95 protein-coding genes, 1 tRNA gene and 1 pseudogene (2 of these 97 cut by a window edge) are annotated in these 115,343 nt (G+C 57.8%); 62 read left to right on the top strand and 35 right to left on the bottom strand.

Annotated features, from left to right (window positions below):
• The 4 genes in view from ACIX8_RS08510 to ACIX8_RS08525 are tightly spaced (at most 46 nt apart) and all read right to left on the bottom strand, a layout consistent with a single transcriptional unit that may run on beyond the window.
• Nucleotides 1-73 carry the 5' end (the start) of an AAA family ATPase gene (locus tag ACIX8_RS08510; protein ID WP_014264931.1) on the bottom strand. 896 nt of this gene lie to the left of the window's left edge, so the window shows 73 of its 969 coding nt (coding positions 1-73); it begins with the start codon at nucleotides 71-73; its stop codon lies beyond the left edge, outside the window.
• Nucleotides 74-119: 46 nt separating this feature from the next.
• Complete coding sequence (locus ACIX8_RS08515) at nucleotides 120-1,337, bottom strand: DUF4350 domain-containing protein (protein ID WP_014264932.1); 1,218 nt, start codon at nucleotides 1,335-1,337, stop codon at nucleotides 120-122.
• A complete protein-coding gene (locus tag ACIX8_RS08520; protein WP_014264933.1) occupies nucleotides 1,334-2,359 on the bottom strand; it encodes a DUF4129 domain-containing protein in 1,026 nt (341 codons plus the stop codon). The genes ACIX8_RS08515 and ACIX8_RS08520 overlap by 4 nt, the downstream gene beginning before the upstream one ends.
• Nucleotides 2,343-3,440 carry a hypothetical protein gene (locus ACIX8_RS08525; RefSeq protein WP_014264934.1) on the bottom strand — a complete coding sequence of 366 codons (1,098 nt, stop codon included), beginning with the start codon at nucleotides 3,438-3,440 and terminating at the stop codon, nucleotides 2,343-2,345. Before ACIX8_RS08525 ends, ACIX8_RS08520 begins: the two co-directional genes overlap by 17 nt.
• Before the next feature lie 637 nt (nucleotides 3,441-4,077).
• On the opposite strand from ACIX8_RS08525, the gene ACIX8_RS08530 reads away from it, so the two are divergent.
• From ACIX8_RS08530 to ACIX8_RS08615, 18 genes are all read left to right on the top strand, one after another.
• Complete coding sequence (locus ACIX8_RS08530) at nucleotides 4,078-4,443, top strand: cupredoxin domain-containing protein (RefSeq protein ID WP_014264935.1); 366 nt, start codon at nucleotides 4,078-4,080, stop codon at nucleotides 4,441-4,443.
• Between the two features lie 2 nt (nucleotides 4,444-4,445).
• Nucleotides 4,446-4,931, top strand: a complete 486-nt coding sequence (locus ACIX8_RS08535; RefSeq protein WP_014264936.1) for a c-type cytochrome — start codon at nucleotides 4,446-4,448, stop codon at nucleotides 4,929-4,931.
• Between the two features lie 85 nt (nucleotides 4,932-5,016).
• On the top strand, nucleotides 5,017-8,082 hold the full coding sequence (locus tag ACIX8_RS08540) for an SLBB domain-containing protein (protein WP_014264937.1): 3,066 nt from the start codon (nucleotides 5,017-5,019) through the stop codon (nucleotides 8,080-8,082).
• 21 nt (nucleotides 8,083-8,103) lie between these two features.
• Nucleotides 8,104-9,798, top strand: coding sequence for a capsule assembly Wzi family protein (locus ACIX8_RS08545; protein WP_014264938.1), 1,695 nt, complete (start codon nucleotides 8,104-8,106; stop codon nucleotides 9,796-9,798).
• A complete protein-coding gene (locus ACIX8_RS08550; RefSeq protein WP_014264939.1) occupies nucleotides 9,798-11,087 on the top strand; it encodes a Wzz/FepE/Etk N-terminal domain-containing protein in 1,290 nt (429 codons plus the stop codon). Before ACIX8_RS08545 ends, ACIX8_RS08550 begins: the two co-directional genes overlap by 1 nt.
• Entirely contained in the window at nucleotides 11,087-12,412 is a 1,326-nt protein-coding gene (locus tag ACIX8_RS08555; RefSeq protein WP_014264940.1) for an oligosaccharide flippase family protein, read from the top strand. The genes ACIX8_RS08550 and ACIX8_RS08555 overlap by 1 nt, the downstream gene beginning before the upstream one ends.
• Nucleotides 12,409-13,587 (top strand): glycosyltransferase family 4 protein, encoded by a 1,179-nt coding sequence (locus tag ACIX8_RS08560; protein ID WP_014264941.1) that lies wholly within the window; start codon nucleotides 12,409-12,411, stop codon nucleotides 13,585-13,587. Before ACIX8_RS08555 ends, ACIX8_RS08560 begins: the two co-directional genes overlap by 4 nt.
• 59 nt (nucleotides 13,588-13,646) lie before the next feature.
• Nucleotides 13,647-14,423 (top strand): WecB/TagA/CpsF family glycosyltransferase, encoded by a 777-nt coding sequence (locus ACIX8_RS08565; RefSeq protein ID WP_150110536.1) that lies wholly within the window; start codon nucleotides 13,647-13,649, stop codon nucleotides 14,421-14,423.
• Nucleotides 14,424-14,504: 81 nt separating this feature from the next.
• Nucleotides 14,505-15,656 carry a glycosyltransferase family 9 protein gene (locus tag ACIX8_RS08570; RefSeq protein WP_014264943.1) on the top strand — a complete coding sequence of 384 codons (1,152 nt, stop codon included), beginning with the start codon at nucleotides 14,505-14,507 and terminating at the stop codon, nucleotides 15,654-15,656.
• Between the two features lie 99 nt (nucleotides 15,657-15,755).
• Nucleotides 15,756-16,763 carry an HPr kinase/phosphorylase gene (locus tag ACIX8_RS08575; RefSeq protein WP_014264944.1) on the top strand — a complete coding sequence of 336 codons (1,008 nt, stop codon included), beginning with the start codon at nucleotides 15,756-15,758 and terminating at the stop codon, nucleotides 16,761-16,763.
• Nucleotides 16,763-18,085 (top strand): MFS transporter, encoded by a 1,323-nt coding sequence (locus tag ACIX8_RS08580; protein WP_014264945.1) that lies wholly within the window; start codon nucleotides 16,763-16,765, stop codon nucleotides 18,083-18,085. Before ACIX8_RS08575 ends, ACIX8_RS08580 begins: the two co-directional genes overlap by 1 nt.
• A gap of 55 nt (nucleotides 18,086-18,140) precedes the next feature.
• Nucleotides 18,141-19,457 carry an MFS transporter gene (locus ACIX8_RS08585; protein WP_014264946.1) on the top strand — a complete coding sequence of 439 codons (1,317 nt, stop codon included), beginning with the start codon at nucleotides 18,141-18,143 and terminating at the stop codon, nucleotides 19,455-19,457.
• A complete protein-coding gene (locus tag ACIX8_RS08590) occupies nucleotides 19,454-21,217 on the top strand; it encodes a glycerophosphodiester phosphodiesterase family protein (protein ID WP_014264947.1) in 1,764 nt (587 codons plus the stop codon). Before ACIX8_RS08585 ends, ACIX8_RS08590 begins: the two co-directional genes overlap by 4 nt.
• A gap of 92 nt (nucleotides 21,218-21,309) precedes the next feature.
• A complete protein-coding gene (locus ACIX8_RS08595; protein ID WP_014264948.1) occupies nucleotides 21,310-22,578 on the top strand; it encodes a nucleotidyltransferase family protein in 1,269 nt (422 codons plus the stop codon).
• 144 nt (nucleotides 22,579-22,722) lie between these two features.
• Entirely contained in the window at nucleotides 22,723-23,406 is a 684-nt protein-coding gene (locus ACIX8_RS08600) for a response regulator transcription factor (protein ID WP_014264949.1), read from the top strand.
• A gap of 36 nt (nucleotides 23,407-23,442) precedes the next feature.
• On the top strand, nucleotides 23,443-25,284 hold the full coding sequence (locus tag ACIX8_RS08605) for an ATP-binding protein (RefSeq protein ID WP_150110537.1): 1,842 nt from the start codon (nucleotides 23,443-23,445) through the stop codon (nucleotides 25,282-25,284).
• 113 nt (nucleotides 25,285-25,397) lie between these two features.
• On the top strand, nucleotides 25,398-26,999 hold the full coding sequence (locus ACIX8_RS08610; protein WP_150110538.1) for a hypothetical protein: 1,602 nt from the start codon (nucleotides 25,398-25,400) through the stop codon (nucleotides 26,997-26,999).
• A 56-nt stretch (nucleotides 27,000-27,055) separates the two neighbouring features.
• A complete protein-coding gene (locus ACIX8_RS08615) occupies nucleotides 27,056-27,733 on the top strand; it encodes a cupredoxin domain-containing protein (protein WP_014264952.1) in 678 nt (225 codons plus the stop codon).
• Nucleotides 27,734-27,850: 117 nt separating this feature from the next.
• Here ACIX8_RS08615 and ACIX8_RS08620 read toward each other — a convergent pair whose 3' ends face one another.
• The 10 genes from ACIX8_RS08620 to ACIX8_RS08665 form a co-directional block, all read right to left on the bottom strand.
• Nucleotides 27,851-28,300, bottom strand: coding sequence for an REP-associated tyrosine transposase (locus ACIX8_RS08620; RefSeq protein ID WP_014264953.1), 450 nt, complete (start codon nucleotides 28,298-28,300; stop codon nucleotides 27,851-27,853).
• A 151-nt stretch (nucleotides 28,301-28,451) separates the two neighbouring features.
• The gene (locus ACIX8_RS08625; RefSeq protein WP_014264954.1) at nucleotides 28,452-29,828 is read right to left on the bottom strand and encodes an FAD-containing oxidoreductase; all 1,377 of its coding nucleotides are present in this window, start codon (nucleotides 29,826-29,828) and stop codon (nucleotides 28,452-28,454) included.
• A gap of 45 nt (nucleotides 29,829-29,873) precedes the next feature.
• Complete coding sequence (locus ACIX8_RS08630; RefSeq protein WP_014264955.1) at nucleotides 29,874-30,335, bottom strand: DUF4126 family protein; 462 nt, start codon at nucleotides 30,333-30,335, stop codon at nucleotides 29,874-29,876.
• 405 nt (nucleotides 30,336-30,740) lie between these two features.
• Nucleotides 30,741-35,117 carry a sodium:solute symporter family transporter gene (locus ACIX8_RS08635; RefSeq protein WP_014264956.1) on the bottom strand — a complete coding sequence of 1,459 codons (4,377 nt, stop codon included), beginning with the start codon at nucleotides 35,115-35,117 and terminating at the stop codon, nucleotides 30,741-30,743.
• 21 nt (nucleotides 35,118-35,138) lie between these two features.
• The gene (gene nagA, locus ACIX8_RS08640) at nucleotides 35,139-36,305 is read right to left on the bottom strand and encodes an N-acetylglucosamine-6-phosphate deacetylase (protein WP_014264957.1); all 1,167 of its coding nucleotides are present in this window, start codon (nucleotides 36,303-36,305) and stop codon (nucleotides 35,139-35,141) included.
• A gap of 1 nt (nucleotide 36,306) precedes the next feature.
• Entirely contained in the window at nucleotides 36,307-38,445 is a 2,139-nt protein-coding gene (locus tag ACIX8_RS08645) for a glycoside hydrolase family 20 zincin-like fold domain-containing protein (RefSeq protein WP_014264958.1), read from the bottom strand.
• Between the two features lie 89 nt (nucleotides 38,446-38,534).
• On the bottom strand, nucleotides 38,535-39,167 hold the full coding sequence (locus tag ACIX8_RS08650) for a LolA family protein (RefSeq protein ID WP_014264959.1): 633 nt from the start codon (nucleotides 39,165-39,167) through the stop codon (nucleotides 38,535-38,537).
• A 103-nt stretch (nucleotides 39,168-39,270) separates the two neighbouring features.
• Nucleotides 39,271-39,777 carry a type IV pilin protein gene (locus tag ACIX8_RS08655; protein ID WP_150110539.1) on the bottom strand — a complete coding sequence of 169 codons (507 nt, stop codon included), beginning with the start codon at nucleotides 39,775-39,777 and terminating at the stop codon, nucleotides 39,271-39,273.
• 169 nt (nucleotides 39,778-39,946) lie between these two features.
• A complete protein-coding gene (locus ACIX8_RS08660) occupies nucleotides 39,947-41,278 on the bottom strand; it encodes a M16 family metallopeptidase (protein WP_014264961.1) in 1,332 nt (443 codons plus the stop codon).
• Between the two features lie 13 nt (nucleotides 41,279-41,291).
• On the bottom strand, nucleotides 41,292-41,723 hold the full coding sequence (locus ACIX8_RS08665; protein WP_014264962.1) for a nuclear transport factor 2 family protein: 432 nt from the start codon (nucleotides 41,721-41,723) through the stop codon (nucleotides 41,292-41,294).
• Between the two features lie 39 nt (nucleotides 41,724-41,762).
• On the opposite strand from ACIX8_RS08665, the gene rlmN reads away from it, so the two are divergent.
• Genes rlmN through ACIX8_RS08680 form a run of 3 tightly spaced genes read left to right on the top strand, consistent with a single transcriptional unit; the run spans nucleotide 41,763 to nucleotide 43,627 of the window.
• Nucleotides 41,763-42,983: a 23S rRNA (adenine(2503)-C(2))-methyltransferase RlmN gene (gene rlmN / locus ACIX8_RS08670; RefSeq protein WP_014264963.1), complete on the top strand. Its 1,221-nt coding sequence runs from the start codon at nucleotides 41,763-41,765 to the stop codon at nucleotides 42,981-42,983.
• A gap of 59 nt (nucleotides 42,984-43,042) precedes the next feature.
• Entirely contained in the window at nucleotides 43,043-43,336 is a 294-nt protein-coding gene (locus ACIX8_RS08675; RefSeq protein ID WP_014264964.1) for a type II toxin-antitoxin system RelB/DinJ family antitoxin, read from the top strand.
• Nucleotides 43,337-43,339: 3 nt separating this feature from the next.
• Nucleotides 43,340-43,627 carry a type II toxin-antitoxin system RelE/ParE family toxin gene (locus ACIX8_RS08680; protein WP_044176403.1) on the top strand — a complete coding sequence of 96 codons (288 nt, stop codon included), beginning with the start codon at nucleotides 43,340-43,342 and terminating at the stop codon, nucleotides 43,625-43,627.
• A gap of 3 nt (nucleotides 43,628-43,630) precedes the next feature.
• On the opposite strand, the gene ACIX8_RS08685 is transcribed toward ACIX8_RS08680, so the two are convergent.
• From ACIX8_RS08685 to ACIX8_RS08695, 3 genes are all read right to left on the bottom strand, one after another.
• Nucleotides 43,631-44,653, bottom strand: coding sequence for a gluconeogenesis factor YvcK family protein (locus ACIX8_RS08685; protein ID WP_014264965.1), 1,023 nt, complete (start codon nucleotides 44,651-44,653; stop codon nucleotides 43,631-43,633).
• A 107-nt stretch (nucleotides 44,654-44,760) separates the two neighbouring features.
• Nucleotides 44,761-45,363, bottom strand: coding sequence for a tetratricopeptide repeat protein (locus ACIX8_RS08690; protein WP_150110541.1), 603 nt, complete (start codon nucleotides 45,361-45,363; stop codon nucleotides 44,761-44,763).
• Nucleotides 45,364-45,478: 115 nt separating this feature from the next.
• The gene (locus tag ACIX8_RS08695) at nucleotides 45,479-46,078 is read right to left on the bottom strand and encodes a DUF4254 domain-containing protein (RefSeq protein ID WP_014264967.1); all 600 of its coding nucleotides are present in this window, start codon (nucleotides 46,076-46,078) and stop codon (nucleotides 45,479-45,481) included.
• 212 nt (nucleotides 46,079-46,290) lie between these two features.
• Between ACIX8_RS08695 and ACIX8_RS08700 the strand changes: the two genes are divergently transcribed.
• From ACIX8_RS08700 to ACIX8_RS08715, 4 genes are all read left to right on the top strand, one after another.
• Entirely contained in the window at nucleotides 46,291-47,442 is a 1,152-nt protein-coding gene (locus ACIX8_RS08700) for a glycosyltransferase family 9 protein (protein WP_014264968.1), read from the top strand.
• Nucleotides 47,442-48,911 carry a bifunctional D-glycero-beta-D-manno-heptose-7-phosphate kinase/D-glycero-beta-D-manno-heptose 1-phosphate adenylyltransferase HldE gene (hldE, locus tag ACIX8_RS08705; protein WP_014264969.1) on the top strand — a complete coding sequence of 490 codons (1,470 nt, stop codon included), beginning with the start codon at nucleotides 47,442-47,444 and terminating at the stop codon, nucleotides 48,909-48,911. The genes ACIX8_RS08700 and hldE overlap by 1 nt, the downstream gene beginning before the upstream one ends.
• Nucleotides 48,912-49,274: 363 nt before the next feature.
• Nucleotides 49,275-50,477 carry an ATP-grasp domain-containing protein gene (locus ACIX8_RS08710; RefSeq protein WP_014264970.1) on the top strand — a complete coding sequence of 401 codons (1,203 nt, stop codon included), beginning with the start codon at nucleotides 49,275-49,277 and terminating at the stop codon, nucleotides 50,475-50,477.
• A gap of 123 nt (nucleotides 50,478-50,600) precedes the next feature.
• A complete protein-coding gene (locus tag ACIX8_RS08715) occupies nucleotides 50,601-51,659 on the top strand; it encodes a cytochrome P450 (RefSeq protein ID WP_014264971.1) in 1,059 nt (352 codons plus the stop codon).
• Nucleotides 51,660-51,835: 176 nt separating this feature from the next.
• On the opposite strand, the gene ACIX8_RS24465 is transcribed toward ACIX8_RS08715, so the two are convergent.
• The 5 genes from ACIX8_RS24465 to ACIX8_RS08740 form a co-directional block, all read right to left on the bottom strand.
• Nucleotides 51,836-52,267, bottom strand: coding sequence for a hypothetical protein (locus ACIX8_RS24465; protein WP_223295490.1), 432 nt, complete (start codon nucleotides 52,265-52,267; stop codon nucleotides 51,836-51,838).
• A gap of 183 nt (nucleotides 52,268-52,450) precedes the next feature.
• Nucleotides 52,451-53,077 (bottom strand): hypothetical protein, encoded by a 627-nt coding sequence (locus ACIX8_RS08725; protein ID WP_014264973.1) that lies wholly within the window; start codon nucleotides 53,075-53,077, stop codon nucleotides 52,451-52,453.
• 101 nt (nucleotides 53,078-53,178) lie between these two features.
• Nucleotides 53,179-53,394, bottom strand: a complete 216-nt coding sequence (locus ACIX8_RS08730; protein ID WP_014264974.1) for a helix-turn-helix transcriptional regulator — start codon at nucleotides 53,392-53,394, stop codon at nucleotides 53,179-53,181.
• 166 nt (nucleotides 53,395-53,560) lie between these two features.
• Complete coding sequence (locus ACIX8_RS08735; protein WP_014264976.1) at nucleotides 53,561-53,806, bottom strand: helix-turn-helix domain-containing protein; 246 nt, start codon at nucleotides 53,804-53,806, stop codon at nucleotides 53,561-53,563.
• A gap of 267 nt (nucleotides 53,807-54,073) precedes the next feature.
• Nucleotides 54,074-54,277, bottom strand: a complete 204-nt coding sequence (locus ACIX8_RS08740; RefSeq protein WP_014264977.1) for a hypothetical protein — start codon at nucleotides 54,275-54,277, stop codon at nucleotides 54,074-54,076.
• A gap of 618 nt (nucleotides 54,278-54,895) precedes the next feature.
• Between ACIX8_RS08740 and ACIX8_RS08745 the strand changes: the two genes are divergently transcribed.
• The 3 genes and pseudogenes from ACIX8_RS08745 to ACIX8_RS08755 form a co-directional block, all read left to right on the top strand.
• The gene (locus ACIX8_RS08745; RefSeq protein ID WP_014264979.1) at nucleotides 54,896-55,180 is read left to right on the top strand and encodes a type II toxin-antitoxin system HicB family antitoxin; all 285 of its coding nucleotides are present in this window, start codon (nucleotides 54,896-54,898) and stop codon (nucleotides 55,178-55,180) included.
• A gap of 75 nt (nucleotides 55,181-55,255) precedes the next feature.
• Nucleotides 55,256-55,843 (top strand): hypothetical protein, encoded by a 588-nt coding sequence (locus ACIX8_RS08750; protein WP_150110542.1) that lies wholly within the window; start codon nucleotides 55,256-55,258, stop codon nucleotides 55,841-55,843.
• 156 nt (nucleotides 55,844-55,999) lie between these two features.
• A pseudogene (locus tag ACIX8_RS08755) lies at nucleotides 56,000-56,455 on the top strand (tyrosine-type recombinase/integrase); the annotation flags it as partial.
• 24 nt (nucleotides 56,456-56,479) lie between these two features.
• Here ACIX8_RS08755 and ACIX8_RS08760 read toward each other — a convergent pair.
• Nucleotides 56,480-56,677 carry a helix-turn-helix domain-containing protein gene (locus tag ACIX8_RS08760; RefSeq protein ID WP_014264981.1) on the bottom strand — a complete coding sequence of 66 codons (198 nt, stop codon included), beginning with the start codon at nucleotides 56,675-56,677 and terminating at the stop codon, nucleotides 56,480-56,482.
• A 1,423-nt stretch (nucleotides 56,678-58,100) separates the two neighbouring features.
• On the opposite strand from ACIX8_RS08760, the gene ACIX8_RS25160 reads away from it, so the two are divergent.
• The 4 genes from ACIX8_RS25160 (at nucleotide 58,101) to ACIX8_RS08790 (ending at nucleotide 67,696) form a co-directional block, all read left to right on the top strand.
• Entirely contained in the window at nucleotides 58,101-64,442 is a 6,342-nt protein-coding gene (locus tag ACIX8_RS25160; RefSeq protein WP_083836644.1) for an RHS repeat-associated core domain-containing protein, read from the top strand.
• 15 nt (nucleotides 64,443-64,457) lie between these two features.
• Nucleotides 64,458-64,790: a hypothetical protein gene (locus ACIX8_RS08770; RefSeq protein WP_014264983.1), complete on the top strand. Its 333-nt coding sequence runs from the start codon at nucleotides 64,458-64,460 to the stop codon at nucleotides 64,788-64,790.
• A gap of 189 nt (nucleotides 64,791-64,979) precedes the next feature.
• Nucleotides 64,980-65,375, top strand: coding sequence for a transposase (locus ACIX8_RS24470; RefSeq protein ID WP_014264984.1), 396 nt, complete (start codon nucleotides 64,980-64,982; stop codon nucleotides 65,373-65,375).
• Nucleotides 65,376-66,922: 1,547 nt separating this feature from the next.
• Nucleotides 66,923-67,696, top strand: coding sequence for a hypothetical protein (locus ACIX8_RS08790; protein ID WP_150110543.1), 774 nt, complete (start codon nucleotides 66,923-66,925; stop codon nucleotides 67,694-67,696).
• Between the two features lie 308 nt (nucleotides 67,697-68,004).
• Here ACIX8_RS08790 and ACIX8_RS08795 read toward each other — a convergent pair.
• A tRNA-Lys gene (locus ACIX8_RS08795) sits at nucleotides 68,005-68,080 on the bottom strand.
• A 195-nt stretch (nucleotides 68,081-68,275) separates the two neighbouring features.
• Between ACIX8_RS08795 and ACIX8_RS08800 the strand changes: the two genes are divergently transcribed.
• The gene (locus ACIX8_RS08800; RefSeq protein WP_014264988.1) at nucleotides 68,276-70,258 is read left to right on the top strand and encodes a DUF3857 domain-containing transglutaminase family protein; all 1,983 of its coding nucleotides are present in this window, start codon (nucleotides 68,276-68,278) and stop codon (nucleotides 70,256-70,258) included.
• 228 nt (nucleotides 70,259-70,486) lie between these two features.
• Nucleotides 70,487-72,430 carry a DUF3857 domain-containing protein gene (locus tag ACIX8_RS08805; protein WP_190273758.1) on the top strand — a complete coding sequence of 648 codons (1,944 nt, stop codon included), beginning with the start codon at nucleotides 70,487-70,489 and terminating at the stop codon, nucleotides 72,428-72,430.
• Between the two features lie 1,047 nt (nucleotides 72,431-73,477).
• Here ACIX8_RS08805 and ACIX8_RS08815 read toward each other — a convergent pair.
• Nucleotides 73,478-74,443 carry an amidohydrolase family protein gene (locus ACIX8_RS08815; RefSeq protein WP_014264990.1) on the bottom strand — a complete coding sequence of 322 codons (966 nt, stop codon included), beginning with the start codon at nucleotides 74,441-74,443 and terminating at the stop codon, nucleotides 73,478-73,480.
• Between the two features lie 377 nt (nucleotides 74,444-74,820).
• Nucleotides 74,821-75,777: a GlxA family transcriptional regulator gene (locus ACIX8_RS08820; RefSeq protein WP_223295491.1), complete on the bottom strand. Its 957-nt coding sequence runs from the start codon at nucleotides 75,775-75,777 to the stop codon at nucleotides 74,821-74,823.
• 237 nt (nucleotides 75,778-76,014) lie between these two features.
• Here ACIX8_RS08820 and ACIX8_RS08825 point away from each other — a divergent pair, with 237 nt between their 5' ends.
• Both ACIX8_RS08825 and ACIX8_RS08830 read left to right on the top strand, forming a co-directional pair.
• Nucleotides 76,015-76,902 carry an MBL fold metallo-hydrolase gene (locus tag ACIX8_RS08825; RefSeq protein ID WP_014264992.1) on the top strand — a complete coding sequence of 296 codons (888 nt, stop codon included), beginning with the start codon at nucleotides 76,015-76,017 and terminating at the stop codon, nucleotides 76,900-76,902.
• Between the two features lie 255 nt (nucleotides 76,903-77,157).
• Nucleotides 77,158-78,069, top strand: coding sequence for an NmrA family NAD(P)-binding protein (locus tag ACIX8_RS08830; protein ID WP_014264993.1), 912 nt, complete (start codon nucleotides 77,158-77,160; stop codon nucleotides 78,067-78,069).
• A 396-nt stretch (nucleotides 78,070-78,465) separates the two neighbouring features.
• Here ACIX8_RS08830 and ACIX8_RS08835 read toward each other — a convergent pair whose 3' ends face one another.
• Nucleotides 78,466-80,046 carry a hypothetical protein gene (locus ACIX8_RS08835; protein ID WP_014264994.1) on the bottom strand — a complete coding sequence of 527 codons (1,581 nt, stop codon included), beginning with the start codon at nucleotides 80,044-80,046 and terminating at the stop codon, nucleotides 78,466-78,468.
• Nucleotides 80,047-80,264: 218 nt separating this feature from the next.
• Here ACIX8_RS08835 and ACIX8_RS08840 point away from each other — a divergent pair, with 218 nt between their 5' ends.
• The 3 genes from ACIX8_RS08840 to ACIX8_RS08850 are packed head-to-tail and all read left to right on the top strand — an operon-like array spanning nucleotide 80,265 to nucleotide 84,624.
• Nucleotides 80,265-81,326 carry a lysylphosphatidylglycerol synthase transmembrane domain-containing protein gene (locus ACIX8_RS08840; RefSeq protein ID WP_150110544.1) on the top strand — a complete coding sequence of 354 codons (1,062 nt, stop codon included), beginning with the start codon at nucleotides 80,265-80,267 and terminating at the stop codon, nucleotides 81,324-81,326.
• A 28-nt stretch (nucleotides 81,327-81,354) separates the two neighbouring features.
• The gene (locus ACIX8_RS08845) at nucleotides 81,355-83,340 is read left to right on the top strand and encodes an arginine--tRNA ligase (RefSeq protein WP_014264996.1); all 1,986 of its coding nucleotides are present in this window, start codon (nucleotides 81,355-81,357) and stop codon (nucleotides 83,338-83,340) included.
• A gap of 27 nt (nucleotides 83,341-83,367) precedes the next feature.
• Nucleotides 83,368-84,624, top strand: a complete 1,257-nt coding sequence (locus ACIX8_RS08850; protein WP_014264997.1) for a ComEC/Rec2 family competence protein — start codon at nucleotides 83,368-83,370, stop codon at nucleotides 84,622-84,624.
• Here ACIX8_RS08850 and ACIX8_RS08855 read toward each other — a convergent pair whose 3' ends face one another.
• From ACIX8_RS08855 to smpB, 3 genes are all read right to left on the bottom strand, one after another.
• Nucleotides 84,625-85,548: a diacylglycerol/lipid kinase family protein gene (locus ACIX8_RS08855; RefSeq protein WP_014264998.1), complete on the bottom strand. Its 924-nt coding sequence runs from the start codon at nucleotides 85,546-85,548 to the stop codon at nucleotides 84,625-84,627.
• Between the two features lie 108 nt (nucleotides 85,549-85,656).
• Entirely contained in the window at nucleotides 85,657-87,177 is a 1,521-nt protein-coding gene (locus tag ACIX8_RS08860) for a leucyl aminopeptidase (protein ID WP_014264999.1), read from the bottom strand.
• Between the two features lie 125 nt (nucleotides 87,178-87,302).
• Nucleotides 87,303-87,842, bottom strand: a complete 540-nt coding sequence (gene smpB, locus ACIX8_RS08865) for an SsrA-binding protein SmpB (protein ID WP_014265000.1) — start codon at nucleotides 87,840-87,842, stop codon at nucleotides 87,303-87,305.
• A 232-nt stretch (nucleotides 87,843-88,074) separates the two neighbouring features.
• On the opposite strand from smpB, the gene ACIX8_RS08870 reads away from it, so the two are divergent.
• The 8 genes from ACIX8_RS08870 to ACIX8_RS26495 all read left to right on the top strand — a co-directional run bounded on the left by ACIX8_RS08870 (nucleotide 88,075) and on the right by ACIX8_RS26495 (nucleotide 96,361).
• A complete protein-coding gene (locus ACIX8_RS08870; protein WP_014265001.1) occupies nucleotides 88,075-90,780 on the top strand; it encodes a cohesin domain-containing protein in 2,706 nt (901 codons plus the stop codon).
• Between the two features lie 38 nt (nucleotides 90,781-90,818).
• Nucleotides 90,819-91,325 (top strand): type II secretion system protein, encoded by a 507-nt coding sequence (locus ACIX8_RS08875; RefSeq protein ID WP_014265002.1) that lies wholly within the window; start codon nucleotides 90,819-90,821, stop codon nucleotides 91,323-91,325.
• On the top strand, nucleotides 91,319-91,741 hold the full coding sequence (locus tag ACIX8_RS08880; protein ID WP_014265003.1) for a type II secretion system protein: 423 nt from the start codon (nucleotides 91,319-91,321) through the stop codon (nucleotides 91,739-91,741). Before ACIX8_RS08875 ends, ACIX8_RS08880 begins: the two co-directional genes overlap by 7 nt.
• 99 nt (nucleotides 91,742-91,840) lie before the next feature.
• Nucleotides 91,841-93,106, top strand: a complete 1,266-nt coding sequence (locus ACIX8_RS08885; RefSeq protein ID WP_014265004.1) for a M48 family metallopeptidase — start codon at nucleotides 91,841-91,843, stop codon at nucleotides 93,104-93,106.
• Nucleotides 93,107-93,217: 111 nt separating this feature from the next.
• Nucleotides 93,218-93,631, top strand: a complete 414-nt coding sequence (queF, locus tag ACIX8_RS08890) for a preQ(1) synthase (RefSeq protein ID WP_044176419.1) — start codon at nucleotides 93,218-93,220, stop codon at nucleotides 93,629-93,631.
• A 15-nt stretch (nucleotides 93,632-93,646) separates the two neighbouring features.
• Nucleotides 93,647-94,915, top strand: coding sequence for a spinster family MFS transporter (locus ACIX8_RS08895; RefSeq protein WP_014265006.1), 1,269 nt, complete (start codon nucleotides 93,647-93,649; stop codon nucleotides 94,913-94,915).
• Complete coding sequence (locus ACIX8_RS24475; protein ID WP_014265007.1) at nucleotides 94,912-96,108, top strand: glycosyltransferase; 1,197 nt, start codon at nucleotides 94,912-94,914, stop codon at nucleotides 96,106-96,108. The genes ACIX8_RS08895 and ACIX8_RS24475 overlap by 4 nt, the downstream gene beginning before the upstream one ends.
• A 151-nt stretch (nucleotides 96,109-96,259) precedes the next feature.
• On the top strand, nucleotides 96,260-96,361 hold the full coding sequence (locus ACIX8_RS26495; RefSeq protein WP_223295493.1) for an SEC-C metal-binding domain-containing protein: 102 nt from the start codon (nucleotides 96,260-96,262) through the stop codon (nucleotides 96,359-96,361).
• 81 nt (nucleotides 96,362-96,442) lie between these two features.
• Here ACIX8_RS26495 and ispG read toward each other — a convergent pair whose 3' ends face one another.
• The gene (gene ispG, locus ACIX8_RS08905) at nucleotides 96,443-97,675 is read right to left on the bottom strand and encodes a flavodoxin-dependent (E)-4-hydroxy-3-methylbut-2-enyl-diphosphate synthase (RefSeq protein ID WP_014265008.1); all 1,233 of its coding nucleotides are present in this window, start codon (nucleotides 97,673-97,675) and stop codon (nucleotides 96,443-96,445) included.
• A 245-nt stretch (nucleotides 97,676-97,920) separates the two neighbouring features.
• Here ispG and ACIX8_RS08910 point away from each other — a divergent pair, with 245 nt between their 5' ends.
• The gene (locus ACIX8_RS08910; RefSeq protein WP_014265009.1) at nucleotides 97,921-98,736 is read left to right on the top strand and encodes a TIGR03435 family protein; all 816 of its coding nucleotides are present in this window, start codon (nucleotides 97,921-97,923) and stop codon (nucleotides 98,734-98,736) included.
• 38 nt (nucleotides 98,737-98,774) lie between these two features.
• Here ACIX8_RS08910 and ACIX8_RS08915 read toward each other — a convergent pair whose 3' ends face one another.
• Nucleotides 98,775-100,232 carry a sulfatase family protein gene (locus ACIX8_RS08915; RefSeq protein WP_014265010.1) on the bottom strand — a complete coding sequence of 486 codons (1,458 nt, stop codon included), beginning with the start codon at nucleotides 100,230-100,232 and terminating at the stop codon, nucleotides 98,775-98,777.
• Nucleotides 100,233-100,382: 150 nt separating this feature from the next.
• Here ACIX8_RS08915 and cobG point away from each other — a divergent pair, with 150 nt between their 5' ends.
• From cobG to cobF, 8 genes are read left to right on the top strand one after another with little or no spacing between them, the layout of a single operon-like run.
• Complete coding sequence (gene cobG / locus ACIX8_RS08925) at nucleotides 100,383-101,669, top strand: precorrin-3B synthase (protein WP_014265011.1); 1,287 nt, start codon at nucleotides 100,383-100,385, stop codon at nucleotides 101,667-101,669.
• Nucleotides 101,666-102,295 (top strand): precorrin-8X methylmutase, encoded by a 630-nt coding sequence (locus tag ACIX8_RS08930; RefSeq protein ID WP_014265012.1) that lies wholly within the window; start codon nucleotides 101,666-101,668, stop codon nucleotides 102,293-102,295. Before cobG ends, ACIX8_RS08930 begins: the two co-directional genes overlap by 4 nt.
• The gene (locus tag ACIX8_RS08935; RefSeq protein WP_014265013.1) at nucleotides 102,292-103,803 is read left to right on the top strand and encodes a precorrin-2 C(20)-methyltransferase; all 1,512 of its coding nucleotides are present in this window, start codon (nucleotides 102,292-102,294) and stop codon (nucleotides 103,801-103,803) included. Before ACIX8_RS08930 ends, ACIX8_RS08935 begins: the two co-directional genes overlap by 4 nt.
• 21 nt (nucleotides 103,804-103,824) lie before the next feature.
• Nucleotides 103,825-105,048 carry a bifunctional cobalt-precorrin-7 (C(5))-methyltransferase/cobalt-precorrin-6B (C(15))-methyltransferase gene (locus tag ACIX8_RS08940; protein ID WP_014265014.1) on the top strand — a complete coding sequence of 408 codons (1,224 nt, stop codon included), beginning with the start codon at nucleotides 103,825-103,827 and terminating at the stop codon, nucleotides 105,046-105,048.
• Nucleotides 105,045-105,410, top strand: a complete 366-nt coding sequence (locus tag ACIX8_RS08945) for a cobalamin biosynthesis protein (protein ID WP_044176425.1) — start codon at nucleotides 105,045-105,047, stop codon at nucleotides 105,408-105,410. The genes ACIX8_RS08940 and ACIX8_RS08945 overlap by 4 nt, the downstream gene beginning before the upstream one ends.
• Nucleotides 105,407-106,165, top strand: a complete 759-nt coding sequence (gene cobM / locus ACIX8_RS08950) for a precorrin-4 C(11)-methyltransferase (RefSeq protein ID WP_014265016.1) — start codon at nucleotides 105,407-105,409, stop codon at nucleotides 106,163-106,165. Before ACIX8_RS08945 ends, cobM begins: the two co-directional genes overlap by 4 nt.
• Nucleotides 106,166-106,184: 19 nt before the next feature.
• A complete protein-coding gene (locus ACIX8_RS08955; RefSeq protein WP_014265017.1) occupies nucleotides 106,185-106,994 on the top strand; it encodes a cobalt-precorrin-6A reductase in 810 nt (269 codons plus the stop codon).
• A complete protein-coding gene (gene cobF / locus ACIX8_RS08960; RefSeq protein WP_014265018.1) occupies nucleotides 106,991-107,755 on the top strand; it encodes a precorrin-6A synthase (deacetylating) in 765 nt (254 codons plus the stop codon). Before ACIX8_RS08955 ends, cobF begins: the two co-directional genes overlap by 4 nt.
• Before the next feature lie 36 nt (nucleotides 107,756-107,791).
• On the opposite strand, the gene ACIX8_RS08965 is transcribed toward cobF, so the two are convergent.
• Nucleotides 107,792-108,481 carry an LVIVD repeat-containing protein gene (locus tag ACIX8_RS08965; protein WP_014265019.1) on the bottom strand — a complete coding sequence of 230 codons (690 nt, stop codon included), beginning with the start codon at nucleotides 108,479-108,481 and terminating at the stop codon, nucleotides 107,792-107,794.
• A gap of 220 nt (nucleotides 108,482-108,701) precedes the next feature.
• On the opposite strand from ACIX8_RS08965, the gene ACIX8_RS08970 reads away from it, so the two are divergent.
• The 5 genes from ACIX8_RS08970 to ACIX8_RS25905 all read left to right on the top strand — a co-directional run bounded on the left by ACIX8_RS08970 (nucleotide 108,702) and on the right by ACIX8_RS25905 (nucleotide 113,612).
• Complete coding sequence (locus ACIX8_RS08970) at nucleotides 108,702-110,120, top strand: MATE family efflux transporter (protein ID WP_014265020.1); 1,419 nt, start codon at nucleotides 108,702-108,704, stop codon at nucleotides 110,118-110,120.
• A gap of 102 nt (nucleotides 110,121-110,222) precedes the next feature.
• A complete protein-coding gene (locus tag ACIX8_RS08975) occupies nucleotides 110,223-110,903 on the top strand; it encodes a hypothetical protein (protein ID WP_014265021.1) in 681 nt (226 codons plus the stop codon).
• Between the two features lie 142 nt (nucleotides 110,904-111,045).
• The gene (locus ACIX8_RS08980) at nucleotides 111,046-111,609 is read left to right on the top strand and encodes a hypothetical protein (RefSeq protein ID WP_014265022.1); all 564 of its coding nucleotides are present in this window, start codon (nucleotides 111,046-111,048) and stop codon (nucleotides 111,607-111,609) included.
• Between the two features lie 586 nt (nucleotides 111,610-112,195).
• Nucleotides 112,196-113,062, top strand: a complete 867-nt coding sequence (locus tag ACIX8_RS24480) for a TIGR03435 family protein (protein WP_014265023.1) — start codon at nucleotides 112,196-112,198, stop codon at nucleotides 113,060-113,062.
• A 400-nt stretch (nucleotides 113,063-113,462) separates the two neighbouring features.
• On the top strand, nucleotides 113,463-113,612 hold the full coding sequence (locus ACIX8_RS25905) for a hypothetical protein (RefSeq protein WP_014265024.1): 150 nt from the start codon (nucleotides 113,463-113,465) through the stop codon (nucleotides 113,610-113,612).
• A gap of 94 nt (nucleotides 113,613-113,706) precedes the next feature.
• Here the strand turns inward: ACIX8_RS25905 and ACIX8_RS24485 are convergent, their stop codons facing one another.
• On the bottom strand, nucleotides 113,707-114,255 hold the full coding sequence (locus tag ACIX8_RS24485; RefSeq protein WP_014265025.1) for a hypothetical protein: 549 nt from the start codon (nucleotides 114,253-114,255) through the stop codon (nucleotides 113,707-113,709).
• A gap of 394 nt (nucleotides 114,256-114,649) precedes the next feature.
• Here ACIX8_RS24485 and ACIX8_RS25590 point away from each other — a divergent pair, with 394 nt between their 5' ends.
• A complete protein-coding gene (locus tag ACIX8_RS25590) occupies nucleotides 114,650-114,850 on the top strand; it encodes a hypothetical protein (RefSeq protein ID WP_014265026.1) in 201 nt (66 codons plus the stop codon).
• An 83-nt stretch (nucleotides 114,851-114,933) separates the two neighbouring features.
• On the opposite strand, the gene ACIX8_RS24490 is transcribed toward ACIX8_RS25590, so the two are convergent.
• Nucleotides 114,934-115,343 carry the 3' portion of a hypothetical protein gene (locus ACIX8_RS24490; RefSeq protein WP_014265027.1) on the bottom strand. Its footprint extends 145 nt past the window's final position, so the window shows 410 of its 555 coding nt (coding positions 146-555); its start codon lies beyond the right edge, outside the window — the gene reads right to left on this strand; it ends in the stop codon at nucleotides 114,934-114,936.

Genomic DNA, 115,343 nt, shown 5'->3' on the forward strand with positions numbered 1-115,343 from the left:
CGCGCCCGATCTGCTCCTGCCCTCGTGTGAACAACTCTGTGGTTGCCGCTACGCCCATGCCGTTTCCGCTCATTCCGGTCTCCGTGTACGAAATTCTTTAAATTGCATCTTGATTCTGTTCATGCGATCGCCCGCTCTCCGACTCGGAGCTTCGCCCGTACGGCTTCGGCGTCTCCGTTTAGAGCCTGAACCAGTGTCAGGGCGCTGTGGGCCGAGATGGATGTTCGCCGCACGTCTTCGGCATCGCGCAGATGTGCGGCAATCGTCGCCGCTAAAGTTTTGACCTCGTTTCCGAGGCGCGTCTGCAATGCCTCGGCGATGGCCTCCGGGCCTTGCTGTACCGCAGCCTGTGAGACTCCGGCCTCACGCGTCAGTAAGCGCAGCAGTCTGCGGCGAGCGGCTTCGGTTGCCGCACTGGTGGCCCGGCCTTTTTCGTAGAGATCGCCCATGGACTCGGCGAACTCCACCGGCGAACTGCGCGGGAGAGTTACCGGCATCCGCAGTGGACCGCGCCTGCGGCTGAAACTCAACACCAGCAGGACGAACAGGGCTATCGCCTGTAAGGAAAGCCAGCCCAAGGGAAGGCCCTTGGCCGTGTCCCACAGGGAGGGAATGATCTCTTCGTGCAGCGATTCGTCGAAGACCATATCGCGCCCCTCACCGACGCTGGCCAGCAGCAGCCGCAGATTGGCATCGTGCTTGAGCCCGCTGTTGCTCAGCGGCGAGGCGGAGGTCCACCATAGGGCCTCGCCTTTGCCGACGGCGTAGCTCACGACGACGGCGTCAGCGCCGCAGCGTTGCTGCACGCGATACTGCGGTCCTTCGCCGTCCCATTGATCGTGCTCGTCGAACTCTACCTGACCGCTGCGGGCAAGCGCTCCGGGGCCTTCGGGAGTACTTTCGCACAATCCTCCACGCAACATGCCGCGAGGCTTGACGGCACCGCCCGGCAGCAGCAGAGCACCGGCGGAGTCGGTGGTGAGAACGCGCCCGCCGTGCTCCAGAAAGCTTTTGATATCCGCAGCAAACGTATTTCTATCGGTCGCGGCATAGCGCGGCTCCGCCAGGATCAGTGTTGTGCGGTCGGCCTGCAGATTGGACAGCTCATGCAGGGGCTGCTTCCAGCGCGAGATGGAACGTCCCTGGGAGTGCGCGAGATCTTCGAGGATCAGGTAGGCTGCTTTGGCTCCGCCAGGAGCGGCGTTGTAGCTGGTCGGACGCGGGTCTTTGTCCGCGGCGGTGGGCGACAGGATGCTGACTCCCGCGATCAGCACCACCATGATTCCGGTGAGGATCAGCAGCAGCTTGCGGTCGCTCTTGCCTTCGCCCAGGTTCATGCGGCCTCCCCGGGAGTTGCGGCGGAGGGACCGATCTCGTTGGCGGCAAGGTTGTCGTAGAGCGCGCGGACGCGGCTGTATTCTTCGCCGTCGGCCTCGCGAAGGCCGTACCAGACGCGTTCGAAGATCTGGGTCAGCCCGCGAAGTCCCTGCTGCTGTGGGGACCCCGGCTTCAGCAGACGAACGTACTCTCTGGGAGTGCGCGTGGGGTTGTGCGTCCAGGCGCGGCGCGATTCCAGCGACACGATCGCGGCCCAGTAGAGGCAGTGCACGGCCTCGCGCCACTCGTGTTTGGCGGCGTGGGCTTCGGCCATCTTTGCCCAGTCGGTGGCTTCGCGGTCCCAGGCTGTGGCTTTTGTCGCGCCCTCGCCCAGGGCGACGCGCAGCCTCTGCCGCGCCAGACCTCGGAGCACGAAGAAGAGCAGCAGGCCTGCTGCTGAGGTAAACAGCAGCCACTCCAGCAGCGTGCCGAGCCAGGGGGCGGCGGAGCCGATGCGGGAGACGCCTTCAAAGATGCGTTCCAGCCCGTAGAGCAGCTTGGTCTTCTGGCGCTCCCACCAGGTAGGCCCGTCGTCTCCCTGGAACTCCGGCCTGGAAAGTATGTTGTTGGCCTGCGTGCGGGCTTTGTCGAACTCGTTTGTAGCGGTGCCGTTCGGGGAGGTTTCGTCCTGTGCCAGCTCGTCGAGTTGAGCGGCGGCATCGTGCAGTAGAACTTTACGGCTTTCCGGCTTGGCGGTCTTTGCGTCGTTGAGGGCGGTTCGCAGCCAGTCCCAATGCATCTCAAAGCCGCCGGGATGGGCAGGATCGCCGATCTGTTCGTCGCTCACGACCTTGGCGTTGTCGCACGAGGCTGACTGCGACGCGCAGGCGGAGACCAGGCTCTGAAGCTGCGAGATATCGGTACGAAGCTGTGCCGGAGAGACGCTTCTGAGCGCAGGGGCGGCAAGCGCTGTGGTCGCGCAAAGTGCCAGCGTTACTGCGAAAGCCGCGTTCCTGGTTAGATTTCTAGAGTTTCGTTGCATCGCCAGTTTGGCCCGCATCCTCTTCGCTTATGACTGTTGCCGGAGGGGCCGGCGCAACGTTATCTGTTACGGACATTGTTTGAGGATAGGCCACTTCTGCCTGAGGAGACGCGACCACTGGATAGACTGCCTCCGTCACGACGGCCTGCTGCGGCGCGGTCTCCGGTCCCAGGAGCATCAGCAGGTCGAAGGCTTCCTTGCGCACCCGTTGATCGAAGTAGACCAGAGACAGCCCGATCATTGCCACGGGAGAGACCAGGGTGTGGGCGAAGAAGCTCACCAGAAGGATCGCGCCCTGTGCCAGTACATGTTCTTCCAGCGGGGAGCGCCCGATAAGGATCAGGAAGGGAAACTGAATCATGCCTGCTACCCAGAACAATCCTGCTGCAATCAGCAGGACAAGAAAGACGCGGCCCTTGGCGCCGGTGGAAAGAAATTTGCTCCTGCGCATTGACGACCGTACCGTCGCCTGCTCGATCACAGCGATCTGCACACCCAGCGAGTTCCGAAGGTAGGCATAGATGCCATAGGCCAGACCGCCGAGGCCTGCCAGGAACGCCAGCAGGAAGGCCAACCAGTAGAAGGAACTCAGCTTCATCGCGAAGAGTACGATCGCGGGTATCGCCAGCAGCAAGCCGACCCAGATCATGCTTCCCGTCTGCCACAGGGCGATTCCCAGGTATCTATACCACTGTCCAATTGTGCCCTTGAGCGATAGGCCGACGGTCGCGATTCGTCCCAGGTAGACCTCGCTGAGAGCATAGACTGTGGCTGCCTGCGTTACCGCTGTCGCTAGAAGGAAGATGAAGATCGACACGATGTTGACGATCTGGGTCCCAACCAGCGCCACGCTGCGGCCATACCGGACCAATAACAGATGATGGATGAGTAATCCCAGTCCCTGGGTGATCAATTCCACTGATCCCGACAGGGCGGAGATTCCGGCGAATAACCAGAACCTTGACCGGTAGATCGAAAAGGTGCGGTCCAGGACTTCTCCGACCGAGAGCGGACGAAGTTCATAAGCTGAGATAGAAGCCCGGGCTGCTGTTTCCGGTATATGCCAATCCTGTGACGCCATCCAACCTCACCTCTTGGAACGAAAAACCCTCAGACACTGTTTCCGGGAAGAATAGCATCTATAGGCGCAAAATCCTGTGAAAGTGGGGAGAGGTTTGCGGCAGGGGGTAGCTATTTGATCCTTAGGGCCAAGGGCCCGTTTCATACCAGCCTGGGGTGGAGCGCAGCAGCGAGCGGTTTTTCGCTCGCCGCAAGCGTAGCCCCAGGTACAGGCCATACGGAAAGCAGAGGGCTGTAGGCCCGATTCATAGTGCCTGCACGATGAGTCGGGCTTACAGCCCTCAACTTCTTCTCCTGCGCCTAACCTGGGGCGACGCGCCCCGAACCAACACGCTATCGCGTGCTCGTTCGGGTTTGCTTTGCCCCAGGCTGGTATGAAACGGGCCGTTGGCCCTAAAGATCAAGACTCTCGTTGCATTCAGGCACTTCCTTTTCATCTTCCCCACGATGCTGAAGCATCGCGGGTTGAGTGATGCGACCTGTTTGGGGGGACCGGCGACTCGCCGCTTTGCAGGAGCGCTTACAAACCAATGACATTTAGATGACAGTGCCCTGACACTCCCCTCTGTGCGGATTGTTAGCTTGAGGTTGCAAGCCCAGTTTGTACCTAAGCGACCCAACACAGGAGAGAGCAACTCATGAAATTCAAGGCCTTAACGTCATCGTTTGTCCTTGCCATACTCGCCACCGTCCTCTTCTTTGCGCATCGTTCCAATGCGCAGGAAGCTCCCCGCCGCATCGAGATCGTTGCCAAGCGCTTTGACTTCACCCCCGGGGATATCACCCTCAAGAAGGGTGTTCCGGTTGTCATTGCCTTCACCAGCCAGGATGTATCGCACGGCGTCAAGTTCAAGGAACTCGACCTCGTGGTCGCTTCCAAGAAGGGTGAGACCAAAGAGATCAACTTCACCCCGACGCAGGTGGGCACGTTTGTCGGGCAGTGCTCTGTGTTCTGCGGATCGGGCCACGGCGGCATGAAGATGACGCTGCACGTGACGGAGTAATCATGCGGCGACTTCTCTCTATCGCTTTGTCGGGCACAGCGCTTCTGGGCGCTGTGTCCCTGGTTGGCGGCTGCAAGGTTGGTACGCCGTCGAAGCTGGAAAAGAACATCGTTGTGGCCACCAAGCATCACGTGACGGTGGGCAATAAGTCCGAGAAGAACCCCATTCCTTACACGGCCGACAATCTTGCGACCGGCAAGGAAGCCTTTGGGCACTATTGCGTTGCCTGCCACGGAATGGATGGACAAAACACCGGTGTTCCATTCGCGGACAGAATGTCGCCTCCGCTTCCTCCACTGACTGCGCCTGAGGTCCAGAGCTACACCGACGGGCAGTTGAAGTGGGTCATCGACAACGGTCTCTCTCCCTCTGGCATGCCTGCTTCCAAGGGCACGCTCAGCGACGACGAGATCTGGTCCATCGTCCTCTTTCTTCGCCATCTGCCGCCTGCCGGAAGTGCCGGCGAGCCTGAGATGTATTCGCACTAACCAACAAAGGCGGGGATGGCTGCTGTAGCAGCCATCCCCGCGGGTTCTGATTCTCGATCGCATCCTGATCTCAAAAGTTGATCCTATGACGAAGCAAACGACAGTTCGATGGGTACGCCGCAGCCGCAACCTGATGCTGTGCCTAACCGTGTTTGCCGCAATGTGCGGCTTGCTGCAGGCTCAACAGCAGCCCTCCACACCGACCGGCGCGCCACCCACGGAGGGTACGGCGGGATCGTCCTCTTCCTCTTCTTCGACGGGTGCGGGTTTGGGATTGGGTCTGGGTCTGGGATCTTCTGCCTCCGCTTCTTCTTCGGACTCTACGGACTCCGACTCTATCGATACCCAGAGCACGATGGGAGCTTCGAACACGGATCTCAGTGCAGGCCTGGGCTCCAGCAGCAGTCTTACTTCGCATGACTCTCTGACGGCTGCCGAGATCGACGACATTCTTCAGCAGCGGCCGGAGCTGGTTCCGGAGCTGAAGCAGTTGATCGCCGATCAACTGCAGCTGCAGGGAACCGCGGTTCAGGCCGATTCGATCACGGACGATATGCTGTACCGGCAGATTGCCACCAGCGCCAGTCTGCGCGCGAGCATTACGCAGTGGATGCTTTCGCGCGGCTATATCTCGCAGGACGATCTGCATCGTTCGCTGGCGGGCGCGGATGTCGATCAGCGCTCCACTCCTGGGCTCGACTCGCTTGCCACGTTGCCCGGAGCAGGTCTTGGGAGTGGCGCCTTCCCAACGAGCCCGACGACGGACAGTACTTCTTCTTTCCCCAGCAGTACAAGCTCTGCGCCTACGATGGCGCAAAGGACCAGCCCACTCGACAGGCGTCGCAATATTACCGATGCGCCGGCGGTTCTTCGCGTTCCCGCACCCTACAACCTTCTCGCCATGCGCGATCTTTACACGCAGATCCCGCAGGATGATACGAAGCTCAGGCGCTTCGGCTCCGATGTGTTTCTCAACCGCGCCAATTCGACTGCCATGCGTGCGAGCGGCGGCCAGACCACGGTGCCGCTCGACCTTCCCGTAGGTCCTGACTATGTGCTCGGCCCGGGCGATGGGCTCACGATCAATCTCTGGGGCGGTCTCTCGCAGAGCCTTACGCGCGTTGTCGATCGCGAAGGCAAGATCATCCTGCCGGAAGCCGGAGCGCTTGTCGTCGCCGGCATGACACTGGAGCACGCGCAGGCCACGATTCAGAGCGCGTTGAAGAGTCAGTTCCGCGACGCGCGCATCGATGTGACTGTTGCGCGTCTGCGCACGCTGAGGGTCTATGTTGTCGGCGATGTACAGCGGCCTGGCGCTTATGACCTGAGTTCGCTCTCGACGCCTCTGAATGCTTTGTATGCAGCGGGTGGGCCGACCTCTGTAGGCTCTCTGCGTACGGTGCGCCACTACCGTGGTGGGAAGCTGGTCAATGACGTCGACCTCTATGACTTCCTGCTGCATGGCGTGCGAATCGATGGTGAGCGGCTGGAGTCAGGCGATACGCTGCTGATCCCTCCTGCAGGAGCCGAGGTCGCTATCTACGGCATGGTGAAGCGCCCTGCGATCTACGAAATGAAGATCGCCGCTGATGGCGCGAAGCCTGATTCCACGCTGGCGGAGATGCTGGACGACGCAGGCGGCGCTACCGTGGCGGCGGCTCTCGACCACATCACGGTTGAACGCATCAAGCCAAACCAGGAGCGCGAGACCATCACGCTCGACCCGGCCGCTGCGGGTACTTCGAATACACCCGAAGCTTCGCGCCAGGGCATCACTGATTTTCACGTCAAGGATGGAGATCGCATTCACGTTGGCGCGATTCTTCCGTACAGCGAACACGCGATCTATGTAGAGGGACATGTCGTTCGTCCTGGGAAGTATCCCTATCGCGACGGCATGAAGCTCGGCGACGTGATCCACAGCTATCAGGACTTGCTGCCGGAGCCCGCGGCGAAGGGTGATGTCATTCGCCTGGTTCCGCCGGATCTCCATGCGGAGACGATCGAGTTCGATGTAGCCGATGCCATGATCGGGAACTCCACCCTGACGCTGCAGCCCTTCGATACGATTCGGATCTTCGGACGATATGAGGTTGACTCTCCCCAGGTGGTGATTCGCGGCGAGGTTCTGCGCCCCGGTCAATATGCCCTCTCCGAGGGCATGACGGCGGCCCAACTGGTGAAGATGGCCGGTGGATTCAAGCGTGATGCTCTGCTTGAGTCGGCCGATCTTACGAGCTACACCATTCAGGGTGGCAAGAAGGTCGTCAGCGATCGTACGGCCATCGGCATTGGGGCAGCGGTGCAGGGCAATGACCGCAGTGCGGATGTTTCCTTGAAGCCTGGCGACATTCTGACCATTCATCAGATCTCCGGATGGAGTGACATCGGCTCTTCCATCAAGCTCGGGGGAGAGGTCACCTATCCCGGAAGCTATGGTCTGCAGGAGGGCGAACGACTGAGCTCTGTTCTGCGTCGCGCAGGCGGCTTCCGCACTACGGCTTATCCGGATGGTGCGGTGCTCATACGCACAGGGGTCAAGGAGCTGGAGGAGAAGAGCAGAGATGAGCTCATCCGCCAGATCGAGTCGCAGTCGGTCGCGGCGCGTGTTCCTACCAGCCTCAATCCGCAGAACCAGGGACCGCTCCTGCAGGCTGCTCAAGCGCAGCAGGCAGAGATCCTGAAGCAGTTGCGCACGCAGCCTGTGATCGGCCGCATGGTCATCCATGTCAGCGCCGATATCGATAGCTGGGCTAATACTCCGGACGATATCGAGATGCGCCGCGGCGATGTGCTGAGTGTGCCCAAGCGGCCCGGCTTCGTGCTGGTCACCGGCCAGGTCTACAACGGCTCAGCGATTACCTTCGTTCCCGGCAAGGAAGCCAGTTGGTATCTCCGTCGGGCTGGTGGTGTGAACGGAGTTGCCAACAAGAGCGAGATCTTCATCATTCGCGCGAATGGAATCGTCATCGGCAAGCACTCGGGTGAGTGGTACTCCGGCAACGTTCTTTCCACGCACCTCAATCCCGGCGACATCATCGTTGTCCCGCAGAAGGTCATTGGCAGCTCCATCTTCTGGCAGAACTTACTCACGGTCGCTCAACTTAGTTCCTCCATTGCCATTACGGCGGCGGTTGCAGGGCTTCTCTAACTCATGATGCGCAGGCTTACGATGCTTCTACTCACTCTCATCCCGTTGCTGCAAGGCCAGGCGCAAACCCGCGTCCAGCCCGCTGCGCCTTCAGGTGGAGAGATGGAGGCGTCGGGCATGGCGTCCACCTACATGCCGATCGAGAGCTGGGTTTACTCGGCTGTCGATCGGCTGGCGGCCGCGGGATATATTCAGACCGCGTTTGTGGGATTGCGTCCCTGGACGCGTATGGACTTTGCACGGCTGATCGTCGAAGCCCAGGAACAGCGCTCCGATGCAGGATTTGAAGAGCAGATCGATCCGCAGATCCTCGGTCTGATGAAGGACCTGTCTCTGGAGTTCGCGCCCGAACTTCGGCGGCAGGACGGTGAGCGCAATAGGGAAGCTCGCATCGAGTCCATCGACTTTCGCAGTACGACGATTCACGGCACGCCGTTGACGGACGGTTTTCATACCGCACAGACCATCGTGAACGACTATGGACGCGCTTACGGCAAGGGCGAAAACTCCTACTCCGGTCTTACGGCGCGTGCGACCTACGGGCCTTTCGCCGCGTACATTCGGGCTGAGGTGCAACAGAGTGCGCTGGCGCCGCAGGCCCCGGCGACGGCGGATGCAGCGATTGCCGCGGCCGACTTTACTCCTACGGCTGCGCTTGGACCGCACACCGGCTTTACGGGCGGCAGGGTGATCGAGGCGTATGTCTCCTATACGTTGCACAACAATCAATTCACCTTCGGCAAGCAGAGTCTCTGGTGGGGCCCGGGCAACGGCGGTCCGCTATTGATGAGCAACAATGCCGCGCCGCTGACGATGCTGCGCTACGACCGTGTGCGGCCCTTTGAGATTCCAGGTCCTGGCCGGCTCCTCGGCCCGATTCGCTTCCAGGCATTTGTGGGACGGCTTACAGGCCAACAGTTTATCGATGTCGACGGAGTGTCTGTCGGGCAGTCTGGTGTGTCCTTCAGGGATCAGCCTTATATCCATGGAGAGAAGGTCTCGTTCAAGCCCACGCCGGACTTTGAGTTCAGCGTCTCGCGAACTACGATCTTCGCGGGGATGGGTGCTCCATTTACGACGCACAGTTTCCTGAGCAGCCTCTTCTCCGGCAGTACGGCCAATGGCCAGACCGATCCGGGTGACAGGCGCGTCGCGATCGACGCACAGTACCGCCTTCCCGGATTGCGCAACTGGCTGACGGGTTATATCGATGCCTTTAGCGACGATGAACCGTTTCCTCTCGTCTACCCGTCGAAGAGCGCCTGGTCGCCCGGACTCTATCTTTCGCATGTGCCGCATCTCTCGCACCTGGACGTTCGGGTTGAGGGATTTCTCACGCCGCGCCGAATTTATTTTCCGGGCTTCTATTACTTCAATGTTCACTATCTCAGCGGCTATACGAATAACCGCGAGCTGATGGGGAGCTGGATCGGGCGCGAGTCCGATGGATTCCAGCTCTGGAGCACCTGGTGGCTTTCATCGCGTTCGTCGCTCCAGGCCAGCGTTCGCCATGCCACCCAAAGCGCTCAATTTCTCCACGGAGGAAACCTCCTCGATCTCAGTCTCTCCGCCGATATTGCGCTCAAGAGGGACTGGCAACTGCGTGCTACCGCGCAGGAGGAACGCTGGTGGTTTCCTCTTCTTTCAAATACGCCCACTCATAACCTGGCGGCAACCATACAACTCTCATACCGGCCTGCGCCGAGGAGCTTCTAGTGTCCAGCACGGATCACATCTCGACCCCTGTGGCGACCAAGCCTACGGCCAATTGGGTTACCAACGCCACGTTCCTGTGGACCCGCCGCCGCACGCTCTTTCGCGTGGGGGTAGTCTCGCTTGTCCTGAGCGGAATTATCGCCTTCACCATCCCAAAGCAATATCAGTCCACGGCGCGGCTTATGCCTCCTGAGCAGGGCAGTTCGGGTGCGGCGATGCTGGCCGCGCTTGCGGGCCGTTCGCTTGGGGGACTGGGCGGTCTGGGCAGTCTCGCCGGCAGTCTGCTGGGCGCGAAGTCCTCGAGCGCTCTCTACATCGACCTGTTGCATAGCCGCGCGATCAACGATCGTATTATCGACCGCTTCAACCTGCAGCACGTGTACCACAAGCGCTATCGCATCGATACGGTGAAGTACCTTGTGCGTCACACGAAGGTGGAAGAGGACAAGAAGAGCGGTGTGGTGACTCTTACCTTCACCGACACCAACGCGGAGCGCGCCCGCGCAATCGCAGCCGCGTATATCGAAGAGCTGAACAACCTGCTTACGCATACAAGTGTTTCTTCCGCGCGGCAAGAGCGGGAGTTTATCGAGAAGCGGCTGGTTACGGTACAGGATTCGCTGCTGACAGCGGAAAAGGCGATGAGCGATTTTTCCAGCGTCAACACTACGCTCGACATCAAGGAGCAGACCCGTGCCATGGTCGATGCAGGCTCCAAGCTACAGGCCGAGATGATCGTCGGCCAGTCTGAACTGGCCTCCCTGAAGCAGATCTATGGAGATGACAATGTGCGCGTACGGGCCGCACGAGCGCGTATTGCCGATCTGCAGGGTGAACTCCAGAAGATGAGCGGCAGCAGCGCGGAAGTTCCTGCGCGGGACGCGAAGGGCGATCCGAACACCTCGAGCCTGTATCCCTCGCTGCGGCAGATTCCGCGCCTTGCCGTTCCTTATGCCAATCTCTATCGCGATGTCCGTATTCAGGAGACTGTGTTTGAGCTGCTCTCGCAGCAGTATGAACTGGCGAGGATTGAAGAGGCGAAAGACACACCGGTCGTCAGCGTGTTCGAACAGCCGCTGCTGGCGGAGAAGAAGTCGTTTCCTCCTCGCGTGCCGATGATGCTTCTGCTGACGATATTTTTTGTAGGGATCGCGGCGACCATTCTTATTCTTCAGAACTCCTGGGAGCAGGTAGCTGCCGACGATCCGCGCAAGGTGCTTGTCCAGCAGATTGCTGCCAGCATCCGCGCTCGCACGCCGGGTTTCATCCCAGAGCGGAGGAACCCGTAGTGAGGGCTCATCTCTCCAATGCCGCTTATGGTGTGCTGGACTATGCAGCATACCCCGTCGCCATGCTGGCGGCGGCGCCGGCATTGCTACACCATCTCGGTGTGGCGCAGTACGGAGTGTGGGTCGTTTGCACGGCGGCGGTAAGTACAGGAGCCATTATTGCGGCGGGCTTCGGCGACGCCAATATTCAGTACGTCGCCAGCATGAACAGCCTCGGCAACAAGGACGCGACCCTGCACGCGGTACGCAGCATGCTCGGCATCAACCTTCTGCTGGGCTGTGTCTTCGCCCTGATCTCGCTGGCCTTCGTGCCCCTGATCTCGCATCATGTGGCAGCGCTGAGCGGAAGCCTGTACCAGGCGTGTCTCTGGTCGCTCCGCATCGCGAGTGTGCTGATGCTCGTGCGCGCTATTGAGAGCGTTTGTGTCAGCACGCAGCGCGCCTTCGAGCGTTACGGCGAGGCCGTGCGCATCAGCATCCTGGTACGAGTAGTTACGATCGCGGCTGCGGTCGTCATCACACGCTATGGCTATGGCGTGATCAGCATCATGGTCTTCACCTTTGTGCTCATGACGCTGGGAACGCTGGCGCAGCTTGTCCAACTGAAGCGGCGGCTCGGAGCTTCGTCGTTGTGGCCCGCCTTCGACAAGCAAGCTACCTCAGCTTTATTTGAATTCGGAATCTTTAGCTGGTTCATGGCTGTATCAGCCGTGCTCTTCAACCAGGCAGACCGGTTGATCCTGGGGGTTTCTCTGGGCGCAGCCACCGTTACTTCCTATGCGCTCTGCGTGCAACTGGCACAGCCTATCTACGGTATCGCCGCCGCCGGATTGCATTTTCTATTTCCGTATCTGGCTGCGCGGCAGGCTATCTCACAGCCGGGTGCGCTGAGGAAAAATGTTCTGATCGCCTTTGCTGCAAACCTGGCCTTCATCGTTGCCAGTACGGCTGCCGTTCTTTTCTTCGGACGTCCGTTGCTCAACGCCTGGGTAGGTCCGGCGATTGCCCAGAGCGCGTCCGTGGTGCTGGCTCCTATCGTGTGGAGCTTTGCGCTGCTGGGGCTCGGAGTTACCGGCTACTACTCGTTGCTGGCGCTGGGCCATGTGCGCTCCGTTACCTGGCTCAACCTGCTGGGCGGCGCTGCCATGCTGGCTTTGATGGCCTGGCTGCTGCCGCGCACGGGCATTCGCGGCGTTGCGATCGCACGGCTGGTCTATGGCCTGATCACCCTGCTGATGTATTTTCCGCTTATTCGCATTCTGTTCAGAGCTTCGAAGACCTCTCTTCCTGCAACGGGCCTCCACCCAGTCTGTGAGGACCTATGAAAGTTCTGATCGCTGCTGTCATCGCGTCCGAGCATATCTCCGGGGTCTCGCGGCATGCCGTGAATATGGTTCGTTGCCAGCTCACACGCTCTGAGATCTCCGAGATTCATCTTGTAGTTGGCTCGTGGCAGTATGACGCGTTCCGCGCCATGCTGCCGCTTGCCGATGGAAGGCTAAAGATCCATCAGGTCGAGGTCCGCCGCAAGGCATTCAACCTCAACCGCTGGTACTACAACGAGCTTCCTGGACTGGCGAATCAGTTTGCCGTGGACATCGTTCACCTGTCCTGCCCCATGGTGTTGAAGCGGTCGGCCTTTCGTTGCAAGGTCGCCGTAACGTTGCACGATCTCTATCCTTACGACTTTCCGGACAACTTCGGATTTCTGAAGATGATGTTCAATCGCATCCTGCTGAAGCAGTGTCTGCATGCGGTGGATGCTGTTGCCTGCGTCTCGGAGAGCACGCTCCGGCGGCTCGATATGCATATGCCGGACGTCGCAAGGCTGAAGGCGGCAACGATCTATAACTGCGTCGATCCCGGCCCCGCCATGGCGAGCCAGAGCCCTATTCCTGGGTGGAAGGACGAGCCATTCTTCCTCTGCGTTGCCCAGCATCGCCGCAGCAAGAACATCGTTCTCGGCATGCAGGTATTTCAGCAACTGCTGCAACATGGCGACATAAAACCCAACACCCTCCTGGTCATTATCGGCATTGAAGGACCGGAGACGGCTTTCATCCGGCGTTTTATTCATGACAACGATCTTGGGCGTCACGTTGTTTTATTGCACGGGATTGAAGATGCGGAGATGGAGTGGTGCTATGCGCACTGCGAACTTCTGCTCGCGCTTTCGAGCATTGAGGGCTTCGGGCTTCCGGTCATAGAGGCGATGCTGCATCACTGCCGGGTCGTCTGCTCCGATATCCCTGCCTTTCGCGAAGTAGGGGGTGCGTATTGCCATTACGCCTCTCTGCAGCCTTATCCGGAAGCTGCTTTTATCGCTGCGGTTCGCAACGCTCTCAAAGATGTGAAGTTTCGTGTCGGCTCGGCGGAACGTTTTTCGAGTTCCCGGATTGTTGAAGCCTACCTCCAGCTCTATACCCATCTCCTTCACGGCACGTCCGTGGTCGAGAACCGTAACCACCTGGTCCCATCCCTGGAAAGAGGTCGCTTGTGAGTGCCCAGCCACACAGAAGAAAAGCAAATGTATTGGGCATCGGAGTCGATGCAGTTAATATGCAGCAGGCCCTCGCACGGGTGGCAGAGGAGCTGGAAGCGCGGCGCAAGGGCTATGTGTGCCTCACGGGGGTGCATGGGGTGATGGAGGCGCAGCGCAATCCTGAGATGGCAAGGGTGCTGGCGAACTCTGCGCTGACGGTTCCTGACGGCATGCCTACCGTGTGGGTCGGACACTATCAGGGTTATCTGCAGATGGAGCGCGTTACCGGACCCGATCTGATGCTGGAGATCATTCAGCGCAAGGAGTTCCGCGATTACACCCACTTTTTCTGCGGAGGAAAAGAAGGCATTGCCGGGGAGCTGCGCGATCAGCTTGTCGCTCGCTTTCCCCATGTAAAGATCGTCGGCACCTATACGCCTCCCTTCGGTCCTCTCTCTGAGGAACAGGAACGAGAGCTTATCGAGCAGGTAGATCGTTTGAAGCCGGATATGATCTGGGTCGGCATCAGCACGCCCAAGCAGGAGCTCTTTATGGAGCGGTATCTTCCCCTGCTCAACACCACACTGATGTTTGGAGTCGGCGCAGCCTTTGATTTCCATACGGGCCGTATCGCCGACTGCGCGGAGTGGATCAAGCGTTGCGGACTGCAGTGGTTCCACCGGCTGCTCCAGGACCCCAAGCATCTTTGGAGGCGTTATCTGCGCAACAATCCTTCATTCCTGTTTTCGATCACACTGCAACTGCTGGGCCTGAGGTCTTATCCACCGCAGACCCATCCGAGGCCGCATGAGGTTCCGCAGCCTGCCTGGGTCAAGTCTCCGCCGGCACGTTGAGTTGTGCAGCCGGGCTATGAATTCTTTCGGATGGCGGTTTCTGTAGCAGGGTTTCGTACAAGCAGTTTTGGAGAGTCACCTTTGCTGCAATATTCTCAGCGGAAAGTTATCGCTTCACGGGTGCTGGAACGTATCCTCGCACTTCTCAAGCCGGTATTGCTTCGCACATCTTCGAAAGACTCGCACGCTATTACGTCGCCTACGGTGGTCCTCGTAGAGCCTTTTCAGATGGGCGATGTTCTATCGCTGGCGGTGATGATTGCTCCTCTGCGGGAGCGCTTTCCAGGCGCGAAGATTGTCGTCTGGTGCCATAGCAGGAACGCGCACCTCTACCAGGACGACCTGCGTATTCACAGAATTGTGCACGGCCCTTTTCCGTGGTCCAGCCGAAGCAGCAAACGCGGAACTCTCTCTCAATGGCTGACAGTGCTGCGCAGTTGCCGCGAGATGCGCGCTTATCGTCCCGACATTGCCATCGATACTCGTGGCGACATTCGCAGCCAGGCGCTGATGCTGCTGGCGGGTTGCACACAGAGGATCGGCTACACCACCTATGTAGGTTCCAATATTCATCTGAGAGGATTGTTGCTCAGTGAACCTCTGGATGATCCCGAGGTTCAGCATCGCTACCTCAGAAATCTGAATGCCCTCAAGCCACTCCTGGGCTTTATGCCTGAGCTGCATCTGCCTGCTCTTTCGAGACACAGGGTACAGCCGCCGGCGAAGGGAGAGTCAACGATCGTGCTTCATCCCGGGGCCGGCTGGGTCTATCGGCGGTGGGATGAGGCGCGATGGGCCGCTCTGATCGGTGAGCTGCAACAACTGCCTGGTGTGCGAACAGTGCTGATTGCAGGGCCGGGAGAGAGGGAGTTATGCCATCAACTTTCGAAACGGCTTGACCAGCCCATTGAAATTGTGGCGACGAACTTTCAAGGGCTACTGGACACGGTGGCAACGGCCAGTCTCTTCATCGGATTGGACTCCGGGCCCATGCACGCGGCTGCTCTTATGAATGTGCCGGTACTGGCATTGTTTGGGCCGGGTGAATCGAATGTCTGGCGTCCTTTGAGCGAGAAGAGCGAAACCTTCCACCACATTGGAGACTACCCTTGTCATCCCTGCACACAAAGGGCGTGTGTGCGGCCATCCGATTCGTGCATGACGAGGATTGAGGTGGAGGAGGTCTTTCGGGCAGCGGTTCGGGTATTGGGCATTGAAAGGGCCAGGGCATAGGGTTCAGGGCCCAGAAGGCTTTGTGTTCTGAACCCTGGGCCCTATGCCCTGAGCCCTTCTGAAAATACTGTTCAGTCGTATCGACTGCGGAGCAAGGTGATGATGACGATTCAAGAGATCGAAGCGGCGTGTGAGGCGTCGCAGACCCTGGACTTTTCCAGGCATGACATAGAGGCTCCCGAGCTTTCTCTGAAGAAGATGTTTTATCCGTTTGGCTTTCCTGTCGAGGTGAGCACCAACTCCGCCGAGGTGTTGGAGATTATGGAAGATCTCTGGGGGAAGTTCGAGAAACAGCACGACACAGAGCCGATTCTTGCGGACGTTCATGTCGTGGAGGGCAGTTCCACCGAGTGCCCTCCGGCCCCGACATTCCGGTTCATGCAGCCGCTGCTCCTGGGGGTTGCGGACGGGGACAACTACTGTATCAGCGACCTCCAGCGAACCAAGTCGCAGATTACGATCTCTCGTGCGGCGCTCCAACGCAAACTGTACGCGGGCTACTTTTTGCTGGGAACGCCGATAACCCACGTTGCCACACGATTCACGACACCGGTACATGCGGGGTGCGTCGCACTGGAGGGAAAGGGAGTACTGCTGTGCGGCGACTCGGGCGCGGGCAAGTCGACGCTCTCCTATGCGTGCGCCCGGGCGGGATGGACGTACATTGCGGATGACGGCAGCTACCTGATCAACGATCGCGAAGACCGCATGGTGACAGGTGATTGCCATCGAGTGCGCTTCCGCCCGGAAACGTCGGAACTGTTTCCAGAGCTGATTGGGCTGGAGATTACGCCGCGGGCTGCCGGGAAACCTTCGATTGAGCTGCCCACAGCGCCGATGCCGCATATGTCCTGCGCGCAGACGGCACAGGTCGATTACATCGTGTTTGTGAACAGGCACACGGGAGGTTCCCCGGAGCTCAGACCCTATCGCAAGGACGTAGCCCGGTATGCCATGCAGCAGATGTTTTATGGGCTGCCGGAGATGCGCAAGAAGCACCATAAGACGATCGAACGTTTGCTCGAAGCTGAGATCTTTGAGCTTCGTTATACCGATCTGGACTGGGGCATAGAGCGTTTGCAACGGCTGGTCCGGGAGGGACGATAGTGGAACTGTTGCTGAGCCAGGCTGGAGCCAGGAAGGGAACTCCTTTCTGGAAGAGCCCTGCCGCGTGGCTGCGGGAGAAGAAACTAAGCCGGGGCTTCTGGATCTTTTTTACGGCCGCGTTCTTTTTTGATTTTGGATTTTCGGTCTACGTCTTTCTCTTCAATCTCTACCTGCTGGACGTTCACTTTAACGAGCGGGCGATGGGATTGATCGGCGGGGCCGCGACGCTGGGTTCGGTGGTGGGGACTCTGCCTGCGGGTGTGCTGGCGCGGAAGATCGGGATTCGTCCGCTGATGATCATTTGTTTTATCGCCTCCTCGGTGCTTTGCGCTTTGCGTGTGGTGATCGTGTGGGAGAGCGCACAGCTGGTCCTGGGTTTTCTGAGCGGGTTGGCGATGTGCCTGTGGGGCGTGTGCTTTTTGCCCGCAGTGGCACGGCTTACGACAGAGGACAATCGCGCCTCGGCTTTCAGCCTGATCTTTTCGGTGAGCATCGGTACGGCTGCCCTGGGCGGTATTGTGTGCGGCTACCTGCAGCAGTGGCTGAAGATGGCCGGGCTCGTGTTGCAGCCTGTCGAGGTGAAACGGATCATCCTGCTGTCTTCCTGTGCCATCGTCGCGGTGGGGTTGGCTGCGGTGCTGCGTCTGGAGATGCCCGCGATTCTGCGGGAGGAGGAACCTCAGGGGCGTCAACGCAAGCGATGGATGCCGCACCCCTTCCTGCTGCGGTATCTGCCGGCGATGGCTTTATGGACGGTGGTGCTGGTGGCGTTCACGCCGTTTGCCAATGTGTATCTGTCCAAGAACCTGCATGTTCCGATGTCGCGCATTGGGCTGATCTTTTCCGTGGCCCAGATTGTGCAACTTTTTGTTGGGCTGCTGACACCTATGCTGTTTCAACGTTTGGGGATGGTTCCCGGGATCGTTGTGACCCAGATTGCTACAGCCGTGACGCTGTTATGTCTGGCAGCAACACACAATAGCCAGGCGGCGGTGGGGTTCTATCTCGGCTTCTCCGCGTTGCAATGGATGAGCTCTCCAGGCCTGTACAACCTGCTGATGAGCAAGGTGCCAGACAAAGAACGCAGCACGGCGGCTTCGGGGGCATTGTTCTGCAACGCGGTGGTTGCATCGGGAACGACAGCAGGAGCGGGAATTTTATTCGTTCGATTTGGATATCCGCATGTGTTGATGGGGATTGCGGCATTGGCTTTTGCGGTGGCGATGCTGTTCTGGTTACTGATCGGGCCTATGGATCGCCGCGTGCCGACACAATCGCAGACTGAAGCTGGTTCGCTTGAAGGGATCGAGGTAGAGGGATGAAACGAGTCTGTGCCGTGCTTCTTGTGATGCAGCGGCTGGTCCGGGGGGGACGATTGTGGAACTGTTACTGAGCCAGGCTGGAGCCGGGAAGGGAACTCCTTTCTGGAGGAGCCCTGCCGCGTGGTTGCGGGAGAAGAAGCTGAGCCGGGGCTTCTGGATCTTTTTTGCGGCCGCCTTCTTCTTTGATTTTGGATTTTCGATCTACATCTTCCTCTTCAATCTTTACCTGCTGGACTTTCACTTTAACGAGCGGGCGATGGGATTGATCGGCGGCGCCGCGACGCTTGGCCATGTGATGGGAACGCTGCCCGCGGGAGTGTTGGCGCGGAAGATCGGGATTCGACCGCTGATGATCGTCTGCTTTATTGCTTCCACCGTGCTTTGCGCTTTGCGTGTGGTGATTGTGCAGGAGCACGCGCAGCTTGTCCTGGCCTTTCTGAGCGGGGTGGCGATGTGCCTGTGGGGCGTGTGCTTTTTGCCGGCGGTGGCACGGCTTACGACAGAGGACAATCGCGCCTCGGCTTTCAGCTTCTTTTCCGTAAACACCGGTGTGGTTATGTTGGGCGGTATCGTGTGCGGATACTTGCAGCAGTGGCTGAAGATGGCCGGGCTGGTGTTGCAGCCGGTCGAGGTGAAACGGATCATCCTGCTGGCCTCTTGTGCTATTGCCGCGATCGGGTTGGTGGCGGTGCTGCGCCTGGAGATGCCTGCGATTCTGCAGGAGGAGTCTCAGGGCCAGAAACCGAAGCGCTGGATGCCGCATCCTTTTCTGCTGCGCTACCTGCCGGCGTTGGCTTTATGGACGGCGGTGCTGGTGGCGTTCACGCCGTTTGCCAACGTGTATTTATCGAAGAATCTACATGTCCCGATGTCGCGTATAGGGCTGATCTTTTCCGTAGCGCAGGTGTTGCAGCTTGTTGTTGGACTGTTGACGCCCGTGTTGTATCGCCGGTTGGGGATGGTTCCCGGAATCGTTGTGACCCAGATGGCTACAGCCGTGACGCTGGCATGCCTGGCGGCCACCCACGATAGTCAGGCAGCGATGGGTCTTTATCTTGGCTTCTCCGCGTTGCAGTGTATGAGTGCTCCGGGGCTGTACAACCTGTTGATGAGCAAGTTGCCGGACGAAGAACGCAGCACGGCGTCTTCGGGGGCATTGTTCTGCAACGCCGTGGTCTCCTCGGGAACGATGGCAGGAGCGGGAATTTTATTCGTTCGATTTGGATATCCGCATGTGTTGATGGGGATCGCGGGATTGGCCTTTGCGGTGGCGATGCTGTTCTGGTTACTGATCGGGCCTATGGATCGCCGCGTGCCGACGCAACCGCAGATTGAAGCTGGTTCGTTTGAAGGGATCGGGGTAGAGGGATGAAACGAGTCTGTGCCGTGTTTCTTGTGATGATGTGCGCGGCTGCTGTAAGGGCCAATGCCTTGCAGCCGGGTGTGCAGCTTCTGTGCCATCGCACGGCGAACCAGGATGTGCCGGAGAACACGCTGGAGTCGCTGGAACAGGCGGCACTGCTGGGCTGCAACGTAGTGGAGCTCGATGTGCGGCGCACGCTGGATGGAGAGCTGGTGTTGAACCACGATGGCATTCTGGAGCGGCTGACGGATGGCATCGGCGAAACGGAGCAGACTTATTCCGGCGATCTGCAGCTGCGCGATCTCGGCGGATGGATGGGCGACCGGTTTACCGGATTGCGAATCGCCAGGTTTGAGGATGCGCTGAACCTGGCGCGCAAGATGGACATTCGTCTGATCGTGGATATGAAGACGAAGGGCATGGGCGCGGATGTCCTGGAGTTGCTGCAGCGCGAAGGCATGCTGGAGCGTGTGCAGTTCAACGGCGAGTGGTCGGATGTAAAGCAGCTCTATCCGGCGGCGACGGACGCAGGCGCAGGGACGACGTGGGTGCAGCCTGGAGTGACGGTGGAGCAGGTGAAGGCGGCTCATCGCGAGGGTAAAGCCGTTGTAGTGAACTTCTCTGAGAACGATCATCAACTGGATCTGGCGGCCATGAAAGCTGCCGTGGCCGCGGGCGTGGACGGCATCAACGTGGACTACCCACGGTTGGGCGCGGACGCAGTGGGGCGTCCGGTGGAGCGGAAGATCAGTGCGCTGGAGGTCCAGGCGAACTCCGGTGAGAGCCTGTCGCGAGCGAAGGCCATTCTGGCGCTGTCGAAGTATCGCGGCTTTCCTCTCCAGGAGAAGTTTGCGCACTGGCTGCTAGATGCCGATGACCCTGTTTCGCGGGCGGCGGCGCTGGCGCTGGTGACGGCACGACCGCAGGCGATGGTGTCGGTGTTTGCTGAAGCGCTGCGGTCGGAGCATTCGGATGTCCGGGCGAATGCCGTATGGGCCCTGGGAATACTCCACGCGCCCGCGAGCGCATTGATCCCGCTGTTGCAGGACAAAGACCCGCGTGTGCTGCAGGAGACGTTGATGGCTCTGGCACGTGCTCCCGGCGATGTAAGCGCAGCGGCACTGCTGCCGCTGCTGTCGAATGAGACTCCGGCCGTGCGTGGAGCGGCGGCCCTGGCGCTGGCACAGCATCAGCCCGAGGTGGCGCTCAAGGCCATTCCGGCGCAGATGCAGGTGGAGATGAAGGCCTCTCTGAAGCTGGGAGAGGACTATGAACGGCGCGGCCACCCGCAGCTGACACCGGCGGAGACCGAGGACATTACGGGCCATTTCCGCAGCCAGATGAAGATGGTGCAGGCGATCTCCCTGCTGAAGATGCCAGGAGGCCTCCAGGCCCTGGAGGCGCTGGCCTTCCAGCCGGGAGAGGGTTCTACGCAGTTTGACGGCATGGTGGCCGGGTTCAAGCTGTGGGACAGGATCGGAGCGGACGCGCAACCGGCTATTGAGGCTTTGGGGTCGAGCGATAGCCAGATGGCGGATCGCACGGAGTGGATGCTGGTGCAGGCCGGACAAGCCGTGTTGCCGGACGTGCGGAAGGCCCTTGGCAGCGAGAAGCCGGTGGTCCGTGAGCGGGCGATCCGGATCGTGGCCTGGCAAGGGGATACAGAGTCGCTGGAGACGCTGCGGACGATGCAGAAGACGGATGCGGCCAATGCGGCGCTGGTGGCGTGGGCGATCGAGAAGATCGAGAGCCTGCATCCGAAGGTATAGGGGGAGCTTCGCCCCGCGACAAAGTGGTGACAATCGCCTTACAGCGTTATGACAACCCCGAGCCAAAGGCTGCATAGGATCGGATTGAGTCTATGCAGCGCTTGCACACAAATTCTGAAGGCTATCCCCTTAGCCGGGCACAGCAACTGCGCGAAGCCGTTCTGCTGACCTTCTGTGACCCCATGCCTGCGGAGTGCGAGCGGCTGCAGAAGCTTTCCGGCCGAGAGTGGCGGTCTCTGCTGACATGGCTGGATACCAGCGGAACGGCCCTGTACTTTCTCGATCGCCTCACGGAATTGGGGCGGTGCGAGATGCTTCCCCCGGAGGTGCTGGCGCGGTTGCAGCAGAATCTGCTGGACAATACGGAGCGCACCGGCGGCATGATCGCCGAATCGAACGCGATCCATCTCAGCTTCCAGAACGCCGGTCTTTCCTATGCGGCGCTGAAGGGGTTTTCCTTGTGGCCGGTCTCCGTGCCCAAGCCGGAGCTGCGCTCGCAGCTGGATCTGGACTTCCTGATCTCCGCACGGTGCGCCGCTGAGGCGCGGCGGATTCTTGAAGCCAGAGGGTTTCGTCTGAAAGCCATCAGTGGCAGGAGCTGGGAGTTCAAAACGAGTGATCCCGGCGAGATCTCGCTGGAGAGCCTCTACAAGTCCACGCCGCATCGCTCCGTGGAGCTGCATCTGGAGGCGGATGACCTTGGGCCGGATTCTCTCTTGGCCCGCACGGAGAAGCTCTGCTTTCACGATGTCTGTATGCCGGTCCTCCATCCGGTCGACCTCTTCCTGGGACAGGGGCTGCATCTGTACAAGCATGTTTGCGAAGAGTTCTGGCGCTCTGCCCACCTGATTGAGTTTCGGCGGCACGTTCAGGCGCGGTATCACGATGCGGCCTTCTGGCAGGAGCTACGGAAGCTCGCCGAAGGCAATCTGCGGGCCTCTGTCGGATTGGGCATCATTACGCTGCTGACCTCGCACATGATGGGTGACTTTGCGCCGGACGAGCTTACCTCATGGACGGTCGACCGGCTGCCGGTCCGGATACGGTTGTGGGTCGAAAGATATGGTCGTCACTCCGCCGTTGCCAGCCGTCCAGGAAAGCTCTATCTGCTGCTGCAAAAGGAACTGGAGCGCGCAGGCCTGACGGCCAAGCGGACGCTGCGCCAGGCGCTGCTACCCAGTCGGTTGCCGCCGGCCAAAGAGCTTGGCTCGGCGAATGAGACTCTGCTGGCGCGCCTCGTGCGGTATCGCAGGCAAGCGTTATTCACCTTGGTTCGGCTGCGCTTTCATCTTGTGGAGGGACTGCGCTATCTGCGGGAGTCCATCCGCTGGCAGCAATATGTAGACGGATTTGGTCGATAGATGCTGTTGTTTCTGCTTGTTAGCCTCAATGTCGTCTCTTTGTGTTTGAGTGAAATCTTTTTGAAGAAAGCCCTATGATGGTGAACACTAGGAGAAGAAGTTGTCACACGCTCCTTGTGTTCACGGGAATAACTGAGGAAGTGTATGAGTCTGATTCTTGTCATCGAAGATGATCCGCGTATCCAGCGAGCCCTGAAAAGACAGTTCACCGCAGAAGGTTACGAAGTCCACATCGAGGGCGAAGGGCCCGCCGGTCTTACCGCGTGCAAGAACATGCGGCCTGCGACCGTCGTGCTCGACCTGATGTTGCCGGGCCTCTCCGGCCGCGAGGTCTGCAAGGAGATCAAGGCCTGGTCACCGGACACTCCAGTCATCATCCTGAGCGCGATCAGTGAAGTCGCCGACAAGGTGCTTTTGCTGGAAACCGGCGCCGATGACTACGTAACCAAGCCTTTCAGTCCGCGAGAGCTGCTCGCCCGTGTGCAGGCCGCGATGCGGCGCACACGCAGGACAGTCCAGGAACCGCCGCTCAACTTTGGGAATGTCACGGTCGACTTTCTCAAGATGGAGGTCTACAAGGCTGGCTCCCTGGTGCCGCTCACTGCCCACGAGTTCAAGCTGCTGCGCTTCTTCCTCGACAACCCCGGACGTGCGATCGCCCGCGATGAACTGTTGAGCGGTGTCTGGGGTTTGAACTTCCACCTTACGACGCGCACTGTAGACAACCAGATCTTGAAGCTGCGCCAGAAGCTTGAAGCAGATCCGGCGAATCCGGTTCACTTTCGGACCGTGCACGGGTTCGGCTATAAGTTTGTGCCGCAGGCGTAGGGTGGTTCCGGAGATGCTCGAAGAGATCGTGAAGGAATGAAACAGTGGCGCATGCGTACGACCTTGATGGTCTCGCTCCTGGCGGTCTCCCTCGGGCTTACGGCGACGTGTCTGCTGATCATCCGGGTCAGTGTGGAGCAGGAGATCCGCAGGGGCCTGGATTCGGATCTCGACCACTCTCTCAGTACGTTTCGCAATACCGCCAGCCAGCGCAATGAGATGCTAACGCGCGAAGCGGCCCTGCTTGCCGACCTGCCTTATCTCAAGTCGACGATGTCGACCCAGGATGCGCGCACCATCCAGGACGGCAGCGGCGAGTTCTGGACCACCAGCGGCAGCGATTTCTTCGCACTTGCCTCACCAGCGGGCAAGCTCTTTACCCATTTGAACCGTGGTGCCGCGCTTGACGACATGCTGGTCGAGAGCGGTGTGCAGTCCTGCATGGTGGACGCCGAAGAGACCTGCATGGTCGCCTTCGGGCAGAGCCTCTATGAGCTTTCCATCCAGCCGGTTTATTTTGGGCCTCCGGCAAACGGCTCCCAACTGGGTTACGTCATCATCGGCTATGCCATCGATCATGCGGTAGCCCGCCAGGTGAGCGAGGTCGCCTCAGCCGATGTTGCCTTTATCGTCGACGGCAATGTCCTGGCGACGACGCTGCCTGCTGACCGGCTATCCGATCTTCAACTGCGCAGCCAGACGCTCGATGCAACAAACGCGACTCCGCAAAAGATCCAACTGCAACGCGAGGCCTATGTGGCGTCGGCGTCGGCGCTCACGGTAGCTGGGAGCATCCATGCCCAGCTCGTGGTGCTCAAGTCCTACGACCGCGCCAGCATGTATCTTCGCCGCGTCAACCAGTGGATTTTGGTGCTGGGCCTCTCTGCGCTGCCGATCGGCGTGCTGCTGGCCATGGCCATCTCGCGCACGGTGACTCGTCCGCTGGAGACGCTCGTGGCCGGCGCTCGCGCGCTGGGACAGGGCGACTTCAACTATGGCCTCAGTACAGAGGGCGCCGTCGAGGTGCGCGAGTTGGGGCTGGCCTTCGATCGTATGCGCGGGGAGTTGAAGCGCACGCAGCGAGAGCTGCTCGAGTCGGATCGCCTTGCCACGATCGGCAGAATGGCCAGTTCGGTCTCGCACGATCTGCGCCATCATCTCTCCGCGATCTATGCGAACGCCGAGTTCATGAGCCTGGACGGCACCGGGAACGAAGAGCGTCTTGAACTGCTCCTTGAGGTGAAAGAGGCGGTGCAGGGGATGACCGACCTTGTCGAATCGTTGCTGCTCTTCGGTCGAACCGGACAGGTGCTCCATGTGCAGTATGAGTCGATCGCTCACCTGGTGGAGCGCACGGTCCACTCCGTACGTCAGAATCCGGAGTGCCGGACGGTTCAGGTGACGATTGCGGAGCTCGAATCTGTTGATGCGTGGGTGGATAGTGTCAAGCTGGGACGTGCTCTCTACAATCTTGTCCTGAACGCCTGTCAGGCCACGAAGACTGGAACGGTGCCTCCGACCGTCACCATCACGCTCTCTGAGGACGCGGAGAAGATTCGCATTGCGATCTGCGACACTGGGAAGGGAGTTCCTGCAGCCATTCGCGGCACGCTCTTCCAGCCTTTCGTAAGCTCCGGTAAAGTGAATGGTACCGGTCTAGGGCTCACGGTGGCGCAGCACGTCGCTCAGGAACATGGTGGAGAGGTTCGGCTAGAAAAATCGGAGCCGGGGAAGACGATCTTCAGCATTCTCTTGTTCAAAAAAGCGCTCCAGGCCCTGGGGCAAAATCAGTCGGAATCGTATCTGGGTGAGCGCACCGCGGAGCAGGAAGGTGCGGAAGCAAAGACTGGACACGAACTTGAACGGGAGCGTCTATGAACCGAACATCGGAGACCCGAACGACAGGGGGCCAAGCTGCGACCTGTTGCGTCTCCCGTTCGCGACGTCGCGCTCCCTATGTTTTGACAGGTCTGTTCTTCGCCAGCTTACTCTTGCCCGCTTTTAGCGGCCGGCTTTTTGCCCAGACGACAACGCCTCCAGTTGCTTCCAGCAATACGCCGGCAGCAGAGAACGCCCAGCATCTGGCCGATATGGAGAAGCGCCTCAACGAGGTGACCGATGCACTTACGCAGACGCAGCAAACCCTGCAGCAATCCCTGCTTGAGATTCAGCGGCTCCGTGCACAACTGGATGCTTTACGCGCGGAGCAGACGAAGCTGCATGGCACGGCTCCAGAAGGCACCGTTGCTGGAAGTGTTCCAGAAAGTGTTCCTGGAAATGTTCAAGGAAGCATAGAAAAGACCCCGGAATCGGTCGTTGCCACCGGGCAGCCGCAGCCAGCTGTCAGCAGCAGCGGATCGACGAGTGAAGATATTGATGCTCTCCGGGAGCAGGTAGGGATCCTGCAGGCCGAGGTCAAGCAGCACGATCAGATCAAGGTCGAGACGGCTTCTAAATATCGTTTGCGGGTCACGGGACTGGCCCTCTTCAATGCCTTTTCGAATGCTGGCGTCGTCGACAACGTCCAGCTGCCGACGCTTGCCATGCCTCGCATTGCGGGGGCCTCTCATGGAAGCCTGGGCGGTACTGTGCGGCAGTCGCTGATTGGGGTAGAGGCAACCGGACCCACGATTAACGGCGCACGCAGCTATGCCGCACTCAGTGTCGACTTCTTTGGCGGCTCCTCTTCCAATACCTATGGCTACAACTCGACCACTGGCGTGGTGCGCCTGCGCTATGCGCAGATGGGCCTCGACTGGGACAAGACTACCGTTCAGGTCGGATATACAGAGCCGCTGATCTCACCCCTTTCGCCGACATCCTATGCGACAGTCGCCCAGCCTGCACTATCGGGTTCGGGCAATCTTTGGGAGTGGTCTCCCCAGCTTCGTGTCGAGCAGCGGGTACCGATCTCGGGCCAGCGCGGCCTTGCTTTGGAAGCGGGGCTGATCTCTCCGCAATCGATCGGGTATACGGCGACTCAGCTAGACACCCCAAGCGAAGCGTCTCGCCGTCCTGGCGTCGAAGGGCGTGTGTCCTATCGCTCGAACCTGGGGGGCAGCGACAGACCCTTTGCGATTGGCGTGGGAGCCTACACGGCCAGCCAGTTCTATGACGGGGACATCCATGTCCACTCCTGGGCGGTTACAGGGGATTGGCAGATTCCGCTATACAAATGGTTCGACCTGACCGGAGAGGCTTATCGGGGAAGGGCGCTTGGTGGTCTTGGCGGAGGCGGCTATAAAGACATGCTTTCTGGCACAGACCCTGTTACCGGTCTGCCGAAGAGCGAGGGCGTGGAGACCGCCGGCGGCTGGAGTCAGTTGAAGATTCACTTTCTCCCGACGCTCGAGGCCAATGCGGCTTATGGTCTTGACGATACCTTCACCAGCAACTTCGACAACCTGATTCTCATGAACCCAACCAATGCCCAGGTGGGTGCGCGCAACAGTTCCGTTATCGGCAATCTTGTCTTTCGGCCTAAGAGCTCCCTGATCTTCTCGCCTGAATATCGGCGTCTCCAGAGCTGGCGTTATATGGGACCTGCGAATATTGCCAATATCTTCACCCTCAGCGTGGGGTATCAATTTTGAACTTTTGTGCGGCGAAAATCCATGTCCGTTGGTTGAGCGCTTCTGTATTATGCGCGATGGCGGCAGTCTCGATCGGGATGGCGCAGGAAGTTGTGGAGGTCACGGCCCTCGTCGAAGTGACGCATCAGCATCGGCATGAGAGTCCGATGCATGCTGCCTCGGGCGATGTGGTCGTATGGCTTACGCCGCTGCAGAAGCTGCAGCATCTTCCCGAGCCGCATAAGCAGGTGTACACGCTGGCGCAGAAGAACAAGCAGTTTACGCCGCACATCCTGGTGGTCCCCACGGGAAGCAGTATCAACTTTCCCAATCTCGACCCGTTCTTCCATAATGTGTTTTCGCTGTTCGACGGCAAGCGATTCGATCTCGGCCTCTACGAAGCTCACACGCGCCGCGTCGTGCAGTTCGACAAGGAAGGCGTCTCCTACATCTTCTGCAACATCCACCCTGAGATGGGCGCTGTGGTGGTTTCTCTCAGCACTCCCTTCTATGGGGTATCGACGCCCGATGGGGCTGTGGTGCTGCATGATGTTCCCCCGGGCAGCTATCGTCTGAACGTCTGGGCGGAAAATGTCAGTCGCGATCTTTTGAATGGGTTGAGCCGTACTGTTGAAATTACAGATCACGATAACGAGCTGGGAACGCTTCGCCTGCAGACCAGCGGCGACATTATGGGACACCACGAGAATAAGTTTGGCGAGAGCTATGCGCCGGTGGCGAAGGATCCGTATTAGCGAACGATTCATGCGTTAACACAGCGCGAAGCGCCATCCGCGACGCTTAGCGTCGCGGAGACGGAGGGAGCAGGGGCCTTCAGGCCCCTGAATTTGGCCTGGGCAAGAACGTGGCCTTTAGGCCCGGAGGTGGAGCGGCATGGGGTCCAGCGGGCCACACCCTGCGGATGTGTAAGGATAAGCCTCCGGTGTCTGCGCGAGCCTCTCGTGAACAGGATTGTCTTCGATATACCTCACGCAGGTCAGGAACTTTTCTTCGTTCACAATCTGGCTCTCGTTAAAACTTCGCATCCAGACATCGAATTTGCTCTTCAAACGAAAAGAGAATCCGCCCTTGATGAACTGCACGGCCTTCTCTAGCGAAATGTCGTGGGCAGGCGTGATCAAAATGTGAAAGTGGTCGGGCATGATGACGAACGCATGAAGCAGGAATTTGCCCTGAGTGCGATAGTCAAAGATCGTTTGTTGTAATAGTTCAGCCGTGGCTGTGACCTGAAAGAGGCTTCGGCGTTGAGCTGTAACAGCGGTGACGTGGTAAGTTCGGGTTTCCTGTGGAGCACGATTCATGTGGGCAGCATAAACGAAAGGCCCGGGCCTAAAGGCCGCATTCTCGCTAGCTCTGAATTCAGGGGCCTGAAGGCCCCTGCTCCCTCCGCACCGCGACGCTAAAGCGTCACGGATGGCGCTTCGCGCTGTACTGTGAAGCCGTTCGATTGCCTCAATCCAACGGTTTCAAGCTCCCCAGCAAGGTTGGAATCAGCTCCGACACCGTGGGATGAATATGTACCGCGCGTTGGACGGTCGAGTAGGGAGCGCCCGCGTACATGGTGTCCAGCAGACAGTGGATGGCTTCGTCGCAACCGACACCCAGCAGCGACGCGCCGAGGACCTTCTTGCTCTCGGCGTCGACCAGCACCTTCATGAAGCCGAGGCTCTCGCCCTTCTCGACGGCGCGATTGACGCGGGTCATCGGCCGTGTGCCGATGAGAGCGCGCTTGCCGCTCTTGCGAACCTCCGTCTCGTTCATGCCGATGCGTGCCAGTGGCGGGTCCATGTACATCGCGTAGCAGGGGATACGGTCGCTGACGCGACGGGGATCGTTGTCGAGCAGGTTGGCGGCGACGATCTCGAAGTCGTTGTAGGCCGTGTGGGTGAAGGCCCCCTTGCCGTTGCAGTCGCCCATGGCATAGATGCCTTCGACGTTGGTGCGAAGCTGATCGTCGACGAGGACGTAGCCGCGCTCGTCGGTGGCTACGCCGGCGCGGTCCAGTCCGAGGTCCTGCGTATTGGGTGTCCGTCCAACAGCAAGCAGCACATGCGATCCAATGGATGGCGGCTCGTCGCTATTGCATTGCACGCCTACGCTGACTCCTTCGGCGTGCGGGACGAGGCTGATGCACTCGGCGTCGAGCCGGACATGGATGCCTTCACCCTGCAGGATGTCGAGCACGGCGGCGGAGACGTCTTCGTCTTCGTGCTGTACGAGCCGCGAGGCCTTCTCTATGATCGTCACTTCGCTGCCGAAGCGGCGATACATCTGGCCGAATTCGATGCCGATGTAGCTGCCGCCCACGATGATGAGGTGCTTGGGCAGAGTCTCCAGAGCGAGCAGGCTGGTGTTGGTGAGGAAGGGAACTTCGTGGATGCCGGGGAAGTCGGGGATTGTGGCACGTCCGCCGACGTTGAGGAAGATCTGTTTGGCTTCGAGACGGTCGTCTCCGACCTTGACTGTGTGCCGAGATTCAAAGCTGGCGGTGCCGGTAAAGACGGTGCAGCGAGGATTCTTGCGCAAGGAGTTCTCGACGCCGTTTCGTGACTTCGCGACGATCGCTTCGCGGCGCGCGATGACGGCCTTCATATCGATTTCGACGGGGCCGTTGAGCTTGACACCATACTCCGCCGCGCGGCGGGCGGTGTGGGCTGCGTAGGCGCTGGCGACCATGGCCTTCGTCGGGGTGCAGCCTGTATTGACGCAGGTTCCGCCGAAGAGTTTGCGCTCCACAAAGGCGACGGTCATGCCTGCTTCTGTAAGGCGGCTGGCGAGCGAGGGGCCGGCTTGACCGGCCCCAATGATGATGGCGTCGAACGTCTGCATCGTTTCCTGCTTCCTGCGGTTGGTCGTTTTGCTTCTTCAGTTTCGTTAGATGTGCGTCACGATGAGATAGCTGCCAACAATGGCGACGGCGTCTTCCAGCAGCGCCGCTGGGAGATCCTTGCCGAAGGCCGCGGCCAGTGCGCCGCGAACGGCGGCACCGCCCAGGGTTCCGATGACCGCTCCGATGGCGCCGCAGACCATGCCGGTCCAGACGGAACCAACGCCCAGACCGATGGCCGCACCGGAGAAGGCTCCGAAGACAATACGCGCGATGAACGAAGGAGGAGCCTTGCGGCTGGGAGTCTTGGGCAGCTTGTCATTGACCAGCTCAAACAAGGCAAGGAGCGTGAGAATGCAGACCGTGATGAGGTTGCCAAGGAAAGCCAGGTGCGTGCCTGCGAGGGGAAGCAGACCGCAGCGTGCAGCCCAGCTTACGGCGGTAGGAGCGGTAAAGGCGCGGAGTCCGGCGATAACGCCGATCAGGAGTGCGAGGATGATCACGTGCATGGGAGTCTCCTTCGAGGTGGAGTTCTTATTCAGCCTGACTGCCTGCAGTGGATGTAGTTTAAGGCTGACCCATCCTACAGCGAGTTGACGGAGAGAGCCAGAAGGTTTTTAGCTTGCTGGCTAGTCGAGCCTGAGGTTGTTGTTTGTTTTTCGTCGTTGCTTGTTTTTCGTCGTCATCCTGAGCCGTAGGCGAAGGACCCCCGCATTTTGTGGTGGCACGTATGCAAAGCGCACCACAAGCGCTGAGGCGTTTCGCTTTGCGCCCGTGGCTGCACAGACGAGAAGCGCACTAACATTAACGGGTTTCGCCTGGCGTTCGTGGTGGCATCAATGCGGGGGCCTTCGCCTACGGCTCAGGATGACGAAAAACAAGCAACAACAAAAGCAAATGGCTGAAGGCTCGATCTATTGATAGAGCAGATAAGCCGCACGCCGGTCCATGAAGTCATGGAGCGAGGGCTGCCACGATGCGGCGATCGTGCGTGGATCATCGCCACGTTCGAGCGAGTCCATGGTGGCGCGATTCACGATGAGGCGCATCGCCTTCTCCACTTGAAACTGCTCCGGATAGAGGCGATGCAGCACGCTGAGAATCTCGATGCCCATTGCGGGAGCATCGAGCACTTTGCGATCGGTGAGAGTCGCGCGCACGGCTTCGATCGTCTGGCCGTGGAAAGGGTAGTGGTTGGTGTCTTCGGAGATCGCGGTCGTCGTTGCGGCGAATGTCACGCCGGGGATATTCCGGGCATTGAGAGCTGCAGCTACATCGGCGGCCTTGAACCATGCAGGCTTCTGTGCACCAGTCTTCGAGTCTTTGGCAGGCACACCCGCGCCGAAGAGCTCGAAGGGGATTGCCGTGCCGCGTCCTACGGAGACGTTGGTCGTCTCCAGAAGCCCCATCCCCGGATAGAGTGTCGCGGCGGTGACGCTGCGTAGGTTGGGGCTGGGATTGACCCACGGCAGGCCGGTGTTGTCGAAGAATTCAGCGCGTGACCAGTGCTGCATCGGAATCACGGTAAGGTGTGCGCCGAGTCCTTTGCTGGATGGCGCTTGCGTGGCACGTGTGCGGTTGGCGGGGTCAGCCTCCGCGAAGAGTGCATCGCCGTGTGCGAGCGTCGAGGTCGCTTCGCCGTTGATGTATTGCGCGAGCTCTCCCAGCGTAAGGCCATTGCGCACGGGGAGCGGCATGTAATCAGTGTAGGACTCAAGACCCGCATCAGAGATCGGCCCCTGCACCTGTTCGCCGCCGATGAGGTTCGGGCGGTCGAGCACGAGGATCTCCAGGTCGTGATGGAACTCGTTCTTCTCCCGCGCGGCGGCTTCGAGGAAGTATCCGGTGACCGCTTCGTAGGTGTAGAAACGAACGCCCGCATCCTGCAGGTCAATCACGACCGCGTCGAGGTCTTTCAACTGCTCGTGCGAGGGGCGGCGGTCTGCGTCCTTCGCGCCATAGAGGCTGGTGACATGCAGGCCGGTGGCGGGATCAACTTCGGCGGCGATGGAGGTGGTGTCCTGTTTGCCGAAGATGCCATGTTCGGGAGAGAAGAGCGTGACGAGGTGGATCTTGTCTTCGCTGAGGTCAGGGCTGTGGAGGATATCTACCGTTCTCCGTCCCTGACTGTCGAGGCCTGTCTGGTTGGTGAGGAGCCCAAGACGGGCCTGCCCGTGATGTCTGCTCGCGAGTTCGTGCAGCGCGGCGTTGTGGGGTAGCTCGAGAACGTCGATGCCGGTGAGAGTGCGAGAGGATGAGATGCTCGAGCTGGTTCCTGACTCGTAGAGGTGCAGTGCCTGAGCCGCAGCGGAGGCGAACTCGCCGCGAAGATTCGAGATCGGCGGATTCCCGTGTGGATGGATCGCGTTTGCCAGCAAAATGACGTAGGTGTTGGAGCCGGGATCCATCCAGAGAGTGGTGCCGGTGAAGCCGGTGTGGCCGAAGCTGCCGATGGGGAAGACCGCGCCGCGTGGTTTGGAGAAGGCTGTGTCGATATCCCAGCCGTAGCCGCGCAGATCCTGCTCTTTGATGGCTGGATACATCGGTGCCAGTAGCGGAGCCGCTGGCTTCATTCCTGCGGCGATAGCTGCACGCTCAGCCGCATTGGCTTTCGTGAGCTGCTGGGCGTTGTGCCCGGGCTGCTCGGGAGTGGTCATCAGCTCGAGCGTCGATTGCTTCAGCGGGAAGTTGCTGGGACGGCCCGCGAGACGATCCAGTAAGCCCTGGGCGAAGAGCGAGACGTCGGCGGCGGTGGAGAAGACGCCAGCGTGGCCAGCGACACCCCCCATGCGGCGGGTGCTGGGATCATGTACCGAGCCGCGCAGCAGACGGTCGAAGTCAGGGTTGGTAGCAGGATCAGATTTGCCTTCATCATCGTGCGCGGTGGGGGCGATGCGCGGTAGGAGCGAGGTGCTCCAGTCTCCCTGGGGGCAGGCAAACAGCATATGCCCCGGCGGTGTGCGCTGCCATGCGATAGCCGAGCCGATGACCTGGTGCGGGCCGCAGGCCTTTGCGAGAGGGAGGTAGCGGGTCTCCGTCATCTCCAGCGGTTTGTAGATGTGCTCCTGGGCATAGACATCGAGCGATTCGCCACTGAGGGTCTCGACGAGGTCGCCGAGCAGGATGAAGTTGATGTCCGAGTAGCGAAAGACCGCGCCCGGTGCGGACTGTAGTGGCGTCGTAAGCGCGCGGTGGAAGCCTTCGGCTTTGTCCGGTGCTGCCAGTCCCCAGGCGTCCTTCTGGTTGACGTCGGGAGCCTCGCCGGAGGTGTGAGTGAGCAGCATGCGGATCGTTACCTGCGCGCGCTGGGCGTCGTTCGTGACGTTGAACGCGGGCAGGTACTTCTGGATGGGATCGTCGAACTGCAGCTTGCCCTGCTCGTAGAGCTGCATCACGGCTGTGGCAGTGGAGAGGCACTTGGTGAGTGAGGCCATGTCGAAGATCGTGTCTTCGGTCATGGGTTCGGCGGGGGAGGGGGTGCCGTCGAGGCCGGGCTCTCCGGCGAGTTTGCGGAGGCCATAGGCCTGCTTGAAGACAATGTGGCCGCCGTGGCCGACCACGACGACGGCACCGGGGAGTTTATGCGCGGCGATGGCATCGTTGAGGAGCGTGGAGAGGGGGGTGAAGTCGGCGGTGGCGGTCGGCATGGGCGCTGGTCCCTGACGGACAGCAGGTTCCTCGGCTACGCCTCGGAATGACAACAAGAAAAGCAACGGCAAGAACAGGAGCGGCAGTGCGTTGGCTAGAGCCGTGCGGCTCTGCTGCGATTGCTTGCGGAAGATGAGGCTGGCGAGGGAGCCGATGGCGAAGGTCGCGAGGGCGCCAATGAGGACGTACCACGTGAAGGCGACGTGTGGGATAGTGATGGAGCCGAGGTGCACAGGGAACACTCCTTGCCAGAGCCAAAGATTCAGCGCGAAGCCGCAGACCATGCCGATGATCGCTCCGACCTCTGTGGCGAAGCGGGTGAGTGTGCCGAGCAGGAAGACTCCTAGCAGACAGCCGTAGGCGACCGAAGCGATGGAGAGGCCGATCTCGACGACATGTCCCTTGCCTCCGACGCCAACCGAATAGACAGCAATGGCGAAGAGCACCAGTGCCCACAGCACTGTCGAAGACTTCGAAATGATCGCTCGTTCGCGATCGTCGGCCTGCGGGCGCAGGTGCATATAGAAATCGACGACGGTCGTTGACGACAGAGAGTTGAGTGCGGCGGAGAGGTTCGACATTGCCGCTGCGAGGATCGCCGCGACGAGCAGACCGGCGATGCCGATCGGCATCTCGCGAACGATGAAGGTTGGGAAGATGCGATCGGAGCTGGTGAAGGTCGCGGGATGCTGGCCGTAGAAGACATACAGCCCCACGCCGATTAGCAGAAAGAATGCGAACTGCGCAAAGATCACAACGCCGGAGCTGAGAATGGCCAGGCGTGACTCGCGCAGGTTGCGCGCGGCCAGCATGCGCTGCACCATCAATTGGTCTGTGCCGTGCGAGGCCATCGTCAGGAACGTTCCGCCGAGCACACCGGCCCAGAAGGTGTAATTCTTCGTAAGGTTCATGCTGAAGTCGAGCATGTGGAATTTGCCTGCGGCTGAGGCCACGGCATGGATATGAGCCCATCCTCCATTGACGTGCGAGCCCAGTGTGAGGAGCGCGACGAGCGTGCCGCCGACGTAGATCGCCATCTGCACGACGTCGGTCCAGATGACCGCTGCCATGCCGCCTTCGAAGGTGTAGAGCAGCGTCAGCGCGGAGATGATGGCGATGCTCAGGATGTCGCGGGTGCCGATGGCGATGCCGACGACGATGGACACTGCGAAGACACGCACGCCTTCGGCTGCGGCGCGTGTCAGCAGGAAGAGCGCCGCCGTTACCTTGTGCAGCACGGGACCGAAGCGCTGGTCGATGAGCTGATAGGCGGTGAGCATCTCGCCCGCGAAGTAGCGCGGCAGGAACAGCGCGGCCACGACGATGCGTCCCAGCATGTAGCCGATCACGACCTGCAGGAATCCGAAGTCCCCGGCGAAGGCGACGCCGGGGATGGAGATGATGGTCAGGGTCGAGGTCTCGGCCGACACGATGGAGAGCGCGATGGCCCACCAGGGAATCGTGTTGTTGGCGAGGAAGTAGCTCTTGAGCGAACGGTCGGACTTCGCGCCGCCGGACTTGCCGCGGAAGCGCAGGCCGAAGAGCGTGATGCCTATGAGGTAGATCGCCACCAGCGTTAGATCGAAGGCACTGAGCCGTGTTGAAGGAATGCCAAGCGCAAGTGCGGCGATCGTGTTCGGCAAATGGGTTCTCCCTGGGTTGGACTAGATCGCTCGTCCGCGAATATAGGTGGCGACGAGGTTGTTCTTCGCGTCGAAGCGATTGAGGTTGGCGAACGATCCCGGAGCGAGCCGTGTGAGCTCCGGCCTGCCCAGCATGGCTGCGGGGTTGTGGGATGCAAGCCGAACCGCATCGCCTACCGAGGCATTGGTGAACCGCTGCAGGTTGGCGACAGCTCGGTCCAGCGTCAGCACTGAGCCGGCCAGCGTCTCTTTTCCGGCGGCCATGTCCTCGACCAACTGGGCACGGCCATGCGCCACGCGGACGGCCAGGCCACCGAGGGTGTAGTCCCCATCGGGCATACCCGCTGCGGACATCGCATCGGTGACGAGGATGGCATGGTCAAGCCCCTTGGCCTGCAACCAGAGCCGCACCAGGGGGGGCGCGACGTGGATGCCGTCGCAGATAAGCTCGGCAAAGATCTCGGGATGATCGGGATGGGGATCGAGCACGGTGCCGAGCACACCGGGCTCGCGGTGGTCGAGCGCGCGCATGGCGTTGAAGGTGTGGGTCGCACTGTTGGCTCCGGCTCCGATGCCTGCGATGGCTTCGGCGGCGGTCGCATTGGTATGGCCCAGCGAGAGCTTTACGCCCTGCCGATGAGCGTGCGCGATCAGACCGATGGCACCGGGAAGCTCCGGCGCGATTGTCATCAGCACGATGTGCCCGCGTGCCGCGGCCTGGAAGCGGTCGAAGAGCTCGATGCTTGGGGTCTGCAGCTCCTGCGTCGGATGCACGCCGCGCTTGGCGCTCGAAAGAAACGGGCCTTCGAGATGGATGCCGACGGGTTTCGCTTCGCCGTCGTGCGGCGCGGATTCAATGGCCTGGGCCAGGGCTTCGAGCGCGCGGAGCGTGGCATCCTCCGCGGCGGTCACGGTCGTCGGCAGATAGTGCGCGACGCCGCGCTTGGCGAGAAAGCGCTGGACCTCGCTGAGGTCCGAGGGCGAGGAGTACATCACGTCATGCCCCATGGCGCCGTGGATGTGCACGTCGAAGAAGCCCGAGGTCAGCGTGTCCTGCTCGTTCGCCAGGGCGCGAGGGTCGGAGCTGATATCGGTGATGGTGCCGTCATCGGAGACGGTGATCACGGGGAATTCGACCGAACCAATGTCGGTTACAAGACGGCGGGCAGTAAGCGTAGTGGTAGTCATGTCAGTTTGTCGATGCCGGGGGTGGTGCGGGAATGCCTGTTTCAGTTGCGCTGGGAAGTACTTTATTGTCCGACCATTGGCGTTGCGCGGTGCGGACCTTGTCCATACGCGAGAGCCAGAGGGCGATGGTGTAGTCGTAGTGTTCGAGCACTGGACGTAGCGCGTACGGACGATTCGTCCGCAGCCAGCTTTGTGCATACAGATCGCGCAGCAGCGAGTAGCCGTCCTTGATGTCCTGAATGCGGCCGTTGACGCCGTTGATATCCGATAGCAGCGCGTTGACGGAGGGCTTGATCGTCCTGTCGCTGGAGTTCGAGGTCATCTGAGCGCGTGCGTAGTCGCGTGCGATCTCGTCGGCGAGTTGAAACTTGAGCCCGATGAAGTCCATGCGCCGAGCGCCGAGTTCCAGCGCGTCGATGGCGTCGGTTTCACGGAGATTGGTCGGGTTCGACGGAAGCTGGTTCGTCGGGGTGTAGACGACGGGCGAAGCCGCCGCCGGGGCTGCGGCGCGGGCCTGGGCGATCAGCTCGAGGGTCTTCTCCGCGTGCAGACGAAGCTCGTGCACATAGGGACGGATCTTGGCCGCATTCTGCTGCTGATCTTTGGCCCAGGGGTCGCTCCAGAAGAGCAGATCGGAGGCGTCGCTTACCTTGGCGTCTGTCTTCAGCAACTCATGGGCGGCCATCAGCTCAAGCTGCGCCTGGTTGAGCTTGCCGGTCATGTCGCCGTGGAAGACCTGCGCGTAGGTCTGCTCGAACTGAGGAATGGAGCTCTCGCCCTGCTGCCAGGCGGCAGCTGCACCGAAGAGGATGCCGTACCAGTTGTTGGAGGCCAGGGCCTCGCCATCGTCGTACCAGATGGTGTTGAGCTGGCCGGTAGCGCCCATGCGCTGGCCGTCGCGTGTGAACTGCTGAATGTTATCGAGGCCGAGGTTGTAGTTCGGGTAGACGCGCGACCAGTTGTTGATGCCGGGAGCGACCCAGGTCTCGATGCCCGCGTCGGTGTAGGGCTTCAGGTACTTGGCGAAGCCGTGCGGGTTGGGGTTGTACTGCCAGCCGATGGCGATGGTGTCGCGCTTGAAGCTCTCAGGCATGGTCTTGAGCAGGTCAGGCGAGTCCTGGGCGATATCGCCCCAGAAGAGCAGCCGGCGATTGAGCGGGCGCAGGGTGATGTCGATCTGCTGCATGAAGTCGAGATACACCTTGCCGAGGCCGTCGCGGTCCACTGCCGCCTTGGTCTGGCCGAGGCCGAGGTCCTGTGTCTCATCAGCACCGACGTGCAGGAAGGGCGAGGGGTAGAGCTGTGCGAGTTCGCTGAACTCCTGAGAGATCAGCTTGAGCGAGCCGGGCTGTGCCGGGGCGAGCACCGCGCCGTGGGGCGTCTCTGCAAGCTGCTGGTACACCTCCGAGGTCAAGGCATGGTGCAGGTGTCCGAAGGCCTCCTGCTCGGGCACGACCATCACGTGATACTGCTTCGCGTAGGCGACGAGCTCACGCGCGTCGTCGGCGGTGATGCTGCCTCCAGGAGGCGCGGGCAGGGGATTGGAGGCGTACTGCTGGGTGTGCTCGAAGTAGGGCGAGTAGAGATTCTCTTTGTAGGCCGCGATCGTGCGAACGATCTTCTTCTGGAACTCCAGGGTATCGACCGGGCCGCGGGAGAGGTCATCGTCCAGGCCGCGATACTTCATGGCAGGCCAGTCGCGGATGTTGGCAGCGCGGAGGACGAACTGGCGGTTTCCGGCGGACTCGATCATCTGCTTGACCGTCTGCGCGGCGTAGAAGACGCCCTCGGCGGTCGCTCCGGTGAGGGTCAGCATGCCGGAGGTGGAGACGATGGTGTAGCCCTCGGGCTTCATGGCGTCGGTAAAGGACGCGTCCGGGTGCTGGGCGAGGCGCTGCAGCACAATGCGCAGGCCGGAGCCTGTCTCCGGGATGCCGCGCTCGGCGAGAGTGATGCGCAGATCGGAGAGGGTGAACTGGTCCTCGGCGGTGCACGCTGTGCAGACGAGGGTGACACCGTTGTTCAGCGGTTGGTCCGGCCTGGGGGTGACCACTCGCGGCATCGGGATAAGGTGCGGCGTGGACTGTGCGGCTGCCGGCAGAGCAAGGGCCAGGAGTGCGGCGAGAGAACAAAGGCGCATGAAAGTACGGTACACGGAGAAGCAGGTAACAGTGAACAGGAAACAGGAAATAGCGAACAGGAAACAGGGAAGACAAATACCGGTGCTGCCTAAATCGGTGCGGCACCGTTGATGATCGCGACGCCCTGAGGCGGCGTGAAGATGAAATCGCTGTCTTTTGTAGGGATGTTCTCGTGCATGTCCGTAAACGTAAAGGTCGTCGTAGCCCCGTCGGTCTCTTCGATGCGCATCGTGTGGATGGTCCCGGTCGAATCTACCGTGAGCGCGAGCGAGCGGACGCGTTGCTGCATGCCTTTGGGCGTGCCGGAGAGCGTATAGCCACCATTCACGGCAGTCAGGCTCAGTCCGTCGAGTTCCTTGGCCAGTTCGGTGTGGCCGAGCAGAAAGCGCAGCGGCGAGCGCAGGTCGTCGAGCTGTTTTTCCGGGATGCGCTGTGCCTGGGCGTCGCCGGGCGTGTAGGAGATGGCGTTCTTGCCGTCCAGGATAAAGAGCTTGCCGGCGGGCGAGTCGTAGGACCAGCGCATGCGTCCGGGTTTGCGGAGCGTCAGGCTGCCGGTCTCGGTGCGATCCAGTCCCATGCCCTGGTAACGCTCGGTATAGCGGGCCTGGAGCGATTGCAGGTGGTTGTAGTGGGCGTCCACCTGGTGGGCGAGAGAAGCGGCCGTAGGCGACTGGGCTGCGAGGGGAGAGGCAAGTACAAAGAGGAGCAGAAGGTTTTTCATGCGAAGTCCTGACACCTGCCTTGGCTCCGGAGAGAGTCTTGGCAGGCTGCTGGAAAAGACAAAGGCCGCCCGAAGACGGCCTTCGTTGTGAATCGGCAAAGGACTACTGCAGAAGATCGGTGCAGTTGGTGCCGCCCTTGGGGTCGTAGTGGATCTCGTTGCCGTCGGTGCAGAAGCCACGGTCGCCGGTCTTGCCGACGGTGTTGGGAACAGCCGTGATCTGGTATCCGGTGTACTGGTCCTGATTGTTGACCGTTACCTTGGTGCAGTTGGTGATGGCGAAGGTGTAGCCCGCCTTGTTGCCGGTGGCCAGATCTTCAGGGATCAACTGGGCCGCCTCAGCCGTGGGCGCTCCGGCGTCCGCCTTGCCGCCCATCGCGGCCAGGGTGCACGAGAACCCGTGGGTCGGGTAGGTCGAGCTGTAGGTGCCTTCCTGGGCGTTGAGGTCGCGCAGCGAGGAGATGGCCGAGGTTTCGTTGGCCTTCTTGACGGTCTTCTGCATGGCTGGAATCGCGAGCGTCGCCAGGATGAGGATGATAGACATGACGATCAGGAGTTCGATCAGGGTAAAACCGGATTCTTCGTGATTGCGGCGGATCTGCATGTTCATGGCTTCCTCGAAAATGGCGCAGTCGTTCAGCGCACAGTTTGTCCGTTTCAGAGTATAGACGTTTGGGGTGGGGGAAGGGTTTAGCCAGCGTGTATCTTTGGTGTCGCAGGTGGCTTTCTTTCTGCCATTCCCACAGGAGAATGGCAGAAAGAAAAGCAGGAACAATGGTTTAGCAGGTCAGGTCGGCGCGCTCGATCTTCAGGCCGCCTAGGTTGCCGAGCAATGTCAGCGCGAAGTTTTCGGGCTGGAAGAGCTGCTGCGCCAGCCGCTGGATGTCTTCGCGCGAGACCCGGTCGACCTCTGCGGTGAGGTCTTCGACCGAAAAGAACTCGCCATAGTACATCTGCTGGCGTGCCAGGTTCGACATGCGGCTCGACGAGCTTTCCAGCCCCAGCACCATGTTGCCCTTGGACTGGTCCTTGACGCGCTTGAGTTCTTCTTCGCTGACCAGCTCGTGCTTCATGCGGGAGAACTCCGCCAGCGTCAGGTCGAGAACCTCGCGGGTCTTGTCGATGGCGCATCCTGCGTAGACGGCCAGGGAGCCCGTGTCGCGGAAGGGGTTGGTCTCCGAGTAGATCGAGTAGGCCAGGCCGCGCTCTTCGCGGATCGACTGGAAGAGCCGCGAGCTCATGCCCCCGCCGCCGAGGATCGAGTTCAGCAGATGCACAGTGAACCGATCCGGGTGCGAGACCTCAAGCGACGGCATGGCGAGGCAGAACTGTACCTGTTCCAGGGACTTCTTGTTCTTCAGTGTGATGTGCGGGAAGGCCTGGGGGGCCGCCGGACGGACGAGCTTGGAGCCGGAGCTGGCCGAGAGCGAGCCGAAGGCCTGGGCTACCTGCGCCACAAAATCATCATGGTCCAGGTTGCCGGCCGCGGAGAAGACCATGTTTGGCGGCGTGAAGAGGCGGGCGTATTCGTTGAAGACGATCTGCTGCGTAAAGCTGGAGACAGTCTTCGCCGTTCCGAGGATGGGGCGGCCCAGGGCATCGTTCTTCCAGAAATTCTGGGTGAAGAGCTCGTGGACCAGGTAGTCGGGGTTGTCCTCGTCCATCTTGATCTCTTCGAGGATGACGCCCTGTTCGCGGGCGAGGTCGTCGGGCGCGAAGGTGGGGTGGAGCACGAGGTCGGTCAGCAGATCGAGCGCGGCAGGGACGTTCTCGTCGAGCACCTTGATGTTGAAGCAAACAGTCTCTTTGCCGGTAAAGGCGTCAAGGTTGCCCCCGATGGAGTCGACCTCGCGGGCGAGCTGCTGGGCGGAACGGGTGGTCGTACCCTTGAACACCATGTGCTCGATGAAGTGGGCGATACCGTTGACTTCTGGGGCTTCGTCGCGTGAGCCGCTATCGATCCAGACTCCCATGGAGACGGAGCGGAAGTGCGGCATACGCTCCGTGAGTACGAGCAGTCCGTTGGGGAGGGTCGTCTTGCGGATATCGCGAGTATGTGTGGGAGCGGTGGTGAAGGTCGCGTTCTCCGCGACCGGGACAGAAACTGGCATCGACTCTATTGTTTCACGACTTTGATGGCGCGACATTCTCCTCTTCGGCGGAAACGATGGTGCCCTGGTGATAGAGGATCTGCCAACCTCCGGGGGATTTTCGCCAAATTGTAGCTCGCCGAGTGAGGCGCTCGCCCTGCCGCAAGGTGTAGGTGAAGAGGTAGGTGTCCGGGCTGAGGCGGCGGCACTGGTGGTCTGAAGTCTGCCAGCCTGCGGCGTCGGCATCGACGGGTGGGTTCTGCTCGAGGGTGTGGAGGATGAAGTCGCGGCTGTAGCGGCGGCCGGAGGCTCCGACCTCCCAATAATCTGGCGCCATCATCTGCTCGAATCCGGCACTGTCCGAAGCGAACTCCGGACGGTGGAAGATGGGTTCGTGGCGGCGAAGTTCTTCCAGCACGGGGAGCAGGTCGGATTCGGTGCGAGTGAAAGCCTCGGAAGAATGCATGGCTTGATTGTAGGGAGCAAGTAAACTGGAAGGATGGATATGCACGCGCTTTTCGGAAAGACACTGCCGGAGTTGACCGAGCTGATGGCTGGTTTGGGGCAGAAGCCGTATCGCGCGCGGCAGGTGTTTGAGGCCCTGTACAAGCAGCGGGTCGGGTTGGTGGAGGATGTGACGACGCTGTCACAGGAATTGCGCGATCGGTTGACCTCCGAGGGCTTTGCGATAGGCCTGCCGGAGATTGCCCAGACGGCGAAGTCGGTCGACGGCACGGAGCGCTACCTGATGCGCATGGCCGACGGCGAGACGGTAGAGACGGTCTGGATGCCCGATGGCGATGGCGGCGAACGCGGGGACGGGAGCGAGGCCGCAGAGGAAGAGTCGGCGGAGGTGGTTGTCGCCGAGGAGGCTGTGGACGGTGGTTACTGGTCGCGGCGGGGTAATGGGCGTGACCGGTCGAACTTCGGCACGCTGGCGGAGCAGGGCTTTCGCCGCGCGACGATCTGTATCTCGAGCCAGGTAGGCTGCGCCGTGAACTGCCAGTTCTGCCTGACGGCGAAGCTGGGGATCAAGCGCAACCTCACCGCAGGGGAGATCGCCGGGCAGGTGGCGGCGGTACTCAATCGCCACAGGATTCAAATCGGCAAGGACCGCATCAACCTCGTATTCATGGGGATGGGTGAGCCCTTTCTGAACTACGAGCAGTTCATGCAGTCGGTGCGGGTGCTGGTGGAGGGGATCGGGATTCCGGAGTCGCGGATGACGGTATCGACCTCGGGCATTCTGCCGGGGATCGAGGCCTTCGCGAAGGAGACGATGCGTCCCAAGCTGGCGCTCAGCTTGAATGCGAGTAACGACGTGGTCCGTGAGCGGATAATGCCCATTACGCGCAAGTGGAACATCGCCGCGCTGCTGGAAGCGGTGCAGAAGATTCCCCTGCGTACACGCGAGTGGGTCACGTTCGAGTACGTGCTGCTGGGAGAGGTGAACGACCAGCCCGAGCATGCGCGCGAGGTGCTGGAGCTGCTCGACGGTATACGTGCCAAGGTGAACCTGATCGTCTGGAACCCAGGGCCGGGGATTGATTATCACCAGCCAAAGCCGGCGGATGTTGCGGTCTTTCAGAAGATGCTGATTGAGGGTGGGATTGCGACTTACATCCGCAGGCCGCGCGGGCGCGACATCTATGCAGCGTGCGGGCAGTTGAAGCGGACAGTGGCGGAAGAGAAGCCGCAGTTGGTAGGGATTTCGGCGGCGAGCTGATGGCTGCAATAAGTGAGTGGTTGTCATGCAGATGAATTACAATCTGCCAGGGGGATGCCATGGCCGCTAATGCCTTAGTTCAAACTCGAATCGATGCTGACGTAAGAGATCGCGCTACGGCGGTTCTAGAAGAGCAGGGTATGACTGTCTCCGAAGCCGTGCGGATTCTTTTGACGCGCACCGCGAACGAAGGGGCTCTGCCTTTTACGCCGGCGAACAATGAGGCCTACAACGCCTGGTTTCGTGCCAAAGTGCAGGAGGCGCTGGATGATCCGCGTCCAGCAGTTTCACGGGAAGAGGTCGATCGGCGAATGGCAGAACGGCGTGCTTCTGCACGAGCCAAATTGCGATAGACGATGGCCGTTATCTGGAGTGAAGCTGCTGTTCAGGATCTACAGGGCATCTTCGATTATGTAGTGGAGGACAGTCCGCAGAATGCTCTTCTTGTGGATACTCGCATCTGCGAACAGACCGATGAGTTGGTGCGCTTTCCCGCTCTGGGACGACCAGGCCAATTTGAAGGCACACGCGAACTGATCATTCAGAGAACTCCATACATCGCCATTTATCGCGTGGAAGAGGATGACACCATCCGAGTCGTACGCATACTGCATGCAGCGCAGGAGTGGCCTTCTGTGATGTAAGGCTTAGCGCTTGAGCGCCAACTGCAGCACCGTCTCTGCCACATGCTCATAGCTATGCCGCAGCACCTCACCCTCATGGGCAAAGTTGCCGGTGATAGGTTCTACTCCCAGCGAGCGAATGCGTTCCAGATCTGCTTCGATGGGTTCCTGGCCTTCGCGGGCGTATTGCACGATAGTTTCTCTACGCAGAGGAGCGATGTTCACGAGCGCATAGTCGAAGATCTGCGCGCCGGCGTGGTCGAGGATCTTTTCAATATGCTGCGAGGCCGTCAGGCCCAGCGATTCGTTGGCCTGGGTCATCAGGTTGCAGATGTAGACGCGTGTGGCCTTGCTGGCGGCGAGAGCCTCGGGAATGCCTCGAACCAGAAGATTGGTAATCAGCGAGGTGTAGAGCGAGCCCGGGCCGAGCGTGATGAGGTCGGCGTTGGCGATGGCTTCCAACGACTCCGGCAGGGGGCCAGCGTCGGCGGGTTCGAGCATCAGCTCTACGATGGAGCGCTTGCTGGCGGTGATATTGGTTTCGCCATAAACGAGGGAGCCGTCGTCCATCTGCGCTGCGAGGGTCGCGTAGGACGTTGTGGAAGGGTAGATACGGCCACGTGTGGCGAGAATCTGCGAGCTGGTCTGTACGGCCTGTGCGAAGTCGCCGGTAATGCCTGTGAGCGCCGCGAGGAAGAGGTTGCCGAAGCTATGCCCCTGGAGATCGCCGCTGGCGAAGCGGTGCTGGAAGAGGCGTGAGAGCATGTGTTCGTCCTCGGAGAGCGCCACCATGCAGTTGCGCACGTCGCCCGGAGGGAGCATGTTGAGGTCTTCGCGCAGGCGACCGGAAGATCCGCCGTCGTCGGTGACCGTGACGATGGCGGAGAGTTCGCGGATGAGGCAGGGGATGTTGCTGCAGTTCTCAGGGGAGAGCGGTTTTGTTCCCGGCGCTGCCACGTAGCGCTTCAGGCCGCGCAACAGCGTGGAGAGGCCTGTGCCGCCGCCGATGGCTACTACGCGGAGCTGTTTCGAATCTGGTTTGGACATGCGTCAGCTTTAGTTTAGACGCACAGGGCGGGACAGGCACCGTGTGCCGACCAGACGCATCCTTGCGTGTTCCTTACTTGGACGCAAGGCCGGTCGCCTGAGATGGCTCAGGATTCCGGGTAAAGCAGCTCGGTAAAGCGCGGGTCTTCGGCGACGCCGTCGAAGTCGGAGTCGGCGCGAGCCTGGAATCGGTTGTGCGCGTTCAGGCGGATGGCTTCACTGAGGTGATCGATACACTTCTGCGTGTCCCCCGTAATGCTGGCCAGCAGGGCGAGACCGTAGAAGGCATAATCGGCAGCCTTCTCCTTGAGCAGGATCTGCTCGAAGTGCTCGCGTGCATCGTCGTAACGGCCATGGTTCAGCAGCGAGATCGCATAGTCGTAGCGCTCTTCATGGGTCTCGAAGCTCGTCGTGCCCTTGGAAACATGGCTGAGACAAGCGGCGATGTACATGCGGATACGATCGGCGAGGTCATGCGGAGCGGTATCGAGCATCTGCAGGAAGGCCGAGTGGGCCTTCTCGTATTTGCCCGCCTGCATGAGCTTCAGGGCCGTCTCGTAGAGAGCAAGCGTCTGTTTGCGTGCGGCGGTGTCGTCGGCTTGAGCGCTGCCGGCGAGAGTTCGCGGCGACCGCTTGGCGTGTAGGGCGCCGTCAGCCGTGGGGGCGGTGTGGTTTGCGGTGATAAGGGTTTTTCCCGACTTCGTGGACATGGTCTTCTCTGCAATGAAACCTAAATCGTTGTTGAGGGCCGTATAAATCCTGGGTTTCGCTGTTGAAGTCTTCTCGGTTTTATACGGGCGAAAGGTCGTGGCGGTCAAATGGAGCTCAACCGTCCGGGGTCAGCGGCCTGCTGTAAAGCACCGGATTGAGCGCAGGGTCGTTGTACATCTTCAACTGGCGGTAGAGTTTGAAGCGGCGTTTGCCGTTCCTCACCTCGGTCCAGAGCGTGGCGAGACACGTGGTCAGGTCGTCGCGCTGTTCGAGCAGCAACGCGAGCCGCTCCCGGTTTCTCTGGTGATGTTCGGCGCTTGCCTCCTTGCGCCGAGTCTCCTCTTCGGTATGGAAGATCTTCAGGGCAAGGATGGAGAGCCGATCGACCATCAGGCCTGGAGTCTCGGAGTTCAGCGGCAACTCCGCGGACTGAGCGGGAATGCTTTCCAGCAGAGCCACGTCGATACGCTCGACAAGATCGTTGCGCCGCTGGTTCAACTTGTCGATCGCGCGTTTGACAGCGGCGATGGCCTGGTCGGCGGCCAGGGGATCGCGAGCCGCGTCCTCACGGTGCCAGAGATCGAAGTTGGCGCGGTGCTGGTCGAGAATGAGGGTCTCGAAGGCGTCGCGGGCCGTCTGGAGAGGTGCAGAGTTGTCGTGCCAGTGCGCAGTGGCCTGGTCCTGCAGCAGGGAGATGTGAAGAGCATCAAGCATGGGGTAGCTTCTCGCATGGTACTCGGTGTCTGATGCAGAACCAAGGGGTATGTACTTCCTTGAGATGCTTGTTACGACGCAAACGGAGAGCAGGTTCCTTCTCTTCGACTCACTTGAGGGGTGGAAAGGGTCATCGGAACTCCGAGCGCAGCGGCAAAAGCTTGTAAGCTCACGGCTTGCGCGAGGACTCCGTTGACGGCGACACTGACAGCATGTCCTCTGCGAATGTGAAGCGTGTGCTGCTGTACCGGCTTGGCAGCCTGGGCGACCACCTGGTAGCGCTTCCTTGCTACCGGCTCGTTCAGCGTGCGTTTCCTGAGGCCGAGCGCCGGCTGCTGACCAACATCCCTGTGATGAATAAAGCAGCGGCTGTGGAAGCCGTGCTGGAGGGCAGCGGTCTGGTCGATGGCTATCTGACCTATGTCGTGGGCGAGCGCAGCCTGCTGGCGCTGCTAAAGCTGGCCTGGACGATCCGGCGATGGAAGCCGGATGCCCTGGTCTACCTGGCCGGAGCACGAGGCGAAAAGGCGGCGCGGCGCGACCGGATGTTCTTTCGGCTGTGCGGTATACGGCAGCAGATCGGCCTCCCTTTGACCGAAGATCTACAGCACCATCGCAGCGAAGGAATGCGCGAGGGAACTCCCTGGTTTGAGCAGGAAGGGCGACGGCTGGCGCGATGTATCGCGGAGCTTGGCGATGCGGGGGTGGATGACCTCGCAAATTGGTCTCCGGGATTGACGGGCGAAGAGCGGCAGGCTGGCAGGGAGCTTGCACAGCCTTTTGGCGGTACTCCCTTCTTTGCCTTCAGCCTGGGTACCAAAGCGCAATCGAATCAGTGGGGCGGAGGCTCGGAGGGCACGGCTCGCTGGCAACAGTTGTTGTCGAAGCTGGCGGCAGCGTGGCCAGGGTATGGCCTGGCGATTCTTGGAGCCGGTGATGAGTACGAGGTGAGCGAGAGCGTCGCCGAGGCCTGGCGAACGGTTCCGGGAGCGGGGCTCGCGGTCAACCTGTGTGGGGCTGCGAGGCCACGGGTCAGCGCTGCCGTCATGGAGAGGGCGGTGATGTTCTTCGGCCATGACAGCGGACCGGCGCACATGGCGGCGGCGGTGGGAACGCCGGTGCTGGGAGTCTTCAGCTCCAGGATGATGCCCGGAGAGTGGATTCCCAACGGAGAGCACGTGCGAGTTGTGCTCCACTGGGTGGAGTGTGGTGGCTGCAAATTGGAGACATGCGTCGTCCAGGGCAAAAAATGCATCTTGTCCATAGGGGTCGAAGAGGCCTGGCAGGCCACGCAGGAGCATCTGACAAGGATGCAGGAGCGCGGCATTCGAACGTTGCCGAAGCTTGAGGAGAAGAGATTTTGATGATGCACGAGATTCATGCAGTTCTGGGGTTGCTGGAAGGCGGCTTCGGCAACCTGAAGGTGTTGGTGGTGGGCGACCTGATGCTGGACCGCTATATTCTCGGCGAAGTCGACCGCATCTCGCCGGAGGCCCCCGTGCCTGTCTTGCGGCACGTACAGCGCTATGAGCGGCCCGGTGGAGCTGCAAATGTGGCCATGAACCTTGCGGGCCTGGGTTGCCAGGCTCTGCTGGCAGGTTTTTGGGGAGAGGATACGGAGCAGCGCGAACTCGCCGTGTTCCTCGAGACGGCGAAGATCGATACGGTGGGAGTCGTTTCGACCGCTCTGCCGACGATCTCCAAGACGCGCATTCTCGGACGCATGCAGCAGCTTCTGCGATTGGACATCGAGAGCCGCGAGCACCCTACCGCCGTCGACCGGCAGCGCCTGCAGGAGCGCGTCGAACAGTTGATTCCGAAGGTGCATGCGGTCGTGCTCTCGGACTATGCCAAGGGTGCGCTTTCGGCGGAGCTGTGCGAGGCCGTGATCCGCACCGCGAAACGGCTTGGAGTTCCGGTACTGGCCGATCCCAAATCGCCGGACTTCAGCAAGTACTCTGGCGCGACGACTGTCTGCCCGAACCTGAACGAGCTTGCGGCGGCGACGGGTGTTCCGGCGCATGACCTGGAGACTCTGCTGGCCGCGGGTGAGGAGCAGCGGCGCGAACACGACCTGAAGTTCCTGACGGTCACGATGAGCGAGAAGGGAATCCGGGTTCTCTCGGATGCGGGCTCGTATCACTCTCCGGCCCGGGCGCGTGAGGTGTATGACGTCTCCGGCGCAGGAGACACCGTGATTGCGACGATGGCGGCGTGTCTGGCGGCGGGGCTGAAGAACGAGACGGCCGTGGAGCTGGCGAACCTGGCTGCGGGCATCGTGGTGGCGAAGGTGGGCACGGTTCCTATTGCGCGCCATGAGCTGGTCGCCATGCTGACGCCTTCAAGCGGCATCTCGGGAGCGGAGAAGATCCTTGATGGCGAGCGGCTGGCCCAGCGCATCGCGGAGTGGCGTGCAGCGGGAGAAACCATCGTCTTTACCAATGGTTGCTTCGATCTGCTGCACGTCGGCCACATCACCCTGCTTGAAGATTGCAGGCGCTTTGGCTCGAAGCTGGTGCTGGGATTGAACTCGGACGATTCAATCCGGAGGCTCAAGGGGCCGTCGCGTCCGATCGTAGGCGATCGCGAACGGTCGCGCGTGATGGCGGCGCTGGCAGCGGTGGATGCGGTGGTGTTGTTTGAAGAAGATACCCCGCTGGAGTTGATTCGCGCGGTGAAGCCTGACGTTCTTGTAAAGGGCGGGGACTATATTGCGGAGAGTGTCGTCGGCTATGAAGATGTGACGGCTCGGGGTGGGCGTGTCGAGATCGTGCCTACGGTGGAAGGTTTTTCCACGACAAACATTGTGCGAAAGCTGCAGGGCGAAAAGTAAAATCGACGACGCGGTGGTTCGGAGGAGTTGCCCGAATCGGAAGGGCACGGTTTCAACCGTGCCGAAAAGGTGGGTTTTAATCTCCTTACCGCCGTCGGGACGCAGAGCGTCCCGACGGCGGTAAGGAATCAAGGCTGCTTCGCGAGATGGCTCAAGCGGTGTAAGCCTTAATCTTGCAGTGCGGTATTTGTGGTGATGTGGGCAAAATACAGGGGGCTCTAGACGCAAAGCGCCCCACAAACATTCGAATCACGCTCTGCATCGAGGGGTCTCTCCACTCCGCATGACGATAAAACCATCATGCTCCGGTCGAGATGACAAGGTATGAGTAAGTAGGTCGAGATAGCTGCATGAGGAGATGGCATGGAACGGCGACCGGCGATATTTTGCATCAGCACCTACGAGAAGGGCCAGGCGTTCCTGCGCGAAGCCGCTGCGCTGGGCTGTGATGTCACACTGCTGACCATCGAGAAGCATGCGAACGGGGACTGGCCGAAGGATAGTCTGGTAGATTTCCAGACCATGCCTGCGGGGCTGACGCCGGAGCAGGTGCTGAACACCGTCACCTACTACGCCCGCACTCACCGTATCGATCGGATCGTTGCCCTGGATGAGTTCGATCTGGAGACGGCGGCGCTGTTGCGCGAGCATCTGCGGTTGCCGGGGATGGGGCAGACCGCGACACGGTTCTTTCGCGACAAGCTGGCGATGAGGACTGCGGCGAAGGCCGCTGGAATCGCGGTCCCCGACTTCTCGCCCGTTGTGAACCACGAAGACATCCGTCACTTTCTGCAGAACACGCAGGGACCGTGGCTGCTGAAGCCCCGGTCGAGCGCCGCGGCGATCGGGATCAAGCGAGTGGGACATCCGGACGAGATCTGGCCGCTGCTCGAACAGCTTGGAGATGCCGCCAGCGAGCACGTGCTGGAGTGCTTTGTCCCTGGTGAGATCTTCCATGTCGAAGGGGTCACCTGGGACCGCGAGGTGCTCTTTGCCGCCGCCCACAAGTACGGCAAGCCTCCGATGCAGACCATGCATCACGGTGGTGTCTTTACAACGCGAACTCTCGACCGCGAAGATGATGACGCGGTATCGTTGCGCACGATCCATGCGGCAACTTTGTCGGCGTTGGGGATGATTCACGGTGTTACGCACAGCGAATTCATCAAGGCGCACGCGGATGGACGTTTCTACTTTCTCGAGACTGCGGCGAGAGTCGGGGGCGCCTTTATTGCCGAGGTGGTGCAGTATGCCAGCGGCCTGAATCCCTGGACGGAGTGGGCTCGGATCGAAGTCGCCCGGCTGCGCGGGGAACGCTACCACCTTCCCGAGTTACGTCAGGACTACGCTGGCAGCGTGATCTGTCTGGCACGCCAGGAGCAGCCCGATCTGTCGGCCTACGCAGACCCGGAGATCGTCTACCGATTGCCTAAGCATCATCATGCAGGGCTGATCGTGCGCTCAGACTCGGCCCAAAGGGTGGAGTCTTTGCTGGAAAGCTACGCTGGGCGATTTCTCGAGGACTTTTACGCGCGGATGGACGTGCCGGACAGGCCGACGTCGTAGCGCTTTTTGATCGGGGACACCTACTTCTGTGGGGAGGAGATGAGACCTGGGTCATCTGGCCAACAATGACAAAATGCTGACAAGAAGTGGCGCTCAACTTGAAATACTAGAGCCGGAGCCGTCATGCAAAAACTACGAGAAGAATCATCCATACCCGCCTGGAGTAGCGATGAATTCGACTCCCCTGTATCTCCGCACATTGAGCCTGCTTATTTCGATAAGGATCTGGACGCCTGGGTTCTGAGCCGTTACGAAGATGTACTCGCAGCGTTTCGCTCTTCGGGTCTTGGCAACAATGGCAAGTCGCTCCGGACCACGGAAGACGACGAGGCCATGGAGAAGATGCGCGCAGAGGCAAGGGAAGCGCTTTCTCCCGCCCAGCTTCGTGCCTGGTCGGAGGTCATAACCCCTATTATTCAGGCACGAGCTCAGACTCTGCCCGAAGGGTCCCCTGTAGACCTGCTCGATTCCTACGTTAGACCGAATTGCCTTGACTTGGCGGCCCTTGTGACAGGAATTGATCCGCAAGAGGCTGCGCGACTGCGAACACTTGCCGGGACTGTCTCGGCGGCAGCCGCGGAACCCTATGATCCGGCGCTCCGTGCGGAGGCAAAGTCTGTTACCCCCGCGCTTCAGGCTTGTTTTCACGCGAGAGCCGAGGCCCTGCGCGACTCCGGATTCGTCGCCCTCTCGCATACGTTGCCTTGTATGCTGGCGAATGCGTTCTACGCCTTGTTGCAGAATCCGCAGCAGTGGGCACTCGTTCATCTGGAGTCCGGCCTGATTGAGCAGGCGATTGAAGAGTTGATGAGGCACGCCGGCCTGGGTCGCTTTCTGCGCCGTCAGGCAACGGAAGATTTGGTGATAGGGGATGCTTTCATTCGCCAGGGAGATCGATTGATCCTGCGTATCATCGCCGCCAATCACGATCCTGTCCGCTTCGCTCAGCCCCATGAGCTGGATGTATGTCGCCGTGGAGCGGCGCACTTCACCCTCGGAGCCGGATCTCACGCGTGTGTAGGGGCAAGTCTCTTGCGCATGGCTTCTGTTGCCATGCTTCGTCCGCTCGTTGAGTTATTTTCTTCTGCGAGCTTGACGGAACCCGTCACCTGGCAGGGCGGCTCGGGATTTCGATCTCCCAAGAATCTGCCGGTTGTTCTTCGGAGAGATGTCGTTTCTTAGAGCCGTTTCCGTGAATTTTAAAAGAGCCCTCTACACCTATTGAGCCGCAGGGAAATCTTGGGCCTCTCTAAACAAGACGGAAGCCATTACCAACCGCGACACAGACAAACAATAACGCCCGGCAACCTCTCATGAGGACCGGGCGTTTTCCGTTTCGCGAGGCTGCTTCGATGGCGCTACGGTTGTGGTGTTTGTGCGGGCACAGATACAACGGCTTTTATCCGGTCGGTCAATGTGCCGATGGACTTCGTGAAAGCGATCTTACCTTTAGGGATGGTGGTATCCCGCCCTGCCCAGATGGTAATCACATACAAAGAACTTTGCGTAGAGGGATCGAGGATGGAGAGGTTCAAGAATGCGGGGAAATACGTGACATCGGAATGGCGGCCATCCGGGCTCGCTGACTCTACAATTGCTGAACGCTCCGTACCCCGTATCTCGAAGATAAGATCAGCTTGCGCCGGTGAAGTAACTAGCTGGAAATGGTCCCATTGCTTGAGCGATGCATAAAGCTCATCGTATGCCAGATTCGGACCTCCCGGAATATCGTGTACGAATTGAGCATCCTCGCCTCCATTGGACAGAAAGATCTTCTTCGCCGAAGTCACCCTGGCAATCACATCAGGCGAAGGTGGTGGGGAAGGTGGGGGCGCTACCTTCAAGCAAGCCACAGTAAGAAACGGAAGCAAAAGGCAGAGGCTCAGCAAGGGTCTGCGAATTAGAGCGTTCATGGCATTCCTATCGTTGGGCGTACATCAATATGGGAAGGCGGGTAGTGATGCCCCTCATACTTAGTCGAGAGCACTACCATGTGCCTTCTTTGCCTGTTCACTCTGGAAGTAGGCATGGTCGGTGAGGGTGATTTCTATGAACCTGTTCAAGTTGTAGGGCACATTGATCTTTTCAAATGCGACCACAAGGAAGTCTGGCTTTGTCCAAGTTGCGGTCTGTAGGTCAAACTTGGCCCCATAAACGTTTTGAACAGTGTCTGAATGTGTCTCATCTGGCTGGCCGAATTTGGAGGTCGCGTCAGTTAGAGCTTCGCTCCACGCTTTGTCTGTGATCTCAATATTCAATTCGACAAGTTTATTGTGGGCAAACTTGGCATAGCCACGGAAGTCTCTGCATACACCCAACCCATAGATCGGGTCTTGGCATTTCAATTCTGCAGACTGGGAGCCATTAGCTATGGACGACACGAACGCTACAAACTCGCTACACCCGTCTACGGTGTATCGTTTTTGGTCGTTAGTTTCTATGCAGAGTTGCGCCTGTACATGGGTCGCAGGACTAGATTTGACGATGAATTGCTCAAACGTTTCACCCAAGACGTGACCCTTGATTGTTGGAGTTGTCGCTATTTGCGCGTGGCAAGCCAGCGCCATCATTGACAGCAAGAGCATTAGGATCTTCTTCATACCCAAATCCTACGCCTAGCGACGCAGCACACATACGCACGCTCCTTTTGTTCAAACAACTCCGTCATCTATGCGGGCTCAGATCCATTCCTGCAATGACTCTATCTAGAATGCTGGAACGGGTTGTCCCCAGTGTTGCCCCTGAGTGCGATACGCTGCTCCTGCCAGGATTCAATCTCTGATTGGAGCCAGCCTACAGCCCTGTCACCCAACGAAATGGACTGGGGAAATGTCTTGGCGGCCATCTGGGCATAGAGGGAACTGCGAGATAAGCCAGTGCATGCCAGCACGGCCGGCAGCCTTATAATCACATCCACAGATGTCTCGATTCTGACGAGCGGATCATTGCACCCAACCTAAAGTGGGGTATATATCTGGCATCCACTAGGTTGTAGATTTTGGTGGTGGAGCAGCCAATCAACTGGGACAGTTCCTCCACTTTCCAGGCCCCTTTCTTTGCTGCAATGGTTTCTACCAGCGTCATTACGTTGTCTTCATCCCCCAGGGTTTGCGCGATGCACCCCGCTTGCCCTCAAGGACGCCCTTGTTTTGAACCCATCTCGACACGGCTACCGGATCGAACCGGATTGCCCCTCCTACCCTGAAATAGGGAATTCCTCCATTTCTCACGAGATCGTAGAGTGATTGGGGAGTGCAGTTGAACAACTCGGCAAGTTCGTTTACCTTCCAGGCGTTCTGTTTGGTCGCAAGAGTTTCTACCAAGTCCATTGTGATGTTTTCTCCTGTTCCGAGATTCGCCATCCTTATCGATAGCGCCTGGTTCTTAAAACAACCGCGAATAGGCTAATTGTCGCTCAAATTTGTTCAAGATGCCACGGTGTAAACTATAGATAACAAAGGCGCTGAGCTATACAGGGCAGAAAACATTGCTATCTCAGATGGCGCGATCATTGAGAGAACGATTGCATGAAAAAGAGTCCCACCCGAATGCAGACTGTGCATTCGGGTGGGACTCTTTTTGTCGTTAAGTTGCCTTCAGTTGACTTGATCAAAAGTCGAGGCTGTAAACACGCGGCCATTAATTTCGAACCGAGTGACCTGAACATCAAATTGTCCAGCACTGTAACGGAGAGACCCATCATCGGCAGCCTTCTCCTGGCGCTCCCGATGAATGCCCGCCAGATCGGCAGGTAGATAGGCAGCATCGGGATCACCTTCGCTAACGGGAACCGCAAGCATCCACTCAGTCCTGCCGGCGTGTGCGTAAACAACTCCATACTCGTCTTGGACTAGTAGCGTCTGTGACGAAGTTAGAGGTGTGCACCAGAGGGCTTGGTGTGCGGCAACCAATGCGTGTTCAGCCGTTACATGGTCGCAGGAGCAGCAATGTTCGGAACAGTAGGGGAGATTGCATTGATCACATTTGTAATGCCTATCGGAATGCTCAGGGCAGACAGTGCAGGTTGTGGAGAGATCAGCAGTCTTTTGATACACGTCAGAAGTAGTTGTCATAGATTTTTCACCTTTGTTTTCGTTGCGTTCGGTCTTTTAGGGCACCTCGGTAGGTGCCGTTGCATTTCTCTCGCCCCATGAAGCTCTTCGCAGAACTCACATGGGCGCATCGTTTTAGGCTTGCTGCCCCCGCCCTTCTGCCCTCTTCTGCGCCCAACCTCGGGCCAGAAGACTTCGTCAGGTATCGACGGCAGATTCCACGATTCACGCCATTCCATTTTTCTTCGTCTTCATCATTCATCTTCTCCGTTACCGCATGAATCGAAGATACACTATAAACATCTGCATGGACATGTTTATTTTCTAATCTTTTAACAGACACTGCCTGAGGTGTAGCCTGAGGGAATGAAACCCCATCCCAAGCAGCAGCGCAGGGCCGGCCGGGCGTTCAACAGCATGGACAAACAATCGGGCTATGCCGCTCGCTTTGAACAGGCGAGAGACGGCGGCTGGGGAGCGATCACCGTGCAAATGTGTGTGGTTGGTCTTGGTTCAAGCCTAGGAGAGGCGAGGCAGAGCGTTAGTGATGGCATCGCTGTCTGGCTCGAATACAAGCGGGACAATAACGAACCGGTTCCAGATCCCGAGTGGAAAGAAGTACCGCTTAACGATTCTGTCAGCAGCTATTGAGTAGGCACGGCCCTCTGCACTCGGCTTGATGAACTGCTGGCCTTCTGAGCGGTGAGAATGGTACAGTCTCTTCACATGAAAATCACTGCCTTAGCTGTGTTCGCAGTTGTCCTGTGTGCGCCTTTGAGCCTTTTCGCGCAACCCGTACTACCTGACTGTCCGGTAGCTTCGGGAGCCTATTACCTGCAAGGCACGACATGGGTTGGTATGGACCCTAGCCATTCCACCGGGTTTAAGACAACAAATGTTGCTGGCGCAGCCTTCAGTTATGGAGCAGCAAAGGCGCGCGTGAAAGCTCAATTCCGCGAGGCCAGATCACCATATCAACTGCCGGACAGTTCATTCGCAATGTGCCTGGTTGGCACTGTGGACACCGGACGAGACATCACTCTAGCTCGCTTTCAGGAAGAAAAGGATCGACGAGAACTTTCGATGGCAAGCTATCGGATGTGGACGGGTATCAATGCCCAATTGGACCCAAAGGTTCTGATCCCAATTACCGTGGAAAAGAAGGGCGAGAAGATCTATCTCGTCACGAGCAAAGAGCCGTTGCCGTTGGGGGAATTCATTCTTTTTACGATAATTCCCGACGTAGCTGCTATGGCAAAGGCTAATCAGGCCAGCTCACTTGGCGGCTATGACTTCGGGAACCACGCCAAGTAGCTCTACCTTCCTCGTGGATCTCTAGCGTCGTGCTGCGCTCACTGCTCATGCTCCGTGCGAGATTTACTCTGATGAGTGTGGACGACAAGGAGATAATGAAGACATGGCCGAACAGCACACAGCGCCGATTGAGCACCCGGCGGGAACGTAGACTTCCGTTCCAAGGTAATCAAAGTCCGAGAGATGATCGACGACGAGTATGAGTACGATGTGAGGATCAAAGACAGGGCAGAGAGGTCTGTACCGCTCGCTGACGATCTGGCCGTCACCCTGAAAGCGTGGAAGGAAAAGAGACCAGGCACCAAACTCGTCCTCGGAACTAAGAATGACACCCCGAACAAGAAGTGGTTGCAAATGCTGAAACGGTCTGCACGAAGTGCCGATTTGAACTGCGGCCGCTGCCCAGCCTGTAGAAAGAACGATGAATGCAACCGGTGGACGATCCACAAGTTCAGGGCGACGTACACCACGATGTCGCTGAGGAACGGAGTGGACGCCAGGACCGTGATGTCCTATACCGGTCACGAGGACTTGGCTACGGTTCTGCGTTATCTCGCTCCGGCCGAAGACGAACCCATGCAGCAAAAGGTCAGCGCCATCTCTTGGATGTAGCTGACTCCTTTGCTGCACTGCTTCTCATGCCGCTTTGCCTTGTACCCATCTGGACAGAACAAAGGGGTCGAAGCGGATGGAAGAGCCGACTCTGAAGTGGGGGATACGGTCGTCTCTGACGAGTTCGTAGAGCTTCGTGTCCGAACAATCAAAGAGTTCAACGAGGTCTTTGATACGGGGTGCTTTTTTGCTGCTGGCGATGGCGTCCACCAGAGTCATCATTGCTGTACTGCGAGCTCGGGTTGGGGTTTAGGTGATTCGAACGACGACTGCATAGTCAAATTGAAGCGGTCTCCAATGGTATTAAGGTGATGATGCGCGGGTACAGACAGCGTGCAGGCGCACGTCTGCCTATACCCGCAGATCAGCGAATCGGCGGCAGGCAAGTGCACCGAGACATCAATAAGCGCAAAGAGCACGGCAAGACACCCCGATGGGCGAGTGTCGATACTCCTTGGTGGTCTAACCTCAGACCTATTCAATTGTTCCGTGTTTTCTGCCCTGGCTCCCGGCGTGAGGCACCGAGTTTAGCGTCCCGGTTCAGGACGATTCATTCATCTATCGCAGGTACGGCGGGAGCCTAGCCATGCAACATGTAGGCCACACAGTCTCCGCTCAACTGCTTGTATTTCAACGTAGCATTGGTGGTAAGTAGAGTCAATAGCGCCGTGGCATCCAAAAGGGTTTCTCAGATGCCACAGTTGATTCTGTCGTGAGCTTTCATTCGCTCCTTCTGGCGGGGCTGACAAGAAAGCATATCGTATGCCGACGTCGTTCACCGCGCGGACGTGATGATGAAGGACACCAGCCACATAGTGACCCCGCAGGTGCACGGTAGAACCGTGGAGCACGTTGAAGCTTAATCCGATTCTGTTTCTGCAGGCGTGTCATCAAGTCACGCGAAGCCTACTTGTGGATCACATGTGCTCCGGTGCTCTTGTAGACCTGCCTCAAAACTAGCCCGACTAGCCCGCAAGAGCGCTGCCATCATAGCCCAGGGTGAAACCATGGGTAACAATGTCCCACGAGAAGGTGAGCCCTGAAAGGGCGATCTATCTGACGGGGGAACCCACAAGGTACCTAAAATCATTTCGCTTCCTTGCTCATGACGACACCATCGTCATGAGCAAGGAAGCGAAGGCGCGGCCATTGTGGCAGGCCCGTATACGCGAGCCATCGGCCGAGCCAGCGTCTGTCGTAAAGGCTGCAAGGAAAGCATTGAGATCGCTCAATAAGCCCTCAATGTCATCATTTTAAGTGTTAATTAGAATCCTGACGAGGTCGCTGCAGGTGAGCAATGGTGAATTCACCATGTAACTGAATTTTCTCTTGACATGAGGCGCGGATGGCGTGATACGCTACGCGAGTCCTCATAGTCAACGAATACAAAATCTCCTCATTACTTCGTTTTCCCAGACCCCGGTGACAGGGTATGGAGATCGAACCTGCGATGTGCGGCATCTTCGACAACTGCCCGAGTTGGCAAGGTGTAGCTTATCCCCGGCCCGTCTTTCCCATTGCTGCTAATGGCCCAACTAACGACTCAGTTCTGATCGAGATTTAGGCAATTACAGCCAAGTCTCGCATTACAAGCTTTCCGCAGTTCCGTAGTGTCTAAATTGAAAGACTTGAAGTCCAGGAGATCATGATGCAGTCCGTTTGCACAGAACAATCGCGCCCCTCATTCCGTATGCGTGCGCGAAAATCCGCTTTTACCTATAAGGCGGTTTTAATCGTCGTTTGGGCACTTTGCGGCTCGTTCTCCGGCGCAAAATCTAATTTCCTGCAGGCACAATTGACGGCGGTAGAGGAAAAGGGTCTGCCATCAGACAGCACCTTTCAGGGGGGCGATATTGATCTTGTCAATCTACATAATGGGAACTTGCATATCTCAATTCCCCTTGCAAGCCTAAAGCAGCGTGGTGGCACAACCTTGAGCTGGAGCTTTGTGTATGACACGCAAGGCTGGATTAAGCAATGGTATGAAAATCCTGGATGTGGAATATCTGTTCCCGGTGCCCAGGTTGTTACTGCTGGGGTTATAGCCCAACCTTTAGGCGTTGCTCCTCCAGGAGGAGGTGGTGGTAATCCCGTCAATTGCAATCCTCCGGGGCAATACCTTGTGGCCGCAACTAAAACTAGTTCGACCGGTTGGAGATTATCAAACCCTTTCAATTGGAGTGTCGAGTATCTTCGACCTACTACATCTGCACCTTGTCTTACGGACGCTAATTTGATGTACATAGCTGTAACAAATTGGCGGATAGTAGACCCCCAGGGAACATCCCACGCACTTCCACTTCGAGAAGAACTTGATGGAAATGGTACGTGTCTCGGTCAGACCCTGAAGGGGCCGGCGTTGGATGGCTCTGGTATTGTCTACGATGCCCAAGCGAATACGGTTTATCTCAAGGATGGAACACAAATTATGCCTGGCGCGCAGGGAGAAATTCGTGACAGGAACGGTAATATTATGAGCCTTCAAGGGGACACGGATACTCTCAACCGTTCCCCAGTAACTACGACAAGTGGCCCAGGAGTTACTTACACGACGCCATTGGGAAATGCGATACAGGGATATCAATATACAAATTACACAGTCTATGATTCGTCCGGGAATCCACAAGTATATAAGGTGGATTATCAGGCAATGGACTTCGCTTCAAATATGTGTACAGAGGCTACAATGTCCGGGACGCAGTCGCAGTCCTATCCCTGTGAAGACACAGTAATACCAATAATTGAACCATGGCACCTCACGCTCCCGAGCGGTAAGGCTTATGTCTTCACGTTTAATAATGGGTCTATGGGAGAACTGGCTAAAGTCGATTTGCCTACAGGAGGCTCGATTTCGTACAGCTACAGTGGCCTCTATCAAACCCAGCCTAATACGATCCCAGGCCAACAGCCTAACTGGGTTGGTGGTCCTGGTGTAACGAGCAGAACTGTAACCGTGAATGGCGCCGCGAATAAATGGACATACAAAATTAATCCGGATGAGCAGGCAACAGTTACCGATCCTCTGGGCAATACTCAGATTCATACTTATGGTCTTGTCCAACCGAGCAATGCTCCTGCCAACTACAATACATATTTGGGGGCCTACTATGATACCAGTGCTACATATTCGGATTCATCCGGGAATTTGCTAAAGACAGTTGCAAATGACTATACGGCAGAATACGATCCGATAAATAATGCTATTGCTAATGTGCGAGTGATTCGAACTACGACAACGCTTGCCGGTAACCAGGTAACGAAAAAAGAAACAGATTACGAAACCTTTCAATATAACTGTTTAGATGCAATTTCGTGTCCTGGAACGGCTACTCGTCTCAACCCTACAGAAACCAGGGAGTACGATTACGGGACTGGTACTCCTGGAGGACTCTTACGCCGAACAGACTACACGTATCTGCATACCGGAAACCAGAGCTATATAAACCTTAATATCGTGAGCGACCCCGCCGTAGTCTCCATCTATGACGGATCAGGGACAATGGCCGCGCAAACGACCTATGAGTATGACAACTATTCTCATTTGAATCAGCCCATGGTTGCCAGCGCGGCTGTCCAACATGACACTGGCTATGGTACGTCCTTCACAACGCGCGGCAACGTAACCGCTATAGAAAAATGGCGAAATACAGATGGCGCACTTCTTACTTCCACCAACCAATTTGATGACGCTGGTAATCTTCTTTCGACAATCGATCCGCTCAAGCATCAGACAAGTTTCGACTACACCGACTCATGGTCGAATAGTATCTGTGCTCCATCAGGAGCCGGAAAAGAATACCTTACGAAAACTACCAATGCGGCGGGGCAGGTAACCACCTCAAAGTATGATTCCTGCACGGGTGAAATAGCGTCAACAACCGATTCTAATCTTCAAACAACGAGTTGGACTTATGACGTACTCAATAGACCGAAACAGATCAGTTATCCGGATGGTGGCCAGACAAGTTATTGTTATAGCGATATCGGGACTGGTTCCTGCCCAAGTTCCAGCGTCTTGAGCATCACGGGAACTACGAAGCTCACTAGCGCCCTTAACTTTACCAGCACCTCTATTTTCGACGGATTAGGTCGTACCATACAGACTCAGTTAACCTCTGATCCAAGTGGTGTGACGTACTCAGATACGACCTACGATGGGGTAGGTCATGTGGCCTCGGTTTCTAATCCTTACCGTGGCGGTCAATCTGGTGTGGTGGCAAAATCACAGCCCACAACTACCTATACCTACGATGGATTGGGTCAAAAAATTGTACAGACGAATCAGGACGGGACCACAGAGCAATGGTGCTACGACGGTATATCGTCCGTGCAGAGTAATTGCAGTTCAAACAAAAGCTCAATAAAGACCGGTTCTTGGGTTGATGTAACTGATCCGAATGGTCATCATACCCAGCAGGTTAGCGACGTCTTAGGACGATTAACAGCAGTGATGGAACCGGATCCCGCTTCGGGTGCACTCAGTCTTGAGACTGATTACCAATATGACACGCTGAGCAATCTAACGCGAGTGGATCAATGGGGTGGGCCGGTTAATTCATCTGGAGTGCGAACACGAAGTTTCAATTATGATTCGCTGTCTCTATTGCATTGCGCCTCTAACCCGGAAAACAGCCAGAATTCCTGCCCGGCGAAGGCAACAGCCACTCTTCCGTCAGGCGTTACAAGTTATGTCTATGACGCCAGCAGCAATCTGAAGAACAAGACGGACGCACGCGGAATCACCACGACCTACAGCTACGATGCGCTGAACCGATTGATATCGAAAACGTATTCGGACGGGACCGCCGGCGCTTCCTTCGGCTACGACGAAACCGGCGATTTTGGAGCCGCCGGCTGTGGGGGAACTGGTTTTGTGCAGTGCAACACGATTGGCCGGCTATCATCGGCTACCGTGGCTAACGTAACCCAATCTATATACAGTTACGATGCCATGGGCCGGATGACCGTGAAGTCCACCTGTGTAGCCAGCCTGTGTGGCTCTGACCGGATCGATCAATTCTTTACCTACGATCTTGCAGGAAATCTTACCAGCTACGACCATGGCACTGATGTGGCGCGAAATGCCTACTATGGAGGTCACGGACTGAGTTATGACAGCGCTGGCCGGCTGAATCTTGTCACTGGATACCAGCAGCCAGCGAGCCCGTCTAATCTCTTCAAGGCTACTTCCTATGGTCCGGTGGGACTATTAGAGTCGAGCCTGGGGAACGGTCTGAATGAAACCCGCTCGTACGACAACCGAATGCGGCAGACGAGCTATAACGCTCTCAATGCAGCCCCGACATCCTCCCCATCGACTTTGACTGGGTACATGGACGATTTTCAGAACAATGACGTCGAACGATTTCCTGGTGTGACAATCAATGGAAGCGCGCTGCCGCAAAACGGCCTGCTCCAAGTGGGGGGATGGGCAGCTACAGCGCAGAGCTGCCCGGTGGCTGCCGTTGAGATCGACATCGACCAGACCGCCATTGGCTATGCTTCATTAGATAAAGTCCGCTCCGATGTGCAAAGTCTTGTTTATAACAACGACGGGCATCATGCGGACTGCGGGTACAACTTCGTCGGTAGCATTGGGGGAGCCTCCGTAGGTCCGCATTCGGTAAATGTCTATGCTCTGGATGCCTCCGGAAATCGCCAACTCCTGGTGGATGGGCCTGGCAACAACACAATCACCGTCAGCGCTGATCCTCCACCTACCGGGACCATAGACGGCACGGTTTCGCTCCCCGGCCAAATTACCTCGGGCGGACTTATGACTCTTAGTGGATGGGCGATCGACAGCCAGATGCATGCCCCAGTGGGGGCTGTGAAGATCTTGATCGATGGGATTCCTATCGGGTATGCCACCCTAGGAGCTCCTCGTCCTGATGTGGCGGCTGCCTATGGAGACCAGCGTTATGCCAATAGCGGTTGGGTCTTTACGGGAAGCATTGGAAACCTCTCCGTGGGCCAACACACTGCCACAGCCATCATCTACGACAGTGGCGGGCAGAGCACTCCAGTAACTCAGGCCACCGTCTACAACAGCCAGACGCAAACCTGGGGTCTGGCTCCAGTTATTATTAGCGTCGTTGCAGACAAGACATTCGTGTCCAGTTGGTTCGATTTGGTGCAGAACGCCTCCGATCAAACCTCGGTCGTGCCACTCAATGGGAGCATCTTCGCTGGAGGTTGGGTTGGAGAGACCCAGAACCAGACCGCCTGTGCGAAAAATATTAGCAGGGTCGATGTCCTGGTGGATGGCTACTATGTGGGACAGGCTCAGCTCGGGGGCGCTCGGCCGGATGTGGTGGCCGCCTTTCAGAACCCAAGTTGCCTGAACAGCGGTTGGTCGTTCACGGGCACCGTAAGCAATATCGATCCCGGGGTCCACATCTTTACCGCAAGGGCATACGATGAGACCGGCGGGTCGATTATGCTTGCCAACAGCGGAACGATGCAGATCAATGCGCAACTGTCTCCCGCATCAGTAACGAATCCTCTGCCATCGCAATACGCTTGGTCGCTGGGGTATGAACCCAACAGCAATGTGGGATACGCCTTTGACTCGGTGAATGGCAACTATGCCTATCTCTATGACAACCTCAACCGTCTTGTAGCTGCGGGATCGAGCACCACAGGGTTGCAGTGGAGCTATGACTCGTTCGGGAACCGGACCTCGCAGGTGGTAACTGCTGGTTCGGGAACCAGCAGTTACGAAACGTTCAATGCGAACAACCAGCCGAACGATGTGGCTTTCGATGCGGCTGGAAATGCTCTGGGCACTGGTGTGGTTCCACTGCAATACGACGCCGAGAACAGGCTGATCAACGCCAACGGTATCCGCTATATTTACGATGCCGAGGGGCAGCGTGTAGCCAAATACAGTGGCAACACGCTCACGAACGTTTACCTGTACGACCAAGCGGGTCACGTGGTCACCGAACTGGATGGCTCCTTCAATGTCATCCGCCGGGAAGTCTATGCTGGATCACGACATCTCGGGACCTATGACCAGAGTGGCAATCTGACTTACGTGCTGTCAGATTGGCTTGGTACAGAACGCGCAAGAGCCAACAATACCGGGACACTCTGCGAGACCACTACCAGTCAACCTTTCGGGGATAACCAGCAAACTAGCGGGACCTGCTTTCCGTCTCCAACGTTCTTTACCGGCAAGGAACGGGATGCAGAATCAGGGCTGGATTACTTCGGGGCCAGGTATTTCGGCAGCAGCATGGGGCGGTGGATGTCGCCAGACTGGGCATCCGACCCGCAGTCAGTTCCGTATGCAACCTATACAAACCCACAATCGCTGAACCTGTATTCCTATGTCGAAAACAATCCAATCACCCAACGCGATGCGGATGGACATGCGGCTAACGAAAATATCGGTTCAGCTGAGCCACCTAAAGCGGAGGACGGTATCGTCATACTGATAGATGATTCAGGACCGGAGACCCCCCTTCAAGTCTCTAGAACAGCTGCCCAGGATGCTGCCGAAAGGGCTTATGATGTTCAGGGTACCGAGGCATTCGACGTCTTCGCTGCTCCTGCTGGGGCCCAACAGCAGACCTGTAAGTGTGAGCAAACTATACAGGCAAACCAGGAAGTGGTAGATAGTGTTAGTGACTACCTGAAAAAAAGTGCGGAAATAACCAATACTGCGATTATGACGGCGGGGGCGGCTGTTATCGGGGCTGTTGCAGCAACCGCTGGTCCTAAGGCCGATACTGCTCCTGGGATAACAGCAGGAGGACAGGCGACGGATCAGTATGGGAATAAAATAGGACCAAGTGGCAAGGCGCAAATTGACCAAGTGGACCACACAGGGAAAAAGTCAGCGAGGGATGCGGCAAGACGAGGCGGCAAAGGTAAACCTGTCCAACATCCTAGCCCGACAAAAGGCAAACCTCACTTCCATCCTACGGATTCGGAAGGCGAAAAGTTACCTACTAGCGTGCACCATAACTATCCAAACTAAAGATCGAGGCAAACTATGCAGCAGAGCGCAGAAAAGAGTATTTGGATCGGAATGGCTGCGGTGAAACCACGTCCGGGGTCAGAAACCTTAAGCGGTAGCGTGAGTGGAGCCTTCGTAAATGTTCTTACATGGGCATCAGACTCGTTTGAGTTCAGAGAAAAAGCGAAAGAGCTAATGGACTATCTTGCTTTGGACTTGATCGGAGTGGAGGATGAAGAACCACTTAGCGAGCGACAGAAGACAGGAGATATGGAACCCGATATAACGCAAATAGCACTCGAAATGAAGGACAATCTGCGGTCAATTAGGTATACGACCTTCCATACTTGGACAGAAACGAACGCCTGACGTTCTTTATGGAGAACGGACCTTCTCAACAGAGATGATAACTAGGCCGGGTGGTTCATATGTGCCCGGATTATTGAGTGCCACATCCATGACAGGGGGCGAGTAATGGCGGGTGGCCTAGATCTGAATTAGGAAGCAAAGAGGGTGCCCCACATCTCGCTTTGAGATGTGGGCTCTAGGATGAGTGCCATGCCGAAGGACCTTGTTCGCTATCAACAGACAGGAAACCTGCATCTTGTGACCTTCTCTTGTTATCGGAGGCTTCCGTATCTCGGTACTCCTGCGATCCGCGAGCTCTTCGAAAGGTCTTTGGAAAAGATGCGTATGAAGTACGACTTCTATATCAATGCCTATGTCGTAATGCCAGAGCACGTGCATCTGTTGATCAACGAACCCAAACGGGCGATCCTGGTAAAGACCCTTCAGGCGCTAAAGATATCCGCGCAGGCGGGGGCATATATCCGAAACCCCTTTGGGTGCCGTCATGAATGGGGCGCCGGCGTTCACATGATCGCAACGTTCGCTGCACTCATGTTTATGTTCGTAGGTGCCGTAAGGACGTCTCGGGCACATCTGACTGCCTGACGAATATGGGCCGCAAGCATCTGGTGATTTCAGACCCGAAACAACGGGCATCAAGAGGCACGCTGCCATGCATCGGGTTGAGAGGTGACACGTCACCCCAGAATGGGAGCTATAGTGCAGACGCAGGTTGCTGTGAGGGAGTTATAAGAAAATAGGTGGGCTTATAGGGAATTGGCGCGATGAAGCCCCTGAGTGGCGCAAAGATCGGCTTTACGTGGTTGGTCTCCCCAGCACTCCTGATCACCTGACTGGAACCAACATCAGTGTGAGCTCTTCAGTGCTGCACATCGTCTTGCTAGGGATGATAGGGACGGACGCTATACAGCCTTTGGACGAGTCCCCAATCACGCTCACGCTGGATTCAGCGCTGAGGAGCAAAGACTATGGCGGCATTGAGGCATCTTTCCCAAAACCGGACCTTACACAGGAGTTTCGAATTGCTGTCATCGGAGAAGGAGGATACAAGAAGATCTTCATCGTTAAGAAGAAGTATCTGAACCGTCTGCGATGATCCCAGTCATATACATACGACGCATAGGGCGATGCAGCTCTTCAATTGAGGCCAGGATAACTACAGGCTGACGCCTTCAGGGCAGCAATCGACTGAACCCCTGCGGAGTTGTTTGTTGCACAGCCAAGAACCTGAGTAATCATTTGTGTGTAGATTATCGGCTGCCGCCATACACAATGGCAATCTGAAGTTAGAGGCTTGTCTATGTCCTCATGGGTTCTGTTCAGCGCCCCAAAAGAAACAGAACATGAGGCGTGTCATATCTTTGAATAGTCAGAGATTTACTTCAGGCACTTGTTAGAGGAGGAATCTCCACTTTCCAATACTCGCCTGTCTCATGTGCGACGTGCTTTTTGCGTTTCAGGCGGCCCAGGCATCCCAGTACGCGCTTCTCGGATAGCCCGGTTGCTTGAGCGATCTCGGAAACCGTTTTTGTCCCTGCCGTTTGGGAGCGGCCTCCGCTTGGATGAGTAAAGGAGGCTTTCGTTATCTGTGCGTCAAGGAAGTCCTTCACTTTGTAATCGACGAACCTATCCATATACCAGTCGTAGCTTTCGAATAGCGCACGAGGCCCGTGATAGATAGCAACCAATATCGTGACAACTGCTACAGTCGTTCCCCATGCATTTCGCGCATAGGGCCAAAGAAGACGGAATATGTGCATCGGATTATCCTACCGAATTCTTGCAGGTGGTAGACATACTTTATGCAGCGTCAACGCGTAGAGGGAGCATCCTGGCTACACTGGGTGCCGAATGAACGGCCTTGCGACGGCAGGTAGGGGAAAGAGTGTAGGGAGCCCCCGCTAAATCCTGTCGAAAGCCCCTTCGCTGCACATCCATCATTTCAGTTTAATGAACTGCTCGCCTGTGAGAACATCACGATCATGACCGGTGGCGCAAACTATAAAGTCGTTCTAGTGAATCGGACTAGGAATCCGTGGTGGAGCAGATTCTTTACCGTGACGCAGTTCTGCTGTGTGCCCCTCATCCTGTGGTGGATTCCGTATCAGCATCTCCCTCCTCCGGGATGGGCTGTGGCCTTACTCGCAATGGCAGCGGCTGCTATGAGCATTCACGAAGGGATGAAGGATTGGCAGAAGCTATTCTGGATCGTCATCATGACGGCTATGCTCATCACCGAGCTCCGAGCCATCAACAAGGAGCGCGATAAGGCCTATTGGGACTCGGTTACTGAAACGCACAGGAGAGAAGTCGAGGAGGCACGGCAACAGGATCGTTTTGAGGCCAGCATGAAGGGCTTCGAGAATCTACTTGCTCAAGACAAGGCGATACTCCGAACGACTCAGGGAGCCGCGTCTACGGCTCAAGAGGGAATTGCCAGCATGATGGGCACAGACTCTTATTTGCTGGCAATTCCACAACATATTTTCCCCGCGACCCCAAGCAACCAAGATTCATTTGGATTTATGTTGTTTCCCATAGGGAAACATATTATCTGGGACGGTGAGGTTGTAGAGAGTGAAGGCCAGATGGATGAGAGCTTCTACAGCCGGCCTCAAAAGGTTATTGAATTGAAGCCCATCACCTTGAGTCACGCATCGGGTCTGGGGATAACTATTCAACCCTCAAGGGATAAGGATAATTGGTATGCGTTTAGTTTTTCATCAAGAGCTACCGGAGGTGGCGAGAATCTACTGATACGTTTCAATCAACACACAAATAGCTGGGAGTTCCAATATTGGCTGTACCGGCTAAAGATCGGAATGAAGAAGCCTGAACCGCCAGTTGTGTTGAAGCATCAAGAATGGGAACCGATCCCAAGCCCCGTAATGGTGCAAGCACACTAGCTCTGTGTGCGCTCGCCTATCCGTGTTGCCTTAGCCCAGCCGCTGCAAATTGTCACCTTAGCTTTATGAACTGTTCGCCTGTGAGATCTGGGAGGGTCTCTAGTGCTTGAGGCTTCACATCTAGCGAATGACCAGACGGGCGTCTGTGAGCAAGTTCGATGGGACTGGGAAGATCGTGAGAATGCCAAGGGATACTGGCAGGGGATAGCCAGAAGGGGAAATACGTGACGTATCCCTTTTGTATCCCCGAGCATGATTAGAAGAGAAGTGAAACGCCACAAATCCTAATGTAAACCCTTTAGAATGTGTGGTGAGCGGGCTGGGGCTCGAACCCAGGACCAACGCCTTAAAAGGGCGATGCTCTACCAACTGAGCTACCCGCTCGCTCTTCTTTAAAGTAGCACAGCCGGAGAGCTGCAGAAAGACAGGCAAAAGCCTATAGCTGTATTTTTACTTGATTCTGTGGCCCGGTAAACGTATAAAAACAGGCACGTATTCCGCAATGAGTTGTATGCAGGCTAAGACCTGCGGGAGAAGCTTCGGCGACTTCATGGATCGCGGTTGAATGGAGACCTCCCGATGCTGTTTCGGGTCAATGCACGTCCAGTAAACCGCCGTTGTCTTGCCGGTTTGTTTTTTGTCCTTGTAGCCACGCCGCTTTATGCGGCAAGTGGCGTTCCCGACTGGGTGCGAACCGCGGCACACCAGACCCTGCCCGATTTTCCCGAGACAACCAAGGCCGTCGTCTTGCTTGATGAAACGACCTATACGGTCGCACCGGATGGCAGCGCTGTCGAACACCTGCGCCACGTGGTGAAGATTCTGCGTCCCCAGGGGCGCGAGTATGGCTATCCGTTTGTGTGGTACGACAAGGACTCCAAGGTGCTGTCGATGCATGTGTGGAGCATCGATCCAGCGGGCCATGAGTATGCCTTGAAGGACAATGAGATCAGGGACTTCAGTCCTCCGGGAGACGGCGAACTCTACTCCGACGATAAGGCCAAGATCGCCGACCCTCCGGGACGCGATCCTGGCGGCATCGTCGCCTATGAGTACGAAAAACGCGAGCGGCCTTACCTGGCGGAGACGAACTGGCAGTTTCAGGGCGAGATTCCGCATGTAACGCAGAGCTTCGTGCTGGTGCTGCCGCAGGGCTACAGCTATACGACGACCTGGGCGCACCATCCGCAGACCGATGGCATCGATCTTGAAAACCACCACTACCGGTGGGACATGAACAATGAACCGGCCATCGACCTGGAGCACATTCCAATGCGTCCGGCCTCTGGTTCGCTGGAGGCGCGAATGACGGTCCACTACTCCGGGCCGGGACTTGCGCAGCCTCAGGAAGGTACGTGGAAGGGCATCGGAGAGTGGTACGACTCGCTGGCGCATGATCGCGTCGTCGCGACGCCGGACATCTCCGCCAAGGCCGCGGAGCTTACCCAGGGCAAGACCGACTTCTACGATAAGTCGGAGGCGATTGGCGAGTTTGTGCAGCAGCAGATTCGTTATTTCGTGATCGAGATGGGCGTTGGAGGCTATCAGCCGCATCCAGCCGCGGATATCTTTCGTGGCCGTTATGGCGACTGCAAGGACAAGGCCACCCTGTTGTCGGCGATGCTCTCGAGCGTCGGTATTCATAGCGCTTTGCTCATGGTCGATACCCAACGCGGAGTGATCGATCCCGAAGATCCTTCGATCTATGGCAATCACATGATTGCCGCGATTGAGGTCCCACAGGGCTATGAGTCGCCGAAACTGCACAGCGTGGTAACGGCGAAGACCGGCAAGCGCTACCTCATCTTCGACCCGACGTGGGAGAAGACGCCCTTCGGCCAGTTGGAAGACAACCTGCAGGGAAGCTATGGTGTGCTCCTGGAAGGGGCGAACAGCCAGGTCATCCAGCTTCCGGTACTCGATCCAAAGTTCAACAGTGTTCGACGTTCGGCGCGCTTTCAGCTGGATGCCGATGGAACGCTTAAGGGAACGGTGACGGTCAAACGCTTCGGCGATCTTGCAGAGCGAGAGCGCTACCTCTTTACGCATGGCGATGCGAAGGAGCAGCAGCAGTACATCGACCGCACGGCCTCGCGGGATTTTGCCGCGGCGTCGCTCACGGATCTGAAGGCGGAGAACGTAGAGTCTTTGAACAAAGATATGACGACGAGTTACACGCTCTCGGCGAGCCATTTTGCGACGGCGGCTGGTCTTTTGCTGATGGTGCGTCCGCGCGTGCTGGGTTCGTTGGACATCCCTGTCGACCACAAGGTTCGAAAGGTGGGGATTGATCTGCGCCAGACGATGCAGGCCAGCGACGACTTTGAGATAGAGCTGCCTGCTGGTTATGTCGTCGATGAACTTCCCGATCCCGTAAAGATCGACCTGGGATTCGCCAGCTATGAGAGTTCGACCGAGGTGCAGGGGCAGACCTTGCACTACAAACGCGTTTATACGCAGCGCGAAGTGACTCTGCCGGCGGACAAATACTCGGAGCTGCAGAAGCTGGCAGGAGTCATCGATAACGATGAGCAGAGCCGCGCTGTTTTGAAGCATAAATAAAGTTCCAGATTTCGGGCCGGCAACCTAAGTTCAAACGATGCGAAAGAAGGTCTAAAGAGCAACATGCTGAGTTCATCTCCTATCCGTTGGCGCAGATTGGATGTCCCTTGTTTCAATGTCTCTTTGCGGAGTGCCGCGCGCGCTGGCTTGCTGTTGGCCGTTGCACTGGCACCCGTTGCAGCTCATGCCGCCGATCCCTTTCTGAAACCTACGAAAGAGGAGTTGGAGATGAAGTCTCTACCCGGCTATCCGGGAGCGTCTGCGGTCGTGCTCTTTCGCGAGGAGATCTCCAAGGATGATCTCCATGTGTTTCAGAACTACAACCGCATCAAGATCCTGACGGAAGAGGGTAAGAAATACGCCAACGTCGAACTGGGCTTCGTCAGTTCGAGCGCTACCGGTTATATGGAAAATGGCGACGACAAGATGGTGGGGGATATCATCGGCCGCACGATCCACGCCGATGGCACGATCATCCCGTTCACCGGCAAACCTTACTTGAAGGTGATCGAGAAGACCAAGGGGTACAAGGTGCAGGAGAAGGTCTTCACGCTGCCGGATGTGGAGGTTGGCAGCATCATCGAGTATCGCTACTCTACCCGCTATAACGACAACGTCTATGAGGCGCCCAGTTGGTATATCCAGGGCGATCTCTATCTGAGGGCGGCGCATTATGTCTGGTATCCGACGAGCCATGAGATGTCGGACGGAGAGACCGGAGATCCGATCAACTCGATCTCCTGGCTTCCCATTCTGCCTCCGGGAACGGAACTGGTGCATCGCGATCTTCCTGGCACAGACGCCGTAGGCCGGGTTTTGCGGGTCTACGAGGTCAATATCAAGGACGTGCCTCCGCAAACGGAGGAAGAGTTCATGCCTCCTATCGCGAGCTTCAGCTATCGCGTGCTGTTCAACTTCACTCCGTATCGCACTCCCGCCGAGTACTGGAAGTCGAGAGGTAAGGTCTGGTCGAAAGCTGTCGATGGCTTCGCCGGCCCGAATTCGGATCTAAGATCGGCAACGGAGTCGATCATTGCCGGAGCGAATACCCAGGATGAGAAACTGCGCAAGATCTATGCCGCGGTGATGGCGCTCGAAAATACAAGCTATACGCGGGCGCATGAACAGAGAGAAGACAAGGCCGAGGGCCTGGGCAAAGTCAGCAACGCGAGCGATGTCCTGTCGCATAAGCGCGGGGATAGCGCGCAGCTCACCGAGCTCTTTGTCGGCATGGCCCGCGCCGCCGGGATGAAGGCTTACATGATGCTGGTGCCTGACCGTTCCAGTGAACTCTTTGCCCCAGGCCGAATGAGCTTTAGCCAGTTCTCCGACTTGATTGCCATCGTGAATGTCGATGGCAAAGAGCAATTTTTTGCTCCGGGATCGCGGTACTGCCCTTACGCTAGTCTTCCCTGGGAGGATACGGTCGCGCAGGGTCTTCGTCAGGTGGAAGGCGGCACTGATTTTGGACATACGATGGATGTGAGCTACAAGGACAATAAGACAGTTCGTATCGCCAACCTGAAGATGGACGAACATGGCGGCATCACGGGCAAGATCAACCTCACCTTCGACGGCGCGCCTGCGCTGCACTGGCGTCAGCAGGCATTGAAGGGAGATGAAGAGAGCATCAAGCACAGCCTGCGCACCTCTCTGGAAGAGATGCTGCCAAAGACCCTCGAAGTCAAGGTCTCCGAAATTCACGGAATCAGCGACTACGAGAAACCGCTCACGGTTGACTATGAGGTGAAGGGAACGCTTGGAACTCCCACCGGAAAGCGGCTGGTACTCCCTGTGGACCTCTTCCGTGCGGGATCGACGGCGACGTTTACCCACGAAAAACGCGAGCTTGCGGTGTACTTCCATTACCCGCAGATGACGCAGGATGCGCTACGCATCAACTTCCCGGCTAACTTTTCTATTGAAGGCAGCCCCGCGTCGTCGCGATTCGATATGAAGGGCAGCGGCCTGTACAACATGACGGTCACCCCGGCGCCGACAAATGTGACGGTGCGGCGAGACTTTATCTTCAACGACCTCTTTGTCATGCCGAAGAATTACCCTGGCCTGCGTTCGTTCTACTCGCAGTTTGAGGCGAAAGACCAGGAGAGCATCGTGCTGAAGGTCGCGGCCACAGAGGCTTCGGCGAGCGCGGGACCTGAGGTTAAGTGAGTTGTGCGAGTTAGAGAATGGAAGAGCATGCCAACGAATTGCGCGCAGCGCGCTCTGTGACGCTTCAGCGTCACAGAGACGGAGGGTAAGGGAGGCAATCGCCTTTAGGCTACGGAATAAGGCCACGCGAGAATCGGCTTTAGTTCGTGTCTGATGAATTGGGGACAACAACGCATCACCTATTTTGTTCTCCCCACAAAAACGTCATCCTGAGCGTAGCGCCTCGCGTTTTTTGCGAGGTGCGGAGTCGAAGGACCCCGAAGGGCTTGATCTCACCTAGGCTGTTGGGATCTTTCCAGCACGAGAGTTCAGGCTCGTGCGCTCGAGATAGAAAAGGTGCAAAGGGCATGGACAAGAGGTCAACCCTCGGGGTCCTTCGGTCCTGAGCGTAGTCGAACGGACGCGTCCCCAAGAGCTGGGACGCTCCGCTCAGGATGACGATTCTGGGGGGAAGCATAAAACAAAAGCGTACCAATGCCGCGATCCTGATTTCGCTCTAAATCACTATCTCCGATTCGTCAGACACTACCTAGCCCCGGGCCTTTTGTCTGTGGCTGAAAGAAAGCCCGGGCCTAAAGGCTAATGTCACTTACATTGTGGCTAACTATGCCAGCTTCTTGGTGGGCAGCGAGATCAACCCTAGAAGCTCAATGGAGCGCAGAGGCTAAAGGGCCATGGGTACAAGCCCCAAAGGGGCGGCATATCCCAGCCTGGGGCGCAAGCCCCAGGTAAGAATCGAAGCATGGATCAAGCGCTGAAAGCGCGATATATCTCGTTTGCACTGGCGAGATATACCGGGCTTTCAGCCCTCGATTCCTGGCGGGGCATTTACCTGGGGCTTGCGCCCCAGGCTGGGATATGCCGCCCCTTTGGGGCTTGTACCCATGGCCACCTCAAAATCTTCTCTCCATTTGGTTCTGCAGTCAGACTGAATCGTCATCCAGTTTCATCCCTACCACGGCCACTGTAAATGCTTGTCCTCTCTACTCCGGTCGAAAGTAAGTGACATTGGCCTAAAGGCCCATTCCTGCCTAGCCTGAATCCCTTCTACTTGGATTGCTGTAAACGCTTTGCGGCTGCGGGAAAGAGATCGAGCGCTCGACGACCGATCTGCTGTACCTGCTCTCGGGTCAGCCCAGGATATTCAAGCAAGGCTGTCAGATTGGCATTCATGGTGCGGTCCGTCGAACAGGGGACACCACAATCCGAACCATAAACCAGGCGGTCTGGAGTCGTCATCGTGAGTGCGGGGGCCAGTCCAGTTGGACAAACGCCAGCCGTATCGAGGAAGAATCGCTGGAGGTACTTCCGCATTTCATCCGTTGTGACCTGGTTGGGATTCGGAATCCAATCCTCATTTCCCAGCAGCAGCAGGCGTCCGGACATGGCGGGCAGGGCGCCTCCGCAGTGCGCCAGGATCATCGTAACGTTGGGGTACTTACGAAAGATGCCTGCATAGATCATGTCCGTGACCGTACGGGCCGTTTCGAAGGCTACATCCATCAACGCACAGGGACGTCCCATCACTCCACCCGCATAAGCATCCGGGTGCCCAAAGACAACCGCGTGCCTTCTGTCGAGCTCCTCCCAAACCGGCTCCAGGCGCTCATCGCTGAGGTACACATCGTTGTAGCGAAACGTCATGGCAAAGCCATCGGCACGAAGGTCGTCAGAAGCGCGCCTGATTTCGTCTATGGCCGAGCTTGGGTCGTCCGTCGGAATGGCAGCCAGAAACCCGAAGCGGCTGGGATACTTCTCTACCAGGGTGGCTGCGTAGTCGTTCGAGGCGCGAAGCTTGTCACGCGTCTTGGGAATGTTGCTGAGCATCTGCATGGCGATGCCGGCACTGTCCATGTAGGCGAGCGTGCTTTCCGGGCTCCACCTGGGGGCGGCAGGGCTGGTCCAGCAGCCTTTCTTCATCGCTTCCCAGCGTGCGTTGATCTCTTCTTCTGTTTCGGGCGGATAGAAATGAGCATGGACATCGATCCATTGGTTTACCAGGACTTCCTTCATGTATCTGCTATGTGCCCCCTAAACTCGCTCGGTCCCGTATCGAGGGATTCCCGTTCGAGCAGCCTGGACACAATGGTACACAGGAGCAAGAAGTGTCGGTTGTAAACGCTCGACCTGGCAAAGGACGATCACTACCGATAGGCCGACTTCACCTTACCAATCTGAAAGACCTCTGCCGCTGCGCGGCAGGGGGCTTGGCTTGGATTTGCTGGATTTGTGCAATTTGGGGTGCTGGCTAGGGTGCTGAAATAATTCTCTTGCCAGGGTACTAAACTCTCACTATTTGGGTGCCGAAGAGGGTGCTGAGATTGCAACTGCCAGTCAACGCAGAAACGTCTTCGCAGCCAAGGTGCTTCGAGCAAATCGCCAAGAGTTCGTTAGACAAGTCCGAAGCGATTCCGATATTCACCAGGGGCAAGACCAACAATTTTCTTGAACACATTCCGAAACGCACTCATGTCCTGATATCCAACAGCCAATCCGATCTCTTCTACATTCCGGGTTGAAAACTCCAGATATTCCTTCGCCTTGTTGATTCTCCACAACTGGAGGTATTCGCTTGGGTTCCAGCCCGTTGCCTTATGAAACCTGCGCAGCAAGGTGCGTTCCCCCAAATTAGATAACTCTGCCATTGCACGGATCGTTATATTGCTCGAATAGCGCTCATGGAGCCAATGCTGTAATTTCAAAACCTGAGGATCTCCATGTTGCAGGCTCGGAGAGAAATCGGCGTAGAAGCTCTGCTGCCGCCCAGCCGGGTCGACCAGGAAGAAGCGCGCAGTTGCAAGCATCACAGTAGGACTTAACATCTTTCCAATAAGGTGAAGCCCGAGATCTATCCAGGCCATGCCTCCCCCAGCAGAGATAACATCACCATCATCGATCAGTATGCGATCGGTATCGAGCATAGTCGTGGGAAACCGTCCGAGAAACTTCGCGGCATGTTGCCAATGAGTTGTGATGGTTCGGCCAGCGAGCAGACCCGTGTCGGCCAACAAAAACGCCCCAGCACACACGGAGCAAAGGACCGTTCCATCGCTGCGACGAGCTTTGATCCACCGAGATACAGTCTTTGATGTCCGAACAGTAGATAACTCCGCGAAGCTGGGAGGGATAATGAGGGCGGAAATCTTACCCCCCGTGCTTCTCTGACTCGCGAACGCTCTTTTCACTCTGTTGTTCTGCAACTCCCAATGACTCACTCTTATTTCGCAGAGTGGCGTAGCCCCTTGTTCTGCGCTGATCTGATTGGCGACACGGAAGATGTCCGTAAGCCCAAGTACAGCGGCCAATTGCGCCTCTGGATAAGCGAGTATTCCTATTTCAATAGGCAAGCGTGGTGCTCTCTGTCGTGTCATGTCCTATCCTTCAAGCGAGATCCGGCTCGCGTCACTCATGTCTGTTTTACCACGAACAATGTCAGTTCAGACATCTGTTAGTTCGAAGCAAATCCGCCTATAACCAAGAAGTGGAGCAGCGCAGTTGCTTGGACCGGGGATGGTTGGAAATTCAAATGACTAGGTGCCCCGAGTGCAGGTGGACTATCGAACTGACTGAAAGGAAGGAAAGACATGCTTTTTGAACAAGTAGCCAACTCTTCAATTCATGCCCTCTTCAATGCCGAAGAGATGCGAGCGACGGGGGACAAGGCAAATATCGTTTCCCATACTCTGCGCTCCGGTATCACGGTCCTGTCCGGCTCGGGCGGAAACATCGCGGTCTTGAATGGCCCAGATGGCAAGGTGATGGTGGACAGCGGGTTTGCGACGTCTCAACCGGAAATTGAAACAGCATTGTCTCTTATTTCAGACGAACCAGTGCGCTCGCTCGTGAATACGCATTGGCATTTCGACCACACGGACGGCAATCAATGGGTGTATGAATCGGGCGCAGTCATCATTGGACATCGCAACAACCGTGTTCGCATGCAACAAGAGCAAGCGATACCGGCCTTTGAAGTACTGTTACATCCTTCATCGAAGAGTGAACTTCCAACTATTGTTTTCGACAACGACCTCACATTGGAGTTGAACGACGAGCGAATCCTTCTGCGGGGATATGCTCCGGCACATACAGACTCGGACATTTCTGTGTATTTCGAACGGGCAGATGTGCTTCACGTTGGTGACACTTGGTTAAATGGTATCTATCCGTTCATCGACTGCGACAGCGGTGGCAACATTGATGGTGTGATTGCCGCATCTCTGGCAAATCTCGAACTTGCGGGACCAAACACCATCGTAATTCCGGGACACGGAGCAATCGGTAATCGCAACGACCTCTTGGAGTTTCACGAGATGCTCGTTGGCATTCAATCGAGGGTTGCCGCACTAAAAGCTAATGGGGCGACTTTAGAAGCGGTCATAGCGGCTCGACCGACCGAACCCTTCGACGACAAATGGGGGAGAAGCTTTATCCCACCCGAACTGTTCACAGAAAACGTGTATGAGGGGGTATAGATAATTCCCCCCTGACAAGGCGTCAGGCTCTTTCTTTCTCGCCAGATGATCGTACAGCGGACGGGCGTTGCTGAATTGAACAAGCTGTTCACTGGGGCTTGCCTCAACGCGAGTTAAGGATGCGTTTCATCAAATAACAGAACACTTTCTCAAAGATAGGATCGGGAACCGTGAAGATCTGCGATTTGTGTCCGATCCCTTTATCTGACTGAGGATTCATTTCAATCGGAACCGCTTCATCATGGAGACAGCAAAATGAATGCTAATGTAACAACTCTTAATCCAATCCAATTTGACCGCAGCGTGAAGACGATTTTGGTTACTGGGGCGGTAGGAGACACAGGTCGTCCGACCGTCAAGCTGTTGCTGGAGCACGGACACAAAGTTAAAGCCCTTGTTCGGAAGGATGACGAACGGTCGCGAATCCTCAGAGATCAGGGGGCCGATGTAATCGTTGGCGACATGCTCGACATGAACACTATGAGGAAGGCTGCGGATGGAGTTTCCAGTGCATATTTTGTTTATCCGCTGTGGGAAGGACTGGTCGAAGCTTCTGCAATCTTTGCTCAGGTTGCCCGAGAGCGGCGGCTCGAAATGATCGTCAATATGTCGCATAAACAAGCGCGTCCTTACGCACGGAGCAAAGCAACAGCTGCGCATTGGCTATCCGAGCAGATATTCAATTGGTCAGGCGTTTCAGTCGCGCATCTACGTGTTACTTTTTTCGCCGAGTGGCTGCTTTATACCGCACCCCTGCTCAAGGCAGGACGATATGTTACTTCGTTCGATCCAGACAGTCGTTTTGCCCCTATGGCGGCAGCAGATATCGCACGCGTCGTTGTGGGCATTCTGGGAAATCCAGGGCCTCACATCGGTCAGGCTTATCAACTGCACGGTCCGGTAGAGTACAGCCACTTGGAATTGGCAGCCACTGTAGGTAAAGTCCTCGGAAAGCCTATCGCCTTCGAACAAGTGGAACTGATAGAGTTCCTCAAACTAATAGGTTTGGAAAACGACAGCGCAAAGAAGGCCCATTTTGAAGCAGTTAGGATTGACCAGCAAGAAGGATTGCTGCGGGGAACGGATGACATAGGGACGAGGATCATTGGACGTCCACTAATGACCATCGAAGAGTTCATCAATCAGAACCGCAATTCGCTTTCGTGAACCAGCCAGTTCTCCGCTGTGCGGTTGCCGGGGTTTTCGTTCTCCTGGGAAAGAACTAACACCAGGTAGTATGACTTGGTTTATTCACTAGGAACCATTAGCCGATCGAAGCAGAGGTCGAGGGCCATAAGCCTCCGAAGGCTCAAGGCGAACTCTGGCGAGGGTGCTGAGCGCTTGCTTATGGATTTTTTCAATGACTTAGAGTGCTTTTGTTAGCCATCAGTGCCCATGTTTCAATGGGTTACGATCGAAAGTACTTCTGTCACGGCAGAGATCTATGCCGCGATCAGATTAGTGACGACAAACGTTCATCTCAGAACTGACCGAATGTATTCCCCCGGTTTTTGCTCCCCTGGATAAAGGGGGACGCGTCCCGTAGAAGAACACGACAATTTCCTAACGGGCATTCGTAAGCTGGCAGACCTTGACTGTCCCATTGTCATAGGGGCAGGGGTGAACTGTGACTGCGGCGGAGTGAAGCACCATCCACGTTGCGCTCAGAGCTCGTAGCCGTGGATCGCGCAGGGCGTCGTTCTGTCCGCTGAGATCCTTCTGAGCCCTGGAGCCTTGCTGCCATAGGAGCGCGAGAGAGGGGGTAATGGAAGCCTCTCCGCCATCCTTTGAGAAGTCAGGAATCGCGCTGCGCAGAGCAATCGCGCGGAAGGTCTGTGCGTCTTCGCCTTCGGTATTGATATAGCGGGCATCGAGCGCAAAGAGCGCGTCCTGCGGTGTGTTTTTTCTGATCCAGAAGAAAGCCTGGACCCAGGGGTTGGTATTTCGATCTGCCCGCCACGGCAGTTCCACGTGGGTCGATGCGGGAAAGTCCTGCCGCTGAACGAAGCACATCACCGCCGCCATCGAAAGGAGGAGGGCGACGGACAGAAAACGCAGTGTCGATTGCAGGGGCGGTACTCGCTTGCCCGCATCGCTGCTGAGCTGCCAGAAGCTTGCGCCGAGCAGCATGATCATGACCGCGTAAATGAGCAGATAGATACGCAGCAGTTGCAGCTTCGCCAGGAGATGCACGGAAGCACTCTCATGGGCGAAGAGCAGAACGTTAAACGTGGCCACCATGCCCAGAACGAAACACGTCTGGCAGAGCACGTGGGCGGATGAACTCAGTTTGTTGTTGCGCCAGCGAAGAATCGCAGCCAGAACGATAAGCGGGCCGGCGAGGCCGAACAGTTCATACCATTGCCACTGGGAGAGAAACCAGTAGGAGCGAGTGAGAATCGCCTCCAGCAGGGCGGGGGATTCCGGCGGGGCAAACGCTTGCACTGCTGCTGCGACGATGGTGGCTGCTCCTGCCAGAACTGCCCAGGCCAGGGCGCGTCTGCGCAGTCTCGATGCACGCACGACGATGACAAACGCCAGGGCATAGGTCGCCATGAGCGGATGCAGCGCTGCTGCGATAGCAAGGAAGATCACGCACCACCGCAGGGATGGAGCAAGCCACCGGGAGAGCGGCCAGTCGTCCAGTGCAAAAGCGATGGCCAGAATCGAGAGAGGGGTGGAGAGGCTGCGCGCTGTGACGTAGGGGTCCATCAGCAGGAGAGCCGTGCCGGCGGCAGGCATCGTCCACCAGGCGCCGAGCAGCGCGATGCCGGCCAGTTGTGCCGGTTCGCTTGCAATGCAACGCTGCAGGAGCTGGCGCGCGGCGAAGAGCGTCAGCCACACGCTGAATAAATCGACGAAGAGAAGTACCCACGCAAGCGAAAAATGCGTGAGCTGCACGATAGCCGCAACCATGGGCGCGAAGAGCGAGTAGCCCAGGTGTTCGCGAACAAAGCCGGTGTAATACGGAAAGAGCGCGTGGTTGAGTGTGTACTCCACACCTGCGACGTAGAGGCCGCCGTCCTCGGCCAGCGGGTGATAGCCGTGAACGAGCACCGTCAGCAGCGACAATCCGAAGAGCAGTGCGGCCCAGGTTCGTCGACTCCAGATGTTCGATGTAGGCCCTGAGCGTGCTTCGGTCAATCTGTCCTCGTGCGCATGGTTTGCACCTTCGTTAGGGTATCCGAGAAGAGATGAGAAGTGGCTTGTTTTATCGCGGGCATCGTTAGGAAATGACAGAAAAAAGATGAGAAGACACGTCTATTTTGGATAAGACGGTCTCCTGCGCTCCTGCGATTACCCGGAGATACGAATCTCCCGGACGCTACAATGGAAGAAGTGTCTATGAATCATTTAAATCCATGCAGAGACAGGGTCGCGGTATCGCGGCTCAATGGAGCGCGACTGTGACGCGCGAGCGCCGGCTGAATTTGCTGAAGACATTGCCGGGCCTTCTGATCAGCGCGTTTTTCCTCTGGTTCACGTTCAAAGGGTTCAAGCTGGCGGACTTCAAGAGCATTCGCCTTGAAGCGCCAGCCTGGATCGCCGGGGTCATTCTGTTCAGTGTGGCGGGGTACACGGTGCGCTGCTACCGCTGGTGGCGTATGCTGCGCAGCGTGGGTGCGCGCTTTTCGGCCTGTGCCCGTGTCTTCATGACCTCGCTTGCCGCCAATAACATCCTGCCGCTGCGCATCGGCGACGTCATGCGCATCTTTACCTACGCGGGCGACCTGAACGCGACGCCGTCGATCATTCTCAGCACGGTGATTCTCGAAAAGCTGCTGGATATCTTTACGCTGGCGATCCTGTTTGTGGTCACCATGCACTTTGGAGCCGGGATTTCACAGCACCTGCTCGTAGCGGCAGAGATTGGAATCGTCGTATCGACGGCAGGGCTCCTGGTGCTGGTGTTTGGAGCCCAGGTGCTGGAGCAGCCGGTCAAGCGGCTCTTTGCTCGGACGAAGAATGAGAAGCTGGCGAAGGTGGAGCACTGGCTGCTGCTGGCCCTGGACTGCATCCGCCAGATCGGCGTGCTCGGAACCCTGGGACTGGTGGGCTACAGCTTCATCGCCTGGTTCTTCGAAGGGTTGTTGTATGTTTCAGCCGCTAAACTGGTAGGGCTGCAAACGGATTGGGCCGGCCCCTGGCAGGCTGTTGCGCAGGCGAATCTTTCGTTCTTGATTCCCAGTTCGCCCGGCGGCATTGGGCCGTTTGAATGGGCCTGCAAGGACGCCTTGATCAAGCACATGCCTGCTGGAGCAAATCTGGCGCCTGCCGGCATCTTCGGGCTGCTGATCCATGCCTGGCTGCTGGTCAGCATCACCGCGGTGGGGGGAGGATTGTTTCTCGCCCATCGCATCCACAGTGGCCGCCACAAGCCGCTGCTGGAAGAGATAGAAATACTTCCGGAATCGCTGCCGTAAAAGCAGGAATCAGAGAACAGGAAACAGAATGTATCGCACACTGCAACAAGCTATTCAAGTTCGCATTCAATCGCTGCTCGCCGAGAAGTATGGCGTCGAGCTGACGAATCTTGTCATTGAGCTGCCGCCGAAGATCGAGTTCGGTGAGATGGCATTGCCGGTTGCATTTGAGCTTGCCAAGCGTCTGAAGAAGGCTCCGCGAGCGATTGCGCAGGAGTTGCAGTCGGCACTGGCGGAGCTTCCGGGTGTGGCTTCCGTGGAGATCGCGGGCGCGGGCTATCTGAACCTGAAGCTCGACCGCGCAGCCACGGTGCAGCGCATCGCTGCGGATGAGCACGCCAGTGTTGGCGGCGCTGGGTTTCGCCTTGTTGAGCACACAAGCATCAATCCAAACAAGGCGGCGCACGTTGGGCATCTGCGCAACGCGATCCTGGGCGACAGCTTTGCGCGCATGCTCAAGCCGGATGAGTTCAAGCCGGGCTATGAGACCGGCGTACAGAACTACATCGACAACACAGGTGTGCAGGTTGCGGACATCGTCGTTGCGGTGACCGCGGTGAAGGGCATGACGCTCGACGCTGTGCGCGAGTGGCTGACCGAGCTGCTGGAGACGAACCAACGGCTGGACTATGTGTGCTGGGACCTCTATGCGGCGGTGTCGCAGTGGTATGACTCCGACCCCGCGCAGGCAGCCGCGCGGAAGCAGCTTCGCCTGGATACGCTGCATAAGATCGAGGCCGGCGGAAACGACACGGCGGAGATTGCGGAGCTAATCTCGACCGGAGTCTTGCGGCGTCATCTGCAGACGATGGAGCGGCTCGGTATCGAATACGATTTCCTGCCGCGCGAGAGTGAGATTCTGCACCTGAAGTTCTGGGAGACGGCCCGGCAGTTGATGGTCGAAAAGGGCGTGCTCTACCTCGAGACCGAAGGCAAGAACAAGGGCTGCTGGGTGATGCGCCGTGCAGGCGTTGAGGCCACACTCGAGGGACCGGACGAGGACGCCAAGATCATCATCCGGTCGAACGGAACCGTGACCTACGTCGGTAAGGATATTGCTTATCACCTCTGGAAGTTCGGCCTGCTGGGCAAGGACTTCGGCTACGCGAAGTTCCATGAGTACCCCACGCACACCTGTTGGATCTCGACGATGCACGGCGAGCAGCCGCACCCCAGCTTCGGCCATGCGGACGCGATCTATAACGTGATCGACTCGCGACAGGACGATCCGCAGACTCAGGTAAAAGAAGCCCTGCGCGGCATGGGCTATGAAGCCGAATCCGACCGCTATACGCACCTGAACTACGCGATGGTCGCGCTTACGCCACGCTGTGCTGCCGAGCTCGGCTATGTGCTGAGCGAGGAAGACAAGGCGCGCGCATTCATTGAGGTCAGCGGACGCAAGGGCTTCGGCGTAAAGGCCGACGACCTGATCGACCGCATGATTGCGGCTGCCCAGGCCGAAGTCGACACTCGGCATCCCGAGCTGGAGCAGGCGGAACGAGCGGCGATCGCGACGGCGATCGGCGTAGGCGCGCTGCGTTTCTTCACGCTGCGGTTCACACGCAATACCGTGATCGCCTTCGACTTCCATGACGCACTGAGCTTTGATGGAGAGACGGGACCGTACGCCCAGTATGCCGCAGTGCGCGCGGCCAATATCTTCCGCAAGGCAGGCGTGCCCGCAGAGGAAGCTCTGTCGAAGGTTGCGGCGCTGGACCTTGCTTCGATGCTCACAGGAGACGAAGGAACAAGCGTATGGGAGGTCTGGCTTACGGCCTCTCGCCTGTCGCTTGTGCTGGAGCAGGCAATCGCCGCCGCCGAACCCGCGATGCTGGCGCGGTATGCGTTCCAGCTCGCGCAGCAGTTCAACAACTTCTATCACCGTCACCATATCCTGACGGAGACAGATGAGACTCGTAAGACACTGCTGCTGGCAACAGCTGCGGTGGCGCGCAGGGAACTCGTGCGCGTGCTTGGCTGGCTGGGAATCACCGTTCCTTCGGCCATGTAGCAAGGGTAAATTTAAGCGGAGCTCATCATGGCAGAAGGCATCAGCAGGCGTCACTTTCTCTGGGGTTCCGCGGCAAGTGTTGCTCTCCTCGCTTCGAACCAGGCGCATGGCGCAGTTATACCTGCTGTTCCTATGGAGCCGTGGCAGCGCGGTTTCCTGGATATCCACCATATCTCGACCGGACGCGGCAATTCGGTGCTGGCCATCTGTCCGGATGGGACGTCGATCATGGTCGATGCGGGCGCGACAAAAGGTCCGACGGATGCCCTGGGGCCTGCACGTCCCGATGCTTCGCGCCGGCCCGGCGAGTGGATCGGGCGATATGCGCTGCATCATCTGCGGACGGCGCCTAAGAGGGAACTGGACTACTTCGTCCTCACCCACTTTCACGGCGACCACATGGGAGAGATCACGGCGGACTCTCCGGTCTCGTCGAAGGGCGACTACCGGTTGTCGGGGGTTGCCGATGTGGCTGAACTAATTCCTGTGCGGCAGCTTATCGATCGGGGCTATCCCAGCTATGACTATCCCGCGCCCGCAACCTACGACGCCACGCTGAACTACATTCGCTTTGCGCGTGCCGCCGAGAAGCACGGAACCAAGGTGGCGCGTTTGCAGGTGGGATCGTCACGGCAACTCGCACCGCAGCATGCTCCGGCGGAGTGCGCCTCGTTTGCCATACGAAATCTGGCTGCAAACGGAGATGTCTGGACTGGTCAGGGCGAGGACGTGAAGCACCTGTTTCCGCCGTTGAGTACGCTCAAGCCTCAGGAGTACCCCACGGAAAATGCCTGTTCCATGGCGCTGAAGTTCAGCTATGGAGCGTTCAGTTATTACATTGGCGGGGACCTGACCTGCGACACCCTCTTTGGCACTGAGCCCTGGATGGATGCAGAGAGTGCCGTGGCGAAGGTCGCTGGCCCGGTCAACGTTGCGGCGGTTGATCATCATGGCTACTATGACGCGACCGGCCCGGAGTTCGTGCGAGCCATGCGGTCTCGCATCTACGTGATCCAGACGTGGCATGCCACGCATCCCGCGCTGCAGGTTCTCGACCGGCTCTATAGTCCGATCCTGTATCCGGGAGACCGTGATGTTCTGGCTACGGGCATGGTTCCGGCAGCAGCCCTGGCGGACGCGCGCCTTTCGGACAGGATGTTGAGCCAGCAGGGGCACGTGGTGGTACGGGTTTTGCCCGGCGGCGATCAGTATGAGGTAATCGTGCAGGACGATACGGTGGAAGAGGGCAAGGTCAAAGCCCGGTTTGGACCGTACGCCGCGTAGTTAAAGTTTTCGCGGCATCAGCAATCGCAGCGCGTTCGGTAGAAGGCTTACGGTCATCGGTGTGCGCCCAAGCCACTCGCCATCGGCCTGCACCTGTACAGGGTTGGCTCCTGAGCCACAGGTAAAGCTTTCAACTTCCAGGGTGCGGACATGCGGGTTCCAGCGATGCAGGCGGCTCCAGCTCAAGGCAAACCACGCCGGCAGGGACAGGCTTGCGGGCGGCGCTGCAAGGGTGAGCCGCAGGTGAGGATCTTCAAGTGGGGCCCCGCGAGCCAGCGGACTAAAGAGGCCTCCCAGATCGCCGACTCGAACGGCCATGGCGCTGACAGCGGGCATCGGTGCAGCGTTGTTCGGTGGCGTCACATGGACTGCAAACGGGCTGAAGCGAGTGCTGGCGAAGAGGTGTGCCGCGCGCAGGTAGTAGCTGAGGCGTCCAAGACTGTGTTTACCGCTGGCGAGCATCTTGTAGACGAGCGCACCGTCGGGGCCGGCTCCGGCCATCACAAGGAAGTAGCGAGAGCGTTCTCCTTGCGGCGTCTGATAGCGGACCTGTCCGATGGGAATGATTTGCGATTCATGATCAAGCTGTTGAAGAGCTGCTCGCACAGGATCGAGCGAAAGTTGAAGATGCCGGGCGAGGGCGTTGGCGCTGCCTAGCGGGATGACTCCCATGACCGCTTGTGGCTGAAAGGCCATGCCTTGGAGGACCTCGTGGATGGTCCCGTCGCCTCCACAGGCAAAGACGATCTCTGCGCCTGCGGTGCAGGCTTCTGCTGCCTGGCGGCCCGCGGTGCCTGGCGCTTTCGTGGGGATGGTTTCGAGGTCGAGGCCTTCGTTGCGGAGAGCTTTGGCTATGTGCGCGATGAGGTGTTCGGCGTGGCGGCGTCCTGAGGCGGGGTTGTAGAGCAGGACGGCTCGGCGCATGGATTTAGTTTATGCGGGCTGTTGCTGCTCTCCGGGCCTGGGGGATGGCCCGGAGAGCGTGGGCTTTGTTGAGCTAAGAGCTATGAGGGATTGAGCGACGAGAGCGTGTTAGCTGGCGTAGCTGCGGACCCACTCGGTGATGCTGCGCACGGCGATTCCGCTGGGGCCCTTCGACTGCCACGGCTTTACCTCGTCGATCCAGGCGGTGCCTGCGATGTCGAGGTGGATCCATGGGGTTTCGCCGACGAACTCCTTGAGGAACATGGCAGCGGTGGTGGCTCCGCCGTAGCGTGAGCCGCCGGTGTTCATGATGTCGGCGATCTGGCTCCGGATCTGTTCGCGATAGTCGTCGGTGCAGGGCATGCGCCAGAACTTCTCGCCGGAGACCGGGAGACCGTTGGTGAACTGCTCGACCGTGGCATCGTCGTTGGAGAAGAGGCCGGCATTGAGCAGGCCGAGTGCGACTCCGATAGCTCCGGTAAGGGTTGCGGCGTTGATGAGTCGCGTCGCACCGAGCTGCTGCGCATAGTGCAGACCGTCGGCGAGCACCAAGCGGCCCTCCGCGTCGGTGTTGAGGATCTCGATGGTCTTGCCGGACATGGCCGTGATGACGTCGCCGGGTTTAAAGGCCTTGCCGTCGGGCATGTTCTCGCAGGAGCAGACGACGGAGACCACACGAACATTGGGCTTAAGCTGCGCGATGGCGCGCATGGCCCCGATCATCGCGGCGGCGCCCGCCATGTCGTACTTCATCTTGTCCATGTTCTCGGCAGGCTTGATGGAGATGCCGCCGGTGTCGAAGGTGATGCCCTTGCCGACGAGGCCGATCACGGGGGTGTCGGCAGCGGGAGGCGTTGCGGGTTCGTAGCGCATGACGATCAGGGCAGGAGGCTCAACCGAACCCTGTGTGACCGCAGCGAAGGCTCCCATCTTGAGCTCGAGGATCTTGTCAATCGAGTGAACCTCGCACTGCAGGCCGAACTCTGAGCACATGGCAGCGGTGCGCTTGCCGAGTTCGGTGGGTGTGAGGATGTTGCCCGGCTCGTTGACCAGCGTGCGGGCGAAGTTCTGCGACTCGCCGAGGATGATGCCTTCGGCGAAGCCGGTCTGCATCTCTGCCAGGGACTTCTCGTTCGCTTCAACGTGCAGGACTGTAACCGTGCCGATGCTCTGGTCCTTGCGGTCGCTGCGGTAGATGTCGATGTCGAAGTCCGCGACCAGGGCGCCCTCGGCCAGGGTGCGTGCGGTCAGGCTGCCGGGCAGCGCTTTATCTCCGGGGAACAGGATAGAGAGCTCGCGAAGGCCGCGCGGCTTGGCGAAACGGACGGCGACGCCTGCGCCCTTGCGAACTTCGTGAACGGAGAGAGCCTTCGCTTTGCCGAGGCCGACGATGAGCAGCCGCTCGGCTTTCAAGCCGGAGGGGCTATGCAGGAGCAGGGTTTCGCCGAGCGTGGCTTTGAACTCGCCGGAGGTGAGCCAAAGGGCTGCGGCCTTGGCCAGGGCTTCGGATGGGTTGAGCAATGCAGGGGCTGCGGGCTCATCCTTGCCGGTGGCGGTGTCCACGGCGAAGACGGTAAGGAGGGGGGAGGCGAAGGTGGCAGGGTCCTGGAAGAGCAGCTTTGTGGTCACGGGTTAATGCTACTTGAGATTGGGGAGGGGTTGGGCGGGGGCGATCTAAAAACGGGAGGAAGCAGGTTCGCTCGCTGCGCTCGGAATGACAAGCCAGAAAAGCAAAGGCACGGGACTAGCCAGGGTTAGCGCCGCTGGCTTCTTGCGATGGCAGCTTTGGCTTCCTTGTCGCCTTCGCGGGCGCGCTCGGTGGCGCGCTTGTCCCAGTCCTGCTTACCCTTGGCGAGTGCCAGTTCGCACTTAACGCGGCCGTTCTTGAAGTACAGCTTCACCGGGATGAGCGTGTAGCCCTTCTGCTTGGTCGCGGCTTCGAGCTTTTCGATCTCGCGCTTGTGCAGCAGCAGTTTACGCGTCCGGAGCGACTCGTGGTTCATGTTGTTGCCGTGCGAGAACGGGCCGATATGCGCGTTCAGTAGGAAGCACTCGCCGTCCTTGAGCAGGCCGTAGGCGTCTTTGAGGTTCGCCTTACCTTCGCGGATGGACTTGACCTCGGTGCCGCGCAGGGCAACCCCGGCTTCGACACGGTCGGAGAGGAAGTAATTGAAGCTGGCCGAGCGATTAAACGCAGCGTCGCGCTGGCCCGCGGCAACCGGATCGCGGTCTTTGGGCTTGACGGCTGGTTTTTGCACGGCAGAAACGGTCGGATTGGATAGCGAACGGGGCATTGGTACGTCCAAGACTTCATAAGAGCTGCTGAAACGGCCGGAACAGGATCGAACCGTGATCGCCTCAGGGCTTCTGTAGAGCCTTGGATATTCGATGCTAGCAGATGAATGCCGGCTGAGAGTTTGTTAGAAACAGATGAAAGTGCGTTAGACAGTAATTAAATGTCTAATTTACGTCTTGGATCTAAACTTCCTGCCGTCTCCTGCGTCGAAGAACTTGCAGGCATATGGCATGCAATACGTTCTGCTGCTGCGAGGAGGCCTGAGCCACCCGCGGACGGCAGGCGCAACACTGTACCCTATGGCGGAGAACCCAGTGATACGAATGGTATTATCGAACCAGCCCGACCAACCGCTCGAGACCGCACCAATGCTCGCCGCGAAGCCTGTTTTCAATGCTTCAAGGCTGTTGCTGCCCCAGGTCTTCGAGCCCAGCGTCCGAGGCCACCTGGAGCGGGTTCCACGCATGCAGTTACGCAGGATCGGTCGGCGCATCGCCATGTCTCACTACAGTCAACATATCGTTCGCGGCAGCTTTGCGCTGTTGCTCGTCTGTGGTTTTGCGGGAGTTTTCTCCGCATCGGCACATGCCCAGTCCGCAAGCTCGTGGGACAAACGCGGCGCGAATGCCGAGGCGCGCGAGGACTACGACGCGGCGTTCGAAGCCTACCGGCAGGCGCATCTGAAGAAGCCCCAGGACCTGCGCTACAAGACGCACTACGAGCGGTTGCGGTTCCAGGCCGCGAATGAACACGTCGACCGTGGCCGTGTGCTGCGTCAGTCCGGCGATTTCGGCGGAGCCATCAATGAGTTTGCTCGGGCACTGCAGATCGACCCAGGCAATCAGGCGGCATCGCAGGAATTGGACTTTACCGAAAAATCATCCAAGGGCGAGGCTCCGAAGACCGGTCCGCAGGGGCAGGTGATCCCTCCGGTAGGTCTGGAGCAGACTCCGCGCCAGAAACAGACGATGCGCGACATCGCCTCGCTGGGGGAGCCGGTAAACCTGCAGCCTGTATCGGATGACCCCGTTACTTTGCACATGGTGCAAGATACGAAGGCGATCTACCAGGCCATCGGCAAGGCCGCCGGCTTGAATGTAATCTTCGACCCGGACTATGTCTCCAAGAGCATTCCCGTGGACCTGACCAGCGTGTCGCTCTACGACGCGCTTCGTATCGTTGGGACGCTCTCGGGGACCTTCTGGAAGCCTGTCACCTCCAATACGATCTTTGTTGCGCAGAACAATCGCACCAAGCGTACCGACCTGGATGATCTTGCCGTCCAGACCTTTTATCTGACCAATGTCTCCCAGCAGAACGATGCCAACGAAATCCTGGTGGCGTTGCGCAACCTGCTCGACCCGGCCCTGAAGATCTACCTGGTCGCCAGCCAGAACGCCTTGATCCTGCGCGCGACCCCCTCCGAACTCATTTTGGCGGAGAAGCTGATTAACGATCTTGATCGCACACGCGCGGAGGTTGTGGTCGATGTGGCTGTGCTCGAAGTGAGCCGGCAGAAGGAACGCGATCTGGGCATCACGCTGCCCACCAGTTTTGGCTTGACGCCGCAGTTTTCCAATCAGAATGTAACAAACAACAACAGCTCAACCGGTACAAACACAAACACTGGATCGGGAGCGCCGACTACAACTACCTCTTCGAGCCTCACCCTGAATTCGTTGGGCAATCTCAACGCGACGAATTTTGCTGTTTCGCTTTCCGGCGGAACGGTGAATGCCTTGCTATCGGATTTGGATACTCGAATCCTGCAAAATCCGCGCATCCGCGCAACCGACGGCCAGCACTCGACGCTAAAGATCGGTGAAAAGATCCCAGTCGCCACGGGTTCGTACAACTCGGGCGTATCGACGGGCCTTGCCAATATCGGTGTGCAGACGCAGTTCACGTATCTGGACGTCGGTGTGAACATCGACATTACGCCTACCGTGCATTATGACCACGAGGTTTCGCTGAAGATGAAGGTCGAAATCTCAGCGTCGAATGGTAATGTGACGATCTCGGGTGTAACGGAGCCGATCATTACGCAGAGAGTCGCGGAACAGGTGATTCAGTTGAAGGACGGCGAACCTTCGATTCTGGCGGGTCTGTTGCAGCAGGAAGATACGAAGACGATCAATGGAACTCCCGGACTGGGAGAGCTCCCGTTCTTCAAGTATTTTTTCAGTAGCCAGGACAAGGTCCAGCAGTCGGATGAGATCGTCTTCCTGATCATTCCTCATATCGTCCGCGAGTCCATTTTGACCGACGAGAATACGCGTGCGATCTATACCGGTTCAGGGCAGTCGATCGATCTGATTCGCCGCGATCCGGCGAAGGTTGAAGCAGCCTTGGCTGCCCAGTCCGCGCTCCAAAACGGTGCCGGAACAGCTTCAGGCCAGTCGACTTCGGCGGCGCAGGCTGCCCAGGCGATGGTTGCGCAGTTGAGAGATCAGGCAAACAAACCTCTGCCGCCTACTATCAATCAGGGGAGCGCTTCTGGCGCGGGTGCGAGTACTTCGGCAACCCCGATCAATCTCTCTGTCGTCTCTCCGGCTGGAAATCAGGCTGTGGGGTCAACCTTCACGGTGAGCGTGACGGCGGCCAATGCGCATGACCTTTTCAGCGTTCCTCTGCAGATGCAGTTCGATCCGCATCTGCTCTCCCTGGTGGATGTGGACGCAGGAGACTTGTTGAGCCGCGATCATCAGGCGGTCGCCCTGGTACATCGCGATGAGGGCAATGGCGCGGTGACGATTTCGGCTTCACGTCCTCCGAACGCTACGGGTGTCAATGGGCAGGGTACTCTCTGCACGCTGACCTTCAAGGCTCTGGCGCCGGGCGATGCGACGCTGGCCCTGGTGAGAACCGGCGCGAAGGATAGCAAGCAGAACACCATTCCGACGATAGGCTCGCAATCTGTCGTGCATGTGAAGTAAGACAAAAATAGCGGTTAAGCAGGAAAGGAGCGAAGAATATGGCTCGAATTGATTTCGGAAGTGCAACGATGGCAACCGGATTGAGACGAAAACCGCTTCGCTCCGGTGAAGCCGGGCTGACGTTGATGGAACTCATCATCGTCGTTACGATGTTGTCGATCCTGGCAACGGCGGCGGTTCCTATCGCCAGGTTTCAGGTCAAGCGTGCCAAGGAGCGTGAACTGCGGCGCGATCTCTGGGCGATGCGCGACGCGATCGACCGTTATAAGGACGTGGCTGACAAAGGCCTGATTCAGACCAAGGCCGACTCGATCAACTATCCTCCCGATCTTCAGACCCTGGTGGACGGAGTCGAAGTACAAACCAAGAAGATGCGCTTTCTGCGGGCGATTCCGATTGACCCCATGACCAAAAACGCCGACTGGGGGATGCGGTCGAACCAGGACGATGCCGATTCCGATAGCTTTGGCGGACAGAACGTCTTCGATGTTCATAGCAAGAGCACGGACACCGCGCTGGATGGGACTAAGTACAACACATGGTAGAGCCCAAACCAATTCGTGCACGTAAGACCACCCGCGAGAGCGGCTTCACACTCATCGAGCTGATGATCGTGATGACGATCATTGGATTGCTGGCAGCTATTGCGATCCCGAGCTATCTCAAGTCGATCACCAAGGCAAAGGAGGCAGTCCTTAAAGAGGACTTGCACACCATGCGGACGGCGATCGACAGCTATACCGTCGATAAAGAGAAGGCGCCGCAGGCGCTCGACGACCTGGTGCAGGCGGGTTACCTGAAGTCGGTTCCTATTGATCCCATTACCAGCCGCAACGATACGTGGATCACAGGCCAGTCCGACACCTTGACGGATATCAACGAGACCCAGGGTGGATTGGACGATGTGCACTCAGGGGCGCAGTCGCTGGCCAGCGATGGAACAAGCTATAACACCTGGTGATAAGTTCTCCCCGTCTGTACATAACTTCATTTTTCGGCGTTTAATGGGAAAGCGGAGCCGTGCCTGAACGGCAAGGACCGGCGCTCGCTGGAGCTCCCTATGCGTAACCTTACTTTCGCCGCTCTTCTTGCAGTATTACCGGCAATCGTTCTGGCGCAACAGCCTGCTGCTCCAGCACCTGCGACTCCCGCTGCTCCTCCCGCCCAGGGCCAGACCCCAGCTACCCAAGCTCCAGCCAGCCAGACTCCTGCCGCACAGTCGCCCGATAAACCGGCCGATGCCAAGGCTGATCCTCCTGCATCTACGCAGCCTGCACCCGCGCAGTCTGCGGACAAGCCCGGCGAAAAGGGGACAGCGGCGAAACCTGCCGATACTACAGCGAAGAAAGCCGACCCCATTCCTTCTCCGGGAGAGCAGCTCGATCCCAACATCCACAAGGGAACTGAAGAAGATGTAAGCGCTGTGGGAACGCGGAACATCGGTGGCCGAGGCATGGGGAACTGGTATTCGACGAACTGGGAGATCTCGAACGGCAAGCAGTTTTCGATGGAGATTGAGAAGCAATCGCACCTGGTGACGGACCCCGTCGTGGTGGAGTACGTGAACCGTGTAGGGCAGAACCTGGTGAAGAACTCCGACTCCAAGGTTCCGTTCACGATCAAGGTGCTGGACACTGATGAGATCAACGCGATGGCGCTGCCGGGCGGCTTCTTCTATGTGAACTCGGGGCTGATCCTGGCGTGCGACTCCGAAGACGAGCTTGCCGGGGTGATGGCTCACGAGATCTCGCATGTGGCTGCGCACCATGCTGCCCGGGAGATGACCCGGATGAACTACATGCAGATCGGCTCTGTGCCGCTGATGATCTTCACGCAGGGAACCTGGACTGGCTATGGGATCTATGAGGCAGCGCAACTGGCCGTTCCGCTGACCTTTTTGCAGTTCTCACGGCAGTTTGAGGGGGAGGCCGATTTTCTCGGCATCCAGTACATGTACAAGGCCGGATATGACCCCCAGGGCATGGTGTCGATCTTCGAGAAGCTGGATGCGCTGGAAAAACACAAGCCCGGTGCGCTCTCGAAGGCCTTCAGCGACCACCCCGCGACGCCGGATCGCATAGCAGCCGTCGAGAACGAGATTGCGACGATTCTGCCCGCGCGCCCCGATTATCTTGTGACGACCTCGGAGTTCGACCAGGTGAAGGCCCGGCTGGCGCGTATCCAGAACAAGCGCGGCATCAACGACAAGAAGGGCGGCAACAAGCCCACGCTGCGCCGCACCGGTTCGACCAACAACGACCCAAATTCAACGCCGACAGGGACGAGTTCCACCGACGACCGCCCGACCCTGGGACGGAAAAACTAGGGACATGGGCAGGGAATGGCAGACTGCGTGGCAGAGGTTTGTCGCGCGGATTTGTTGCGTCCAGGTATGAGATCTGAGCAGCGAGAGGCGAGTTTGGGAGAAAATAGAGAGATGGACGAGAAGACCCACACTACCGGCTACACCGACGACCACGCCAAGGCGGGGCTCGACACGAAGTTCCCAGAGATCGAAACCTGGCGCAACCAGTTCCGCGCGTACGAGATCCTGATCGACGACCCTGAGTTCACCTCGGTCTGCCCGAAGACCGGCCTGCCTGACTTCGGCGTGCTGACCATCCGCTATATGCCGCGCGAGAAGTGCCTCGAGCTGAAGAGCCTGAAGGAATATCTGTTTACGTATCGCAACTTGGGGATTTTTCAGGAGAACATCGCCAACCAGGTGCTGGACGACGTAGTGAAGGCGACCGACCCGGTGTGGTGCGAGATCAAGGGTGATTTTAGGCCGCGTGGCGGAATTTCTACCGTGGTAACGGCACGCTATCCGCGTACAGAAGAGAGATCGTAGTATCCTCGCCTCATCATGACCACAGCTCCGACGACAGGAATGAAGTCCAATCGCAGCGCCATCGCGGGGGCAACTGTAGCGCTTGTTCTGCTGACGGGGATGAACTTCGTCAACTACCTTGACCGCTACATTCTGCCGGCGGTGCAGGAGCAGGTAAAGGGCGAGTTTCGTCTCTCCGATGACCAGATCGGTTCGCTGACACTGTGGTTTTTCGTGGCCTATGTGCTGTCGTCGCCGATTACGGGATGGCTGGGCGACAGGTTTCCGCGCAAGCCGATGATCGTGATTGCGGCGCTGGGAATCAGCGCGATGAATTTTTTCACGGCAAGCGTACACGGGTATCTGTCGCTGAATATCCGGCACGCGGCGCTGGGTGTCGTTGAGGCGAGCTTCGGGATCTTTGCCCCGGCGCTGCTGGCGGACTTCTATGCGGAAGACAGACGAAACACGGTGCTGACGATCTTCAACGTTGCGATCCCCGTGGGAGCGGCGTTGGGGTTCCTGACGGGCGGCATGATCGGACACAGCCATGGATGGCGTATGGCGTTTATTGCCTCTGCCGTGCCGGGAGCGCTGATTGCGCTGTTGATCCTGTTCTTTATGAAAGAGCCGCAGCGCACCGGCAGCGGGCAGGAAAAGGCTGTTGCGGATAAGGCTTCAGTGCTGTCGTTGCTGACGAACAAGGCGTATCTCTGCTCGATCCTGGGGTACGCGGCTGTGACGTTTTCGCTGGGTGGCATCTCGTGGTGGATGGTGTCGTTTCTGCAACGCATCAACGGCTTCTCGCAGGACCGTGCCGGAACCGTCATGGGGGGCATCACGGTGGTCTGCGGATTGGGTGGTACGGTTTGCGGCGGCGTGCTCGCGCAGTGGTGGTCGAAGAAGAGCGATAAGGCCCTGTACCTGGTTCCGGCGTTGAGTGCGCTGCTCGCGGTGCCTCCTGCGGTGCTGTGCTTCTTCGGGCCGAAGAGCATGACCCTGCCTGCGCTGGGTGTGGCTGTGTTTCTTGTCTTCCTTGGCACGGGACCCGTCAATGCTGCAACGTTGAACGCCGTACCTGCGAATCTGCGGGCCTCGGCTATGGCGGGGCAGTTGTTCGCGATCCATGTCTTTGGAGATGCCTTTTCGCCAAAGATCATCGGTATCGTCAGTGACCACTCGAACCTGCGTCTGGGGCTTGGCGTCACGTTGATTACCTTTGTGCTCGCGGCGATTATCTTCTTTATCGGAGCGCAGTTTGCGCCGAAGTTGAAACACACCCTCGAGGCTCCTGCCGTCGCATGATCGATAGAATCTGGCGGGATGTGATCGCACTTTCCGCCTGGGGTATTGCCATACCCTGGTGTGTCAGAACGAGCGCATTGATCCAGAACTTTTCGCTGGTGCCGGACCTGAGCTGGCTCGACTGGAATGTTTCTCCCACCGGCACGCCCGGTCTGATCGTCGTCGTTACGGCGCGCGATGAGGCGGACAACATCGCCGCAACGCTCGACACGTTGCTGGCCCAGGACTATCCGTATCTGCGCGTCCTGGCAGTCGATGACCGGTCGGTGGACGCGACGGGCACGATCATGGATGAATATGCCGCTCGACGCCCGGACCGGTTGACGGCTCTCCACATTACCAAGCTGGAAGAGGGCTGGCTGGGCAAGACGTTTGCCATGCAGGTGGCGACGCAGAGCAGCGACTCCGAGTACCTGCTGTTTACCGATGCCGACGTGCTGTTTTCGCCGTCGATCCTGCGCCGGGCCCTGGCCTATGCCGAGCAGTCGCAGGCCGCACATCTCGTCGTGATGCCTACGGCACAGGTACGTTCGCGCGGCGAGGGAATCGTGCTCGGATTCATCCAGATGCTCGGCCTCTGGGCCTCGCGTCCGTGGCGCATCGCTGATCCCAAGGCACAGAAAGACATCATTGGAGTAGGGTCGTTCAATCTTGTGCGGCGCGATGCCCTAGAGGCGATTGGCGGGCTGGAGCCCCAGCGATTGACGGTGCTTGAGGATGTGATCCTGGGACGGCGTATCAAGGCTGCCGGACTGCCACAGCGCGTCGCCTTTGCTCCCGGAATGGTGCTGGTGCACTGGGCGAAGGGTATGGGCGGGATTGTGCGCGCGATGACGAAGAATCTCTTCTCCGCTTTTAACTTCCGGCCGTTCCTGCTGCTGGGTGCTTGCTTGTGGATCGTTGTGTTCTGTCTGCTTCCGATTGCCGGGCTGGTCTGGTGGGTGACGCTGCTGCCGGCGTTGTTGGTGCTCAGCTGCGTCGCGGTGACATATCGCGAGTTGAGCGCAGTCAGCGAGGTCGATGCGCGCTATGGGTGGCTGTATCCGCTGGGCGCGCTCATCTTTATGTACGGCATGCTGCGCTCGATGGTGGTGACGTGGGTGAATCGAGGCATCATCTGGAGGGGAACACTCTATCCGCTGCGTGAACTGCGCCGGTTTAATAGCCCCTTTCAGTGGAGGAGTAAGAATTAGGTAATCGCTGCATGGTATCTTTTCTACATTCCAATCAGGAGGACTGATATGAAGACCCACGACAACGACCTCCACTTTTCCTTTCGAGCGCAGCAGTAAACGCCGTAAGGGATTCCCCTCAGAAACACGCGTCAAACGCGGTCTCCGGTTTGTGCATGGAGATAAAGACCTGTACGAAAAGTTGGGCAGAAACGATCTGTGCCCCTGCGATTCCGGCAGGAGCTTTCAAGCGGTGCTGTCTGGCATCGGGTAAGTTCGACGGAAGTGTTCGCAACTACTTCTTTCCGCAAATAAAAAAGGGGACGGCATATGCCGTCCCCTTTCATTTCTCGCTTTAGACTTCGACGAGCTGATGTCCGTAGCGCTTCTGGACGTACTCATCGAGAATGACCTGGAACTCTTCCACGATCCGGTCGCCCTTGAGTGTGGTGAAGAGCTTGCCGTCGACGTAGACCGGGGCCTTGGGCTCCTCGAATGTGCCGGGCAGCGAGATGCCGATGTTCGCGTGCTTGGACTCACCGGGGCCGTTGACGATGCAACCCATGACGGCGAGCTTCAACTCTTCGACGCCGGGGTACTGCTTCTTCCACTCGGGCATGGATTCGACCAGATAATTCTGGATGCGCTCGGCGAGCTCCTGGAAGTAGGTGCTCGTGGTGCGGCCGCAGCCGGGGCAGCTCGTGACCTGCGGCATGAAGCTGCGGATCGAGAGCGACTGCAGGATCTGCTGGGCGCAGCGAACCTCTTCCGAGCGGTCGCCGCCGGGCGTCGGCGTCAGGGAGACGCGAATGGTATCGCCGATGCCGGCAAGCAGCAGGGGAGCGAGGCCGGCGGTGCTGGCGACAACGCCCTTCATGCCCATGCCCGCTTCGGTCAGGCCGAGGTGCAGCGTGTAGTCGCAGCGCGAGGCAAGCTCGGTATAGACGTCGACGAGGTCGCGAACGCCGGAAACCTTGGCGGAAAGGATGATCTGATCGCGGCGCAGGCCGTAGCGCTCGGCTGCGGTGGCGTTGTCGAGCGCGGAGACGACCATCGCCTCCATCATCACATCGCGCGCATCCCTGGGCTCGGCGGACTTCGAGTTGTCGTCCATCATGCGGGTGAGCAGCGCCTGGTCGAGCGAGCCCCAGTTGACGCCGATGCGAACAGGCTTCTGGTACTCGACGGCGGCTTCCACCATGGTGCGGAAGTTGTCGTCGTCCTTCCGGCCGATGGAGACGTTGCCGGGGTTGATTCTGTACTTGGAGAGCGCCTTGGCGCAGTCGGGATACTTCCGCAACAGCAGGTGGCCGTTGTAGTGGAAGTCTCCGACGATGGGCGTGTTCCAGCCCTTTTTCTGAATGCCTTCGACGATATAGGGAACGGCCTTTGCCGCTTCATCGTTGTTGACCGTGATGCGGACGAGTTCGGAGCCGGCACGGGCCAGGGCAGCGACCTGCTGGACGGTGCTCTCGATGTCGGCGGTGTCGGTGTTGGTCATCGACTGGACAACAACGGGAGCGTCGGAGCCGACGCGGATGCCGCCTACATTGACGGTGACGGTTTTTCTACGGTGAATAGCGGGCATAATCAGTCTTTAGTTTACCAGTTTGCTATGGAGCGTCAGGGGGGAGAGGCGAATGGGGTACCATTTCGCGTAATAGAATGAAGAAGTTCCGAGGCTGGGGAAAGCCTTCAGGCAGAGGGACTTAGATCGGATTCAAGAGCGATCTCCGGTTGGCGATTTGGCAAGATTGCTGCTTCTGATCTGCTTCTGCAAGCGTTATACAAAGTAAAGGTCACAGTATGAAGCCGTAAGAAAGGTATCGTCCAATGCTGATTGAGCGAAGGTTATGGCGAAGGCTGCTATCCACCGTTGCGCTGGGGATAGCCATTGGTGTGATCGCATCGGTTGCGAAGGCCCAAAGCAGTGCAGGGCCAACCTTCGATGTGGCTTCCGTGAAGCAGAACAAGGCGTCCGTCGACGGCAGGTCGCATATTTATAGTTCTTCGACCAGCGGAAACTTTCGAACGGCCAATGTCCCCATGAAAGCTCTGCTTCAGCAGGCTTATGGCTTGCCGGAGAGTCAGATCTTCGGCGTGCCTGAGCCTGTCAGTTCGGCGATGTTCGACATTGTGGCAAAGGTGGATAGCACGTTCGATGTGCAGTTGAACCTGCTCGATGAAGAGGCGCGAAAGGCGCAAAAGAGGCTGTTGCTTCAAGCCTTGCTGGCAGATCGATTCCATCTGAAGTGCCACAAGGAGACCAGAGAACTGCCGATCTATGCCCTGGTGGTGACGAAGGGCGGTGTCAAGCTGGTGGCAGCGCAGTCGAATGGACTGCTGATCAACGGTTCTTACGGCAAATTGACGGCTCAGGGATTGACTACCGACGGTCTGGCGCGGGAGTTGGCGAGGGTTTTAGGGCGGCCTGTTGAAGATAAGACAGGCGTTCCCGGGCGGTTCGATGTGACGTTACAGTGGACCCCGGACGAAGGCCCCGCCAGGTTGAACGGAGTATCGATTGCCGATCCTCCACCGTCGATTTTTACGGCGATTCAGGAACAGCTCGGACTAAAGCTGGAGCCGCGTAAAGGGCCGGTGGAAGTTCTCGTCGTGGATCATGTGGAGATGCCTACGGAGAACTAGCGGAGTAGGCGCAGAACAAGGACTACTCCGCCGTGAATCTAGGCTGAACGCTTTCTCTCGGGAACCGCCGCGCTGAGTCGTTCGAGCCTCTCCCAGAGTTCTTTTTGCAGGTCCTGATATTGAGGCTGTCCGTAGAGGTTGTTTACCTCGTTGGGGTCGTTCTGCAGGTCGTACATCTCGTACTCCTGCGGGTCCCTGGTGTAGTGGATGAGCTTGTAGCGCTCCGTCCGCACGCCGCGGCAGGGAGGTGTGGCTTCGGGATTGGGCCACTCGAAGTATTCGTAGTACCACTCTGTGCGGAAGGCGGGGTCGGCCTTTTCGGCCAGAGGAAGCACACTCTTTCCCTGCATGTTTGCTGGCTTTTCAATCCCTGCCAGGTCGAGCAATGTAGGCGCGAGGTCGGTGTCCAGCACCATCTCATTCCGAACGGTGCCCGCCTTGATGCGTTTGGGATAGCGGATCATCAGGGGCACGCGGATGGAAGGCTCGTGCATCAGGCGCTTGTCGAAGAGTCGCCACTCCCCGAGAAAGTAGCCATGGTCGGAACCATGCAGGATGGCCGTATCGTCGAGCAGTTTGCGACGCTCTAGATAGGCGAGGACTTCGCCGATCAGATCGTCCACACCCACGAGAGCCGCATAGTAATCCTTGGTGATCTCTTCGAGAGACCGTGGAGTATCGACCATGACAGTGGTGCCGATCTTGTTTTCCGCGGCGGCGAAGCAGCGGGCCTTGCCGGGATAATCCTTCAGGTCATCATCGAAGGTGGCAGGCTTAGGGATTACCGTATCGCGGTATAGATCAAGATACCGCCTGGGCCGATAGAACGGCGCATGGGGAGCCATGAACCAGATCAGCAGGCAGAATGGTTTGTCGCCGCGGTCTTCGTCCAGCCAATTCAGCCCACGCTGGACGGCGAGATCGTCAGCCCAGACGTTCTTGTAGCGCTTCTCAGGGCCTATCTTTCCCCTGCGGCCTTCCTTGTAGGTGGGGTTGTAGTAGTTGTTCGAGGGCGCATTGTGGCCGAAGTAGTAGTCCCAATAACGGTCTTCCGCGCCATTGCGGAGATGCGTCTTGCCGACGATGCCGACCTCATACCCGGCAGCGCGCAGGATGTCGGTAAACAGGGGGATATCTTCCGGCAGAGGCGTTCCCGCATCCTCGTTGGCATAGGCTCCCGTCGACTTGCTGTACATGCCGGTCATCGCCACGGCGCGGGCGGGAGCGCAGAGGGCATTAGTGCAGAAGGCATTGGTAAAACGCATGCCCTCCCGTCCAAGGCGGTCGTGATGGGGCGTCTTGAGGATCGGGTTTCCGGCAAGCGAAAGGGCGTCGGCCCGCTGGCCTTCTCCGAAGAAGAAGATGAGATTTGGCTGTTTTGCGGGCTTTGAGGGTGTCTCCGCTTCGCCTTGCCGGGAAGAGGCAAGGATGGTTCCTGCAAGCGCTAGAGAGCCCTGAAGAAACTCTCGCCGGTTCGGTTCTGTAGACTGCGGCACCTGGTTTTCCCCCGTGTGTATGCGGCTGTGTGCCGCCGTAGATGGATACGGTGTTTGAAGAGCGAGGTTCGTACTGAGACAATCTATATCAGACGCGGAAGAGTGGCTGTTGTATCGGCCCTCAGCGTCTTTCGGTCAGGGACAGAGCAGATGCGAGTTGGAGATAAATTTTGCCCGGGAATTCTTCACGCCGTTCCTGCGAAAGACGGTTTGCTCCTGCGTATCCGAGTCCCTGGCGGGCTGATACAGCCAGACCAACTGGGCGTTATCGCGGAGCTTTCTGCGACGCTGGGGGACGGTCAAATAGAGATCACCTCGCGCGCCAACCTGCAGCTTCGCGCGATTCAACCCCAGGATCTCGCCAAACTCGTAGAAGGCCTCATCGCCGCTGACCTTCTTCCTTCGCGCGAACATGATCGCGTTCGCAATATCATTGCCAGCCCTTTTGCCGGTCTGGACCGCCAGGAACTGCTGGATACCGTGCCGCTTGTCCGTGAGCTGGATGATCGTCTTACTGCGGATTCGGCCTTTGCGGAGCTGCATCCCAAGTTCAGCATGGCCCTGGACGGAGGCGGTAGATGGTTCAGTCGCGAGACGGATGATCTCGCCCTGCGCGCTGTAAGGGCAGGGGATGAGGTCTTTTTTCAGCTTTTGGTTGGCGGTGAACCCTCAGACATGAGTGTGACATCTGCCCGGGCGGTTGACTGTATGCTTGAGGCTGCACGGATCTCGCTGCGGATCGCCAGGCAGTTCGAGATACCCGTTCGAGGGAGAAGAATCATCGCTGTGCCCGGTGCTACTGCAACCATGATGGAAGGTCTTTCTGAATTTTTAACTCCCTGCACCCTGCCGCATGATTTTGCAGTTGAGGTCGAGACGCCGGTTGGTATCAGCCCAACGAGGCATGCCGGGCTGGCCAGCGTCAGCCCGTCGGTCCCCCTGGGCCGGTTGCAGGCAGGGCAGGCACGGTTGCTCTCCACGATCTCAAAGGACTATGAGAGCAGTCTGAGGCTTGCTCCCTGGCGCGGCATCGTTCTGGGTGCGATCCCTGAGCGGGCTGTTCGTGAGGTGAGCATACAGCTTGATGCTGCGGGGCTCTCTCTTGATGGGAAAGATGGGTACCGGGGCCTCTCTGCCTGCGCTGGAATTCATGGCTGTGATGCTTCCTTAGGCGATGTGCGAGCTGTAGCGGTGTCGCTGGCGCGGCAACTCGCGGGCCGTGAGATCAAGCCGGGATGGACCGTGAATATCTCCGGGTGCGAGAAGCGTTGTGCGATGCGCAACGGCGCGACGGCGGAGATGGAAGCCAACGAGTCGGGTTACAGTTTGAAGCTTCACGGAGTCTCTGTTGCCTCGCACTCTTCTCCTGCTGCTGCGATGGAAGCGATCGTAGCCTGCCACAAAGATCAAGATTTTGCTGCTGAGGTTGATTCATGAAGATGACTTATACGAAAGACGCCGGTGCAATCTATCGGGAGTCTTTCGCCATTATCCGGGCTGAGGCGGACCTGTCTGCCTTCCCGAAAGACCTTGCTCGTGTTGTGGTGCGGATGATCCACGCCTGCGGCATGACGGACCTCCCGCAATATGTTGCGGCCTCCCCTGACGCTACAGAAGCCGGCATGGAGGCTCTTCGTGCCGGAGCGACGATCCTCTGCGACGCAAACATGGTGGCGAACGGAGTCACCCGGTCGAGACTTCCACGGAACAATGAAGTGCTTTGCACGCTGGGCGATCCTCAGACTGTGGAGCTGGCGAAGAAGCTGGAAACAACGCGTAGCGCCGCTGCCTTGGAGCTTTGGCGCGACAAGCTGGAGGGCTCGGTTGTGGTGATCGGGAATGCGCCAACGGCGTTGTTCCGTTTGCTGGAGATGCTGGAGGAGAACGCACCCCGTCCGGCGCTGATTATTGGAGTTCCGGTAGGCTTCGTCGGCGCGGCGGAGTCGAAGGAGGCTCTCATGGCCAGTCCGTTGAATCTTCCTTACCTAACCATTCAAGGACGTCGTGGCGGCAGTGCCATTGCCGCCGCCGCTGTCAACGCACTTGCAAGTGAGGCCGAATGATCGAAACCCAGAAAGCAGGACGATTATTCGGTGTGGGGCTTGGACCGGGCGATCCCGAGCTGGTGACGCTCAAGGCTCTGCGGCTTGTGCGTCAGGCGCAGGTGATTGCCTATCCCAGTGCCAAGCACGGCCAGAGCAATGCTCGCTCCATCGTTAGCCACGAGCTGGTACACGGGCAGATCGAGCTGCCGATGCTCTATCCGATCACGACGGAGCTGACCGATCATCCCGGCGGCTACGAGGGCGCAATCTCGGATTTCTACGATGCCATGGCGAAGGAGATTGCCATCCATCTCGACCAGGGCCGGGACGTGGCGATTCTCTGTGAGGGAGACCCTTTCTTTTATGGGTCGTACATGTACCTTCACGACAGGCTGGCGCATCGCTTTGTGACGGAGGTTATTCCGGGCGTTCCCTCCATCATGGCTGCGGCCGCAAGATTCGGAACGCCGCTGGTGAGGAGAAACTCCGAACTGGTTGTGTTGCCCGCAACCCTCTCTGAAGATGAGTTAGCGTCGCGGCTGAATACCTCTAGTTCCTTTGCCATTATTAAACTGGGCCGTAACTTCGCAAAGGTAGAGCGTGCGCTTGTCCGGGCCGGCCTTGCCGATAGGGCCCTCTTTATCGAGCGCGCAACGATGCCCAATGAGCGCATCCTGAAGCTGAGCGAGGTTGATCCACTGAACGTTGCTTACTTCTCGCTGATTCTGATTCCGGATTTAAGTGGGTGCGTGAAGGATATAGCCGCGGAGGATCTGGGCCGGATCACGGTTGTAGGACTTGGGCCCGGTGCGGCTGGCTGGATCACTCCGGAGGCTCAGCAGGCGCTGGACGATGCGACGGATGTTGTTGGCTATAAGACCTATCTGGATCGTGTTCCTGTAAAACCCGGTCAGCGCCGCTATGGCTCGGACAACAAGGTCGAGGCAGAGCGCGCGCGTCATGCTCTCTCGCTGGCGGAGTCAGGGCGTCGAGTGTGTGTGGTTTCGTCCGGTGATCCCGGCATCTTTGCGATGGCTTCGGCTGTGTTGGAGTCCGTGGAGCAGGGGCCAGAGGAATGGCGTTCGCTCGATATCCATGTCGTTCCGGGCCTGTCGGCGATGCAGGCTGCGGCTTCGAGGGTCGGAGCTCCTTTAGGGCATGACTTCTGCGTTCTTTCTCTCTCCGATCGGCTGAAACCTTGGGAGGTGATTGTGAAGCGGCTGCACGCCGCTGCCTCCGCGGACTTTGCGCTGGCTCTCTACAACCCTATTTCGTCCGAGCGCACATGGCAGTTGTCGGAGGCGCAGTCGATCCTCGCGCAATACAGGGCACCCGAAACGCCCGTTGTGCTTGCCCGCAGCGTTGGCAGATCGGACGAGAAGATTGTTTTCACCGATCTCGGAAGGCTCGATCCCTCATTGGTTGATATGCAAACACTGGTTCTGGTTGGCTCGTCGACCACTCGCCAGTTCACTCTCGCGAACGGCAGGCAACTGATCTACACTCCGCGGAGCTATGGGGTTTAATCCTATGCAGACGGAGTTGCGATGACGGAGGACAAACAGCCCTGGCTGACGATCGTCGGCATCGGAGAAGATGGCTGGGACGGCCTCAACGCAGAAGCGAAGCGGGCCATCGCGTCTGCTGACATTCTGTTTGGCGGAGTTCGTCATCTGGCGCATGTGCCTGAGGGGGCTGTGTCGAGAGTTGCATGGCCGTCTCCCATGGCCTCTGCGGTGCAGGAGATCTTGACGACGCATCGAGGACAGGGAAGCGTTGTCGTCCTCGCCAGCGGCGATCCAATGCTCTATGGGGTCGGCGTGACGCTGACTCGTGACTTGTCTCCATCAGAGTTTCGCGTAATTCCTCAGGTCTCTGCGTTCTCGCTGGCTTGCGCACGAATGGGTTGGCCAGTTGCGGAGACGGTGCTTGTTTCCCTGGTAAGCCGCCCGATGGAGCAACTTCATCGGCATCTTTTTCCTGGGCAGCGGCTCGTGGTTTACTCCGAAGACGGTGCGACGCCAAAGCATGTTGCTCAGTGGCTTACGAGTGAGGGCTATGGTTCGAGCCGCCTAAATGTCTTTGAGAATCTGGGTGGTGCTGCAGAGAATCATCGTGAGTCGTTGGCAAAGGAATGGTCTACAGAGCGATGCGGTGATTTAAACCTGATTGCATTTGTCTGTGTTGCTGATGCTGGAATTAAATCCTTCTCTCCAGTTACAGGCTTGCCGGAAGAGGCTTTTGAAACCGATGGCCAACTGACGAAGCGTGAGGTTCGTGCTGCTACGCTCGCCCGGCTCGCTCCTTTGCCGGGACAGCGGCTATGGGACGTAGGCGCAGGTTCAGGGACTATTGGTATCGAATGGATGCGGGCGCATCCTTCGTGTTCCTGCATCGCCTTTGAAGCGCGACAGGATCGAGTTCACAATATTCAAATAAATGCCCAGCGTCTGGGTGTGCCGGCTTTGAAGGTTGTTACGGGGACAGCGCCTGACAGCTTCGAGGGGTTGGCTAATCCGGATGCCATCTTTATCGGAGGCGGCCTCACTTCCGAACGCCTGTTTGAAGAGTGCTGGGAGAGACTCGCCTCCGGTGGACGATTGGTTGCGAATGCCGTAACCATCGAAAGTGAAGCACGCCTTGCAGCCCTGCATAAGACGCACGGCGGTGAATTAGTGCGAATTCTTGTTGCGCGTGCTGAACCGATCGGTGGCACTCTTGTTTGGCGACACCTGATGCCTATTACGCAGTGGGCAGTTGTGAAACCATGAGCCAGCATGTTTCGATAGGGATTGGCTGCTCCTCTCGCGCGACGGTCGAGGATGTTCTCCAACTCGTCAAGAGTTGTGCTGTCGAGATCGCGCCTGACTCGATTGTCGCGACGCTTGATCGCCGTTCAACGATCGGAGAAGCTGTAGCAGCAAACTTAGGATTACGACTTATGTTATTTCCCGCAGATAGACTCGCTCAGGTTCCTGGCGTCACGAATCCTTCTTCTCTGGCCTCTGCAACGGTTGGCACTTCCAGCGTTGCGGAGGCCGCAGCATTAGCCGCTCTGGGCCCGAGAGCGCGGCTCACTGTAACGCGTCAGACAGGACGCTTCTGCACCTGCGCCGTGGCGGTGATCGCATGAGCGTTCACTTTATCGGTGCCGGTCCGGGAGCGGCAGATCTACTTACTCTTCGAGGCCGTGACTTAATTCAGAAGTCCCAGGTGTGTCTCTACGCCGGCTCTCTGGTGCCGAAGGAAGTGCTTGCGCATGCTCCGGCCGGTGCTCGCATCATCGATTCTGCTGAGATGAACCTTGACGAGATTATTGCCGTAATCGCTGCGGCGCATGAGGAAGGTCTTGATGTCGCGCGCATTCATTCGGGAGATCTCTCCATCTGGAGCACGATGGCGGAGCAGATTCGCCGCCTCACTCAGCTCGGCATTCCCTACGATGTGACTCCCGGTGTTCCTTCCTTTGCCGCTGCCGCCGCTGCTCTGAGCCAGGAGCTGACACTACCCGAGATCGCCCAGACCCTGATCCTGACACGGACTTCGACTCGATCAACCCCCATGCCTCTTGGGGAAGATCTCACCACGCTGGGCAAGACCGGGGCAACGATGGCCATCCATCTCTCGATCATGAATCTCGAGATGGTGACCTCGCAGTTATTGCCGCTGTATGGAGCGGACTGTCCCGTCGTGGTGGTGTATCGAGCCAGTTGGCCGGACCAGGCTATTCTGCGAGGGACGTTGTCTACGATTCAAGAGATCGTTGCTGCCTCAGGTATCAACAAGAATGCCCTGATTTTAGTCGGCAAATCTCTTGGCCAATCGGTCTTCGGTGAGAGCTATCTTTACTCCGCATCCAGAGATAGGGAACCGGAAGCAAAAGCGTAGGGATTCAAGAGAGAAGGAAATGCAGACGCTGCACGACATTACATCGAAGGACGCTCCGCCACGCGTATTGATCCTCGGTGGAACCGGAGAGGGTGCGCAGCTTGCTGCCAGACTTGCAGAGAGAACAGACTTCATTGTGATCTCGTCGCTTGCCGGTCGAATCGGCGAACCTAAACTTCCCCAGGGTCTTGTCAGGGTGGGTGGTTTCGGTGGTCTTGATGCACTCGCCTCTTATCTCGTGAAGGAAGAGATTAAAGCAGTGATTGACGCGACCCATCCTTTCGCCGCGAAGATCAGCCACAACGCCGCAATCGCGTGCAGTCGCACGGGATTACCGTTGATCGCTCTGCGTCGTCCACCCTGGGGAAAGATCGACGGAGACCTATGGCATGAGGTTGACGACTTTCAGAGTGCGGCCAGCTTTGTGGAGGCTAAGAAAGCTCGCGTATTTCTTTCTATTGGCCGCCAGGAAGTAGGTGCGTTCTCAGGGTGCAGGGATGCATGGTTTCTGATTCGCGCCATTGAGATGCCTGGTGAAGGTCTGCCGCCTCATCACGAAGTGATCCTGCAACGTGGTCCCTTTGCGCTTGAGGATGAACTGCATTTGCTGCGCAAGTATTCCATCGATTATCTGGTTTCGAAAAATAGTGGCGGTTCGGCAACTTACACCAAGATCGAAGCTGCTCGTTTCCTTAAGATTCCGGTGGTGATGATCAACCGGCCTCTCAAGCCCTCTGTCCCGTGCGTCGGGACAGTCGAAGAGGCTATCGATAGGCTTGAATGTCTCGTGCCTGCTGTTTCTAAATATTCGGAGGAGTGCAGAGGATGAGAAAGCTTTACGTCATTGGCATTGGTGCGGGTGATCCGGAACAGGTCACCATGCAGGCGATCCGAACGATGAACCTGGTCGATGTGTTTTTCTTCCTTAGCAAAGGGGACGCCAAAGACGATCTCCTGCGTATCAGAAAAGAGATCTGCGATCGCTATATCGAACAGGGAACGTACAAGGCGATTGAAGTTACAGATCCGGAGCGTGATCCTTCGATAACACCCTACTCTGCACGTGTTGAGGCGTGGCATCTGGAGAGGGCTCTTATTTATGAAGGGCTGATCGAACGAGAGCTGGGCGAGGAGGATTGCGGCGGCATTCTGGTATGGGGAGATCCTTCTCTCTACGACAGTACGCTGCGGGTTATTGATCAAGTTCTCAAGCGGGGCAACGTTCATTTTGACTATGAGGTGATTCCAGGAATTACCAGCGTCCAGGCCTTGGCCGCGCGTCACAAGATCGTCTTGAACGGTATTGGGGAATCGGTGTGTGTGACGACTGGCCGTCAATTAGCGGCTACTGGTCTGCCAGACAATACTGAAAATGTAGTCGTTATGCTGGACGGTAATAACTCCTATAAGAACCTGGCGGACCCCGACCTTCATATTTATTGGGGAGCTTATCTCGGAACCGAGAACGAGATCCTGCTCTCCGGGAAGCTTGGTGAGCTTGCCGAGACGATCGAAGCAACGCGCGCCGAAGCCAGAAAGCGTAACGGTTGGATCATGGATATCTATCTCCTCAGAAAATCAGATTTGTGATCTTCTGAGATTGATTAAATCTCCCACCTATCCCCACTACTTATCATCGATGGTGTTTGTCCAGTGGGGAGCCGTAGCTGCCAGCTTCCGTTCAGCGCCGATATTTCGTATGACGGTTAGTCCCTGTGTTCCGAGCAGGTAGGTCGTGCCGTTGCTTTCGTCCGTCTGCTGTTGCACGACGCCCTTTACGATCGCGATGGCATGCGAGGCCAAAGGCTCAATCACTTCATAGTCCTGAGGGGCAGGGGGACTTTGGGTGTTGGTTTTGTTCTCCGCTACCGGGACAATGTAGCAGGAGTTTGTCGCCGCTCCAACGGCTTTGAGGACAGGCTCTTTCGGCTTGCTCAGATCGATGATTGCCGTTCCGCGCCCATCGCGATAGCGAATCATCTCCAGCGATTGACCGGCAGGCTGCACGAAATCGAAGGCCGCGGGCGCATTAATCTCCGACAGCTTTTTGAACTTGATTCTTCCGGGATCTGAAACATCGAAGATGGCAATCTGTCGCCCGTTGTCTTGTTCGATGTACAGATAGAGCGTAGCCGGATTCACGAGGTGAAGGTCCATTGCCAGGCCCTGTTGCTGTGCCTGCTGCGGCAACTTGTTCTCGGGCACGATGACAAGGCCCTCTGCAATTGTCTTCGCCTCGCAAAGGGCTGATTGAGCTACCAGGACTACTCCTAAAAGAAAGCCAGCCGAACGGCCGGTAAATCCGAGAATTGACATTGAGAGCTGCTCCCTGTGTCGCAGATTGTTGTTGCGATCATTAAGATGAGCTTCGGCATATTGAAGGTGCTGAATACTTTGTATGAGGTGTATGCGAAATGGGAATAGTGGATTGGCATGTTGAACTGAGGCTTATCGAGATCTATGGGCCAGAATGAGGTTTGAGGATTCGCTGCCGACCGCGAATTGAATGTCATGACACCGCAGTATCATAACGAGCATGCAATTGCAGACAACGAGCAAACCGGAGATCTCGCCGAGTCTCTGGCAATCCATCAAAGAATCTCTACGTGGCAGCCATCAGGACTACACGACGGGTAGCCTGAACCGGTCGATTCTTCTGCTCGCCATTCCCATGGTGCTGGAGATGGTGCTCGAATCGCTTTTTGCCGTGGTGGATGTCTTCTGGGTCAGTCGGCTGGGTGCGGATGCTACTGCCACGGTGGGTTTGACGGAGTCGGTTCTCACTCTGGTCTTTGCTGTGGGGATGGGCCTTGGCATGTCGACCACGGCCATGGTCGCGCGTCGCATAGGCGAGAAGGATGCGGATGGTGCCGCCATCTCTGCGGTTCAGGCGATGATCCTGGGCTTCATTGCCTCCCTGGTGCTCGGTGTTCCGCTTTACTTTTTTGCGCCCCATCTGCTTGGGCTGATGGGTGCGTCGCCTGCCATTATCGCCAGTGGAGTGAACTACACGCGGATCGTGCTGGGCGGCTCCGGCATCGTGCTGATGTTGTTCCTGAACAACGCTATCTTCCGTGGCGCGGGCGATGCCGCCATTGCCATGCGTCTGCTTTGGGTCTCGAACATTCTCAACCTGATCCTCGATCCGTGTCTTATCTTCGGCCTTGGATCCTTTCCCCGGATGGGCGTTACGGGCGCAGCGCTCGCGACCTTTACCGGGCGTGGTATCGGCGTTCTTTACCAGTTCTACCGGCTGGGCAAGGGAACGGAACGGCTGCAGATCCTCTCGCGCCACATGAGATTGCAGGGCGCCGTTCTCTGGCGCCTGGTGCGTGTGTCGTTATCCGGCATTCTTCAATTTCTTATCAGCCAGGCCAGTTGGATCGGCCTCGTTCGCATTGTGAGTATCTTCGGCGCTCCTGCCCTGGCCGGATACACCATCGGCATTCGCATCGTCATCTTCGCGATTCTGCCCTCCTGGGGATTGAGTAACGCTGCCGCTACACTCGTGGGGCAGAACCTTGGAGCGGGCCATCCTGACCGCGCCCGCAATGCCGTGTGGAGAACAGGCCTGTGGAACATGGTCTTTCTCGGTTCCGTGGGCATCGTCTTTATCGTCTTTGCTCCCTTTATCATCGGCCTGTTCACGAGCGACCCAGCGGTAGCGGCTGTAGCCGTTAATAGTTTGCGCATCTTCAGTTGCGGGAACATCGCCTATGCCTATGGCATGGTGCTTCTGCAGGCATTCAACGGAGCTGGGGACACGGTCACACCTACCTACATCAATCTCTTCGGCTTCTGGATCGTCGAGATCCCTCTGGCGTGGTGGCTGGCGATGCATACCCGGATGCACGTCAATGGAGTCTTCGTCTCCGTGGTCGTGGCGCAGTCCGTCATTGTGCTCATCAGCCTGGTGCTCTTTCGACAGGGGCGATGGGCTACGCGGCGCATCTGAAGGGGACCGGATAGGCTCCGGATTATGTGGGGCGATTTTGGTTGCTCGCTTTACAGAACCTTCATCTTAGATTTCTTCCGGCTTCCTATAATCGGAAGACTCATGAACGCTCCAATCGTATTTGTCAGCGGAAGCAAAGGCGGCGTCGGTAAATCCATCACCTCGATGGCAGTGCTCGACTACTTCACCACGCAGCATACATTTCTGAAGCTGATTGAGTCGGACAAGAGCAATCCTGACGTATGGAGCTCTTACGGCAGCACCGTCGAGAGCGAAGGTGTGGACTTGGACGACGTTGAAGGCTGGATCCAGCTCGTAAACATCTGCGACGCACAGCCCTTCAAGGCGATTGTGGTCAATACGCCCGCGCGCAACAATATGGGCGTTCGTGCCCATGGAGCGATCCTGCGCGACTCCCTGAAGGAGTTGGGACGTCCCCTCGTGACGCTGTGGGTGATCAATCGGCAACGCGACAGCCTGGAGTTGCTGAAAGAGTATATGGAGCTGATGCCGGATGGGGTGACCCATGTCGTCAAGAATGGATACTTCGGAGAAGAGCGGAAGTTCGAGCTCTACGAGAAGAGCCCCGTTCATGAGAGCATCCAGCAGCAGAACGGCAAGAGCCTCTTCCTGCCGGACCTGGCGGATAGAGTCACGGACGAGCTTTACAGCAAAAGAATCACCCTGGCGGAAGCGGCCCAGCAGTTGAAGGTCGGCGACAGGGCAGAGCTGCAGCGATGGAGAACAGCGGTTGCAGAGATGCTGACCTCCATCGGGCTTTGATTCCCATAGACGATAGCAGTCTTCTGGAAGACTGGCGGTCCCGGTTTTATCTCACGTCATAAGGGGTTCCCAGCAGTGTATTCGATACCGTAAAGTAAACCTTTTGCCGAGAATACCGGTCTATCAGGTTAACGAGGTCGCGATGAAACTGCGTTTATCCTCTCTTCTTTTACTGGCTGCGCTTTGCGCAAGGGGCCATGCCCAGCAGCCGCAAGGGGCGGTTGAAGCCCTGCGTAGCCTGTGTTCGCAACCGGCGAATCATACCGCGTTTACCTTCGATCACAACATGCTCCAGGTGGCAGAGGGCTATATCGACGATGGCTCAGAGGGGAAACGCGCCTTCGCCGCGCTGAACAGTATTACGGTGGAGAACTTTCACTACCACGAGCCGGCGTTCTACCTCCCCGAAAGCATGTCCGCGCTAGTAGCGGTTTATAACGCTGCGGGTTGGAAGCACCTGGTCAACCAGAATGCGCCACCGCGCGAGTCTGCTTCGCCTCATGCGCCGATCACCGATCTGTGGCTGCACTTTCGCAGCGGCGAGATCGACGATGTGACCGTGCTGGTGCGGGGACAACGCGAGATGAACCTGATTGAAGTTTCAGGTGCGCTGCGGCCGCTCGATCTCGTGCACTTGAGCGGGCACTTTGGCATTCCGAAGATCGATCCGAATGCTGTGATGGTGCCTGCGCCTCCAGGGAAGTAGTTTTATTGTCCGTGCCCTGTCGTTCCTCGCTTCGAGGCGTTTTAATAATCCCACGAGCTCATGCGCTTGGAGTCACGATCTAATTCAGTTTTCTAAAGCTAAATAGGCCAGTCCGTCATGGGCTGGCCTTTTGCTGTGTTCGGAATCACAGAACGTATCCAAATAGAAGTTTGCGTGATTCGCCTGGGATGATGAATAAGCGAATCGTAGACGCCTGTCTGTTGCAATTGGCGAGTTGCGGTCGCTATATCGTTTCCACGATTTCGCCTTGACAAGGCGAGCAGAGCACTCTACCGTTCCCACATCGGAATTTCGTTAAGGATTCGCGATAACTACTCCCACACAACAGAGGTGTTTCCGTGTCTTTCTTCGCGATATCAGGACATGCGTATCAACCGCCAAGTCCCCATCTAAACATCCATCCTCGATAACAAATACATCACTCAAGCCAATAGACCCACTTGGCGGACGGCTCAATTGGACCAGCCTGTGTCTTGATCTGTAGAGGTAAAGACGAGGCACTATTCATAACGAATAACTGAGGTTAGGGGAGACCCCAGCCATACCTTATTAGAGAAAGCGATCAATGAAGCCGATTTTGCTCGCAGCGCTAATTACACTGGGGTGTCTCTCTGCTACTACGCCCAGTGTTGGACAGGTCCAATCGGACGGTGTTGTCCAAACGCCAAATCAGAATGGGCCTTCGAATGGTCGTATCCCGGTGTTTGACGTTGTTTTGATTAAGCCGAACAAGTCCGAAACTCAAATGCAAGAAACTCAACCACCCGATGGCTTCGGTGTAAAAGCTATCTCGCTCGAGGAGCTTATTGCCTTAGCGTACAACGGTACGCCCTTCCTGTTGGATTCTCTGATTGAGAATGCACCGAAGTGGGCTAAATCTGACAGATTCGATATTGAAGCGAAGGTCGATAGCTCCGAGATGGACACCATGAAAGCTGTGAACAATGAAGATTATTTCGCAGCTATGATGCGCGGCGCTCCGACAACCAGGATGCTGATGCTACAGGCGCTGCTGCGTGATCACTTCAAGCTCATGGCGCATTTTCAGACAAAGGATCTTTCGGTTTATGCCCTGACCGTGCTGAAGGGAAAGCTCAAACTGAAAGAATCCGATACCACTGACGTTCTTAAGACAGAAGCCCGTTTCAGTGATGGTGAACTTACAGGAAGACGGATGACGTTGAGCATCCTACCGCCTTTTCTCATGATGCAGCTCGGGAAGCCGGTTATAGATCAGACCAATCTGAAGGGACGCTACGACTTCGACCTGAGGTGGACACCGGAGGGCCGCTCAGACGAAGAGGCTGGAGCGAATCCCCCTCCCGGATTGTTGACTGCTATCCAGGAAGAACTAGGGTTGAAATTAAACGCTACGAAAGGGCCGGCAAAAGTCTTGGTAATAGATCATGTCGAGCGACCATCAGAAAACTAGCCTTTCAGTCAGCCGCTACATCTATTTGACTGAACAGTGAAGGCTATATTGCCTGTTCAGATCTTTCAGCAACCGATCCGAAGACGGTATCAAGCTGGAGCTCACCGGTGAGCAATAGCTGCACGCGGAGTCACCATCTGATGGTGATTTCTAATGCTAAATAGGCCAGTCCATGATGGGCTGGCCTTTTGTTGTGCTCCGAGTTGATCGTTAGACTCTCCGAAGCCAGATGTGCTACAAAGTCTGGGTGCATGATCCATGCATCCCACCGGGCTACAGCTTGGCATCCCCTTACGTGAATATCAGTGCAGTTGAATTCGCTTTCCTGCCTCTGTGTCTGCCGCACATTTTCAACAAACACAGAAAGTCATCAATCTCTCAACCTATAAGGAGAAATGATATGCCGACAGTTATTTCCGAGGAAATTGCAAAGGAACCCACCGCAGAGAAGCCCACAGAAGAGAAGTCCACCGATGAACAGGCTCCAACGAAGGAAGAGGTCGTGAAGCCGGGTGAGGCTTACGTCTATAGGGCACCTAATCAGCTTTGATTAAGCCATCACCAACCGCGACACAAGCAAGAATGCCCGGCAACCTCTCATGAGGACCGGGCATTTTCTGTTTCGCGAGGCTGGTCCGATGACACTACGGTTGTGATGTTTGTGCGGGTCCAGATACAACGGCTTTTATCCGGTCGGTCAATGTCTCGATGGACTTTGTGAAAGCAATCTTACCTTTGGGTATGGTGGTATCCCGTCCTGCCCAGATGGTGATCGCATACAAAGAACTTTGCGTAGAAGGATCGAGGATGGAAAGGTTCAAGAACGCGGGGAAATAGGTGACTCCCTGAGCGCTCCCAGGGTTCCCAGCCACCTCCGCTGAACGCTCCGTACCCCGTATCTCGAAGATAAGATCAGCTTGCGCCGGTGAAGCGACTAACTGGAATCGGCCCCACTGCTTGAGCGACGCGTAAAGCTCGTTGTAAGCCTCATTTGGGCCGCCCGGAATATTTTGTACGAACTGCTGCTCCTCGCCTCCATTGGAGAGAAAGATCTTCTTTGCGGAGGTCACCCTGGCAATCACTTCAGGCGAAGGTGGCGGCGAAGGTGGTGGTGCTACTGTCAGGCAGGCTATGGTAAGAAAGGGAAGCAAAAGGCAGAGGCTCAGCAAGGGCCTGCGGATTAGGGTGTTCATGATGTACCTATCGTTGGGCGTACTCAATGGGGAAAGCGGGCGACGAGGTGCAGGCACAATACTACTGCACCCACACGCCTAAATTTTGCCGCCCGACAGGCTTTGGACTCTACTCTTCAGAGTGGCGAAGGCGGTATCAAGCTGGAATGACCGGTGAGCAGTACGCAAAGCTGAAGAGGTAGTGTTGTCATCGATTCCGCCAAGTTTCCACTTTCTCGGCGTGTGTGCTACAAAATTTGGGTGCATGATTCCCGTGCATCCCTCCGGGCCACAGTTTAGAACTCCACACCTGAATATCAGTGCAGTTCAAATCGCTTTCCTGCCTCTGTGTCTGCTGCACATTTCCTATGAGCACAGAGATTCGTCAATCTCACAACATACAAGGAGAAATGAGATGGCTCTAACTAGTATCTTTCCAGCCGTAGCAGAGGTAACCCCGCCCGAACAACCCTCTGCTGAAAATGCCGATGTCACCACAGAAGAGAAGTCCAGCAATGAACAGGCTGTAGAGGCTCCCGAGAAAGAAACCTCTAATAGACCGGTCGTCGTACCGTCGATGGATTCGCATAAAATAAAAGGAAACGTAACGTGGTGAACCGCAGCAAAAGCAAGTCCAATCGCCCGGCAGCCTCTCTGAGGACCGGGCGTTTTCAGTTTAAGGAGACTGTTCCGATGGCACTACGGTTGTGGCGTTTGTGCGGGTCCAGATACAACGGCTTTTATCCGGTCGGTCAATGTGCCGATGGACTTCGTGAAAGCGATCTTACCTTTAGGGATGGTGGTATCCCGCCCTGCCCAGATGGTAATCACATACAAAGAACTTTGCGTAGAAGGATCGAGGACGGAGAGGTTTAAGAATGCGGGGAAATAGGTGACTTCGGAATGGCGGCTATCCATACTCGTGGAAATTAGGTCTGGTGGACGTTCCGCACCATGTATCTCGAAGATGAGATCAGCTTGCGCCGGTGAGGCGACTAACTGGAAGCGGCCCCACTGCTTGAGCGACGCGTAAAGCTCGTTATAAGCCTCATTTGGACCACCCGGAATATCCCGTACAAACTGATGATCCTCGCCTCCATTGGAGAGAA

Source organism: Granulicella mallensis MP5ACTX8 (assembly GCF_000178955.2).
In the GTDB taxonomy this organism is placed as follows: Bacteria; Acidobacteriota; Terriglobia; order Terriglobales; family Acidobacteriaceae; genus Granulicella; species Granulicella mallensis.

Bases quoted from the DNA above. Each gene is read 5' to 3' on its own strand.
- ACIX8_RS08515 (WP_014264932.1), bottom strand. From the start codon at position 1,337: ATGAACCTGGGCGAAGGCAAGAGCGACCGCAAGCTGCTGCTGATCCTC.
- ACIX8_RS08520 (WP_014264933.1), bottom strand. From the start codon at position 2,359: ATGCAACGAAACTCTAGAAATCTAACCAGGAACGCGGCTTTCGCAGTA.
- ACIX8_RS08525 (WP_014264934.1), bottom strand. From the start codon at position 3,440: ATGGCGTCACAGGATTGGCATATACCGGAAACAGCAGCCCGGGCTTCT.
- ACIX8_RS08530 (WP_014264935.1), top strand. From the start codon at position 4,078: ATGAAATTCAAGGCCTTAACGTCATCGTTTGTCCTTGCCATACTCGCC.
- ACIX8_RS08535 (WP_014264936.1), top strand. From the start codon at position 4,446: ATGCGGCGACTTCTCTCTATCGCTTTGTCGGGCACAGCGCTTCTGGGC.
- ACIX8_RS08540 (WP_014264937.1), top strand. From the start codon at position 5,017: ATGACGAAGCAAACGACAGTTCGATGGGTACGCCGCAGCCGCAACCTG.
- ACIX8_RS08545 (WP_014264938.1), top strand. From the start codon at position 8,104: ATGCTTCTACTCACTCTCATCCCGTTGCTGCAAGGCCAGGCGCAAACC.
- ACIX8_RS08560 (WP_014264941.1), top strand. From the start codon at position 12,409: ATGAAAGTTCTGATCGCTGCTGTCATCGCGTCCGAGCATATCTCCGGG.
- ACIX8_RS08565 (WP_150110536.1), top strand. From the start codon at position 13,647: ATGCAGCAGGCCCTCGCACGGGTGGCAGAGGAGCTGGAAGCGCGGCGC.
- ACIX8_RS08575 (WP_014264944.1), top strand. From the start codon at position 15,756: ATGATGACGATTCAAGAGATCGAAGCGGCGTGTGAGGCGTCGCAGACC.
- ACIX8_RS08590 (WP_014264947.1), top strand. From the start codon at position 19,454: ATGAAACGAGTCTGTGCCGTGTTTCTTGTGATGATGTGCGCGGCTGCT.
- ACIX8_RS08595 (WP_014264948.1), top strand. From the start codon at position 21,310: ATGCAGCGCTTGCACACAAATTCTGAAGGCTATCCCCTTAGCCGGGCA.
- ACIX8_RS08600 (WP_014264949.1), top strand. From the start codon at position 22,723: ATGAGTCTGATTCTTGTCATCGAAGATGATCCGCGTATCCAGCGAGCC.
- ACIX8_RS08605 (WP_150110537.1), top strand. From the start codon at position 23,443: ATGAAACAGTGGCGCATGCGTACGACCTTGATGGTCTCGCTCCTGGCG.
- ACIX8_RS08615 (WP_014264952.1), top strand. From the start codon at position 27,056: ATGGCGGCAGTCTCGATCGGGATGGCGCAGGAAGTTGTGGAGGTCACG.
- ACIX8_RS08620 (WP_014264953.1), bottom strand. From the start codon at position 28,300: ATGAATCGTGCTCCACAGGAAACCCGAACTTACCACGTCACCGCTGTT.
- ACIX8_RS08625 (WP_014264954.1), bottom strand. From the start codon at position 29,828: ATGCAGACGTTCGACGCCATCATCATTGGGGCCGGTCAAGCCGGCCCC.
- ACIX8_RS08630 (WP_014264955.1), bottom strand. From the start codon at position 30,335: ATGCACGTGATCATCCTCGCACTCCTGATCGGCGTTATCGCCGGACTC.
- nagA (WP_014264957.1), bottom strand. From the start codon at position 36,305: ATGACTACCACTACGCTTACTGCCCGCCGTCTTGTAACCGACATTGGT.
- ACIX8_RS08645 (WP_014264958.1), bottom strand. From the start codon at position 38,445: ATGCGCCTTTGTTCTCTCGCCGCACTCCTGGCCCTTGCTCTGCCGGCA.
- ACIX8_RS08650 (WP_014264959.1), bottom strand. From the start codon at position 39,167: ATGAAAAACCTTCTGCTCCTCTTTGTACTTGCCTCTCCCCTCGCAGCC.
- ACIX8_RS08655 (WP_150110539.1), bottom strand. From the start codon at position 39,777: ATGAACATGCAGATCCGCCGCAATCACGAAGAATCCGGTTTTACCCTG.
- ACIX8_RS08660 (WP_014264961.1), bottom strand. From the start codon at position 41,278: ATGCCAGTTTCTGTCCCGGTCGCGGAGAACGCGACCTTCACCACCGCT.
- ACIX8_RS08665 (WP_014264962.1), bottom strand. From the start codon at position 41,723: ATGCATTCTTCCGAGGCTTTCACTCGCACCGAATCCGACCTGCTCCCC.
- rlmN (WP_014264963.1), top strand. From the start codon at position 41,763: ATGCACGCGCTTTTCGGAAAGACACTGCCGGAGTTGACCGAGCTGATG.
- ACIX8_RS08675 (WP_014264964.1), top strand. From the start codon at position 43,043: ATGGCCGCTAATGCCTTAGTTCAAACTCGAATCGATGCTGACGTAAGA.
- ACIX8_RS08680 (WP_044176403.1), top strand. From the start codon at position 43,340: ATGGCCGTTATCTGGAGTGAAGCTGCTGTTCAGGATCTACAGGGCATC.
- ACIX8_RS08685 (WP_014264965.1), bottom strand. From the start codon at position 44,653: ATGTCCAAACCAGATTCGAAACAGCTCCGCGTAGTAGCCATCGGCGGC.
- ACIX8_RS08690 (WP_150110541.1), bottom strand. From the start codon at position 45,363: ATGTCCACGAAGTCGGGAAAAACCCTTATCACCGCAAACCACACCGCC.
- ACIX8_RS08695 (WP_014264967.1), bottom strand. From the start codon at position 46,078: ATGCTTGATGCTCTTCACATCTCCCTGCTGCAGGACCAGGCCACTGCG.
- ACIX8_RS08700 (WP_014264968.1), top strand. From the start codon at position 46,291: ATGTCCTCTGCGAATGTGAAGCGTGTGCTGCTGTACCGGCTTGGCAGC.
- hldE (WP_014264969.1), top strand. From the start codon at position 47,442: ATGATGCACGAGATTCATGCAGTTCTGGGGTTGCTGGAAGGCGGCTTC.
- ACIX8_RS08710 (WP_014264970.1), top strand. From the start codon at position 49,275: ATGGAACGGCGACCGGCGATATTTTGCATCAGCACCTACGAGAAGGGC.
- ACIX8_RS08715 (WP_014264971.1), top strand. From the start codon at position 50,601: ATGCAAAAACTACGAGAAGAATCATCCATACCCGCCTGGAGTAGCGAT.
- ACIX8_RS08725 (WP_014264973.1), bottom strand. From the start codon at position 53,077: ATGAAGAAGATCCTAATGCTCTTGCTGTCAATGATGGCGCTGGCTTGC.
- ACIX8_RS08735 (WP_014264976.1), bottom strand. From the start codon at position 53,806: ATGGACTTGGTAGAAACTCTTGCGACCAAACAGAACGCCTGGAAGGTA.
- ACIX8_RS08740 (WP_014264977.1), bottom strand. From the start codon at position 54,277: ATGCTTGCGGTTCCCGTTAGCGAAGGTGATCCCGATGCTGCCTATCTA.
- ACIX8_RS08745 (WP_014264979.1), top strand. From the start codon at position 54,896: ATGAAACCCCATCCCAAGCAGCAGCGCAGGGCCGGCCGGGCGTTCAAC.
- ACIX8_RS08750 (WP_150110542.1), top strand. From the start codon at position 55,256: ATGAAAATCACTGCCTTAGCTGTGTTCGCAGTTGTCCTGTGTGCGCCT.
- ACIX8_RS08760 (WP_014264981.1), bottom strand. From the start codon at position 56,677: ATGATGACTCTGGTGGACGCCATCGCCAGCAGCAAAAAAGCACCCCGT.
- ACIX8_RS25160 (WP_083836644.1), top strand. From the start codon at position 58,101: ATGATGCAGTCCGTTTGCACAGAACAATCGCGCCCCTCATTCCGTATG.
- ACIX8_RS08770 (WP_014264983.1), top strand. From the start codon at position 64,458: ATGCAGCAGAGCGCAGAAAAGAGTATTTGGATCGGAATGGCTGCGGTG.
- ACIX8_RS24470 (WP_014264984.1), top strand. From the start codon at position 64,980: ATGCCGAAGGACCTTGTTCGCTATCAACAGACAGGAAACCTGCATCTT.
- ACIX8_RS08800 (WP_014264988.1), top strand. From the start codon at position 68,276: ATGCTGTTTCGGGTCAATGCACGTCCAGTAAACCGCCGTTGTCTTGCC.
- ACIX8_RS08805 (WP_190273758.1), top strand. From the start codon at position 70,487: ATGAAGTCTCTACCCGGCTATCCGGGAGCGTCTGCGGTCGTGCTCTTT.
- ACIX8_RS08815 (WP_014264990.1), bottom strand. From the start codon at position 74,443: ATGAAGGAAGTCCTGGTAAACCAATGGATCGATGTCCATGCTCATTTC.
- ACIX8_RS08825 (WP_014264992.1), top strand. From the start codon at position 76,015: ATGCTTTTTGAACAAGTAGCCAACTCTTCAATTCATGCCCTCTTCAAT.
- ACIX8_RS08830 (WP_014264993.1), top strand. From the start codon at position 77,158: ATGAATGCTAATGTAACAACTCTTAATCCAATCCAATTTGACCGCAGC.
- ACIX8_RS08840 (WP_150110544.1), top strand. From the start codon at position 80,265: ATGCAGAGACAGGGTCGCGGTATCGCGGCTCAATGGAGCGCGACTGTG.
- ACIX8_RS08845 (WP_014264996.1), top strand. From the start codon at position 81,355: ATGTATCGCACACTGCAACAAGCTATTCAAGTTCGCATTCAATCGCTG.
- ACIX8_RS08850 (WP_014264997.1), top strand. From the start codon at position 83,368: ATGGCAGAAGGCATCAGCAGGCGTCACTTTCTCTGGGGTTCCGCGGCA.
- ACIX8_RS08855 (WP_014264998.1), bottom strand. From the start codon at position 85,548: ATGCGCCGAGCCGTCCTGCTCTACAACCCCGCCTCAGGACGCCGCCAC.
- smpB (WP_014265000.1), bottom strand. From the start codon at position 87,842: ATGCCCCGTTCGCTATCCAATCCGACCGTTTCTGCCGTGCAAAAACCA.
- ACIX8_RS08870 (WP_014265001.1), top strand. From the start codon at position 88,075: ATGCAATACGTTCTGCTGCTGCGAGGAGGCCTGAGCCACCCGCGGACG.
- ACIX8_RS08875 (WP_014265002.1), top strand. From the start codon at position 90,819: ATGGCTCGAATTGATTTCGGAAGTGCAACGATGGCAACCGGATTGAGA.
- ACIX8_RS08880 (WP_014265003.1), top strand. From the start codon at position 91,319: ATGGTAGAGCCCAAACCAATTCGTGCACGTAAGACCACCCGCGAGAGC.
- ACIX8_RS08885 (WP_014265004.1), top strand. From the start codon at position 91,841: ATGCGTAACCTTACTTTCGCCGCTCTTCTTGCAGTATTACCGGCAATC.
- queF (WP_044176419.1), top strand. From the start codon at position 93,218: ATGGACGAGAAGACCCACACTACCGGCTACACCGACGACCACGCCAAG.
- ACIX8_RS08895 (WP_014265006.1), top strand. From the start codon at position 93,647: ATGACCACAGCTCCGACGACAGGAATGAAGTCCAATCGCAGCGCCATC.
- ACIX8_RS24475 (WP_014265007.1), top strand. From the start codon at position 94,912: ATGATCGATAGAATCTGGCGGGATGTGATCGCACTTTCCGCCTGGGGT.
- ispG (WP_014265008.1), bottom strand. From the start codon at position 97,675: ATGCCCGCTATTCACCGTAGAAAAACCGTCACCGTCAATGTAGGCGGC.
- ACIX8_RS08910 (WP_014265009.1), top strand. From the start codon at position 97,921: ATGCTGATTGAGCGAAGGTTATGGCGAAGGCTGCTATCCACCGTTGCG.
- cobG (WP_014265011.1), top strand. From the start codon at position 100,383: ATGCGAGTTGGAGATAAATTTTGCCCGGGAATTCTTCACGCCGTTCCT.
- ACIX8_RS08930 (WP_014265012.1), top strand. From the start codon at position 101,666: ATGAAGATGACTTATACGAAAGACGCCGGTGCAATCTATCGGGAGTCT.
- ACIX8_RS08935 (WP_014265013.1), top strand. From the start codon at position 102,292: ATGATCGAAACCCAGAAAGCAGGACGATTATTCGGTGTGGGGCTTGGA.
- ACIX8_RS08940 (WP_014265014.1), top strand. From the start codon at position 103,825: ATGACGGAGGACAAACAGCCCTGGCTGACGATCGTCGGCATCGGAGAA.
- ACIX8_RS08945 (WP_044176425.1), top strand. From the start codon at position 105,045: ATGAGCCAGCATGTTTCGATAGGGATTGGCTGCTCCTCTCGCGCGACG.
- cobM (WP_014265016.1), top strand. From the start codon at position 105,407: ATGAGCGTTCACTTTATCGGTGCCGGTCCGGGAGCGGCAGATCTACTT.
- ACIX8_RS08955 (WP_014265017.1), top strand. From the start codon at position 106,185: ATGCAGACGCTGCACGACATTACATCGAAGGACGCTCCGCCACGCGTA.
- cobF (WP_014265018.1), top strand. From the start codon at position 106,991: ATGAGAAAGCTTTACGTCATTGGCATTGGTGCGGGTGATCCGGAACAG.
- ACIX8_RS08965 (WP_014265019.1), bottom strand. From the start codon at position 108,481: ATGTCAATTCTCGGATTTACCGGCCGTTCGGCTGGCTTTCTTTTAGGA.
- ACIX8_RS08970 (WP_014265020.1), top strand. From the start codon at position 108,702: ATGCAATTGCAGACAACGAGCAAACCGGAGATCTCGCCGAGTCTCTGG.
- ACIX8_RS08975 (WP_014265021.1), top strand. From the start codon at position 110,223: ATGAACGCTCCAATCGTATTTGTCAGCGGAAGCAAAGGCGGCGTCGGT.
- ACIX8_RS08980 (WP_014265022.1), top strand. From the start codon at position 111,046: ATGAAACTGCGTTTATCCTCTCTTCTTTTACTGGCTGCGCTTTGCGCA.
- ACIX8_RS24480 (WP_014265023.1), top strand. From the start codon at position 112,196: ATGAAGCCGATTTTGCTCGCAGCGCTAATTACACTGGGGTGTCTCTCT.
- ACIX8_RS25905 (WP_014265024.1), top strand. From the start codon at position 113,463: ATGCCGACAGTTATTTCCGAGGAAATTGCAAAGGAACCCACCGCAGAG.
- ACIX8_RS24485 (WP_014265025.1), bottom strand. From the start codon at position 114,255: ATGAACACCCTAATCCGCAGGCCCTTGCTGAGCCTCTGCCTTTTGCTT.
- ACIX8_RS25590 (WP_014265026.1), top strand. From the start codon at position 114,650: ATGGCTCTAACTAGTATCTTTCCAGCCGTAGCAGAGGTAACCCCGCCC.